The organism is Paraburkholderia silviterrae, from assembly GCF_004353915.1.
GTDB lineage: Bacteria > Pseudomonadota > Gammaproteobacteria > Burkholderiales > Burkholderiaceae > Paraburkholderia > Paraburkholderia silviterrae.
Genome location: NZ_SMRP01000007.1, coordinates 819 through 116,161 on the forward strand (window position 1 = coordinate 819; position 115,343 = coordinate 116,161).

Below are 115,343 nucleotides of genomic sequence, written 5' to 3' on the forward strand. Positions count from 1 at the left end.
GACCTTGCTGCAGTCGCGGTGCGAGAGATTGATCGCCGAGCCGTCGAGCAGATCGCGATAGGCCGAGGCCGCCTCGATCTGGCCGCGATGGCCGCGCAGTTCGTGAATGCGCGCGTCGAACGGCTTGACCGAGCCCGCTGCCGCGTCCACGCACAGCGCGCCGGAAACGAGCGCAGTGCGGTACAGATCTTCGATTGCGAAAAGGTTATAGATCGCGAGCGCTGCGGAAGCCTGCGTGCCGTTGAGCAGCGCGAGGCCTTCCTTGGCCTGCAGCGCGATCGGCTTGAGGCCGGCCAGACGCAGGCCCTCTTGCGCGCTCATGCGCTCGCCCTTCGCGAACACGTCGCCCACGCCCAGCAGCACGGCCGACATGTGCGAGAGCGGCGCGAGGTCGCCCGACGCACCCACCGAGCCCTTCACCGGGATCACGGGCAGGACGTCTGCATTGAAGAGCGTGATGAGCGTTTCCATCACTTCGCGGCGAATGCCCGAGTGGCCGCGGCCGAGGCTCGAGAGCTTCAGCGCCATCATGAGGCGCACGACCGGGCGCGACATCGGCTCGCCCACGCCCACGGCGTGCGAGAGCACCAGATTGCGCTGCAGCAGTTCGAGCTGGTCGATCGGGATGTGCGTGCTGGCGAGACGCCCGAAGCCCGTGTTGATGCCGTAGGCCGGCTCACCCTTGGCCGTGATCTCGGCGACGGTGCGCGCGCTCGCGTCGATCGCCGCGAAGCTTGCCGGATCGAGCTGGAGCTGGATGCTGCTGCTGTCCTTGGCGCGCGCGATCTGGCGCAGTTGGGTGAGGGTGAGATGGCCGGGAGTCAGGGTAATCATCGCAGTGAAATAAGTTGTCTGGACAAGATATCGCCAGATTACACAATCCAACTTGTCTATACAAGTTAAATATTCTGCGTGTATACCCTCATCATCGCTCCCTAACGCCCGAATTACGGGGCCTTTCGGTTACGGAACAGTGACCTCACCCCAGGTGATTACACCGATTGCCGGCTACCCGGTCCAATCGGTAATTTGTATAGACAACTCACTGCTTTGCAGAAAATTCCTTCCGGAGACGTCATGAAGAAACTTGCCCTGTGTGTCGCACTCGCCGTTGCCGCTGGCGGCGCTTGCGCGAAAGACTGGTCCACGATCCGTTTCGGCACGGACGCCAGCTACGCGCCGTTCGAGTCGAAGGCGCCCGATGGCAAGCTGGTCGGCTTCGATATCGACCTCGGCAACGAGATCTGCAAGCGCCTGAACGCGAAGTGCGTGTGGGTCGAGCAGGACTTCGACGGCATGATCCCGGGCCTGAAGGCCAAGAAGTTCGACGGCGCGCTCTCCGCGCTCACGGTCACCCCGCAACGCGAGCAGCAGATCGCCTTCACCGCGAAGCTCTACGACACCCCCACGCGCCTCGTCGCGAAGAAGGGCTCGCCGCTGCAGCCGACCGTCGAGTCGCTCAAGGGCAAGTCGGTGGGCGTCGAACAGGGCTCGACCCAGGAAACCTACGCCAAGCAGAACTGGGCGACCAAGGGCGTCAACGTCATTACCTACCAGAACCAGGACCAGGTCTATCTGGACCTGAACTCGGGCCGCCTGGACGCCGCGCTGCAAGACGAAGTGCAAGCCGATCTCGGCTTCCTGAAGACAGCACGCGGCGCCGGCTTCGCGTTCGCCGGCCCGGAGCTGCCCACGGGCGCGGCCGCCATCGGCCTGCGCAAGGACGACGCCGACCTCAAGGCGAAGATCGACAAGACCATCGCCGACATGATCAAGGACGGCACCTACAAGAAGATCGAGTCGAAGTACTTCGACTTCGACGTATACGGCGGCTAGGCACCCACGCCTCACCTGCATCAACACGGGTGCGCATGCCGCGCCGCTGCCCGGCACGCGCCCCGTCATTGAAGGACGTCCATCCATGCTTTTCCAAGGCTTCGGCCCTCTCCTCCTCGCGGGCACGTGGGAAACCATCAAGCTCGCGCTGCTCTCGCTCGCCGCGGCGTTCCTGCTGGGTCTCGCAGGCGCCGCCGCGAAGCTCTCGCCCAACCGTGTGATTTCGCGCATCGGCACGCTGTATACGACGCTGATCCGCGCGGTACCCGATCTCGTGCTCATGCTGCTGCTCTTCTACAGCATCCAGATCTGGCTGAACCACCTCACCGACGCGATGGGCATGGACCAGATCGACATCGATCCGTTCGTGGCCGGCGTCATCACGCTCGGGTTCATCTACGGCGCGTACTTCACCGAGACTTTCCGCGGCGCGTTTCTCTCCGTGCCGCGCGGCCAGATCGAGGCCGGCTTCGCATACGGCATGAGCTCCACGCGCGTGTTCACGCGCATCCTGTTCCCGCAGATGATGCGTTTCGCGCTGCCAGGCATCGGCAATAACTGGCAGGTGCTCGTGAAGGCGACCGCGCTCGTCTCGATCATCGGTCTTGCCGACGTGGTGAAGGCCGCGCAGGACGCGGGCAAGGCCACCCAGGCATTCTTTTTCTTCACGCTCGTGACCGGCGCGATCTATCTCGCCATCACCACCGTTTCCAACCTGGCATTGCACCGCCTCGAAAAGCGCTACTCGACCGGTGTGCGGAGGGCCGCGCTGTGATCGAACTCATTCAGCAATACTGGCCAAACTACCTGTACAGCGACGGCTTCAACTATAGCGGCCTCGTCATCACGCTCTGGCTGCTGGTGGTCTCGATCGTGCTGGGCTTCGGGCTTGCCGTGCCGCTCGCCATTGCGCGCGCTTCGCGCAATCCGTGGATTTCGCGTCCGGTCTGGCTCTATACCTACGTGTTTCGCGGCACGCCGCTCTATGTGCAGTTGCTGCTCTGCTACACCGGCATCTACAGCCTGCAATATGTGCATACGCACGCGCTGCTCGGCGAGTTCTTCCGTAGCGCGATGAATTGCACGCTGCTCGCGTTCACGCTCAACGAGTGCGCCTACGCCACCGAGATCTTCGCGGGCGCCATCAAGGAGACCGCCTACGGCGAGATCGAAGCGGCACTCGCCTACGGCATGTCGAAGTACAAGCTCTACACGCGCATCATCCTGCCCTCGGCATTGCGCCGTGCGCTGCCCTCGTACAGCAACGAGGTCATCCTGATGCTGCACGCCACGACGCTCGCGTTCACCGCGACCGTGCCCGACATCCTGAAAGTGGCGCGCGACGCGAACTCCGCCACCTATATGACTTTCCAGGCATACGGCATTGCGGCCGCGCTCTACGCGACGATCGTGTTTGCCCTGATCTGGGGCTTCCGCCGCATGGAAACCCGTATGCTGGCATACCTGAAACCGCAAGGGCACTGAATTCCACGTAGTACTGATGGAGTGTATTGAGAATGTACAAGCTGATTGTTGACGACTTGCACAAGAAGTTCGGCGAGAACGAGGTTTTGAAGGGCGTGTCGCTCAAGGCGAAAGCCGGTGACGTGATCAGCCTGATCGGGTCCAGCGGTTCGGGCAAGAGCACGTTCCTGCGTTGCATTAACTTCCTCGAGTCGCCGTGCTCGGGCCGCATCACGCTCAACGGCGAAGAGATCCGCACGAGCGCGGACCGCAACGGCTCGCTGCGCGTGAGCGATCCGAAGCAACTGCGGGCCATGCGCACGCGCCTTTCGATGGTGTTCCAGCATTTCAACCTGTGGGCGCACATGACCGTGCTCGAGAACATCATCGAGGCACCGGTGAGCGTGCTGGGGTTGAGCCGCAGCGAAGCGGAGGAACGCGCGCTCAAGTACCTGGCCAAAGTGGGCCTCGCGACGGGCGTCGAGCATAAATACCCGTCGCATCTGTCCGGCGGCCAGCAGCAGCGCGTGGCAATCGCCCGCGCGCTGGCCATGGAGCCTGAGGTCATGCTGTTCGACGAGCCCACCTCCGCGCTAGACCCCGAGCTCGTGGGCGAGGTGCTGCGCGTGATGCAGGCGCTCGCGGAAGAAGGCCGCACGATGATTGTCGTCACGCACGAGATGGGGTTCGCGCGCAACGTGTCGAATCACGTCGTCTTCCTGCACAAAGGCAAGATCGAAGAGCAAGGCGACCCCAAGGAAGTGCTCAATGCGCCGCGCAGCGAACGCCTGCAGCAGTTCCTCTCGGGGCGCCTGAAGTAAGCGTCATCCGCGCGCGGGGGATCGCCCGAATTTCCTCAGGGATGCTGATTACCTGAGGTATCGAATCGATCCCCCACCCCATCCGCGCAAATGCGGCGCCGCGCTTCCAGCGCCTCGGCCACCATGCGCTCGATCACCTCGGCGGCAGACGTCCGCTCGCTCACGAGCGCCAACGATTCGCCCGCAAACAGCGCCATGCGCTCCAGTTCGCCCGTCGTGCTGCGCAAGGGCGAGTCGGTGCTGAACAGGTAGAGCGGCCGCCCGTCGTCGTGGCCGATCACGGCATCTGCTCCGGCCTGCTTCACGGCCAATACATTCTCCAGCGAACCCACCTGATACAGCACGATGACGCCCGCATCCCATGCGCGCGTCACGGCTTCGCCGCGCGCACGGCGGCGATCTCCCGCTCGAACAATTCGCGTCATTCACGCACCATGCCGCGCAATCCGAATCCCCGTGCCGCGGACGCGGCCGCAGTGAGCTGGAACCTGGCCGGCCCGTCCACGCGCCGCTTTCTTACTGATTGCTTCCCGATTCGCATCGCATAGTCACCAATAAGAAATATTTCCGATTGCTTGTTGAAATTATTTCTGGGAGTATTTACTGGCGACTCACTGGCCGCGACGTGCGCTCTGGCCTCGAACAACAACATCTGGTCCCGAAACCATGAACGACAAGACGATCCTGCCGTACGTGTCGGCGTTGCTCGCCGCCGCACTGATGACCGCATGCGGCGGCAACAGCGAAAGCCCCGCCCCCTCCACGCCCAGCGCATCGCAGGATTCGGCCTGCCTCGCAATCGACAGCAGCGGCGCCACCGTCGTTGTCGGCTCGAACCAGCCCGGCGACCCGTCACTGCCCGAGGCGGCGTCCGGCTACCGGACCGGACTGAAGCCGATCTACGCGAAGACCTACATGGTCGCGACGTCGAACGCCTATGCGAGCAAGGCCGGCTGTGCGGTGCTCAAGCAAGGCGGGACCGCCGCCGACGCCGCCGTCGCGGTGCAGGCGGTGCTCGGGCTGACCGTGCCGGAGGCGACCGGCCTTGGCTCCGGCGGCGTGCTGCTGTACTACGACGCGGCCAGCAAGACCGTGCAGGCCTATGACGGCCGTGAGACGGCGCCCGCTGCCGCAACCGAAAACTATCTGCGCTACGTCGACGACGCGAACGACCTGAGCGCACCGGTGCCGAGCGCGCGCGCGAGCGGCCGCTCGATCGGCACGATCGGCGTCCCGCGGCTCATCGAGGCGCTGCAGCACGATCACGGCAAGCTGCCGTGGAACGGCCTGTTCGGCGACGCGATCTCGCTCGCGACCGACGGCTTCCCGATCGGCGGCCGGCTCGCCGCCGCGATCTCGTCGAATGCGAGCAGCCTGAAGCGCGACGCCGAAGCCGCCGCGTATTTCCTGAACGCCGACGGCACGCCGAAGACGCTCGGCACCGTGCTGAAGAACCCCGCCTATGCCGATGCGCTCACACGGATAGCAAGCGAAGGCGCAAACGCGCTGTACACCGGCACCATCGCGCAGGACATCGTCGCGAAGATCGCGACGACCGCCGGCGCCGACGGCTCGCCGATCACGCCGGGCAAGACGACGCTCGCCGACCTCGCCGGCTACGAGGCAAAGCGGCGCGATCCGGTGTGCACGACCTATCGCGGCGCGTACTGGGTGTGCGGGATGCCGCCGCCGTCGTCGGGCGGCATCGCGGTCGCGGCCGCACTCGGCATCCTCGAGAACTTCGACCTGAAGTCGCTCGGGCCAACCGCGATCGATCTCGAAGGCGGCAAGCCGACCGTCGCCGGCGTGCATCTGATCAGCGAGGCCGAACGGCTCGCGTACGCAGATCGCGACAAGTACGTCGCCGACACCGACTTCATCCCCCTGCCCGGAGGCACCTGGGACACGATGCTGAACAAGCCGTACATGAAGCAGCGCGCGGCATTGATCAGCACCACGAAGAGCATGGGCACGGCGCAGCCCGGCGATCTCGGCGCGGTGCCGCTCGGCATCGACAAGACGCTGATCGAGCACGGCACCAACCAGTTCACGATCGTCGACGGCAGCGGCAACGTCGTCAGCGCGACGACCACCGTCGAATCGAGCATGGGCTCGTTCCACATGACGCACGGCTTCCTGCTGAACAACCAGCTGACCGACTTCTCCGCGAGCCCGACCGACAGCACCGGCGCGCTCGTCGCAAACCGCTTGCAGCCGGGCAAGCGCCCGCGCAGCTCGATGGCGCCGACGCTGGTGTTCAAGGTCGCCGCGGACGGCTCGAAGGGCGACTTCGTGATGGCGACCGGCTCTCCCGGCGGCGGCACGATTCCGCAGTACGTAGTGAAGACGCTCGTCGGCACGCTCGACTGGGGACTCGATGCGCAGCAGTCCGCCGGACTCGTCGATTTCGGCGCGAGCAACAGCCCGATCACGACTGTCGGCGGCGAGCATCCGAACGTCGACACCAGCAACAACGGCGCGAACGATCCGCTGATCACCGGGCTGAGGGCGCTCGGGCACACGGTGTCGACGTCGGCACAGGTCAGCGGCGTGAATACCGTGATGCGGGTGACGGTGAGCGGCGCGAACGCGCTGCAGGGCGGCACGGATCCGCGGCGTGAAGGTGTGGTCCTGGGGGATACGTTTACACGGTGAATGGGGTGCCCGCGCGGAACGCATCGTGCATGCCGACGCGCGGGCGGCGCTGACACATTGGATGCGGCGGGATTAGTCGTCCGGCACGAGCTCCGGATGCCAGTCGCGCACGAGCGCCTCGAACGGCTCGTCGTAACCCAGCGTGCCGGGATAGCTGTGCGCGCGCGACGCCAGCCGGAACACAGTAACCATGTCCTCCACGATCTCGTCATCGACGCCCCAGGCGGTCGTCAAGTCGTAGCCGCCGCACTTGCCCGCGTTCCACCAGGCAAGCAAAAAATCCGCAACCTTTCGGCTTTGCTCTGTGTCGCCGCTGGCGATCTTCAGAAGTTTTTCGAGGGCCCGCTTCTCGCCTTCAAGCATTTGATCGGGGCGCATGATTCCTCCGTTTGGCGTGGCCCATCATGGCCCGTCGTCGCTGCGCAGGACCACAAGCCACAGAATTCAGGATCTAGTGCGACTCTCTTTCATAGGCTGAGCCAGATCCGCCAGTGACCCACCAACCACTCGTAGCTTCATCGTCAAGTGCGTCTCTGCCGAGATCCGCATACCTTCCTGCATCATCGATGCTCCTTTGCGCCATCTAGCCGGTCGCGCACGATTGTGACGGAGCACGGCGCATAGGCGATCACTTGCCTCGCAATGGAACCCAGCAGCCAACGATCAAAGGCAGTACGTCCTCGATGGCCCACGACGACGTGGTCAACTTTATGTCGCTCGGCATATAGCACCAGCTCCTTGGCCGGATGCCCGACAATCAGCTCGTATTGGACCGTTACTCCGGATAACCCGAGCTTTCCCTTGAGTTCGGTGATGAGCTCCTGGCAGTGAAGTTTTTCGGCCTCAAGCAGCTCCGGCCGCTCATAGGCCAACTTACCCCAGTCGGGCAGACGAGCAACCGTAAGAATGTGCAGCCGCGCCCCTTCCTTTTCAGCGAGATTTCTTGCGAAACGGACGGCCTCCTCTGCGGAAACCGAGCCATCGTAACCCGCGAGAATGTCATGCATGATTGCCTCCAAACACGCATCCGGATCTCCTCCGGGCATTCCGGAACACCCCGAAATGGTCGCATCCTGGGCCGAGTGCGCACCCACTGCAGATGTGGCCAACATCAGCAAACTATGTGCGCGTTTCTCGCCTTACCCGCTCCAGGTATTTTCCTGAGGCGACCTCAATTCGCACCGTATCCCCTTCCTTGATGAACTGGGGAACGAGTACTTCCATGCCGTTCTCCAGCGTGGCGGTCTTGAAAGTCGAGGTTGCATGCTCGTGCAGGCCCGGCGGTGCGGAAGCCACGCTTAACTCGACCGCAGGCGGAAATGCGATGGAGACCGGCTCTCCTTCATAAAGCGCGACCGGGATTCGCATATTGGGCTGAAGGAACTTTTCGTATGCACCCATGATTTCCGACGGCAGGCTGATCTGCTCAAAGGTGTCGGGATCCATAAAGTAAAAGGAGACGCCATCCGCATACAGATATTCCATCTCCTTGTGATCGAGCGCGACTTCTTCGATCCTGTCGCCCGGGTGTAGCCGCAACTCTCTGATGTGCCCGGTCTTCAGGATCCTGACCCTGGCAAACACTGCGCTACCATGCTGGCCCCCGCCAGCATGGTAGCCGGCGCTCGCGACGCAATGAAGCTCGCCTTCAAGCATGACGACCATGCCCGACTTCAATCCGGAAGCTTCAACCATGTCCTTGTCTCCGCAGTGCCGGCAAGGTGACGGCATCTTCAGACTGGCACCGCAGCGGACCGTCGGCAACCGGCCCGCAAGCGCACGTCGGCCGCGTGCTTGGCGTGCGCGGCGAAAGCTGCTCTGGGAGCATCGTTCCCCAGACTTGCTTCGCCCGGCGGCCTGGACCGGGCCTCTCAGCCTGGTCAGTGCAGTTGTCGCTTCAGGGCCGAAAGTTCGGAATGCATCGAACTGACGGAGTCCATGATCCCGGCGGCGAGGCCGCTGGCCTGTTGGCAAGCGCGCTCCGCACGATCACCGATCCGCTCGAGATCATCGACGCACTGCCGGATGCGATCTTCGTCCCTGGAGGACAAGATCTTCTTTGCCGATTTGCATTCCCTTTCGAGCTCATCCATCCAGTTCATCAAGTGCCTTGGAATCGTCGTGTCGGCGTGCATGCTACGTGATGCTTCGCTGACGGTTTGCTGCAGATGAGTAAAGCGCTTTTGGATTTCACTGGCTTGCAACATGATGCCCCCTTCTTGAACATCAGTTCCAGATGAATTCAGGCAGCAGATGAGGGTGTGTTGCCCGTGCCATCGCCATTCGCCAGCCTCGGTCGGCGGCCGGCGGCCGGCGACATTGCATTGCGTCAACGCGGCACCGGGGCACGCGAAAGGCGCCTCTCCAGTGTAGGTCACAATCGGTCGCCTGCGCCGGTCCGCAAAGTGCCAAACGCAATCCGCGACCGACAAGCCGCGCACCAGCGCGACCCATGCGCTTGCTGCGTGAGGATCGATCAGGCCTGAATTTCCAAAGGAATCCTTTTCATTTCGGCAACCGGAAAGCGTGACAGATCGCTCTCTCGCAGCCCTCATCCCTTCGGTCGAAATGTCATGACAAAGCTCGTTGGCGTGCTGCCGTTGACATCCGCTGGCATTGGATCTGAATTCTCGACGGCGGCCACCACGGCGCGATCCCACTGCGGATTTCCGCTCGCACGTTGAACCGTGACACTGAGCAGCGCGCCGCTGGGGGTGCACGTGACCGCGATGACCGCAGACGGATCGCCCTCGATATCGAACGGCGCGATGACGTTGGCGCGCACCCGCCGTGCCACCTTTTCGGCATACCCCGCCGACGCGGCAACCCCGCTTTCCAGCAAAGGCCTGCCGGCAGCGCCCTGCAACGCGGCGAGACGTGCTGCGCGCCGCGGATCCACCGGCCGATTTCCTCGCTGCACAACGCTCGGTTCCTCAGTCAAACGCGCCCGGGGTTCCACGCCTGTACGTACTGTGCGCGAGTCAAGTCTATGCAGTCGCTGTGGCTTGACCAGGTTGCTGCCGTGCCGCATAACCGCAGTCGGGTCGTTCGCGGCAATCAGTCTGGCAGGCGCTGCCGTCACCTGTGATGCCCACGTCCGGCTGGCCGCGCGCGGCGCTGGGCCAGCCAGCAGCAAAGGCGTAACCGGCCCGGTGACTACGGTGTGCGAACTGGTGGATGCAGTCTGCGGGCCCCTCGTGCCGGCCAACAGCAGCGCCAACAGCACGACGTGCATGCTCACCGCTAATCCAAACGCCCGCCCCGTGCCGCGCTCGCGCGGCGGTCGAAGTTGCAGGCTGGATGTCGGGTTCATGGCGAATTGACGCCGGCTCGCTCACTCGCCCTGATGACGCGGCGAACCGGTGCCCGCGTTGTTGCCACCTTCAGTGTAGTCCGGTTACGGCCGCAATACCCAGCAGGTGATCCAACTGGCCGGCGTGGCGGGCGGACCTTTCCGGGTTGCAGCGCCGCGAAGATCGGGCAGCGCCGAACGGTCCGCCGGCTCGTCATCAGCACCCCGAAGCAAGTCGCGGCGCCAGATGACCCATTACCAACCATGCGCATGGAGGCCAAGCTTTGCCGACTTGGATATCCCGCAGCACGTCCTATAAGAAGTGTAGAGGAACTCGATTGGCTTCCAGAAATTCAACCAAATAACTTCCGGATCGGGGCCACCCAACAGCGTGGAACCGGTTCAAATTAGGGATCGATCAACAATATAACTTCCAAGATTTCGGTCTTACAACCATTTCTCTTCCGTCGTGATCACGCTTCTGCGCGCGCCGAACACCTTCCGGTGACGGGCGTCACAAGCATCCCACAATTCGCCCGAATTTCGGTTTAATCTTGCTCGGCACTTCGAGCGCTCCCCGGAACTGCTGTGGCTGGCGGAAATACGCGCCTGCCAGGTTCACCTAGTGGAACTCCAGTGGTGCGCGGCCAGCAGCCTTAAGGTGGCGACTGCGGCGCAACGCTTCATGTACCACGATGATATCTATCTCGTAGGCAAGTATCTGCCTGATCCAATGATGGTGAGAGATTTCGATCCACGAGTCATCGCGACATACAGATCCTTGGCGTCAAGAGCTTCTGCATCTAAGATGACCGCATGGTCGTATTCCAAGCCCTTGACCAGCAGCGTTGTCCCGATGAGTTTTCGGTGGCTAATAGGCCGCCCTGTGTGCCTCATCTCGCGCTGGTACAGGTTCGCCGCCTCTGAAAGAGTTGCCCCTTCTCCTTCAATGTGCATCTTCAGCACGTTGAGAAAGCGATACAGCAGGTCACGTCGGTAGGTCGACGTCTCTGGGTTGGCCTTCAACGCAAGGAAGAATGACTTGAGGTGGCCGCTTGTTGGCGCGCTCAAATAGGCATTCGCTGCATGCAAGACCGAGGGATACTTGGTCCCTTTGATTTGTTTCGCAACCTCGCCCCTCTTGGTGCCCGCGGTCAGCGCCTTATCCACGCCAGTGAAGCACTTCTTGGCGAAGTCCAATGCGAGAAGAAAGCCTTTCTGGACGGTCTTGGCGGTTCCGAACTTCTTGACGAACGAGTGAAGCTCCTTGCCCTCAACCTCTTCGATGGAGGAAAACCGGCCCGCCATAGTCCGTGCCAGGAGGTGCGTCTTGTTCTTGGACTGCTGATCGCCTCCGTGCAGCGCAATCACACTCTCGCTGTGGCCCAGAAAATCGAAAAGCGACGCATACTGTTTTTTGGCGAGGTTCTCGGGATCGGTGTAGACACGAACTACGCTTCGTGGCCGTCCGCTAGAAATATCTATCTTCTGGCCCTGCTCCAGCTTCGTCCGCACCTCCTTCAGCCAGGCACCAAGCTCTGGCTGTCCTGCTTTTTTCCAGCGCCAAGGAATCTCCAGTTGCCCCAGACAACCGAAAGAGGGATAGACACTCGCATCCCAGTCCACAGGCTTGCCCTGATCAAAGTCAAAGATGGCCTGCATGGGATCACCCAGGATTCGGCTTGGCAGGAAGTCTGCCAACGCACATACCAACGCATGCTGCAGATCGGAGCAGTCCTGATACTCGTCTACATAGACGCCGACATAGGTAGCCGCAACGACATGACGAATGAACTTCTTATCCAGCAAACCGGCACAGCATTCGTAAAGCTTGTTCCACTGCTTGCTGGTCGGGTTTTCCGTCTGCCATCCTGATGTCTTTGGGTAAGCCAAGCAGAGACGCAACGACCAGCTTGCAAGCGTGTCCACCTGATACTTGAAGGTAGGAACACCAAGTGCGGTCAACTTGGTCTTGATAGAGTTCACGCCCGCAAACGTGTGGGTCAGGATTAGTTGCCTGCCACTAGAGGCTCGTACCGCTAATGCGATGAGATGAGTCTTCCCAAACCCAGCGGGCGCAATCACATACCCTTTGCCCGTGCAATTATTGAGCTTTGTTGCAAGTTCGTCAGACATGCTCCACCCACGCCCAAAGCTTGCCGAGTTCAAGCGCAAGATTCTTCTTGGCGAAGGCCGCATCTTGGAAGGCCGGGATTATGGCCTTGAACCATAGGTCGCCTCTAGTGGTGTCCTTGAACCAGCTACAACCTTTCGCCGCACTGCCTATGGCTGTCCGAAGTTTGGGACTGTCCTCCCACTGATCCACTTGCTTTTCAAGCTCCTCACCGAACTTGGATCGCACTTGATCGTTTGCAGGGAATCCCAATTCTTGGGCAAGTTTCACGCTGACCAACACGCTGGCCCAAGGCAGATCCTGGAATGCCCTCTCTTCCAGTGAGAGCTTGTCGCTCCACACGTGGACCGGAACTCCCAACGTAACAAGCTCGGCCTCGTCTGCCGGAGAAAACTGCTTCTCGGCGTCGCCATCGGCGAGCACCGACACGTCATAGCGAAGTGACTTGAAAGCCTTGGCCAGTGCCTTTAGCTTGCTGGCTCCCCTCGCGTCCAGCAGCGCTACCCCGTGGAAGGACAACGGATCCTTTTTGTTCTCGACTTGGTAGTCGTCAAATCCTCTCAGGAAGCCGACTTCCGTTGCGCCCTCGCACACCACAACCTTCTTCGCCAAGAATGCTTCGGTGCTTGAACGAATCTTCCCCTGCACCTCGTGCTCCTGAAGGCCATCCTGGGCGGCAGAAATGATCTGAGCCACACCGCCTTTGCTGTGAACTACGTGCAGTTCTTTCACGGTGAGTTCGCGCAGCACTGTGGGCGAGTGGGTCGTAAGGAAGTATTGCCCGCGCTTGTCTTCTCTAATGTGCTTGATGAGACGGGTTATCCGATGCGGCTCCAGGCCAAACTCCACCTCATCGAACAAAGTAATATGGCCCTCCTCCAGGCCCATCTTTTGAATGCCACACAGAAGCATACGACGCGACCCAAGTCCCAACTGACGCAACGGCATGTCGCCGTCATGCAGGGTGAGCCCACCCACCTTCAGATTTATGGAGGTCAGATCAAGGTGAGCCTTGTAGGCGTCCAATACGGGAACACCCAGCAACTTGGCTATCTCCTGCGACTTCACCGCCGCGGCGTCAAAGTTCTTGAGAGTGACAGGCCGGTCAGCGTCCAGCGAGGTTCTGGCCGTTCTTGATGCGTTCGCCAACAGTTCATTGAGGCTCTGTGCCTCAGTCAGCTTTGCCAGCGCGGTTCCAGTCGCCCACGACAGCTGCCTCTCACTGTATGCACCGATGAGGCCCACACTGACTTTACTTCTGTCGGCTTGCTTGAACGGAACACCTTCCGGACTGCGATCACAGACCGCGATCCACTTCGGCTCCAGATCCTTTTCAACCGTGAGCCGTACAGTCAGAACGCGCTCCAGATGGTCATCTGGCTCGTCGGTAAGCTTCAGCGCTGCCACGTCCCAGCCTCGCAGGCAATGGCCGTACTTGTTGAGCGAGCAGAACTCTTCAACGAGGTCGCCAATCGTGACTTCGATGACGATGGAGTTCTCAACCTTGCATTGGTAAAAGTCCGAGTCGCTTAGGGTGAGATTCCACTGGGGATAGAAAGCATATCGGATTGCCTCCAAGATGGTTGACTTGGACGAATCGCCCTTGCCTATGAGGCAGAAAATGTCGGCTGTCGGAAGGCTCCAGTCAAGCTCTTTCACACCACGAAAATTCTTGATCGTTATCTTTCTAATTTTCACTAACAACGTCCTCTAGAACTTCACCTATATGAAAACGGATGAACTCTTGATGTCGCACTCCGACTGGTTCTCCTAAGCACAGCAAGGAGCGGCCGTGCGCCCTCGCCTTCCATCATAGATTCATCTTGTGACGCGGGAAACAAGATTCACCACCGCGTGCTCGCATACAGCCGCTCATGTTTTACTTTGAGGGGCCGCTCCTACGCCTGAGAACGGCTGCTTTTGGCGTACTGCTGCCTGCAGCGGAGGTTGTAGCCGGCCCTTTTTGGCCCTGAAGGTGAGTCGCCGCGTGCGACTGCCAGAAGTTGCAGTACCGTCTGTTGGACAACTTAGACTTGCTGTACTAGGTACCAAGATAGCAAGTCCAGTCCCCCGGCCGGACACCTCGGTAACCATTCGCCGAACGTTCATTCTGATCGCGAACCCCGATATTCCCTCTGTGATCCCATCGCCGTCAAAACGTATGGTTCCACGGCTTCTCCGCGTCCGGAGGATACTTTTCCTCGAGCTTTTGGTTCATGACTTTTGCGAATGACTGGCATTCGTTACGTAGCAATCGGACATCCTCTGCAGATAGGTCGACAAGATTGCCGTCAGCGTCGCGGCCAGCCCGATGCACAATGTCATGGCGAATCTTCACCGCACCCATTAACTTCGAGATGTCCGGTAGATCGAACTGGAACGCGGCCTTCACTATGGGCTTAATCTTATCCAGACGATGCCACATGAACGTGCTGAGATAGTCCTTGACCTCCTCTTTTATCCGGTCAAATCGTTCAAAAATCTCAGCGAGTGTTAGGTTTCGAGACTGGAAATCTTTATTGGTCGCCACGAATCGGCGCAACACTTGCTCGTCCGCCTCTAGCCAGAACTTCAGCGTGTCGGAGAGATATGCTTCGAGCGCGGCGATGATGGACCCATGTGCCATCTGGTGGACAATCTGTTCAGCCTGCGGGTTTGCTGCGACGGCGCTCAAGACAACGTCGATCTGATCGAGACGTTCTACTAAGAATGCGTAAGGATCGTCACGAGACGAGACGACTAACCGCGACAAATAGCCTTCGTAGTCGACACCTTCGTGCTCGATGGGTGCCCACTCGTCGCCTACATCACGATGCAAATCCCGGATCAGAGGTTCCATGACCTCGTAAGAAACGACATGCCCGAAACGCTCCTGTATTTCGTCGTTGGGATCGTAGGGGCCACCCCACACATACACATATTTCTTGTCTTCTCCATCCCAAGGGGTCTCGTTTGCGGGGTCTTCGTAGCGATCACAGAACCAGCGTAGCATCGCTGCTTGCTGCAATTCTGGGATAGCCGTTGCAACCCACTCATCGTCAGGTTCAAACGGGGTAAGGTCGACGTTTCCGGCCTCCCGCGGTAAGTCAACATTTCGGTAGTCCATGGCCAATTGATTCTCCAAGCCAGTCGGGCCGCGATTCCGCAGTGATTGGTTGATTGGGCATTGCAGTGGTCGTAACGCTTTCGAGCAGTCTGTACGACAACAGGTGCAGCGATTGTCGACGATCCGGGCGCGGTTGTCGACCGACCGTTTATCGCCGATGCGGGCAGACCGCGAAGGCCGAAAAGCGGGCACAGTCTGTCCTGCCGAATCACGATTCGCGCGAGGCGGCGGTGGCGGTGATAACGCCCCTTATCACGGGGAAACCGGCCATCCTTTGGCCAACCTCGAGGTCGCGACGCGAGGCCGTCTAAACCTGGGCCGTCGCCCTGCCCCGTTCGGCCTTGGTCATCCAGCCTGATGACGCGATTGCCTGCCGCTCTCGTAGTCCAGGCGTCGGCCACAATTCGCCCATAGGCGAGCGGGGAAAAAGGCCGCCGCAACGGCCGCAATTCTCCGTAACGTGACGGAGGAGCTACGCACACAAATCGGCCATTGCGGACGTTAAGATGCCGCCGTTCGTAAGGCAGCTTCAGGTCGCTCTTCTGCCATCCACACCCGCACGACACGAATGTCAGCTTTCACTGCGTTCGGATGCGTACTCTCGACCCATTGGGCCATCCAGACCTGAGTGAATCAACGGCGACTTTTGATTTACAGAAGCCGCTCGGACATCGTATGCGTCCCACCCAGTTTCGTGCCTTGCTCATAGTTACTAGGACTTAACGGGTGTGGACTAACGTGAATCTTTCATCACAAACGGCAGCACGGCGGCGTTATAAAAATTTGCGCCGTTCGATTTCTCCTTTCGGAGTAGAGCGCGCATGTATTTGCTCAGGTAGACGACCCTCTTAAGTTCTTCGTCACGCATGTCACCATACTTCGCTACGACCGCCTTTACCGCTGCTTCATCATGGGCAGACAAGGTCTGAGTGGGCTCCTTCGAAAGAAAATCAACCTGATTAGCAAGCCCAAGCATGACCTTGCTGCCGACGGGCCGAACCATGACTCCCGGAACCAATTGCGGCAGTTTTGCCAAGTGCAAGTCCACAAAATATGGACCGTCCTTTTGCCGGACAACATACGCATTCGTAAGACGTTCCCCGGTTGCCTCAAGTGATGCCAGCTCCGCCAGGAAACACAACTTATGAAGCGCAAAGTAACTAAGCCCTTCTGGCTTACTCTCCAGTATCCGGCGAGCAACGTGTCCGAGCTTTGCGGCATCAGCCCGAGGCTTACCGCTGACCGGTCTCTTACGCTGCCTCTTTCGCCTCCTCAGAGTCTCTGCGACGAACTGGTAGTCACTTAGTTGATTTGCGAAACTGCGGTGAACCATGGCTCTTTGCCCCGGGTGATACACAGGTATCAGGGACCGGCGCAACCACGCGTTGTTCGTTCTAACGTGCTCGCGGAGCGACAGTGCGTGCGCTTGGAGCAGGCCGCACGCCTTGAGCGCCACAGCACCAAGCGTAACTACAAGTGAGGGATCGACTAGCTCGATCGTTTCCCTCAGAAAGGATGCGCAGTTTGCGATCTCGACAGGCGTAGGCGTCGCATTGTTGCCACGTTCATCTTTGGGGTTGCACAACACTGCATTAGTCACGAACACTTCGTATCGGCTGATTCCTACCTGTTCGATGAGGCTCTCAAAGTTGTGCCCGGATTTGTCCCCGTGAAAGGGCAAGTGCGACCCATCGGCCCCAAGTCGCCCGGGCGCCTCACCAACAAACATAAGCGGCGCGTCAAGAGGGCCGCATCCGGGTCCGAGAACGCGCGCGCTCCCCGTCATCCGCGAGCATTTCTCGCACGCGGTTACACGGTTGACCAAGTCGCGGAACTTGGTCTCCTTATCATCGGCGGACGTCATTGAATCAGTGAACGAAGCTGCTGCTGAGAGCAGTCATAGTAAGCATGAACCGAATGGCAGACAAGCTTTCCCGGCTGCTTGTTCGAGGCCGCGCATATGAAGCGAAGTAGCCTGCCCAATCCGATGAAATTACCCAGCACTTTGTTGAAGAAGTCATGGTTCCGGTATACCACGACAAGATCCAAGGAATCGTCGGCGTTCCAAAGAATCTCTCCAAACTGCCAGCAAGGCCCCCCTCTTGTGCGGGGGGCATCCACCGCTGGAGACGAAAGATGAAATACTAAACCGGTGGTGTTCCGTTGCGACCATGTGCTCAGCTTGTCGATTGCCCGCTCTAGCTGGTTGACGCCGTCCGGAGGAAACCGAACGAGACGCTCGAAGTACGTGCCCCATGCGTGGCGCCCACGTTGCCATCTACGAGCGCGGTCATGGACTTGCAGGTAGCGGGCATAGAACTCCGAACGCGTCGCTGCTCGGTCGCAGGTCCGCTGCGGAAACAACGTATTGGCGACGTCGCAGGCGTCATCCGCGCCCGCTTTTATACGAGCAGGCGAATGTTGCTTCAACCAACCGCCCTCTGCTTCGCACGGCTGATCCACAATAGTAATTAGATTGCTGACTTCGCCCCGTGCGTCAAGTAGGAGAGAACAACCCGCGCGCCAAGCTTCGAGTGCCGTAAGACCATCAACGACGGGAATTGTCATGCTCGTCGTCCCTTTGTGATCGAAGATATCCCTTTTGCAGGGGACGACGCACGATATGTAATGCGTTGCTTATCCAAGTCAACAGTCACATCGCCACCGCCGTTTTTCTTTAGTTCCCGGAACACTGCGTAACCTTGGCAAATCGCTTGCTGCCACTGCTTTGCTGTACAAGAGCGCACTTCCAGGCCAGTTACCATCCTGCGAATGGTCTTGAGCAGTCCGATGTCAATAGAACTCCGGTCTACATACCATCCTCGCTCTTCCGCCTGATTGAAAACAAGAATTGAGACAGCCTCCTCAATTACAGCGGCGCGCGCTCCATCTTCCACTTCGTCAATCTTGGCGTTCGACTTGCGTTTGCATTTGAGTAACGATCGGCAGACGGGAGACCATCCGAGTACGGCGGCATACGCGAGATGAAATACATCGTGATAGCGATAGCCATCGTCCTCGTGTGAATTGTCGGTTAGTGCATCACCGATGACGACGTCATTGACGGAAACCTTGACGTATAGACTTCGCTCCAGAGGTTTCTCGTAGAAATTGACAACGAAGCGCCGAGGCAGCCTCTCATCTGGCGCAAAGCCGCTATCGAAAACGTTGACACTTCCTTCCGAATACAGCGACTCAGCCTTCTCGGCATTTGCTTTGGCGATCTCCTCCAACGGGATTTCATACAGAGAAGCAAGGCTGGTCAGATACCAGAGCAAATCGCCGAACTCTTCTCGCAGCTCTGTTCGAAACAGGGGATTGTCCTTCTGCAGGAGGAGCTTCTTCATCATGCTGTGAAGATCACCGACTTCACCGACAAGCCCCATTAGTGAGACTGCGCGGGAGGGGCGTTCGTTGGTGCGCTCCACCATCGCTTGGTATTCGCTAAACGTTGTCATCGTCGCGCTACCGCAACTTGTCGAACTTTCCTCGGTTTTCTCAACTGGCGCGCTTCGCGGCATACGCCCTCCCCGAACATGAATTTAAAGCGTGCTCCAAACAATTCGTGAACCGCGTGTTTCGGCGCAACATAATCGCCGTGCCACTACTGCTTCCCACACTTTCCAGCCCGACATAAAGGTCGGCTTCCCGAATATCCTCGAAGCGGTTGATGACGTTGGCGGTAAGAATGACAGTGATCTGTCAACGCGCAAAGTAAAAATCAGGTCTTGCCCGACGTTTATGCCAAATGCATCAAATCGGGTCGAGTGTTCTTGCGCAGGTCCAGCGATATTCCTGTGAAGTCTGAGTCACGCCGTGTCATGCGCGAGAATGCAGGCTTGATTGTGTTGCATCGACCGGCGGAATCCGCACTCAAGAGTGGTCGTAGCCGCCGCAGCAACCCAGATGACGGGTGGATGTCGCGAGCACTCATTCACTCAGCGGCCGACACTCCAACATCCGCTAAGGCCGAACTGCTGCCCCCGAGAGGCGAGTGTGGATGACCGGACCACCCTGCCAGTTGCCCTTAGGTGCGCGACCGCGCGACCGGATGCAGTGGGTCGAGTATCCTCCCTTTTAAACGCGCCCCCGTCACATAGACATCGAACAACCCAGAAATCCGGGATGTCCAGCTGAGTGGGGCCGTTCTGCCAGAAAAGGCACAGGGGCCTTACTCGTGCGATCGGCACTGCAGGGCCGGAGCCATCGCCGTCAGGCACAACGGCGAAGCGGCTTGCGCGGGCAACGGCCCCGGGCAGTCAATCGCCATGCACGCACACGGCCTCTGCCATGTGGTATGAATTAGGGATATCGCGGTCCTGCCCACCGGGGGGATGACAAATGACCATGACACAACCAGGGACGCCGACGCCGATGCGCGCGTCGCTGGAGGCACAGGCGCTCGAAGCGGTGCTCAACGGCACGCAGTGGTTGATGGCGCCGACGTCAGGCGAGCAGCAGGAGCCGGACGCTACAGATATGCACGTGGCAGCAAGCCGGTGGACGGATGAAGGCCGGGTGTTCGCCATTGATCGGGCGGGCCAGTCCTTGTACCCGCTCTATCTCTTCGATGAATCTGGCATGCCGATTCGAGAAGTAGAGGAAATCCTGAGAATTTTCGTGGGCTACACGCCATTGCAGATTGCCTCGTGGTTCGAATCGACCAACAGCCTGTTACATGGCAGACGACCACGCGAATGCCTGGTGACCGCTCCATCGGCTGTGGTTGAAGCCGCCCGGGATCATGTGGTCGGCGCCGTGCATGGATAGCGCGCCGGAAAACCCGTTGGGCCGCATGCGCGCCGCGGCGGCCGCCGGGCCCGAAGACGTCGCTTGCGGATTCCCCGACGGACACCGCCACTTCCCAGGTCGGACTGAAGTCGTTGGAGTAGCCGGCCCGATACATCGTTGACGTACGCCGCGTTCTGCGCGAAAGACAGTGATAATCCGGGCCGTCCTCTCATGGGCGCGCATCTGCGACAGCATTCGCTGCCAGAAACGCGACCCGCACCGCTCACAGACCCGGACCGCTGTTCGCCGTGCGCCGGCCCGTGCCATCAGCGTTGACCGCCAAGAAAGTCGAACCAGTCGTGCGCGTAAGCACAGCCGTGATCGGGAATGCCCGAACCGGACAGCGACTGGTCGAAGAATGTTCTGGCCGGTTCGGGAATTTCGTCAAGACGCACATAGCGGAAGCCTGCGTCGTTCACGCGAACCTTGACCTCCGGCTGTGCAGGTCGAGGCGGCAACCCTTCGCGGCCCTGATTCAGCGCGGCAGCAAGACAGCGCGCGACGAGATCCCACACGCTGCCCGCCCATCTCGGATAACTGCGCACAATCGCCCGATCCCCGACCTCACCGAGTACCGCATCGTCCAGGACCACCGCGTAATCGGCGAGCGCACCGTTACGCACACGCGCGATATCCGCCGTCGCGATGACACGCTTTCCGCTTTCCCGTCCGCCGGGCAGCAGCTCAACCGTGATTCGAAGCATTCGCCGCTCCTTCTGGTGATTCCAGCAGTTGTCCCGGCGCAAGACGGAGCGCGCGTTCCCAGGCGCGAAGCTGCTGCCCGGTGAGCGCCTTCGGAAACGCTCCCCGCTCCCACTGTGACAGCGTGACGCTGGACACGCCACAGCCTCGGGCCACTTCCGCGACTGAAAATCCGAGCGCCTTCCGGAGTTGCGCCGCACGTGGCCCGATCTGCTCGCAGCGGGCGACGGGAATTCGCACGGGCAGTGTGACCGATCCTGCCGGCGTGCACGCTGGCACATCGCCGGCAATGGCGACCGGATCGGGCAACGACGGCGCGTCCTGCCTGAGGAGCCAGCCTTGCGGTAGCTGCAGCACGGCCTCCAGCGCTTTCACGGTGCCGGCGTCAATCGTGTCGGGCAACCTTCCCTTCTCCCAGTGCACATAGGTCGGGTGCGCGACACCCACCCCGGCCGCCAGTTCGACCTGCGTCAATCCTAGTGACCTGCGCCGATCGCGCAGACGCTGCGCGACCCGCTGTGCGGCGGATCGTGGAATCCATGCGCGCGCTCCGGTCATCCCGATCTCATCCATGTCATCTGTTTTCTCCACGAAAGGAAAGCCTTTGTACTGCCGGTCGGCCGTGAAACGGACCTGCCGGCCCCATCCCGTATTCACCCGATGCAGGCATACGCATTGGCCCGCGCATCATGCAGCGCATGGTGCTCGCCGCCATGACGGGCAAGGTACGCGGCGCGCCGCTCCCGGTCGCGCCGTCCCGCGATGTTTTCGAGCCGCCAGCCGCGCGGCAGCGGACCGCCCAGCAGGAACCGGAACAGGTTCAGGTCCGTCTCGTAGTCGTAGCAGAGCACCGGGCCGGACGTCGCCGGGATGTCGGCAAGCCACGCATGCAGCGCCTCGCGCAGCCGGACAAACGGCATGGCCCGTCCGTCGAAGCGGCCGAGCTGCGGCAGCACCACCGCGCGGACGAAGTCGCTGCACAGTGCCGCATCGTAGTCGGTGCGCTCGCCGTAGAACTCATAGCCGTTCTCGCCCACGATGGCGAGGCTGATGAGCTGGCAGCGCTGGAAGTCCGTGAACTCGGTGTCGAGGAAGTAGCGGTTGTTCCAGCCGCTGTGGTCCCCAAGGGGAACCGGCCAGACCACCGCGCCTTGAAAGCGGGCATCCGTCATGATTGCGCGCGCCTCCCGCCGTCGTCACTGGGTGCCACCCCTCCGTCGCGCGCCGCCTCCGGTTGCCAGGCACGCGCGCCCACCGGTCCACCGTCGACATCCAATCGTTGAAGAACTACCATCTGGGACTCCCCTGCCTGACCGAAGCCATCCGGCCCATTTACGTGCCTGCGTGTCGCCACGCTCCGACTTTTCCTTTGAGTGCCGCACTCCATTTGCCTCGAGGCAGATCGTTGTCATCTGACTGCCCGGCTCCGGCGGCACCATGCTGCTGTGGCCCGCTCTGGGTGGGTGCGGACGGGTGCGCAGCGTGCGGGTGGAGGCAGGCAGCGGCCCGGCAAGCACCGTCACGTGCCCGGGAAACGGCAGCGTGCCGGAGCGGGTCGCGTCGTCGCGGGTGGCGAGTGCGAAGCGCCGCAGCCGCACACGCAGCTGCGCCGAGGTCTCGTCCGGCGGCAATACCGGCGGTTTCCTGTGCCGGCTCATGTCATCTCTCGAGGATGCCGCACCGGCTGCGGCTACCGCACGCTGGCCGTGATAAGCGGCGGATTATCACGGCCAGCCGGCTTCCGGCCGGTGCATCGCGGCGAACCTCGGCCGAAGTTCCGCGAGCACCGCCGGATCGCTGATGCCCAGCACCGGATCGGTGTGCATCAGGTTGCCCCGGCACACCGCTGGCCAGTCTCCGCCATCGTCGTCGAGCGCGAGCCATGCTGCGGGCTGACGCCGGCACACGTCGCCCCAGACCTGCACGCCACGCGCCACGGACCGGAACCACACCGGATCCATCCGGCCGTGGAAGGTCGCCCCGATCACGCGTCGGCGCAGTTCTAACGACAGACGGCGGGCAACCTTGCGAACGCTGCGGAACACCCGCACCAGGCTCGAGGCAGCGCGCGAGCAGCGCCGCGTGTTCGAACAGCGCATGGCCCGGCGGGCTCGCGACAGACGGTCCGGTGCCCGGTCAGCGCCACACGTCCTCCGGATGCAGGACCCGTCAAATCGCGATACAGCACGCTGCCACCCCGTCGGCGCGGCAGCATGTCCGGCTCCTCAATGGCCGTGCCCCCGTCCAGATGTGCCTCCACCGCGCCGGGGTCAGCAACGGGCTGCGGTCGGCGCCTTCGCGCGCCAGAGCCGTCTGCCGCGCGCGGGCTTTTCCGCCAGGGCGTACGGCACCGATAACGTGCGCCCCGCGGCCGTCGTGAAGCGGGTCACCGTCACCAGCCGCTCGCCCTGACTGTACTGTTCTGGCTCGGTAACCCCCACCCGGATCTCGCGAAGCGGATCAAGCGTCCACTGGTCGACCTCCCGTGCGCGCCTTGTGCTCAGTATGGCCGCGTCGCGCAGGACGACCTCTCCTTCGACGAACTGCTCCAGCGTCGCCGCCGTCTCGGGCAGGTCCAGCATCACGATTGTCGGCACGGCCCGCGAGCGCGCCCGCGAGACCCTGAGAATCAGGACATCCCGTGGTAGCAGTTGCTGAACCGCTGACCACACTCCCCTGCCCGGCCACCCGCCGAAAGGCACATTCAACGCAGGCACACGGTTAATTTCATTCGTTACAAACATGCAGCTACGACCTCAAACGCTTTCATAACCAACCAACTACCCGCCGAACACGTGGCCCTGGCAACAAAGGCCAACGGGAAGGACCGACAGACAGACGCCCCACGAAGCTCCCTCCAGCTTTTCCGTTCGCCCCACCCCCACACTCGCCACCGTGCGCGCTCCTGCGCCGCCCAGAGCCGACTGATGCGGCAGACGGCACTCAATTTCAATCAGAGACATACGCCAAATTCAAAAAGCCCTCGACACCCCCTCAAATGGGTCGTAAATGCCGTGGCCAAATGACCATCATACCGCGACCATCACGGGATGCAAAGGGTATCGGTCAAACTGGACGACGCGGGACATCTGGCCGCTATAGGAGCGACGGTTCGGGCTCGTCGGCAGGAGTTTGGTGTCTCACAGGAGGCCCTTGCACACGCAACAGGAATCGACCGCAGTCATATGGGGCGAATCGAGCGAGGGGAACGCAATCTATCCGTCCTAAACCTCATTCGAATTGCCGACGCCCTAGACATTTCACCATCGAAACTACTCAAAGGTGCCGGTCTTTGAGGCGACATCGAATGGATCAATTACAATTTATATCGGCACCGTATTCGCCACCGTCCTGGTGCAAACGTCAAACGCTCTTAAACGTCAGAACTCGTACCTAACGGCTGCGCAGCACCGGGCGAACCTCCCGCGAAGATCGCCACGCCCGCCAAAATCCACGTGTCGCAACACCTAGTTCATGAACAAGTTCTTTTGCACGGATTTTTCTCTCTAATTTAATTCGGATGACATAGATGAAAATGTGATCACGTTAACTATATTGGATATGAAAGCCTTAAATGGAGGGCTCCGACACCTGTCGAATACCCTTTGATGGTGAAGATGCAGGTGGGGGGGCGATCAAACTCATCCTGCGAACTCTCGCATCAGAGGCACACGACTGAACGTCGACATCCAAGCTCAAAGTCGTGACCATTGAATACTATGCGCGGCGTACCACAAAATCACTCGGACTGCATGGGATAAGTGCGGAACCGCCGTTGAGGTGGGGGATAAACCGGGCGGCAGAATCAAAAGCGGAATGACCGGGATTGTCTAACTGACGTCTCTCCTGCTCTCCGCCCAGAAACAGTCAACAGCACGGCGGAAACGGCTGCTACCATCTGAAAATGCCGTGACTAACGGAGGAAACAGCTCATGCCGACAACGCCAACCAAGAGGCTGGACAAGATCGACATCGCGATTCTCAGCACTCTTCAGAAGAATGCCCGGATTACGAACACTGAACTCGCGCGAGTCGTCAATCTATCCACGACCCCTTGTTTCAACCGCGTCCGGAATATCGAGAACCTGGGCCTGATCAAGCAGCAGGTGACTCTGCTCAATCCTGAGCGGCTTGGCCTAAACTTGAATGTCTTCATAAGCGTTAGCCTCGAACGGCAAGTGGAAGACGCTCTCCGCAGTTTTGAAGAGGCGATTTCCGTCCGACCGGAAGTGATGGAATGCTACTTGATGACCGGCGATGCGGATTACCTGCTTCGTGTTGTCGTGCCAGATACGAAAGCGCTCGAGCGCTTTATTCTGGATCATCTCACCAAGGTCAAGGGAGTCTCAAACATCCGTTCAAGCTTTGCGCTCAAGCAGGTTCGCTACAAGACCGAATTGCCGTTACCCGCCAACGGCATGACGTTGCCAGATGAAGAGTCAGCGCCTCAGGAGTGGTTGTAGATCAGTTGATCCCAGCCGGGATCCGGGCAGCGCGCGATCCGAACTCCGATGGCTCATGCCCATCGACTCCAACGGAGTCCCCCGTTCCCACCTGGCGAAAAGCTGTCCGGTCAGACCAACCATGGCGAGAAGCGCTCGCTCACGTCCTTCCCGTATTTGCGTATTGCTCGACGCAGTACCTCTTTGTCCACCATGCCGTCATCAACGAGCGCTTTCAATGCGGCAATCGCGATCGACGCACGATCGACTTCGAAGAAAGATCGAAGCGACGCGCGAGTGTCACTCCGGCCAAAGCCATCCGTGCCCAATGTCACATATCGTCGCGGGACGTACGCACGGATCAACTCAGGCACAGCGCGGACATAATCTGTAGCGGCAATGACGGGCCCCTCCGAGTGCGAAAGAGCAGCCGTTACATAGGGTACGGCCGCAGCGTCGTCGAACAGTCGCTCGGAACGCTCGAGCGCAACGCCTTCACGATGCAATTCAGTAAAGCTTGTGACGCTCCACACACCCGCTTGAATTTCCCAGTCGTCCTTCAACATGCGCGCGGCGGCCTGTACCTCGCCCAGAATCGCACCAGAGCCGAGAAGCTGCACCTGCGCCGACTCCATCGACTTCCGGTCAAGCACATACAGGCCTTTGATAACACCCTCGCGCACTCGTTCGGCCTCCGTTGAGGGCAACGACGGCTGTGCGTAGTTTTCGTTGGTCACGGTCACATAGTAGAAAACGTCCTGCTGCCGCTCGACCATTTCGCGCGCACCTTCGTCGACAATCATCGCGACTTCGTAGGCGAACGCGGGATCGTAAGCCCGACAGTTCGGTACCGTTGATGCTGCAAGATGACTTGTGCCATCCTGATGCTGCAGCCCCTCCCCGCCGAGCGTTGTCTTGCCAGCCGTCGCACCAATCAGGAATCCACGAGCACGCTGGTCCGCCGCCGCCCAGATCAGATCGCCGATGCGCTGGAAGCCAAACATCGAGTAGTAGATGTAGAACGGCAACATGGGCGTATCGTGCACGCTGTAGGATGTGGCGGCTGCGATCCACGACGATATGGCGCCCGCTTCGGAGATACCTTCTTCCAGAATCTGACCGCTCGTATCCTCGCGGTAATAGAGCATCGAGCCGAGATCCTCCGGCTCGTACAACTGCCCGCGCGGAGAGTAGATCCCCACCTGGCGGAACAGATTTGCCATGCCGAATGTGCGCGCTTCATCCGCGACAACGGGGACGATACGCGGGCCGAGCGCCTCATCCTTCAACAAGCTCCCCAGCATGCGGACGATGGCCATGGTCGTCGACATCTCCTTGCCATTCGCGTCCATTGCGAATTGCCCCCACGTCGACACGGCAGGCACGGCGACCGACTGGGACGCGGCCCGCCGTCTTCTGGGCAAATAGCCGCCAAGCGCGTTGCGCCGCGCGTGCAGATACTGCATCTCCGGGCTGCTTTCGGCAGGCTTGTAGAACCTGAGTTGCTCGACATCCTCGTCAGAGAGCGGCAGACGGAAGCGGTCCCGGAAGGCTTTCAGCTGTTCGACGTCGAGTTTCTTCTGTTGGTGCGTCGTCATACGCCCTTGCCCGATCGAGCCCATGCCGAACCCTTTCATCGTCTTCGCCAGAATGACTGTCGGCTGTCCGCGGTGCTTCAGCGCCCTGTCATAGGCCGCGTGAAGCTTGCGGACGTCATGCCCGCCGCGTCGCAAGCGATCGATGTCGTCATTGCTCATATGGGCGACGAGCGCGGCAAGCTCCGGGCTCTGACCGAAGAAGCGTTCGCGGTTATAGGCGCCGTCGTTGGCCGAGAAGGTCTGAAACTGGCCATCGACCGTATGGGCGAACGCCCGCAGCAGCGCACCGGTCCGGTCGCGCGCGAACAGTGCATCCCAGTCGGAACCCCACAACACCTTGATGACGTTCCACCCTGCACCGGTGAATTGCGACTCGAGTTCATCGACGATGCGTCCATTACTGCGCACGGGACCATCGAGGCGCTGCAGGTTGCAGTTGATCACGAACACCAGGTTGTCCAGCCCCTCCCGGGCTGCAAGCGACAAGGCTCCGATCGACTCGGGCTCATCCATCTCGCCGTCTCCAACGAACCCCCACACTTTCCGACCCTCGGTGTGCAGCAGTCCGCGATTCTGGAGATAGCGCATGAAGCGCGCCTGGTAGATGGCGTTGATAGGTCCAATGCCCATCGAACCCGTGGGGAATTGCCAGAAGTCTGGCATGAGCCACGGATGCGGATATGAACACAATCCGGGACCTGCGATTTCGCGCCGGTAATGTTCGAGATGCTTTTCGCTCAGGAATCCTTCAAGAAATGCGCGCGCATAGACACCGGGAGAAGAATGAGGCTGAAAGTAGACGAGGTCACCACTTTGAGCGTCTTTCTGTGCTTTGAAGAAATGATTGAAGCCCACTTCGAAAAGGTCGGCCGCAGATGCATAGCTCGCGATGTGCCCACCAAGCTCACCGTATGCCCTGTTGGCGCGCACCACCATAGCAAGCGCATTCCAGCGCAATGCAGCCGCAAGTTTCTCTTCGATTTCGACGTCGCCAGGATAGGGAGGCTGTTGTGCGACGGGAATGGTATTCGCATACGGCGTGATACTCGCGCGCGCCGTGGCTACCCCCTGTGACAGGGCGTGCGCAGCCAGCCGGTCGAAGAGGTACTGTGCGCGCTCAAGTCCGGCATGTTCGAGAACGCCATCAAGCGCCGCGAGCCATTCTGCCGTCTCCTGAGGATCGTGGTCGATGCGCGCCTCCGTGGCGGCAAGAATCGGCTGCGTATTTATCGATAAATCCGTCATCATGCAACTCCGAGGCAAGAGCGACGCCTTAAGCGACTCATGGGGGAACGGACAGCATACTGACGACGCCGCAGAATGTGCGCCTGTTTTTCCGGACTGGCACGACGCACCGCAGTGGTTTTCCCTGCAGTCGGCGTCGGTCGCAGAATATTTGCCTGGTTCGCCGTCCGGGAAAGTAGGCGACGCGATTAGCGCATCGGCTGACCGTAGCGCGGTAGACCCAGCATGATTCCCCGACTGTGCGCACCCAGTGTACCCATCCGCACGCCACGGCCGGCCTCAAGGGATATAACGATTCGACCGCAACTCCGTCAGCATCTCGAGATACATCTCCTCGCTATCAATGCAGTCTGCAAAGCCGTGCTTGCGTGCCTTGATCGTGCTCGTGATGTTGTCGAAGGTCGTTTTGAAGATGGCATCGCCGAACTTCCACGACACGATCTGCTCATACGCGTAATTGCGAAGTCCATGCTGCTTGACGAGTGCGTCCCATACCTCTCCCTTATCGGCCATCGCTTGCTGAAGCGAGATGGCAAATGGTTCTCCGCCAGGAACGCCAAAGAACTCCGCCAGTCGAGGCCAGATGCGCGACCAGCGGAAATAGTCACCGTTGGTGATGTTGTAGACTTCTCCGCGGCATACATCCGTCTCACCGGCCCAATCGACAGAACGCGCGAGGATACGCGTGTCCGTCACCTGGTACAGGGCGTCATACGCGGCCCGTGGGCCAGGAAATGACATGGGCACACCTAGTGCCTTTGCCAGCGTTCCATAGACAGCGATGACCATCAACAGATTCATCGGATTGCCGAGCGCCACACCTGCCACCGCCTCCGGGCGAAACGCCGTCCAGGACCAGTTTTTTCCGGCAGAAAGCACTCTAAGGAAATCCTCCTGGCTGTAGTAGAAGTTCGGCGGCATGTGGCGTGGATCGCTTTCCTTCGCGGGTGTCGGGAACGCACCGATATGTGCGCCGTATGCCTTGCCGCCCTGCATCAGCGAAACATGCCGCAAATTCGGCGCGGACTTCTCCACCACTTCGACAAGATTCTTCAACATCATGAGGTTCACCCTCACCAGCTCGGCCTCGCTTGCCTTCTCCTGGTAGGCAGCGAACACAAGATGCGTGGCGTCAGAAGCTTGCGGCAAGAGTGACTCACAGGACTCCCGGTTAGTCAGGTCTACGGGAAGGTGCAGGGCTCGGGTGGGAAAATCCGGTGCGCGTCGCGATACCGCGACGAGATTGACTTCCTTGCCTTCAAAATGATCTAGTACGCCTCGCCCGATCACACCAACGGCACCAGCCACTACAACGGTCTTCATGTCTCATCGTCCTTTCGTTTGACGGGATATTGCTTCGATCAATTGCAGGCGGTCGATTCTCTCTTAGCCTGGGCCCGGCAAGCCTGTGACCGACGCCGGACCGCGGTGAATGATGGGAGTGTTGTCTCGATGTGCCAGTACCCACTTCGCAATTTCATCCTTGCGGGCGAACCAGACATCGGGTTTGGAGCGCGCATAGGTAAAGAAGCGGTCGAGTGCTCGAACGCGACTGGGATGTCCGTTGATGCGATCGTGAAACCCTACCAGCATCAATCTTCGACGCTTTGTACCTTCCTCGTAGAGTTGATCGAACTCGTCCTTTAATGCCTGTTCGTAAGCCATCGGGTTATATCCTTCAAAAGGGAATGAAGAAATATCATTCATGTTGAAGGTGTAAGGCACCGTGACGAAATCTTTGCCCCTCACGGGGATGATGAAGGGCTCGTCGTGGCTCGGTTCGTCGATGTGATAGATGAAGCCGAGATCCTGCAGGGTATCCAGGATGTGCACTGAATTGCGCAACCAGTACGCGTTCCATCCCACTGCCTGCTGGCCGGTAATGCGATGGATCGTTTCGACACAGTCAGCGATGAATCGCTTCTCTTCATCGCGCGGCATATTGTAGGAGTTTGTCCAGGTCCGACCGTGAGCCGCTGCTTCGTGACCTCGTCTAACGATCTCCTGCGCCAGATCGGGCGCCTGCTCGATCGCCTTACCAATCATGAACGACGAAACCTTGATGTTGTGCTTGTCGAACAGATCCAACGCGCGAGGGATACCCTCGTAGTGTCCATAAGCGAAGAACGCGTTGGTAGGCAGGTCCGGCACGCCCTTCGCGATAGGCTCTGGAATCGGCCCGCCGGCCCCCGAGATGGGCTGGCCTCCGCCCTCGAACATGAGCGATACGCTCACAGCCAGTCGCGCCCCATTCGGCCAGAAACCCTGACCGCCAGACGAGGCGCTCCCCGCCGAGGTTGTTGAACCTTGGCCGCTTGTCTGTGCGACCGCCGTACCGAATGCCGCTCCAGCAGCAAGTACACCCACTGCAGCGCCAGTCTGGGTCAGAAATGTCCTGCGCCCGATTTGCCCGGGCGTGGCCGTGTGCTCAGTCACGGTATTGTCGTCACTCTTCATGGGTCGTTCTCCTTTACGAAGGAGCGGGTCATGTCACCGCCTGGTTACTTGAGTATGCGTCAGCGACGATCTGAAATATTGGACAAAATCACCACCGTTGTAACGGAATCGGGAATGCCAATCCGGGTTACTCCTGTGGTGAGTTGCAAAAAGCCTAACCAGGTGCATGCGACTGCAGTGCCATGAGCGTTCGCTCCCCTGCCTCGAGCAGGGCTACCGTCGCCCTCATATCAACCGTCTTGTACGGTACGAGAGGCGGCCGAACGTTCTTCCAGCTTTCACGCCCGGTTCGGAGCGCTATTGCGGCCTTCATTGCCGGAATCATTGGAACCTGCTGGAAAGCCTTGCGAATCGAAACTGCATTCTCATGTAAATGCGCAGAGACCGGTTCATGGGCCATCCGATATAGCGTACTTAGCATGACGGGGTTGACGTTCGCTGTCCCACTAATACAGCCTGCTGCGCCCAGTTTGAGCGCGTCGAGCAAGAGCGCCTCACTCGCGGGAAAGACGTCGAAACCATCGTCGCTGAACGTCGTCAGCAGCATGCGGGTGTTTTCCCAATCGCCGGTCGAGTCCTTGACGCCGGCAATGGTCGCGGGATACCGCTTGCGCAAGCGCTCGATCAGCGCCGGCGTGATGGACACACCGGACAGCGCGGGGATGTGATACAGATATACGGCAAGACGCATATCGCCGACCGCCTCGATCACTTCCGAGTAGAACGCGAAAACCCCATCTTCGCTGACGTTCTTGAAAAAGAACGGAGGCAGCATCAGCACACTGCCGATACCGGCGTCGACCGAGTGCCGTGTAAGCGCCACCGCCTCCTTGAGCGAGCACGACCCTGTACCCGACATCACGCGAGCAGGATCGATTTTCGCCGCGACCAGCGTATCGATCAGTTCGATCTTCTCCGCAAGCGACAGCGAATTCGCTTCCGAGTTGGTCCCGAAGATGGCCAATCCAACATCCGACGCGATCAATGACTTGCAGTGCTCGACGAAGGCCTCGGCATCGGGCTCGAAGTCGTCGTGAAACGGCGTCAGTACCGGTGCGAGCACACCGCGATGGCGCGTGGGCTTAGTGTTCGACATAGCGTTTCTCCGTTGCGTCTCCATGGGTTTCGGGGCTCGTAGCCGACGCGCGGTCTCGCTCGAGCGTGTCGTATCCTGGGGTGTTGGCTCGGCTGGCACGCGCAAGCAACTGAGCAAGGTGCAGCGCCTCCCGATTCGTGCCATGACGAATCTGCTCCCGGCAGCTGAATCCATTGGTCAAAACGATGGTTCCCTCCGGCGCATCGCGCACGGCCGGAAACAGGACCTGTTCGCCCACGGCGTCGGCAAGCTCACTGTGCTCGGGGTGAAATCCAAACGACCCCGCGAGGCCGCAGCAGCCGCTATCGAGCATCGTGAATCGCGCCCCCATCTTTTCGAGCAACGCGCGTTCGGCGCGCGTGCCAAAGAGCGACTTCTGATGGCAGTGCGCATGAACCAGCACGCGAGCTTCATAGCGCGGCGGCTCGTATCCTTGTTCGAGCAGGAAATCGCCGAACAGCCTGACCGCGGATGACAAGCGCTGCGCCCGCGTGTCGTCGGGAAAGAGCTTGAGCAGCTCGTCTCTGAACACGGAGAGGCAGCCCGGTTCGAGGCCAACCAGTGCAATCGGCGCTTCATCGGTGCCTTGCGCGCTGAACACGGGCGCCAGCGCCGCCATGATTTGCTCGAGATGACGACGTGCCGCGTCAAGGTAGCCGAAATCGTAGAGCGGGCGTCCGCAGCACAGGCCTTTCGGCGGCAGCACGACGTCGAAGCCTGCGCTGCGCAACACCTCTACCGCGTCTAGCGCTATCTCCGGGTGGAAGTGCTCGGAAAACGTATCGACCCACAGCATGACTTTGCGGCGGCGGCTTGAACCGTCGTGCCCGATCATCCCCGCGCCGTAGGCCTTGCGAAATGTCTTCGTCGCAAACCGTGGGAGCGTTCGTGAACTCGCGGTGCCTGCCACGCGCTTCGCAAGCCCGGCCAAAAGGCGCGTCTGTGTCATCAGGTTCGCAATCCGGGGCAGACGTGCGGCGAACGGCGCCCATTGGCCGATGCGTCCCATGAACCAGGCCTGGCGCGGACGCCGCTTTCTCTCGTAGTAGTGCGAAAGAAACTCGGCCTTATAACTGGCCATATCGACATGGGTTGGACAATCCGAGCGGCAACCCTTGCACGACAGACAGGTGTCGAGCGCTTCCTTGACCGGCTCGCTTTCCCATCGCCCGTCTACGAGGTCACCCTGGAGCATTTCCCATAGCAAACGGCTTCGTCCCCGCGTCGAGTAGCGCTCCTCGCGTGTGGCCCGGTAGCTTGGGCACATCGTATTGCCTGTGAGCGAGCGGCAACGCCCCATCCCGACGCACCGCTCGACCGCCCGTTGAAACCCGTTGCCCTCTTCGCTGCGAAACGTCATGCGCGTATGCAAGTTGACGACCTTGTATTGCGGCCCCATGCGCAGATTGTCATCGAGCCGGTAAGCGTCGATCACCTTGCCGGGATTCATCCGGTTGCGCGGATCCCAGATGCGCTTGAATTCGCGCATCGCATCCATCAGCTCCTCGCCGAACATGATCGGCAGGAACTCCGCCTTGGCCTGGCCATCGCCATGTTCTCCGGACAACGATCCGCCGTAGCGCACGACCAGCTCGGCCGCCTCGCGCGTAAAGCTGCGCCATTGCACGATGCCTTCCGCGCTCGAGAAGTCGAAGGTAATACGCGCATGCACGCAGCCGTCGCCAAAATGGCCGAACAGCGACGTCTCGTAGCCGTACCGGTCCACCAGTTGCTGGAAGGCGCGCAGGTAGTCGCCGAGGCGGTCGGGATCGACAGCGGCGTCTTCCCAACCCACCTTCGGATCGGGTATGGCAGGGTCGATCGATAGTTGCGTGGCGGAGGCCCCCGTCTCGCGGATCAACCAGATGCGCTGCTGCATTGCCGGCTCGATCACGAGCCAGCTCGACGGTGCGGGCCCTGCGCGACGCTTGCCGAGCGCTTCGGCGGCGTGCTGTGCTTGCCCGATTGCCTCCGCCTCGGTATCGGCGCCGAACTCGAGCACGACCCACGCATCGCCCTGCGGAAGCAGCGCGATCTCTTCCGCCCGCAGGCCGCGCGCCTGAAGTCCTCGCACGATCGCACGGTCCAGACCTTCGATGGCGATCGGACCGAACTCCCGGTACTCGGGTACCGCATCCGCTGCCGCATAGATGTCGGGAAAGCCCAAAACAAGTGCCACGCGATGCGCAGGACTGTGCACGAGCCGCACCTTTGCGGCCGTCGTGATGACACAGGTTCCTTCGGTTCCCACCAGCGCACGGGCGACGTTGAAGCCGTTCTCCGGCAACAGCTCGTCGAGATTGAACCCCGAAACGCGGCGGGGAATGGAAACGAAGCGCTTTCGGATCGCCTCTGCGTATCGGTCGCGCAGTGCTCTCAGGTCCCGATAAATTTCGCCGCGTCGCCCGCCGGCCGCAATGATCGAATCGAGCTCGGCATCCGAGGTCGGGCCGACCCAGAAGCGCTCGCCGTCGTAGGTCAGCACTTCGAGCGCCTCGACGTTCTCCAGCGTTTTGCCCGCCATCACGGAATGGGGGCCGCACGAATTGTTGCCGATCATGCCGCCCAACGTGCAGCGGCTATGCGTCGACGGATCGGGGGCGAAGGTCAGGCCGAACTGCTCGGCTGCGTCACGCAGCGTATCGCACACGACACCGGGCTCGACGATGGCGGTCCCTGCAACCGGGTCCAGCTCCAGAATCCGGTTGCAGCTGCGCGAATAGTCGAACACGACTGCCGCATTGACTGTCTGCCCGCTCATCGACGTTCCGCCGCCTCGCGAGAGCACGGGCGCATCGTGCCTGCGGCAGATGGCAAGGGCGCTCGCGACCGCCTCCGTCGATTCCGGCACGATGACGCCAATCGGCGTCTGGCGATAGTTGGACGCGTCCGAAGCGTACGCGGCGCGGTGCGCGACGTCGAAACGCACGGCCGGACCCAGCGCCGCCCGCAGATCGGCTTCGAGCGCGGCCCAGGCCGACGCGCCGGAGGCGTCATGGCCGGCTTGCTGCAAGTTTGTCTTCAACACAGGCCTCGAATCGGTAAGCAGAGAATGGCGCAAGGCATGGCGATGCTTCAGCGCAAACCGCCGAACTCAAGGATGTAAAGACCGCCGTTATAGTCGGTCGAGTAAATCAATCCGCCCGAGTCGACAAATACGTCGGAGGACTGAATGACCTTCGCCCGATTGGGCCGGTGATCCATCAGTTTCTCCGGCTGCGATGGCACAAACGCGCCGACTTCGATCGGGCGGAATGCGTCGCGAATGTCGAACACGCGCACGCCGGCGTTTTGATACGTCGTGAAGATGAGCTCCGAGCTGACGAAGCTGCCTGGCCGGTTTTCGTGGAGATTGTGCGGGCCGAAGTGCCCCGGCTTGCTCCTGTAGTCCGCTTCACGAGGAGTCGGGAACGTCGAGATGCTCACGGGATTCGACGGCTCGCGCACGTCGAACATCCAGATGAATTTTTCGCCATCCTCCTGATGATCGAGCACGGCTTCATCGAGCACGACAAGCAGATCGCGATCGGGCAAGGGCAGGCAGTTGTGGGTTCCGCCGCCAAACGGCGGCGACCAGTTGCGGTGCGCCAGCAGCCTGGGCCGTGACCGGTCGGCAACATCGAGGACGACCAGCCCGGCGTCGCGCCACGCGCAATACGCTACGTTGCCGTGAACGATCGGGTGATGCAGTCCGTAGCGGCGGGACGCATCCCATGACGGCGTTTCGCCCGCCGCCACGTTCATCCCCGGCAGCCAGAAGCGGCCGGCTTCGCGCGGCCGCGTCGGATCCGACATGTCGATCGTGATGAACACGTAATCGGAAAAGCCGTCGATCAACGCGGAAGCGTAGGCCCAACGTCCCCCGACATACCAGAGTCGGTGCACGCCGCCCCCTTCGATCGGCATAAAGCCGATCTCGCGCGGCGTGTCGCCCTGCGAGATGTCGTAGACGGCGAGACCCGCGCGCCAGTTTCGTGAAGTGCTCGGGGCCTGCGCCGTGCCTACCTTGCGGCCCAACGCGCCCTGGTAGTATTCGCGCTCGTCCTGAAACTCGGGCGCCGCGAACAAGTCCTTGGCGTTGATCACCAGCAGCAGATCGTCGTGCGTCTGCAGGTGGATGTTCCAGGTATTGGGCGGCGCCGGCACGTAAGCCACCGTCTTCGGGCTTTGCGGGTCGCGCACGTCGACGACGCTGAAGCCTTTCGAGAACATGTGCCCGATATAGGCATAGCCGCGGTGAACCATCAGTTGCACGCCGTCGGAGCGGCCGCCCTGATCGCTATACCCAACGAGGCGCATGTTGTGCGCGAGATCGGGGGTCAAGAGTGATTCCTGTTTCATGGTGCTTTTCCGTATGATTAGAACTACTTAACCTTCCAGATATGCCGATAAACATCCCGGTAGTGGTTATCCGGGTCGTAGACGTTTTCCTTGCCGCCTTCGGTCGCGACATTGGCGCCGGTAACGAGATGCACGGGCGCGGCGTAGCCGCTTGCGGGCGCCCCGGCGAATGCTCGATTCAACTCGTCAACGGCCTGCCAGCCCTGCTGCGATACGGGCTCCGCCACGGTCGCGGCCTGATAGTCATGGTTGCGGATACGCTGAAACGCCGATTCGCTGCCATTGCCGGCCGAGACCCCGAGCAGCGGCCCGGTGCCCTTATAGCCGGCTTGCTGCAGCGTCGGAGACATGAAATCGAACGGCATGTCGTTGATGGTCAAGGCCCACGTCCACTTCGCACCGTAGCGCTGAAGCAGCGTGGCGGAAAGCTGCGGAATGCGCGCCGCGGTATCCGAAAGCGGCGTATCTTCCACCTTCAGCAGCTGGCAGCCCGCACACTGCTTCACCAGCGCTGCCATGGCGTCGGCCTTGGCCGTCGCGATCTCATAGGTCGAGTCGGTGAAGATGACCACGCCGGCCTTGCCGTTCGAGGTCGCGATCACGTACATCACGGCGGCCTTCGCGACGTCGAGCGGGTCCGTGGCCAGGTTCGTGAAAATGCCGTACTGCGGCGCGGGGCCAGGCTTGGGCAGCGAGTGCCAGCCCACGATCTTGATGCCGCGCGCGGCGGCCTGCTGGATCAATGCCGCCTGCTCTTTGGCGTCGACGCTACCGAGCACGATGCCGTCCGGCTTGAGCGCGATAGCCTGATTCAGGGCGGCGGAGCGTCCCGAGATGGAGCCCTGCCCGTCGATGAGACGATAGTTCCATCCGATGGCCTTCGCAGCCTGCTGCACGGCCTGCGCGACCCCGCGCGGTCCGCTATCGCGCTGGTCGGCCGACACGAACACGATGGTCTTGCCATGTTGGGCCGCAGGCCCGGTGGTGGGCCCCGTCCACGGCATGCTGGACCGGGTGACGTTCGCGGTATACGCCTTGGCCTGTGCGACGATGTCGTCGGCCGCGAGGACGTTTGCCGTCATGCTGGCCAGCAGCACGGCCGAAGCGGAAAGAACGAGTGCGCGTTTCATGATGTCTCCAGTATGGTTTTGGTTGCTCGCCTGAGTGAGGACTCGGCCGTCATCAGGAGTCCGACGTGCCCGACGACGAGGCTTTCGCACCGGTCTGCGAAGCAGCGGATGGGCTCGCGCTCACGCTGCGACGCGGGCTGCGCCTGCGCCGCTGCGTATAGCCGGCGATGCCGATCGCGACGAGGAGCGTGGCGCCGTTGAAGAGCGGCTCGACGTAGAAGTCGCCGCCCATCTGCTGGATCCCGGCGATACCCACGGCGAGGATCGACACGCCGAACACGGTTCCCCACACATTCACGCGGCCGGGCTTGATGGTGGTCGAACCGAGGAACGCGCCGACAAGCGCGGGCAGCAGGTAGTCGAGCCCGACGCTCGCCTGGCCGATGCGCAGCTTGGCCGCGAGGACTACGCCGGCGAACGCGGTCAGCACGCCCGAACTCACGAAGGCCAGCATCACGTAACGCCGCGTCGGAATCCCGTTGAGTGCGGCGGCACGCGGATTCGCGCCAATGGCATAGAAGTAGCGGCCGATCGGCAGATAGTCCGCGGCGATCCACAGCACGATGGCCAGCAGGATCACATAGGTCGCAGCGATTGGCAGTCCGAACAGTGAGGTCGAAAATATCGACGTGAACGCGTCCGGCAGCGAGCCGATCACCTGCCGGCCGCCCGTATGCCACATGGCGAGCGCATAGAGCACGGTCCCGGTCCCCAGCGTCGCGATGAACGAATCGATCTGCGCGATCTCCACGAGCAAGCCATTGATGAGCCCGAGCAGCGCACCGAGCGCCACCACGATCACCACGGCCACGCGCCAGTCGAGCCCGTATGTCGTCTGCAGGCTGATGGCGAGGATGTGCCACATCACGATGCCGTAGCCTACGGTCAGATCGATGCGGCCCGTCGCCATCGGGATCATGGCGGCAAGCGCAAGGATCGCGATGATCGACTTGTCGCCGATGATCGAGCGCGCGTTGAGCAAGGTCGGGAACGTGTCCGGCAACACGACGGAGAACACGGCGATCAGCACGAAAGTGAGAATCGGCAGGCCGAAAACGGGGAGCAGCCTCACGACACGCGAGAACGGCGGCAGGGCGGCCAGCTCACGGCGTGTCGGCTCGAGCGCATTGGATTTGAGTGATTGCATGATGGGGCCTCAGGCGTTCAGTGAATGACGGGTGGACGGCGTGACACCGTAGTCGAGCGACGCGCAATGGAGCAATTCGGAAACGCTCAACTGCTCGAGCGGCAATTCGCGCCCGATCGTGCCATTGCGAAAGACCAGTGCGCGATGGCAGATCTGTGCGGTCTCCTCGAAATCCGAGGAGATCAGGATCACCGCCATGCCCGTTCGCACCGCGTCTCCCAACAACCGGTAAATCTCGGCTTTCGCGCCGATATCGACGCCGGCGGTCGGGTCTTCGAGCACGAGCACCTGCGCGCCGATGCGCAGCCAGCGCGCGATTACCACCTTCTGCTGGTTGCCGCCCGAGAGCGTTTCGATCAGCGCGCCGGGATCGTTGGGTTTGAGCGCGACGCGCCGACCCAATGACAACGCCTCATCGGCTTCGCTTGCCGCCGAACGTAAAGCGAACAGCGTCCGCCCGGTTGCCTTCGGATTCAGAAACAGGTTCTCGCGGATATTGAGGCCAGGCGCGACAGACTCGCCGTAGCGATCGCCTGCCACGAGGCACAGGCCGTTGCGCACGGCAGCGCCCGGCGTGGACAGGTCGACGTTGCCCCCATCGAGGAGGACCGTGCCGGACAGAATGCGCTCGGCGCCGAACAACGCCTTGCCTATGTTGTCGTGGCCCGCTCCGCGCAACCCGACGAGACCCAGAATCTCGCCGCGCCGCACGTCGAAATTCAGCGGGCCGGCATCTTCGGTGCAGAGCCGGCGTACAGAAAGCGCGACGGGCGCTGCCGCGGTAGTCGGCGGCCGGACGAACACGGTATCCGGTTCCCTGCCCACGATGTGGCGAATCAGATCCACGGGCGCGGTCTCGGCCGTCTTCTGCTCCGCAACACGCCTGCCATCGCGCAGGACCACGATGCGGTCCGAAAGCGAGAACACCTCATCGAGACGATGCGAGACGTAGATCATCGCGACGCCCTGCGCCCGAAGCTTGCGCAGCACCTCGTGCAGTTGCTGCACTTCGCTTTCCGGCAGGCTTGCAGTGGGCTCGTCGAGCACCAGCAGGTCGGCACGGCTCGACAGGCCCCGAGCAATCGCAACGAGCGATCGTTCGGCTCGGGTCAGCGATGCCACACGCTGGTAGGGGTCAATATCGCCGCCCACCAGCGCGAGCGCCACGCGTGCCCTCTCGTTGACTTCTCGCCAGGCGATCAGGCCACGCTTGCTGCAAAACGTCGTCGCCAGCGCCATGTTTTCCGCGACCGTCATCCAGTCGATGAGCCCCAGATCCTGATGGACGAAGGCAATGCGGCCATGCATGGCCCGCGCATCAACGGGTTCGCCGCGAAACAGCAAGTTGCCGGACGAAGGCGCATGAACGCCTGCGAGTATCTTGATGAGGGTTGATTTGCCGGCCCCGTTTTCTCCAAGAAGCGCGACGATCTCGCCCGGATAGACGTCGAAACTGACGTCGTGAAGCGCGGGTACTCCGTTAAAGCGCTTGCCGATGCCTTGCACGCTCAGGATGGGGCCAGGTCGCGAAAGATCCTGCGCCCTTTCGCTGGGATGGGCTGCTGTCATGTCTCACTCCATGAATACGGTTGGCCGAATTCAGTGTTTGCTAAAGCTGTTTTTTGTTTTTACTATTATTGGACGACGCCCGAGGGGTGGCCAATCTAAAACCGGCCATCACTACATCGAAATTCGGCCAACCTGCCGGGCGACCAGAATGCATTGGAGAGAGACGCCATGGCAGCTGACTGCGCACGGATTGACTGGGTGATGCCGGAAGACGATCCCGGCAATCCGTTCAAATGCACGGATGAATTCGCCGAATGCGTGGAAAAGGTCAAGCCCGGGAAAACCACCATCGGCTCGCTTGGCGACCCCAAGAACAAGATTCTCTGCATCGAGCAAGGCCGGGTAAAACTAGAAGGGCCGCATGGCCAATGGGTCCTGCTGCCGGCGCATATGGTGTTCATTCCGCACAGCAGGCCGTATCGCCTTTACACGAGCGCAGACGCGGTGGTCGCCGTCGCGCACCTGGGCGCACAGCACACTGTTTGGGAGCACGAAGGATGCTGGGCCGCACCCATCAACGGGCTGGCGAAGGAAATGCTGGGCTATGCGCTACGCTGGGGACGGGATCGCGCCGCTGACGACCCTGTCGCCAACGCCTACTTCAACGCGCTTGGCCTGCTCTGCAAGGAATGGTTCCAGTGCTCGCGCATGATGTGGATTCCGTTCGGCGAATCGGCCGAGCTCAAACGGGCCATTGCGTATAGCCGCACGCGACTCGAATCGGTGACGATCGAACTCGCGGCAGAGGCTGCCGGGACCTCCGTGCGTACATTGCGCCGCTACTTCCAGGATGAACTCGGCATGAGCTGGCGCCGCTTTCTCCAGGAACTGCGGATGACCCGCGCCATCGAGCTCTTGACGCTCAAACGCCTGTCCGTGACTCAGACTGCACTGGAGGTCGGCTTCAACAGTGTGGCTGCATTTACGCTTGCGTTCACCTCATTTACCGGCAAGACCCCGAGTACTTATTCCAGGGACTTTTTCAACAACAGTCCCGCGTTGGGCGTCAGCGAGCATGTGCCAGACGATGCCGAAGGCGAGATGGTCCTGTCTGGCCAGTTGATGAGCCATTCGACGGCCGTGTGACGTGACGCCTTCGCGAGCGGCGCATGTCCATCACCGGCCATGTCGACACGATCAGTGATGCCCGAAGATTGACCCCGCGGGACCAGCGGCGATCGGCTGGCGCTCGCCGCTCGCCGACGTACCGGTGGCCGCGCCACCATAGCCGGACGAGTCCGCGGCGGCATTGTTGCGTGCGACACGTGCCTCGGCGGCTTGCAGATCGTCCGGGTAATGCGGGTCGTTGGCGCGGCCCGGGTAATACCCGGCTTGCACGAGTTCGGCGAGTACCTGTGCCCGCGTCACGGTCGATTCCGATTGCGCGAAGCTCAGTGCGGGTGCCGCCAGTGCGACCAGGGCTGCCGAGGCGATGATAGCTTTGAGAGTGACTTTCATAAGGATTCCTTTCAGTGTTCAGGCATTTCAATCCGTTGGAGCGCTGCTCCGTCGTTGAAACCATCTTAAGGAATCCCGCTTCCGCGAAACACAGGTGAATCGAGAAAACGCTTTTTGCAGATCGCGAAGTATGGAGTGCCATCGACAGACATGGCCCCCTTATGCCGTCCGCACGCGCTCATGCGCCTGTCCCGGCTGTCTGCCGGCAGCGTCAACGTCGACACCACCCGCCTCGCAGCACACGCGACGCCACTGGCCAGGCGGTATGCCGATGCGCACGACAAAAACACGTGTCAGGTGGCTCTGGTCGGCGAAGCCGCAGGCCGCGGCCACCTCAGCGAGCGTCGCGCCAGGGTCACGCATCATGCGCATGGCCATATTCAGGCGCTGCGCCATTAGCCAGCGATGCGGCGTCGTGCCCGTCGACGCGCGAAACGCGCGAACAAAATGGTTGACAGAAAGTCCGCACTGCGAAGCGATCTGGTCGAGGCCGACATCGTCCTCGATATGCGCCAGCATGTACTCGCGCGCACGACGTAACTGCCATGGCGCCAGCGCGCCGCGCAGCGGCCCAGCGCCGCTGACGAGCCGCCCGTAAGTGCTAGCTACGTATTCATGCAGGGCAAGCGCGAGGTGGCGCGTAAACCCTTCGCTTGCAGGCTGTCGCCCTTCCAGCGCTGGCGCAAGCAAGTCGTTAAGCTGGCGGATCACCACGTCGTCAACGTCCTGTGGCCGCGATGCGTAGGCACTGCCCTCCTCGTCCACCATGCAAGCCTCGTTCGACATGTCCTTGCTCCTTCGTTGCGTAATCGATCTGGCGAGTCGCCCAAAGCCATCGAGCTCCACTCCTGCGGAGAATGAGCAAATGCTCACCTGTTGATACAAATGTATGACCCACATGCAGCAGGCGCTACCGTACAAACGCATACTTGTGTCGTCCCAAAGTTTGGACGACCTATACCCAGGTATGACGCGCAACGCAGCACAGCGGCCGTGCACGGGTTCTCACGCTGCCTGCGATCGATGGCAACCGCTGACGCGCATCAACGCGCCTGCGCCATCTGAAACGTTGCGCGAGCGAAGGATGTTTCTCAGGTTGGGGAATGCTGCGTGACAGGTCAAACTGCGGTGACCGATTCGGCGAGGATCATGCTGCTGCAGTTACATAAGTGGTCTCCACCACCGCTTCGGATGGCGTCCTCCAGTTCCTCGGTCATGGCTGCACCGAATGAGACCGCAGGCAATACCAGATGAATTCGGCAAGCGGCTCCAATCTAAGTCGAAGGTCGGACGAAGCGCACGCAATCAGTTGACCGCTGGTTCGCCGGTCTGCGGAGAGAAACTGCAAGTGATAACCGGATATGCCGGACTCGCCCGGCTTGCCCGGCGACCAAAGGCCCACAAGTGTCCCGCTTACATTGGCCCATTCTCGTTCCAGCGCCAGCGCGTGCGGCCGCATGCGAACGAAGGCAAAGGCACCGTCGAGCCGGAGTGCATAGAAGGTGTCGTTTGATGGCCGTTTCGCATCGCAAAGCGTCTGAAGTTGCGCGAGTGAGCGGGCGGGCGGGAGTTCCACGTCGATGAAGGGGTCGAACGCCGCGATGGTCTCCGTCCAATCCGTTGGGATGTCTTCAGTGAGCGGGCTGGTATCGAACTCACCGGAGCGCAATGCGGCGCCCATTCGCACAGATGCGCGCGCGACGGGCGGCCCGGCCCAGTGCCCGAGTTGCGTTGACTCCAATCCGTCTGGCGGTGCAACACCGATCTCCGCCAACATTGACGCCCGCATCCGTACCTCCACGTAGGGCGACGGCCGCCTGGGCATGCCCCGCGAGCCGGCCGATCGTTGGCACAGTATGCGCAATCCGGTGGACGCACGATTGAATGAAATCATCCGGAATTTTCAAAAAGCGCCGTCTCGTGCCACCGCACGCGAGCAAGGACAAAGGCGGTTAGCGCAAGAAGGATTGCAGCGATTCCGACGCTTCGGCGAAGCGCTGTTCGAGGAAATCGAGCAAAGTGCGTACGCGAGGTGCCATATAAGGCGTGCGCTGGAATAGCGCGTTCACGGGCACGTCCGGGGAGCGCCATTCCGACAGGAGCAGCAAGAGCCGGCCGGCCTGCAGGTCGGCGCCGATATCCCAGACCGACTTCATGGCCACGCCGCGCCCTTCCACGGCCCACTCGCGCAGGAGCGCACCGTCGTTGGTCTGGCGCGAACGCTCGAGCGGCGCCGAAAAGACCGCCGTTTCGCCACCGCGCGCAAAGCGCCAGTTATTCGCCACACCCGAGGACGTACTGAGCAGAATGAAGTCGAGCTCGCGCAGATCGTCGGGATGGCCGGGCATACCGTGCGCCGCGACGTAACCTGGCGATGCACACAACACCCTGCGGTTGTCGGCCATGCGTTTGGCCACCAGCGAGCTGTCCTCCGGGACTCCGAAACGAATCGCCAGATCGATATCGTCCTGCAGCAAATGCGAGACCGAATCGGAGAGCACCAGCGTGAGGGTGACGTGAGGATGGCGCTCGTTGAAATCGTCGAGCCAGTGTCGCAGCACCGCGCGGCCGAAGTCCGAGGTGGCCGAGATGCGCAAGGCGCCGCTTACACTCGCGCGCCCGGCCTGCAGCGCCGCGCGTGCATCTTCGAGCGTTTGCAGCGCATGCTGGCAATGCGCGAGATACATGCGGCCTTCGTCCGTGAGGCGGAGCTTGCGGGTCGAACGTTCGAAGAGTTGGGTGCGCAGCGCCCCTTCGAGCTTGACGAGCCGTGCGCTTGCCGCGGCCGGCGACAAGCCGAGCTTGCGGCCGGCCGCAGAAAGGCTGCCCTGGCTGGCCGCTTCGACGAAAAGGCGAATGTCTCCGAGATTGTCCATGATCGCAAGAGTCGTGCAGGGTACGGCCGGCAAACCAGCTCACGCTGTCTTGCCGTTCATATCGCCACGCGAAACCCGCCACGGCGACATCGGCATGGTATCGCGACACACCGGTTTCCGGCCATGCCATGCCGCCTCTTGCCGCCAGGTTGTGGCCGCCCCTCAGCCGATGGCGCCGCCACCATCGACCAGCACCGTCGAACCCGTTGCATAAGGCGTGGATGCAAGGTACACGATGGCGTTTGCGACGTCTTCCGGCTGCCCCACGCGGCGCGCTGGCAAGCGGGCCGCGGCGCCTTCGTACATCTTCTCGCGCGCGTCGGCGTCAAGCTTGGACCACAGTGGCGTGGCGATCAGCCCGGGCGACACTGTGTTCACGCGCACCGGCGAGAGTTCGAGCGCAAGGCCCCGTGCAAGCGCTTCGATCGCGGCGTTGATGGCGCCCTGCAGCACCGAGGTCTTGCTTGGCCGCACGGACAAAAAGCCGGAGACAAGCGTGAGCGAGCCGCCCTCACGGATGCGCACGGCGCGCGCAACACGGTAAGCCCCCCAGAACTTGCTGTCCATCGCACTGTAGGCATCCAGGAGAGCGAGGCCACGTACGGGACCGCCGGGCGTCTGCGCGGCCGACACTACGACGTGGTCGAACTCGCCCGCCTCCGCGAGCACCTGCTCGACGTTGTCGTCGTCAGTGATATCGATCACAGCCGTTTGAATTGGCGTGGCAATCTCGCGCGCCGTCGCTTCGAGCTTGTCTGCGTTGCGCGAGGCGATCGTCACCTGAGCGCCATGGTGCGCAAACGCTGCCGCCGCTGCGGCGCCTATGCCCGAGCTTCCGCCTACCACCAGAACGCGTTGTCCGTTGAAATCCATGATGTTGCTCCTTGCCTTTAAAGAATGGATCTGCGATCCAGGGCTACTTCGAAACCACGCCCAGTTGTTGCAGGAAAGTGAGGTTGTCTTCGAGGTGCCAGTTATCGGCGATCTTGCCGTCGCGGATGCGATAGATATCCGTAGCAATAAAATCCACCGGCTGGCCCTTGCCTTGCACGCCATTGAACGTGCCGGTGAAGTGGCCGGTGAAGCGCATATGCGAGACGACGCGATCTCCGGTCACGATCATTTGCACGACGTCGGCGTGCACGTCGGGCACTGCGCCGTGAAAGACCTTTGACGCTGCGAGCGGCCCCGCCACGCCCTGCGGACGGCCGGGAGGCAGCGTGTGGTCCGTGAAGTCCGCGGCGAGCGCGTCGCGGGCCTGGGCTTCATCCCCGGTGGTCCAGAAGGTGTCGTACAGGCGCGCGGCGTGGGTTTGTGCCTGCACCTGCTTCGCCGGCAAGCTCTTGTCGACGATCAGCTCGTCCGGCTTGACCAGGCTGCCAGTGGCCGCCACGGCGCCGAATGAAGTACCAAGCAAGAGGGCGGCGGCAGTGGCCATTGCCACACGACCGACGGCTGAAAAAACGGTTTGCGTGTTCATGACGATGTCCTTGAAAGTGAGGTCTACGGTATCGACGAATGCGTGCGAGGTCATTGCGTGCAGGTCGAACGGGCAGCCGCCGACTGCGTCTTGCGGGTACTTTCGTGCGCGAGAGCCTGCGGATGCGAAGCGCTGTGATCGAGACGCATCGCGACGACCGTGACGGCGAGCGCAGCGAGCGTGACAATGGCGGCAACCCAGGGCAGCGTGTCGAGCGCATGGCCATGCGAGAGTGCAAGGCCGCCGAGCCACGCGCCCATCGCATTGCCCACGTTGAAGGCACCGATATTGAGCGTCGAAGCGAGATTCGGCGCACTTGCGGCCTTGCTGAGCACGCGAGTCTGCAAGCCGGGAATCGTCGCGAATGCCGCGATGCCCCAGAGGAAGATCGTCACGACCGAGGCGGCCGGGTGATGCATCGTGTGGCTGAATACCGCCATGATCGCGACGAGCGCAATGAAGACCCCCATCAGCGCGCGCATGACACCGCGGTCCGCGAGCTTGCCGCCGAGTGCGTTCCCGATCGCCAGTCCCACGCCGAAGAGGACGAGGATCGGCGTCACTGCGCGCGGGACGAAGCCGCTGACCTGTTCGAGGATCGGCGCGATATAGGTGAACACCGCGAACACGCCGCCGAAGCCGAGCACGGTCATCAGCAACGCGAGCCACACCTGCGGCTGCTTGAGCACGCCCACTTCATGCGCAAGACCCGGGGCTGCGCCCTCGCGGCGATCCGGCACCAGCGCGACGAGCGCAATGGCGGCGAGCACACCCGCGCCAGCAACCGCCCAAAATGCGGCGCGCCAGCCGATGGCCTGACCGATGAACGTGCCGAGCGGCACGCCCAGCACGTTGGCGAGCGCGAGTCCGGTGAACATCAGCGCGACAGCGCTCGCGCGCTTGTCCTGTGCAACGAGCGAAGCCGCGACCACCGAGCCGATGCCGAAGAACGAACCGTGCGCGAAGGAGGTGATGACGCGCGCGATCATGAGGCTCGTATAGTCGGGCGCGACCGCGCAGAGGATATTGCCCACGATGAAGATGCCCATGAGCAGCAGCAAGGCCCACTTGCGCGGCATGCGGCTCGTGAGCACGGCGAGCAGCGGCGCGCCCACGGCCACGCCGAGCGCATAGCCACTCACGAGCAGGCCGGCAGAGGGAATGGAAACGGAAAGCGAGTGCGCCACGTCGGGCAGGATGCCCATGATGACGAACTCCGTAGTGCCGATGGCGAAGGCACTCAAGGCCAGCGCGAGAATAGGAAGCGGCATGGTTGTCTCCTCCTGCGGAGAACGGTGAAAGTGAATGTATTGTGCTTACCTCCGTGCCGCCTGATAATTGGGCGCGGCTTTGAATTATTTTCAATCTGGACAAGAAAATCGCGCCATTCCTGTGATGTTTGCTACGCAAGCACCCTATGGAATGGAATTGCACCCCCGGCCCGGGTAGCGCTTCGAAACGCGATATAAGGCGGCGGCGAGATTCGCGCGCTGCGCTTGTCGTCTCCCACCGGAACGAGGGGCTCGCCCAATGGGACAAACGGGTGGCGCGAGACTGCGAACTCGCACCATGCCAAACCGCAGATCGGGATCCTCGCGGCTATTTCCCGGCGCGTGCCCGGTTGCGCCAGACGAGCGTGAGAACGCCCGCAAGAGCCGCGCTGAGCGCGAGCAGCATCGTGGCAGCCGTCACGTCATGAAAACGATCTTTGAGCCAGCCGAATGCGAGCGGTCCGAAGAAGCCGGACAGGTTGCCCACGCTGTTGATCGCGGCAATGCCGGCCGCCGCGGCCACGCCAGCCAGCCTTGCCGTAGGCAGGTGCCAGTAGAGCGGCAGCGCTGTCAACGTACCCGCGCAAGCAAGCGTTGCGCCGCCCAGCACGAACACGAGGCTATGGCTGCCGGCCGCAATGAGCGCGAAGCCCGCCGCAGCAGCAAGGGCGCCGCCCGCCACATGCGCGAGCCAGTTGCCGCGGCGATCCGCGCGCCGCGCGCAGACGTTCATCACCACGATGGCTACCGCATACGGAATTGCGCCATAGGTGCCAATCGACGCGAGATCCGACAACCCGGTGCCCTTAATGAGCGTTGGCAACCAGAAGCCCACGCCGTAGAGCCCGGCGAGCAACAGGAAGTAAATTGCGGAGAGGAGCGAGATGTCGAGCACGCTCAGGCGTGTGCCCTGCTCCGGCGCTTCGCCGGACTCGGCAGTCTGCCCTGCCGCCTTCTCCTCCAGCAAGTCGCCTTGAAGGGCCACTCGCTCGTCGTGCGAAAGCCAGCGCGCGCTTGCGGGCCCATCGGGCAGCAGCAGGAGGATTGCCACGCCCACCGCTATCGTCGGCACGCCTTCGACAATAAAGGTCCAGCGCCAGCCCGCCAGCGCACCCACTCCGTCGAGATGGGCCATAAGCCATCCCGACACCGCGTTGCCCAACATGCCGGCGACGGCCGAGGCGCTCATGAAGAGCGTCGTCATCCGGCCGCGCCGATGCGCCGGAAACCACCACGTCAGATACAGCACGATGCCGGGAAAGAAGCCCGCTTCCGCCACCCCCAGCAGCAGCCGCTGCAGGTAAAACGCTGTCGGCGTATGCACGAGCGCGGCCGCGGCTGATGCGATGCCCCACGTCATCATGATGCGCGCGATCCACATGCGCGCGCCTACGCGGTGCAACATCAAATTGCTCGGCACTTCGCACAGGAAATACCCCAGAAAGAAGATGCCCGCACCGAACCCATAAACGGCCTCGCTAAAACCCAGTTCGGTCGCCATCTGCAGCTTCGCGGTGCCCACATTCACGCGATCGAGGTAGGCCAGCACTTGGGCGATCAGGAGCAGCGGCATCAGCCGCCACGTTATGCGTCGGTAGAGCAGGTCGAGTGGATCGGCGCGGCCGGCTTCGGCATGGCCGGATGTGCGGTGCGCACCGTGCACCGGTGCCGCGTTGGGAAGATCGGTGGTCTTCACGGATGTCTCCTGTCGATCCGGAGTTAGCGCTTTAGCGCTTACTCCGGTCCCATGCAAAGCTGTCGATCCGGAGTTAGCGCTTGAGCTGTCGGCAGGAGTTAGTGCTTCAGCACTGACTCCTGCCCCATGCAGAGCTCTCACTCCGGTCGCATGCAAAGCTGTTCGTTATCGTGGAATCTTGCAGCGCAGGCCTCCGCCGGGCCCGGTTTCAAGCAACGGCTTCCCGCGCGACGCCGTCGTTTTGGCTGACCGTCTTGATATAGGGCGCACCGCTCGCGTCGATAACAAGTACGCAGCACTGCCACCACCCATCGAGACCTGCGTGCGCGATCGCTTCGTGTATCGCATCGTGAATCAGCTGCCCCATCGCGCGCTGGATCAGCGGCGGGCGCGGCTTCGTCAGAAACAGCCTGACCACAATGAACTGGCCGGACGGATCGTCGCCAGCAAGGAATGCATCCGCGTCGTAGAGGCGGCTCTTGAGATCACCGAGCAAGGCGTGTCCAGCCGATGCGAGACCCTGATGGATAGCCTTTGCGAGTTGCGGAAAATCGATCACCCGCCGGATCACAGGCGTCGCTTCGAAGATGAGATGAGGCATGGCGTGCCCTCCTTTCATGTAACCGTGTGCCGAGCATAGATTCCGCACCGCGCGGTGTATATTTATCTTTCTCGACTCAATGTATTAGCGTCTGTTATGAATAGAAACGCAGTCGATCTGCGGCTCATGCGCAGCTTCGTTGCCGTCGCACGCACCGGCAGCGTGACAAGGGCTGCCGCGGAACTGCATCTGACCCAACCCGCGCTGTCACAGCATCTGCGGGAGATGGGGGAGCTCATGGGCGTGCCGCTGTTCGATCGCGTCGGGCGCGGGGTCATGCTCACGCGAGCAGGAGCTGACCTCTACGCACAACTCGATCCGCTACTCTCGAAGCTCGACCTCGTCTTGACCGACGCGATCGACAGTTCGCGCGACGTGCGCGGTTCGCTGCGCATCGGCGCAATCGATACCTACGCGCGTTCGCTCGTCATCCCCGCCGTTTCCGCGCTGCTCGCGGCGCATTCGCAATTGCGCGTATCGGTACGCGAGGTTCCCGCGGCCGCGATCGATCGCGAACTGGTCGAGAACGAACTGGATATCGGGGTGGCCTTCTCGCATCTGTCGAGCCCCGACATCGAACAGCGCACCCTGTTCCGCGAGCAACTCGGTCTCGCACGCGTCGCGTCCGCGCATGCAGGCCGGCGTCCGGTGTCGTTGGCCGAGGTCGCTACGCACCCGCTCGCCTTGCTCAATGGCGACTTCGCCATGCGCAGGCAAATCGACACCGCGTTCGCGCGCGCGGATATCGCGCTCGACGTGCGCGTCGAAGCCGCCAACGTCGATTCGCTGATGCGGCTTGCCGAAGCGGGCCGCTACGCAACGATCGCGAGTCGCCTCGCGCTGCCGCGCAACACACCGCTCGTGATGGTCGACATCGCGGACGACGGGATGGCGCGCATCGCCGCATTACGGTGGCGCAAGGGCAAAACCTTCTCGCCGGCAATGGAAAGCTTCGAGCAGGCGCTCATGGCTGAAATCCGCGCCGCGAAACTGGATCTCGGACATGCGTCCGCGAAGCCGCGCGCAACGGACCCGACCGGCGTGCGCAAGGCAACAGCCAAGCGCACACCGTCTTGAGCCGACCGGCTGCGGCTGCGTCAGGCACTGACCGCTTCAGGCTGCTCGCCTTCGTGCTCCGTCCACGCGGGGTAGTCGCTATAGCCGCGCGCTTCGCCGCCGAACAGCGTGCTGCCGTCGAAGTTCGCGAGCGGCAGCCCGTTTGCAAGTCGATACGGAAGATCGGGGTTCGCGATGAACTTGCGCCCGAAAGCGACAAAATCGGCATACCCGCGCGAGAGCACCCAACCTGCGCGCTCCGTGTCGTACAGGCCGGCCACGATGATCGGCCGCGAAAAGCGTGCACGAAGCTCGCGGCGGAATGCCTCCGTGAATTGTGGTGCATCGTCCCAATCGGCTTCGACCAGGTGCACATAGGCCACGCCACGCGACTGCAGGTACGACGCCGCATCGAGGATCGTCGGCAGGATGTCCGGGCAATCCATGCCGCGTGCCGTGAGAAACGGCGCGAGGCGGATGGCCGTGCGATCTGCGCCGATCTCGTCCGAGACGGCATCGATCACTTCCTTCAGGAAGCGCAGCCGGTTTTCCCGCGTGCCACCGTATTCGTCGGTACGCTTGTTCGAGGTCGTGCGCAAGAACTGGTCGATCAGGTAGCCGTTGGCACCATGAATCTCCACGCCGTCGAACCCGGCCTCAATTGCGCGGCGCGCCGCCTGACGGAAGTCCTCCACGATCTGGCGAACCTCTTCGGTCGAGAGCGCGCGCGGCGTCGGGCAATCGACCATCGCACCCACGCCGGTATCAGGATCGACCTTCCAGATCTGGCCTTCGAACGGAATGGCCGAAGGGGCGACCGGCAGTTCACCACCGTGGAAGTCCGGGTGGGACATACGGCCTACATGCCACAGCTGCAGGAAAATGCGGCCACCCGCCTCGTGCACGGCGCCCGTGACGCCACGCCAGCCTTCCACCTGCTCCTGGCTGTGGATGCCCGGCGTGAATGAATAGCCCTTGCCTTGCGGGGAGATCTGTGTCGCTTCCGTCACGATCAGCGCGGCAGTAGCCCGCTGCGCGTAATAGACCGCATTTGTCTCGTTGGGGACATCGCCAGGCTGGGTGCTGCGGGCGCGTGTCATCGGCGCCATCACGATGCGGTGCCCGACATCGCGGCCGGCGAGCGCGCCGGCGGTAAAGAGATCAACGTTGCTCATGATTGTCTGTACACGAAATGGGAGTAAAAGGTTTTCGCCAGTGTCGAATGGAGCGTATCCACTCGCTTTGAACTGGTACCCATTGTCGTCATGAGCCACGGGCAAGAGAATTGAGCCCGACGTTGAAAGATTTTCAAGCGGGACAAAAAGATGCCATGCGGCCGTGCCCGGTTGGCATTGCGATAGCTACCCCTTATGTCTCAGGTGCATCCTCAATATACGGCCAAGCGTCACCCCGTCCTTGCGAACCAACGCGTTGACCATGCCCTCATGCTCGGCCATGGCTTCGGACCAGCGTCCACGAGGCATGGCAATAACGAACCGCGCACGCCGGATCCGTGCATTCACCGTGCTATAGAGTGCGATCAATTCGCTATTGCGTGACGCGGCCATGATGCGTTCGTGGATGGCGCGATTGCATGCGTAGTACCCCTTCATATCCTCCTGCTCGAAGCAAGCAACCATCCGCTCGTGATGGGCACGGATTTCCTCCAGCTCCTCCGGCGTGATGCGCTCGCAAGCGAGTTCCCCCGCCAGCGCTTCCAGAGCACCGGTGACTTCATAGAGCTCCGCGACCTCCTGCGGCGTGAGATCAACAACCCGCGCGCCCCGATTCGGAAGCAGCACGATGTGACCTTCGGCAGACAGCATCTTCAACGCTTCTCGCAACGGGGTTCGAGAAATGCCGAACTTCGCGCATAGCTCCTTCTCCGGTATCCGCGACCCAGGCGGAAGATCCCCGTCGATGATCATCTCCCGAATGCGGCTGACCACGTCGACGTACCGGGCTCCCTCGTACACGGTATCGGCCGGCACCTTGCCGTCCCCATCTTCTTTTTGCATACAAAACAGCCCGATATCAGTTTGCGTTAGTCGGAATTATAGCTGTAAACCCCAAAAATGCATGCAAATCTCTTGACGCGCGCTCGAAGCCGGCTATCATGGGCGTACCGTTTGAATGCAAAACGGCACGATATTTGGGGTAACACCCCGTCAAACCGCTATCAATCGCATATTTTGAATGCAAAAAGGTGATTTCAATGTCCGAGCTTGACCCCAACCAGATCCCCAACACCACGTTCGATCGCGAGAAGTACGTCAACGCCATGGGACCCCGCGCCGTCATCGGGGTGATGACGCCGGGCCCCAACGTCAACGTCGAGAACGAGATGATGGATATGCGCCCGCGAGGCGTGATCAACGCGATCGACCGTTACTACGTTCCGAACCAGAAGATCGATGCGAACGCGGATTGGGAAACCATCATGGCGCACGTGACGGCGAATCTTGACGCCTCCGTGCGCCGGCTGAACGAATGCCTTATCGATCACCTGATTCTGGGCATGTCCTCGGAAAGCTTCATGGGCGGCGAGAAAGGCAGCTTCGCGCTCCAGGAGCACCTGGAAAAGCTGTCCGGTGTGGGTGTCACCATGGGAGCCCAGTCTGCCGAGGCAGCGTTCAAGGCCGTTGGCGCACGCAAGATCGCATTGGTCACGCCGTATTACCCGGTCATCGACGAAAACGCCGTGAGCTATTTCAAAGCCCGTGGCTTCGAAGTGGTCCACGTGGAAGGCCTGAAGTGCCGAAGCATCATTCACGTCGGCGCGCAAACGCATGAGCCGCTGATCGAGGCCGTTCACAAGTGCAACGAATACAATCCTGACGCCATCATTCAGCTCGGCACCAACCTCCACTTTGCACAGGTCGCTGACGAAGCAGAACGCTGGATCAAGAAGCCGGTGTTCTCTGTTGGCGTAGCCATCTATTGGCACGCGCTGCGCAAGCTCGGCATCAACGATCAACGCGACGGATTTGGTTCGTTGCTCGCCAAGTACTAAAGCGATATGGGCGCGCGTACGAAAGTACAGACGCGCCCAGCCCTATCAGGTCGGAGACAAAAATGACAAATGAAGCAGCATCGCCAGCCACTGGCATTCTTGGCAACCGCTGGTTTCAACTTTTCCTCGGCATCTTGTGCATGGGTCTGGTGACCAATCTCCAGTATGGCTGGACATTGTTCGTCAAGCCGATGCATGAAACCATGAAGTGGAGCGAGGCTGGCATTCAGGTCGCATTCACCGTTTTCGTCCTGGTAGAAACCTGGCTGATTCCAATCGAAGGCTGGCTCGTCGACAGGTATGGTCCGCGCCCCGTCGCTGCGGCGGGCGGCCTGCTGATTGCCCTCGCATGGACCCTGAACGGCTTCGCTGCAACGCTGCCCGAACTCTACATCGGCTCGGCCATTGCAGGCGTTGGCGCCGGATGCGTATACGGCACCTGTGTTGGCAACGCGCTAAAGTGGTTTCCCGACCGCCGCGGCTTTGCCTCCGGCCTGACCGCCGCAGGTTATGGCGTGGGCGCCGCGCTCACCGTCATTCCGATAGCCAATTCCATCGCATCGAACGGGTACAAGGCTACGTTCATTCGTTTTGCCCTGATCCTGGGGTTTTCGGTGTTCGTCATTGCATTGTTCATGCGGCGTCCCCCGCACTCACTCGCATCCAGAAAACGTGCTGGCGTTGCCGGTGATATCGACCGCGAGTATAGTCCGGCACAAGTCGTTCGCACCCCGGTGTTCTGGTGTTTGTACGTCGTTTTGACCTTGGTTTGCGCTGGAGGCCTGCTCGCATCCGCACAAATTGCGCCCATCGCAAAGGACTTTGGCATCGCATCGAAGCCCATCCTCTTCATCGGCGCCACGCTGCCATTGCTCACACTGACGATGACGATCGATAACATCGTCAACGGGCTGACGCGGCCGCTATCTGGCCTGCTGTCCGACCACATCGGCCGGGAAAATACGATGCTGATCGTATTTATCGGTCAAGGAATTGCGTTGTCCGGCCTGGTACTGTTCGGACGCAACCCATACGCATTCCTGATTTTTGCACCAATGGTATTTTTGTGTTACGCGGAGCTCTATGCGATTTCGTCGGCAATGGCAGGCGATATTTTTGGTACCCGACACGTCACCGCCAATTCCGGGATGCTCTATACAACAAAAGGCATCGCAGCGCTTTTGGTCCCGCTCGGTAGCGTTATCACGGTAGCAACTGGCTCATGGAACACCGTATTTCTGGGATGCGGTGTCGCCAGTATCGCGATGGGTTTCGTAGCGAAGTTCGTGCTGGAACCCATGAGAATCCGGTTCGTCAACCACGGGGGCGAAAAACCGGCAGGTCAGTTGGCGCACGCGGCCCGGTGCAAGAGCGAGCCGACCGTATAGCGCCCCGCCCTCATCGCCATTGGGAATCGGGCACGAAGGACGTGCCCGATGCGGCGAAACTAAAGCGCGAGCCTCGGAATGCCGGCACGCCAGCTATCCCCCTTCAACCCCCTCCCTCTTCCCTGATCGTCAGGTTGTTCGAGACGCTCGACACGCCTTGCGTCTTGCGAGCGGCGTCGGCGGCTACGGGAATCTGTGACGCATCTGGTACGGTGCCTTCGAGACTGACCTTGCCGGAGCGTGCTATCACCCGGATATCCGAAACGTCTATTTTCGAGTGCGCCAGTTGTTTGCGGACGGCCGCCTCCAGACGGTGGTTCGCTTTGCGTACCATCGCGTGGGTTGGAGGTGGAGAAGTTGCGCCCTCCTGAGCAGTAGCGGTCGTTGCACCAAGACCCGACGAACATGCAATCAATAGTGCAATGGAAATGGCCTGGGTGGAAACGAGATTCGCGAGTTTCACGATTTGACTCCGATCTGGTCGAGGTAACCTGAATAGTGAATCGCCCATCGCCCTGCCTTGGCAATAGACGCCATTGGAAGAGCACGATGTGCCAGCCCCCACATCGATAATGCAGAGTCCGCGCTGCGTCTTCCATAACGGGTGAACGGGAAGTTTCTCGAATGCACGATGATTGGTCGAATTGCCGGCGGTGGAAACTGCGGGGCCGTCGATCGTATCGCCTTGCGCTCCGTCGATTTGCTGCGATCAAGGCGGCACTGCGAACGGTCGCGAAGGAATATCAGGGACGGACCGATCAGTGACCGCGCCGTTTACATCGCCGCAGCATTGCCAGATAATCGACAACGCTATTGATTATTTGTCAATGCCATGGCGAAAGCAATCCGAAAGATGTCTTCTCCTGCCGCAGATAGCTCCCCTGCAAGGCGGACCAAGCCGGACACGTCGATCATTCAATCCTTCGAGAAGGGGTTGCTGATATTCGAGTACGTGCTCGAAGCAGACCGGCCGCTCAAGCTGCACGAGGTCGCTGCGCATTTCGATATCGATAAAGCGTCGGCGTTTCGCTTTTTGAATACGCTTGAGCGCGCCGCGCTCGTCATCAAAGACCCTGTCCTCAAGACCTATGTTCCCGGGCCGAAGCTCGGTTCCTGGGCCCGTATGCTGCGCCCCGATACCTCGCTGGTGGATACGGCACGCCCGTTCCTGAAGAAGTTGTCTGTCATGACGAAGCAGACCTCGCATCTCGCAGTATTGCAAAACGATCGGGTCGTGCTAATCGAGGTCATGCCCGCCGACAATATCGTGTCGGTCAAACAATCCTCGGGGGACTGGGAGCCTTTATATTGCACGGCCGTAGGCAAGGCCATCATGGCGTTTCTGCCTGAAGGCGAACGCAATCGCCTTATCGACCAGATCACCTTCCGCGAGTTTACGCCCACGACGCTCACGACGCCGGAAATGCTCCGGGTTGAGCTCACTGAGGTCGAGAAAGAGAAACTGGCTTACGACGACGGAGAAACAAACAGCCAGCTTGGTTGCATCGCTGCGCCCATTTTCGACACGACGCGCTATCCCGTAGCTTCGATCGGGATCTCGATGATCTATCCGCTTTTCCCGGAAGGTCCCAAAGCGCAAACTGGCTTCATTTCCGCGGTCTCACAGATCGCTGAGGAGATCACGACTGCAATCACGCGGTCGTGATTCGCCATCTGAAGACGCTGGAAGAACCGATGACGATAATGGCCGCTTATGCGCTGCGCGACAGTTCAGTGTTTTGCCAGCACTTGGGCGTCGTACCCACGATACGCTTGAAAACTGTCGTGAAGTGCGCCTGCGATTGAAATCCGACACGCTGCGCGGCGTCCAGCAATGAGCACTTGCCATGACTGAGGATTTCCTTCGCACGCTCTATTCGCCTGCGCAAAACATAGTCGTGTGGACGAAAGCCGGTCGCCACACGAAATTGCGCGGCGAAATGCATACGCGTCAAGCCGGCGGCGTCCGCAAGGTCTTCAAGTCTGATTGAATCGGCAAGGTGGGCCTCGATGTAATCGGTCACCTGCATCAACCTCCATTTCGGCAAACCCACGAGCGTGAGCCGGGCGGGCGTCGCGCGCCGCTGAGCCTGCGGTTCGAGGAGCCTGCACAACAGCGCCATGCTGATGCTGTCGATGTACAGCTGACCATACGCCTTGAATGCTTTATCAGCAAACAGCATGGCGTTCGCCAGGCGCTCGATACACGGATCATGAACAATGTGAACCTGCCTTCTCAGCAGGTCCGGCGCATCGCGGCAATCGCCCAACTCATCGGCCAACGATTGAATCATCGTTTCAGGCACGAGGAAATGCAGTACGTCACAACCCGTGTGAAACACCGCTCGCGCACAATCGCCGGGAGAGGTGACCTGATACATGCCGGGCATCACACGGCCCTCGAATGTCGGCTTCCCCTCATAAAAGAAGGAAACTCGCATCGAGCGCAGACTTACGCCTACGACATAGCACTCCTCTATTGTGGCGCGCCCGGTATCGAACGCCTCCGCGTCCGGCAATGTCCACCGCGCAACCGCAATGCGATCGTTCGCGCTGCCGCTGCTGGCAGCGCATCCCGACACATTACGCCACGCCTTTTCATATTCGATGTGGGGCGCGAGACTATCAGATCGCGCGCGTGTCATGGTCGCAAGGCTTGAAGTTTGCATCGCTGGCTCCAGTCATCGTACTGTGTCTGCCCACCAGGGTGTAGTCACTTTGCCATACGCCTTTACTGACCTATTGAAAAAAATCACCGCTATTCATCTAAAGCCATCGCCCCACACGCCGAACTTTTAATACTAGATCAACGGCGGCACGGTCGAATCGACCTCCACCGCGACCAGCCACGGTTTGTCCTGCACCATCCCGAAGTGCAGCGCTTCAGCCAGTTCGGACGGCCTTTTGACGTATGCCGCCTCCAGACCATAGCCGGCAGCCAGAGAGACGAAATTCAGGCCTGGCAGGTCCAGGCCCGGCACGCCTGGCGTCTGCAACTGATCCGCGAACGATTTCAGAATGTTGTAGGCGTGATTGCACGCGACCACGAACAGGATCGGCAACTGGTGTTGCACCGCTGTCCAAAGCGACTGAATCACATAATTCGCCGAGCCGTCACCGACGATGCAGATCACCTTGCGATGGCTTCCTTTATCTCGTTCCGCCAGAGCAACGCCGACGGCAGCGGGCAAAGCGTACCCAAGGATGCCTCCCGTCATCGAGAAGAACGACCTCGAATAGCGTGTCGGCAAACGCTCGCGCAGCGCCTTCAACGACGACATCGACTCCTGGACAATAATGCTGTCCTCAGGTCTTGCCAGCTGAATGGCGTGGTAAAGATAGTCGGGCGTAATTTCTCTTTCCGCTTGCGGCTCCGCAAGCGGTTCACGCTTTGCCGGTCCCGTACGTATCGAGCGCCGCAGATGATCGGCCAGCACCGCGCACGCGCGAGCCGGATCGGCGAGGATGCTGTCCCCCACTGGAGCTCTTCCAGCCTCGGATGGATCGTCTGTGATATGAAACAGATGTGAGTCACGGGGAATATAGTCGCCCGGGACATAGGGATAGTAACGAAACACGGGAGCGCCGATTACGAGTATCTCGTCGTGCCCCTCGAAATGCGCGCATGCCGGGCCAATTGCGCCGGGCAGCTGCCCCTGATAAAGGGGGTGTGTCTCCGGGAACCCCGGCCGTCCTTCGAGCGGCGCAGCCCAGACGGGACAATTCAGCGTTTCGGCGAGCCGCACGACGTCGTCCCAGCCACCGCTCTGGTCCACTGCGCCACCGGTCACCATGACGGGAGAGCGGGCCTTCGACAACGCGTCGATGACCGGACCAAGATATTTCGGATCCGCCCCAAGGTGACGCCCGATGGTGCGAACTGCCGGAAGGTGCGAACACGGCTTATCCGCATCGTCCATCGGTATCGAGAGGAACACGGGACCGGCAGGCGGTTGCACGGCCATTGCGTAGGCACGCACGAGCGCACTCGGGACGTCTTCCGGACGGGTTGGCTCGTAAGCCCACTTGATATACGGCTCCGCGATTGCGTAGGGCTTGGTGTTGGTCAGATACGGCTCCATCAACAGCATTTCCCGCGTCTGCTGGCCCGCGGTAATGATGACCGGCGCACGGTTGTACCATGCACTTTCGATGTTGCCCAGCGCATTGCCCATCCCGGCGGCCGTGTGCAGGTTGACGAGCGCGGCTCTTCCCGTAGCCTGCGCATAGCCATCCGCCATGGCGACGGCAGGCGCCTCCTGAAGCGCCAGCACGTAACGAAAATCGGCGGGAAAGTTGCGCAGGAACGTTTCTTCAGTCGACCCGGGATTGCCGAATATCGTCGTCAACTTCAAGCGTCTTGCGACTTCGTAGAATGCTTCCTGTACGGTGCCCATGTCTTGCTCCAGTTCCACGAATGAGATGTCGTCAGTTCAGCCTGCCTGGGTGACGGAGGGCGCCGGCGACCCTGCGGGCGAAATGCTCACAAGACGCCGGTTCACGAACTCACCGAAGCCAATTTCGGAGAGCTCCCGCCCGTAGCCCGAGTTCTTGACGCCGCCAAAAGGCAAATTCGGCGCAGTCCACGTCGGGTGATTCACAAACGCCATCCCGCTTTCCAGCTGATCGGCAATCCGCCTCCCGCGCACGAGGTCCGCGGTAAAGACCGACCCGCCCAGGCCAAACGGCGTCGCGTTAGCGAGCTTGATCGCTTCTTCCTCGTTATCCACCACGTAGAAACATGCAACCGGCCCGAAGAGCTCTTGCGTATAGATGGGGTTGTGCGGGTCGATGTCGGTCAGCACGGTCGGCTCAACATAGAACCCCGGCCGATCAACGCGATGGCCACCCAGCGCGACGCGCGCGCCTGCTCCCTTCGCTTCCTCGATCTGTTCAAGCAGGTGATTCATCGCGCTCTCCGAGGACACCGGACCAAGACTCGTCGAAAGCTCGACGGGATCCCCCGCTTTCAGTGCGCCCATGCGCTTCACAAGGCCACTCAGGAAGGCCGCCCCTCGCTCCTTGCCAACCACGATGAAGCGTTTCGCAGCGACACAGCTCTGGCCTGTGTTGTTCATGCGCCCCCAGATCGCGTTGTCGAGTGTTGGCTCGAGCGGCGCATCCTCGAGCACGATGAACGGATCGCTTCCGCCCAGTTCCATCACGGACTTCTTCAGCGCACGGCCGGCGCGCTCGGCCACGGTCGCACCCGCCCGCTCGCTACCGGTAACCGTGACGCCTCGCACTCGCTGGTCGTCGATCACGCGGGCGACCTGATCGAAATTCGCAAAGACATTGCTGTAGAGGCCGGCTGGCACGTCGTCATCATCGAAGAGCCGCTCGAAAGCAAGCGCGCATTGCGGCACGTTGCTTGCGTGCTTGACGACCACCACATTTCCGACCATGAGCTGCGGCCCCGCTACGCGAGCGAGCTGATAGTAGGGAAAGTTCCAGGGCTCGACTGCAAATATCACACCGAGCGGCCGGGTCTCGACGACGCAACCACGCGCGTCTTCAAGCACCTCGGTTTTCAGGTAGTTCTCCGCATGCTGCGCGTAGTAGTCGAGAATGTCCGCCGAGAGCGCGACTTCGCCCCGCGCTTCGTTGATCAGCTTGCCCATCTCCAGCGTCACGTACTGCGCGTACTCTTCGGCGCGTTCGCGCAACCTCGCGGCGGCGCGCGACACGATGCGGGCGCGCTCCGACACCGGCCGGTGCCGCCAATCCGTCTCGTAGCACGTATGTGCCCGGGCGAGCGTCGCTTCCAGCTCCGCGTCCGATATGCCCGGAAAGGTCTTGATCAATTGGCCCGTAGCGGGACTGACGGTTTGATAAGCCATGTTTGCTCTCCAGAATTGAGATTGACCTTGCGGTGCTACCCGGCGCCGAACGCCGTTCAAACCGACTGCCGTTGACTTTGCTAGACAGTCACCTGATATCGATCAACCGCCCTCTCGTCCCATTCGATGCCAGTGCCTGGAACGTCTGGGGCGCAGACCTCCCCGCCGCGCGGCTCAAGCGGATTGGCCAGAATTGGATTCGCCCAGTCCACCCATTCGAGCCAATGCGCCGTGGGCGTAACACGCAGCAGATGAGCCGCGATTTCCGGATAAAGGTGGTTCGAAAACTGCACCCCGGCGGCGGCAGCGAGATGCGCGCAGCGCAGCCATCCGGTTACGCCGCCAATGCGCATGAGATCTGCCATCGCGTAGTGAACCGCCCCAGCCGAGAGAAACTCGAGCATGTCGCGCGAGCCATAGTAGTTCTCGCCCATTTGCAATGGTGTACGAACTTTTGAGGCAAGCTGCGCATACCCCCGAACGTTGTCATAGGCAATAGGCTCTTCGAACCAATACAGACCTGCTTCATCAAGCTCGTGGCACCTGCGGATCGCATCGCCTAGCCCCAGTGCCTGATTGAAGTCGACCATCAAGTCGATCTCGTTCCCAACGCCTTCGCGCACGGCCTGTATCGCAGCAAGATCGTCCTTGAGATGGACATTGCCGAGGCGCAGTTTCATGGCGGAAAATCCGCCCTCCTGCTGTAGTTGCCGTGCTTCGGCAGCGATCGTCGCAACCTCGTGACGCCAAAGTCCGTTACTGTTGTACGCGCGCACGGGCCCTGGCGACCCGCCGAGCAAGGTCGCCAGCGGCAAGCCCGCATTCCTCGCAAGCGCATCCCAGATCGCCATGTCGACAGCGGACATCGCGATCGTAGATACGCCTGTCACACCGACGACGTTCAGCGCTCTCATGGCTCGCTCAAAGACATCGAACGGACTGATGGTTTTTCCCTTAACGACGCTGCCAATATCACGGATTTCGGCGACAACGGCCGGCACGGCGGCCTCGCGATACGGCGCCACGTAACTCCTTCCGATCACGCCGGCCGAGGTTTCGATATCCAGGAGGATCAGCGGCCAGCTGTCGAAACGGCCAATGCCCGCAATGATCGGTCGACGCAGCGGGACAACCGCTGCCCGGACTCTGAAATCGACGAGCTTCATAGGTTCTTGCATGGAATCACTCCGTCATGTACGACACGTCACTTCCCGTCCCAGACATAGATTGAACGCTTGCCTCTAATGGCACTTTCTGGTTCGCACGATCCCTAGTCACATAAAACGGTAATCAGTCGTGTTTTATGCAAGGTTCAATTATTTCGTAATACTTATCATTTCTCTGAATGCGCCGCCTCTCAGACGAGATAAGCACTCAGGCGCGTGTTCAGAAGATCGCGCAACGCGTTGACCGTCGGCGAAAGCATCGTACGATGCGCACAGACGAGATGAAGAGGCGCGCCTTCCCCTTCATACTCCGTTAGCATGGCCTCCAGGTTGCCTGCGGTGAGATCCCCCTGAACGTCGAGGCGAGACTTGTACGCGACGCCTCGTCCCGCCAGCGCCCAGCGCCGAACGAGCTCCCCGTCGTCGCTGCTGCGGTTGCCGTGTACTTTCACAACGGTCGGCTCGCCATGCTTATAGAACGTCCAGCGATCGTGGGTCCTGTCACTCAGTGCGAACCTCAGGCAATTGTGCTGCTCCAGGTCCTGCGGCGCCGCGGGGCGGCCGTGCCGCGCGATATAGTCGGGAGACGCGCACAGTACACGCCGGTTCCCCGCCGCAAGCGGCAGCGCGACCAGCGATGAATCCTCAGGCACGCCGTAGCGGATCGCGACCGCGATTGGCGACCGATACATATCGGTCACGTGGTCGCCGAGCCGTATCTGCAACGTGACCTCGGGATGTTCCGCCTGGAATTCGTCAAGCCATCTCGACAGAACATTTCGGCCCAGATCCGACGGTACGGAAAGCGAAACAACTCCACCGATCATTTTCCGGCCGTGCGCAAGCGCCGTTGCACCGGCTTCCACTTGCTCGATCACGGTTCGAGCGTATTGCAGATACCGCTCGCCATCCGGCGTCAAACGCAGGCTGCGCGTGGACCTCGCAATCAGTTGCGTGCCCAGTTCGCCTTCAAGGCGCTTGAGCCCGACGCTCGCCATGGCAGGCGTGAGATCCAGATGTCTGGCGGCAGCCGTCAGGCTTCCGTTGTCTGCCGTGAGAATGAAGATAATCAGGTCTTCCAGTTTAACCATGGGGTGTCGCGTCTTGTTGCCAAGAGCGCCGCGTTACCTGCGCCTGTCACGCGCTTTTGAGCCAGATGTCGGCAGCTTCGAGGGGTGTCATCCCCTCGCGGCAAATCAGGTAGTCAAGCTGACTTACGGAGGCGTTGCCGAGCGTGAGCGAAGTCAAGGCCTCGATGAGATCGGGTGAAAATTGCCGGGTACACGCATGACGCGCAATGAGCGTCGCCTGATCTCGACCGCGAAGCAATCCTAATGGCTCATCCAGTTCGCGGATCCGATGACGCGCATGCAGAAACTGTGGAAGCCACAATGGCACGACAACCCAGGCCTTACGCTCGACGGCTTCTTCGAAACGGTGGTAGCAAGACTCTTCAGGGCCGGTTTCAAAATGGTACCCTTCAGCATCGAGCTGATATTCGCGCACGATCTCGACGGAAAATCGACTGATGCCGGCACCAGGATTAATGCCCTGAATCAGCTTCTCCATGCGTCGTGCCACGTCTGGGCGTTTCAGATCCTGGACTGTGGCCACTTCGCTTTCGGGGACGTAGTCCGGCACGCCCCAGATGCAATATGGCTCATACAGGACACCGAGCATGTGCGTGTCAGCGGCATAGGGCGCGAGGTAAGCACCGTGGCTCCCTGGGAGCCACGCGGAAACGAGCATGTCCACCGCGCGCGCACCGTAACTGCGAAACATGGCCTCATGCGGCTCGGCGGAGGTGACGACTTCGTGTCCCGCCCTTTCCAGCAACCGCTGGACGACGGCCGCGCTCGCGGCGTGAAAGCTAAGGTCGATATGACCGAGACGGACGAGGCTCATGGGCTCACCTGCTTTGAGGAAATGAATCGGCTAACGTGTGCGCATTCACAACTGAACCTTGTAAAGGTAGATAGGCATCGTCATGGTCGACTGCCCGTGATTGAGCACGGTTACGCCGTCGAGTTGCGCCGCGGGGAGGTAGATATATCCCTTTCCATCGAGAAACGGCGCATCGACCCAGCGCAACCGGCTATCACGCACCATGAGCGTCACTGAGCCATCGGGATTGCGCCGCTTCAATGCGTTCTCGTCGAGTTGTGTAAAGTAGAGCGTCCCGTCGCGAGCCATCGCGGTTCCACCTACTGCCGGCATATCGAACCATTTGACGACATGGCGCGCGAGTTGCGCATCGCTGAGCCGGGCGTTATCCAGGTAGCGTGTTTCGATGCGATACATCGGTCCGGTAAGCGGCGCGAAATAGAAGTACTTTCCGTCTGCGCTCAGTTCGAGGTCGTCGGCATTGACCTTCAGCGGTGTGCCGTCCCGCATCTTCAAGACCTTGGCGTTCACCACGATGCGTGCATCAGGAAGCGCCTTTGTAAAGGCCTCGCCGTCGAAGCGGCGACGAACGGATCCGTCATCGAGATCGAGAACCATGATCGCGCCGGCGCCGGCATCGGTCATATAGGCGTGTCGTCCATGGATCCGGATATCGTCGATATAGGTGTTGGCGCGCAATGCGTCGGCCTGGATTGGATAGACGCGTAGCACCTTGTCCGTGTTCGTGTCGATGTGCACGATCTTCGCACCGCCGGGTACAAGCGCACCGCCGAAAACAGGCGCGCCAGTATCGACAACCCAGATCGATCCGTCGGCTTCGTAATGGAGTGCATTGACGCTTACGAATGCGTGCGAGGGATCTGCGCCCGGGTGCCAGCTGTTCCACTCTGGCGACGGCCAGGGTGCGAGCGTGCCGTCTGGCTCCGCAATCGCAACTGCTGGTCCCTTGTTGTCGGCCCAGACAGGCGCACTCACGATGACTCGCCCCCGCGGATCGACCGCAATGGCATTCCACGGCATTTGTTTGTTGGACCTGACGGTCACCAATCGCTCCGCGTTGACGGCAGGCGCGCTTACGGCGGCGTCGTTCTGCGTCTGAGCCGATGCTCCCGCGAAGGATGCGAGACACACGAACGCGATTTCACAAACGGTTGCCCCAACGCGAAACATGAGCGCCCGCATAGTTCCTCCATACGGATACGTAAGAGCGAGTCTGATTGGTCAGCCGCGACGGAATCGGTTCACTTCCGGGCGGAGGCCGGCAGTGACGGTGTAATAGAACTATCAGCGGATTTCACATGTGCGTCTTGCATGAAATCAGCGCGGTTTTCACGTAATCCGCTTCTTGAACCTCGTGAGTCGAGTCGTGGCAAGGTGACGCCCAGGCACGGGTCGGGGTCACTTTCTACGGAATCTAAAAACAGAATATGCGCCACGCCCGTATGCAGGCACAGCGATAGTCGTCATGATGCCGCCATACCCGTGTCCGCCCCCTGCAAGCCATGAAAGTCGACTTCGCGAATGCCAGCCCCTCTGGAGCTCCACCTCAGCACAATCGCCCAACCCGAACGATGAGCGGCGCCGACGTGGTTATTGCCGCACTCAAGCTCGAGGCCGTCGACACCGTCTGGGGCTATCCGGGCGGAGCTGTTCTGCCCATCTATGACGCGCTCGAGCGCAACCCGGGAATCCGCCACATCCTTGTGCGGCACGAGCAAGGAGCCGTTCATGCCGCCGACGGATACGCGCGTGCGACAGGCAATCCCGGCGTGGCGCTCGTCACCTCCGGTCCGGGCGTCACCAACGCCATAACTGGAATCGCGACGGCGTATTTCGACTCAGTGCCCATGGTGGTGATCAGCGGCAACGTCCCCACCAGCGCGATTGGACAAGACGCATTTCAGGAATGCGACACGGTCGGCATTACGCGCCCGGTCGTCAAACATAATTTCCTGGTCCGTGATGTCAATGACCTCGCGATCACCTTGAAGAAGGCCTTCCACATTGCGCGCACGGGCAGACCGGGGCCGGTTGTCGTGGACATTCCCAAGGACGTCGCACTCGCCAGCTGCGAATTCGAGTATCCGCAGACCATTTCGCTTCGCTCCTACAAGCCGCACACGAAGGGGCACTATGCCCAGATCCGCAATGCGGCGCGTGTCATTGCCAGCGCCAGCCGTCCGTATATCTATACCGGCGGTGGCGTCATCGCTTCGGGTGCTTCGAGTCAACTCAGAGTTCTTGCGGATTTGATCGACGCGCCCGTAACCAACACCCTGATGGGGCTCGGCGGCTTCCCTGGAACGGACCGAAGGTTTGTCGGGATGCCGGGCATGCACGGAACATACGAAGCGAATATGGCCATGCAACATTGCGACGTGCTCGTCGCAATTGGCGCACGGTTCGACGACCGGGTTATCGGGCACACCGAAGATTTTGCCCGTCAGGAGCGCAAGATCATCCACATCGATATCGATCCCACCAGTATCGACAAGCGAGTCAAGGTCGATGTGCCTATCGTCGGTGATGTTCGCAGTGTTTTGACCGAACTCGTCGATGTCTTGAAGCACACAGACATCGACCGCTCGACGCGAGCGTCATGGTGGGCGACCGTCGACGGTTGGCGCGCCAAAAACTGTCTCGGCTACGAGAACAGCGACACCATCATCAAGCCTCAATTCGTGATTCAGAAGCTCTGGGAAGCGACTCAGGGCGACGCTTTTATCTGTTCCGATGTGGGCCAGCACCAGATGTGGACGGCGCAGCTTTTTCCGTTCGACGAGCCTCGCAGATGGATCAATTCAGGTGGCCTCGGCACGATGGGGGTGGGATTGCCGTTCGCAATGGGCGTGAAGCGCGCTTTTCCGGAAAGAGACGTGGTGACCATTACTGGAGATGGTTCAATTCAAATGTGCATTCAAGAGCTGTCAACCTGCAAGCAGTACAACCTCCCCGTCAAGATCGTTTCCCTCAACAACAGCTATCTTGGGATGGTCAAGCAGCTCCAGCACGTTCACTATGAAAGCCGCTACTCGCAGTCGTACATGGATGCTCTGCCGGATTTTGTCGCGCTCGCACGTGCGTATGGACACACGGGGTTTCGCATCGAGCATCCTGCCGACGTGGAGCCCGTTATCCGCGAAGCGTTATCGCTCAAGGATAAAACGGTTTTCATGGACTTCAAGACCGATCCTGCAGAGAACGTTTGGCCGATGGTTCCAAGCGGAGCGACCTTGACCGAGATGCGGATGGAGTGAAACGGGTCACGTCGATAGCAGCAGGCAAACCATATATTACGGAGTCCCGATCGCTGAACTGAGCCACGACGCCAGAACGGCGAGATCGCAAGGCTTCTGCAGCAGCGCCAGTCCACCCGCTGCGCGGATTCGCGCCTCGAGTTCCGGTGTGGCATGCGAAGTCACGAACACCGTGGGTGGGCAACGCTGTTGTGCACGCAGCGCGGCGTGCAAATCGATGCCCGAGATGCCGGGCATCTGCATATCCGTGATCAGAAACGCTGCCTGACCGGCGACCGCCGACGCCAAAAATGCCTGTGCGGAATCGAAGGTTTGCACCTGCCAGCCAAACGAGCGCAGAAAGCTGGACAAGGCGAGCCGGACAGCCTCATCGTCGTCAACAACGCATACGATCTTTCCAGTCTGCACGTGAGCAGCCCTTGGCTGAACGGAATTTGGGCGCCGGATCGCAGCCCATCTTCCCAGTGTATTCCCGAGCCATCAACGATCAAATCATACGTGCGTATAGATTTCACGGCGGATTTCACATCGGGCTCGGGCGCACGCGGCGTGCCACACCTTGCATCGAGCGACTACAATAATTCAACGCGCATGCACAAGCGGTCGTTCACGATGGAAAGTCCCGAAATGCCCATGGTCTATGTCGTCGACGACGACGAGCCGATGCGCGACGGTCTGGACAGGCTGCTGCGCTCCGTAGGCCTGCGCACCGAGCTGTTTGCCACGCCCGAGGCATTCCTTGCCGCGCACCGCCCGGATGTCCCGGGTTGCCTCGTCCTCGACGTGCGCCTGCGCGGCACGAGCGGGCTGGCATTGCAACAAGAGATCGCACGCCTCGGCGTCGAGCTGCCCATCATCTTCATGACGGGCTATGGCGACATTGCGATGTCGGTAAGGGCCATGAAAGCCGGCGCCCTCGACTTCCTTGCCAAGCCGTTTCGCGATCAGGATATGCTCGACGCGGTCGCCAATGCGCTCGCGCGGGATCGTGAGCGGCGCGTGCGCGACGCCGCGCTGTGCACACTACGCGATGCATACAACTCCCTCACGACTCGCGAGAAAGAAGTGCTAGGCCTGGTGTTAAGCGGGCTGATGAACAAGCAGATCGCTGCGGAAATTCACCTGAGTGAAATCACTGTCAAGATCCACCGCGCGCAGATCATGAAAAAGATGGGCGCGAGCACCGTCGCGGACCTGGTGCTCAAGGCTGCATCGCTTGGCATCCGGCCCACGCGCTAACCGTCTTGTGCGTTCGCGGCATCGCCGTCGCGAGTGCCCAGATTCTGCGCGGGCAACACGAACTCGAAGCCTGCACCAGGGGGAGCGACTTCAATGGAAGCGAGTGATCCTCCATGTGCCTCAATGATCGAGCGGCAAATCGAAAGCCCCATGCCAAGACCATCGGCCTTTGTCGAATAGAACGATTTGTACAGCACTTCGGCATCGACGCCTGCGAGTCCCGGCCCGTTGTCGACGATGCTTACGCTCACCAGGGCGGGCTCAATCGCCCGGATGATAATGCGAATCCAGCGGCGCCGACCCGTGACCCGACGCAGCGCTTCGATGGCATTGAGCAGCAGGTTGAGAAACACCTGCTGAAGCTGCACCCTGTCGGCCACCACCATCGGCAACCCGCTCGCAATGTCGCACTCGAGTGCGACTGAGCGGTTATGGATCTCCCGCTGGAGCAACACCAGCGTGTCTTCGACCAGTTCGGGCAGTGAAACGAGGTTGCGCTCAGTAGGCGCCCGCTTTACGAGGCTACGCGCGTTTTGAATCACTTCGGTCGCCCTGTTGCCCTGCGCCGCGATGCGCTCGAGCGCCGTTGCGACTTCACCCAGATCCGGCTCGGCTCGACGCAGCCAGCGCAACGCCGCCGTGGCGTTGACCATGATCGCGGCGAGCGGTTGATTGACCTCGTGCGAAATCGACGCCGCCAGTTGCCCGAGCGTGTGCACGCGCGTGACATGTGCCAGCTCGTTGCGGGCCAGTTGTAGCGCCTGTTCGCGGTTCTCGCGCTCGGTGATGTCCAGCGTCGTGCCCACGTAGCGAACCGGATCGCCATTGCCGGTTTGCAGTTCTCCGATCGCCTGGAAATGCCGTACCACGCCCTCGGTCTCCAGTCCGCGAAACTGGATACGAAATCCGCATCGGCGCTGCACGGCATCCGCGAGCGAGCGCGAGACTGCGTCCCGGTCCTCGGGATGCACCGCCGCCATGATGCTCTCGAGCTTCAGCGGCCCGCCATTCAGGCGGATCCCCAGCATCAGCAGCAGTTCGGCCGAACACGCCACCTCACCCGACTCGACGCTCCAGTACCAATTCGCCGTGCCACCTATGCGCTGCGCTTGTGCGAGCGCCGCTTCATTCTCCCGCAGCATCGCCTCCACGCGCCTGCGCTCGCGGTTCTCTTCGTAGACGTCCGCGTACAGTTGGGCGACCTCCATCGAGATCGCAGCTTGTGCTGCGATCATCTCCAGCACAGCGATTCTGCTGGCCGTCAGTTCGCTTGTCGCGCTCCGGTGTTCCAGATACAGCACGCCAAGAGGCTGCCCGTGCTTCACGAGCGGCAAGCAGAGCACGGAAAGCACACGACCCGCTTTGAAATACGCGTCGCCTGCGTAGCGCCGCTTGATCGCGGCCGCATCGAGCACGACCCGCTGAAGAGACGCCAGCGCACCGTGGAGGAGAGACAGAGGAAGCGAAGGCGCCGTAACTGCACCGTCGGCGAGATCCACCGTCACCGCAGCGCCTTCGCGCGTGGCTGTCGCCACCACCTCGAGCCGCCGCCTGCAACGCGCGAGAGCGCCGAAGTCGGCGCCCGACCAGGTGAGCGTGGCTATCATCAGCTTTTCGATCAAGCGCTCCACGACCACCTCGCTCGACAGCGTACGCGTCGTCTCCATCACAAAGCGCGTGTCCTCGTCGAGCGGCTGGACTTTCGGCAAACGGTTCGCGTTGTCCTCCACGTGCCAAGGGCCGGTCCGCGCATTCTCCATTTGCGCTGCTTTCGCATGGGCGCCCCATTTGAGGAAAGCCTGGCTGGCGTGCTGCACGTAGCTGTCGGCCAGGACTTCGAGCCCCCGTTCACGGCAAAAGCCAGCCGCGCGCTCGAGCGCGATGCCTTCGTGATGCAGGAACCCATTTTCCCTCGCACGCCGAATAGCCGACTCGTAATGCTCGAGCGCTTCAAGTGGGTGCCCATCGAGACGCGCCGACTCGGCGCGCAACAGGTCCAGCTTGTCTGCAAATGTCGCCTCGCACGCATCGGCCCACTGCGCTAACTTGTCCAGCGACGTACGCAAGCGAGCGTGCCTGAGCCGCCGGTCCTCTTCGTCAGCCACGTCTCCCATGTCCGCTGCACCGGCTTCGGCCGGTGTGCCCAGCAGGGCCGCGCACGTCAGCCCCCAGAAGAAGTGGAAGTCGAACAGCTGGAAAAAACCTGGCAACGACCAGACGAACGCCTCGGCCTGGCGAAAAGCCCTCTCAGCCTCGTCAAACTCACCCGCCAGGCAACGCGTCTTGCCTTTCATCACCCAGTACATGCAACACAGGCTTGCGTTGGCGCCTTGCGCGAGTTCGCGCTCGAACGCTGCCTCGCTGAACGTAGCGCTATCGAAGCAGGACGGCCTGAGCGTTCGTCCGCTCATGGCATCGATAAAACACAACTGGACCACCAGCATCTGCGCCCCATCGTGATAGCCCGCGCGCACGTTGAACAACCGCCCCGACTCCGCTTCGCGCCGCGTCTCGTCGAGCGGCGAGCCAATCGCCAACATGTTGGTCACGAGCAGGCTACGCACCGTACAGGCGATATCGAATTCGCCCGACTCCTCCGCTGCCTCTCGCGCCAGATGGATCACCTCAAGTGCCCGATGCAGCGGCTGCGTCCAGTAGCTGACCAGTTCGAGCCCGACCAGCGTTTTCGCCCGGACGGCAAAGAAACCTCGTGCATTGACGATTTCGTTTGCGAGCACGCCGAAACGGTAGCCCTCCTGATAGTGGCCCAGAAAGTCGCCGATCACCATGCCGAAGGAGCTGAATGCGTGCGCCGAGTTCTCAGACAAGCCATGATCGAGCGTCAGTTCGACCAGTTTCGCAAGGTGCAGCACGAACAGGTTCGGGTTCGTATAGAAGGTGGGCAGCAACAGGACAGACAGCAAGTCCATTGCCCTTGCGATCTCCGGGTCATCCATGTCTTCCAGCGCCGCCAGTGCCTCGATCTCGCGAGCACCGAGTTTGCGAAAGACGGCCTCGCATGCGTCACGCGCCTCCTGCCCCGAGGGATATTGTGGCAGCACCATGCCGTAGCAATCCTTAAGACATTGCAGCGCAATGCCTGCGGCCTGTTCGTTATGCGACTGCAGGACATTGAGCGTCACTTCGATGAGCGCCACTTCAACGATGTCGTCCTTCGCGAGGCGGATGCCATGCAGTTGGTCGATCATTTGGCCCGCGAACCCAAGATCGCCGGCAAGCAGCGCGCAATGTGCGGCTTCGCGGCAGAGCTGCACATGCAGTGGATGCTGGAACCTGGGGTCGTCCTGCTGCATCAGGCGCCGCCCCGCGCCGAGATAGTGGCCGGCCGCGACATGTGCGCCCGAGGCTTTCGCCTGGCGCGCGGCGTTCAGGTTGCAGGCGGCCGCGTCGAGCCGCGCCGCCGTTGTGCGCAACAAGGAAGTCGCGCGGTTCAGGTGATCCGCGACGTCGAAGTGCTGTGCGAGGCTCGCCGGCAATGTCCTGAGCCAGCCGGCGATCGCAAGATGCCGGCCCGCACGCTCCTCAGTCGTCTGCATCGCATCGACAGCTTCCTGAATACGGTCGTGTACGAACAGGTAGTCGTCGCCCCGAGGCAGGATCAGGCCGGCGCTCACGGCGGGCCGCAAGCGCTCGCGCAGTGCGTCGTCATCGAGGCTCACGATGCGCCCCAGCACAGGCGCCGCCGCCACGTTACCCATGCAGGCGAAGTAAGCGAGCGTGTCGCGCACGTTCGCTGGCAGCCGGCTCACACGCAATTGCATCAACTCGGGCAGGTCGGGCGCATCGGCGGCGGCGCCAAACGCGTCGAGGTCCCAGTTCCAGACCCGGCTTACGGTGTCCTGCGCGATGAGGCGCTCGTCCGCGAACTTCCTCATCAACTGGATCGTGAAGAGCGGGTTACCCTCTGCGCGCGCATAGAGCAGCTCGACGAGCGGCCCCATACCACTGGCTCCGCCCGCGTCGACACCAAGCATGTCGGCGACGAGATCGGCGACGGCACTTCGAGACAGGGGCTCGATAGGCAGGCGATGCAACGCGTTGCCATCCGTACGTGTGGCAGACAGCGTTGCATACAGATCCCGATCGCTTGTAACTTCCCCTTCGCGGCTCGCGCCGATGAACAGGAGCCACTGAATGGCACGGCGTTCGAGCATTTCCGTCACGAACTGGACGGTCGCGGTATCAGCCCATTGTGTGTCGTCGAGGAAAATTACGAGCGGATGTGAAGCCTGCGCGAAAACGCCGATGAAGCGCGCGAGAACTTCGTGCCAGCGCATGCGCGCCGCGTCTGGACTCGCCTCGGGTGCCGGGCGCGGGTCGCCGAGGAGCGCGCGTGATTCGGGGATCGCTTCGGAGATCAACGCACCAAGCTGGCCGACTGCTGCCAGCGCATCCCGGCGCAGCGGTTCCAGATCGCGGCCCGAGGCGACCATCGACGCCACGAGATTTCCGAGCGCCTCGTTGAGCACGCGAAACGGCGATTCGCCGCGGCCCTGGTCGAACTTGCCGGTTGCCACGCGCCAGCCGGCATCCCTCAGCTCACTGCAGACGGCGTCGATGAGGACGGACTTGCCCGAGCCTGCCCCGCCGGTAACGAAAACGGATGTGGGCCTGCCCTTGCTCGCGACCGAGCCGGCCAGCGACTTCAATGTTTCGACATGTGCATCGCGGCCGCGCAAGCGATGCGGCCGGTTCAGCGGCGGCGGCGTGTCATACGCGCCAAGCGCGAAGGTTGGAATGGTTCGCGACTTGCTCAGCGCATCGAGTCCGCACAGCAGGTCGGCCTGCACCCCGCCGGCGCTCTGGTAGCGGTCATCGGCCTCGGGTTCCAGCAAGCGGGTCACGATCTGCAGCAATTGGCTCGGGACGGTCTGTCCTCCATCGCCAGGCGGGGCGGCGTTGCGCTCGCATGAGGGTAGCGGAAGAAACCCGGTCAACAGCTCATGCAACACGACGCCGAATGCGTAGAGGTCCGCGCGGCAATCGACATAGCGATACGATCCCGGCGTCTGTTCGGGCGCGCGATAGACGGCACCCGAATCGAGCTCGGGCTCGGGCTCGGCCTCGCTTCGCGACTTCTCGGGCATGAAGCGCACGCGCGTCGCATTGCTAAAGCCGGTGATCCAGGCATGGCGCAGATCGGCACTGACCAAAATCGTACGAGGACTTAACGCGGTATGCGTAATCCCCTGCGCGTGCATGCCCTTGATCGATTCAATAATGGCGAGCGCGAGAAGCAGCCGCTGCACCAGATCGAAAGATCTTGCGCCAAGAGCGTCAAGAAGGTCTCCACCAGGATCCTCCACCGCGAGCGCGAGGGTGTTTTCGTGATGGGTGAGGCCAAGCGGCATGGCCGCCCACGCCGCATCGAGTTGTGAGGCCAGCGCCAGTTCATTCCTGAAGCCGGCGTAAATCGACTTCGACGGCGATACCGCGGAAGGGACGAACAGGAGAACCGGCTGCGATCCGCCAGTCAAGCCACGTTTCACCGTGAGCGTGTCCGACCTGATCACTGCCAGTTGAACAAACGTGCGCAGCATGATTTGTCAACCTGGACTCGTGAATGGGCGCTGCGATACAAGATCCCGCCATGATAGGACGAAAATCGCCATACCCGTCGGGTTGCGCTTTGCGTCTCGATGAAGAACGCCCAACAAGTACGTTTGTGTCCGGTCATTTTCAAAGAAAAAGCGAAACTGTTTTTAGTGCGGTTTATTCGCTGGCATACCCCTCCAACATTTCCTAGAATCTGGACATTGATTACTGATCAACATCGTTGACATCATGAAAATCGATCGTCTTGATCACTTTACGGTTCGTACTGCAAAACTCGCCGAGACAACAACGTTTTTCGAGCAGGTCGCCGGCTTGAAGGTGGGACCCAGGCCTCCCTTCAGGTTCGATGGCCGTTGGCTCTATAACGGCGAATGGCCGATTGTCCACCTTGCAGCCAACGAACCTTCCGAAGGTGGACTGCACGCGTATCTCGGTACACGCGATATCGACCGTGATGGAGGCTCGGGTGTTCTGGATCACATCGCGTTCCGATGCGTCGATCTTCCTGCTTTCGAGGCACGGCTGCGCGCACTCGGCATGGGCTATCGCGCGCGGACCGTTCCGGCCCAGCATGAGTATCAGGTGTTCGTCGTCGATCCGAATGGGATGACCATCGAGTTCATCTTCGACTCTTCCGAAACAGCGTCCTGGGACGGCAGCACGGAATATCCGTCGGAACGGCCCTGAGCTATCCCGTACGGCTCGTTTCAGTCACGAGCACACAATGGAGGCAACCGTGAATCATCGCACCGAAAGCGCCAGTTCTTTACAGGCATCCTGGCTGCCGTCAGCGCGTCTCGCCGCACTGAACATCGTTTTGCCGCGGCCGGCAGCTCCGGTGGGAGAGTACGAGCCTTGGGCGCGATACGCAAACCTGATAACCACATCGTTTCAGCTCCCGTTCGAGAACGGATCATTGCCCTACATCGGACAACTCGGCAGGAACGTCACAGCAGAAGAAGGCATGGCCGCCGCGCGGCTGTGCGCATTGAACGGCCTCGCGAGGCTTGCCGAAGCCGCTGGCTCAATCGACAACATCCGCCTCATTCGCCTCGATGGTCATATTGGCTGCGCACCCACTTTCGGGGATATGCCAGCCGTGCTTGACGCCGCCTCCAGGTTGATTCATGACATCCTCGGCGAGCGCGGCCGACATGCGCGCACATCCCTCGGCCATCACGTAATGCCGCGAGACGTGCCCGTGATGCTGGGCTTCTTTGCCGAAGTGGTCGATGCCAACTGGAAACCAGCATGAGCCGCGATGGGGTCAAACCGGATCATGATGCGTCTATCCCCTTCTCCTGGCGCCATGAACTGGTGCCGGGAGCCTTGGCGTACATACCGCAAGCCATGCTCACGGCCCCTGCGAGCCATTGAGCCATTCGAAATAAGCGCCTGATATCCCAGCGCCCTCCTGAACCTGATTGCTCGATTCGTCATAGCAAAAAATATCATCGAGCACTATCCACAATTTATTTTGCATTCCTACGCTTCAATTACATGGAGATTACACCTGTTCCTGTCGTCTATATCATTGACGATGATGAACCCGTCCGGGACGGTCTGAGCCGCCTCTTGCGCTCAATCGGGCTACACACCGAAATTTTCGCAACACCGGACGAATTCCTCGCCTTCCAGCGACCGAACCGTCCGAGTTGCCTCGTGCTCGACGTCCGCCTGCCTGGCAAGAGTGGTTTGGTACTCCAGCAGGAATTCGCGCAGCTCGGATTGCGCATGCCCATCGTTTTCATGACGGGCTATGGCAACATCGAAATGTCCGTCAAGGCGATGAAAGCGGGCGCAACGGACTTCCTCGCCAAGCCCTTTCATGATCAGGACATGCTTGACGCGGTCACTGCCGCGCTCGCTCGAGACAGCAAACGTCTCGCAGCCGAACAGTCGCTCGCTCCGTTGCGAGACGCCTATACACGTCTGTCCGAGCGAGAAAGGCAGGTGCTTGGGCACATTTTGAGCGGGCTGCTTAACAAGCAGATCGCTTGCAAGATGAATTTAAGCGAAGTCACGATCAAGATTCATCGTCGAAAAATCATGTCGAAGATGGGTGCGCGCTCCGTTGCTGAACTCGTTTTAATGGCGACTTCGATCGGCATCGGACCAATACGCTAATTGTCAGACTCGCCCTTAGCAAGCTACCGATCGCGAGACACCGAAGCACACGAACGGCGCTGAACCTCACGCAGACGACGCGATATGCGTGCAATTCTTATACGTTGCGTGCACCTGAAGAAAACACTCTCGTTCCAATCCTGTCGAATAGGGGAGCAACCGCAAGCTCCTCGTAGCGTACCCCAACAAGCATCACAGGTACCGAACAGGCATCGGAGAAACGGGATGAAATATCGAACTCTTGCCGTCGCTACGGCAACGCTGATCGGAAGCGCCGCGCACGCCCAGAGCAGTGTGACACTGTACGGCCTGATCGACACCGGTCTTCTCTACAGCAGCAATGCCCGTTCCAACGCGGCGAATCCTTCTGCCGGCGGCGGGACACAATGGCAAGAGTTCAGCGGCGGTCTCAATACACCTCGCTGGGGCCTGCGCGGGGCCGAAGACCTCGGTGGTGGAATCAGCGCCCTATTCTTGCTGGAAAGCGGCTTCAACTCGGCAAATGGAACGCTCAGGAATGGTGGCGATCTATTTGGCCGCCAGGCATGGGTCGGTCTGAGAGCGAGCCAGTACGGCACGCTTACGTTGGGCCGCCAATACGACTTCATGGTTTCGTATCTCGCGCCACTAAGCGCAACGGGCTCCGGATTTGGCGGCAACCTTGCCGATCATCCATACGACAACGACAATCTCAACAACGATATGCGCCTGAACAATTCGGTGAAGTTCAGCAGTGTGTCGTTCAACGGACTGAAGCTGGGCGCGATGTACGCGTTCTCGAATGCGGCAGGCGAGATCGCCAACAACGCGGCATACAGCGTAGGGATCAGCTACACAGTCAGCCACGTCAACCTTGCAGCAGCCTATCTGCAGATCAATCGCGATCCGAATGCACAAAATCCGAACGGCGCGGCCAGCACCGGCGATGGCGATGCGTTGACGATCGGCGGCTTGCAGAGAATGTTCGGTGTTGGGGCACAGTACGTGTTCGGCAAGTCGTCGGTCGGCATCGTGTGGACCCATTCGTCCACCGACAGCGTGTCGAGCCTCTCGTTCGGTGGCAGCACGAGCAACGGTGTGCTGCCGGGGCCGTCGAACGGCGCCGGGAATTACATCAAATTCGACAACTTCGAAATCAACGGCCGTTACTTCCTGCGTCCCAACCTGAGTCTCGGTGCGTCGTACACGTACACGATGTCCACATTTACATCTTCGCGCGGCGGTGCCAACCCACACTGGAACCAGGTCATGGCACAAGCCGATTATCTGCTCTCGCCGCGTACCGATGTGTATGTCGAGGGGGTTTATCAACGTGTTGGCGGCGGCAACGGCATCAATGCCTTCGACGCCGGCGTCTTCACGCTCACACCCTCGACCAACAATCAGCAGGTTGTGCTAGCCGTTGGCCTCAGACATCGCTTCTAGTCGCGTGTGAAGCCCGAACTACGCACCCGATGCCGTCTGCTTACGGATGGTTGTACATCGCATTCCAGTCGGACTTCGACACCATCGGCTGACCTGCGTCCGACGAACCGCTCGTGACACCACCGTAGCCGCTGTTCGCCGCAGCGCGTTGTTGGGCGGCTACAGTCGCCTCGGCGGCCTGAATCGCATCGGGGTTGTGCGCGTTATCGCTGTCGCCCACGTGATATCCGGACTTCTCGAGTTGAACAAGTTCGGCACGAACCTGAGCACGGGTGACCGGGGCATTCGACTGAGCGAACGAGGCAACCGGCACGACAAGGGCCAAAGCGAGTGAAACCGATTTGATCAGGGACTTCATTTTCTATACCTCCGCTGAATTTAGTGGTTCGGTGCGACGCCTTGTCTGCAACCGATGACTGCAGTCTAGGAGGTTCGTCCATGGTGGTTAACCCCTGAACGTCAGAAGCATTCTTTCTCCCAATCGCAGAATCTTTGGCACTCGATTCGTCGGCTTTACTAAATGCAGTTTCGTGAGCCATCGGCTGTATCGGGACTCGCTGTCTCGATAGAGTCATATGACCGGGGATCATTGCGATCCCCACCTGATGATGCGACACAGCCCCATGAAAGCACTTGTACGTTACCTCTCGATCGTCGCCGCACTCACTGCTCCGATCGCTGCCCTCGCTCAACAAAATGGCCCCGTCACGCGAGCACAGGTCGTCGCCGAACTCGTTAAGCTCGAGAACGCCGGCTACGATCCGCACGCTACCAACGACCCTCACCACCCGGGCAACCTGATGACCGCAGAAGCCCGGATCACCGCGACGAATGCGCAAAGCGGCGTTTCTCGCGACGGCCGTCCCGGAACGGCAATTGCCGGCAGCACTGCTTTGCCGCGATAACAAGAGCTTCGTCCGCCCGCCGACATGGGGGACGATAGGCCGTCGCGTCGGATTGATCAGGCAGACTCCGGGCAACGACGTCTTTCGCAGATCTCACAGCAAGTCTGCGCCGGAATTCCCCGTCGGCTGGTTCAGCATTAGTACTCCACGATCAGCATCCGATTTATTTCGATGTGAATGGGTACATGTAGGTAGTCAATGGCTCAACTCAGTGCAAGGTTATCCATGCTGCCATCAATCCGGACTACCAAGCTAAAGAGAGCTTTCGTGATATCCGTCTTAATCTTGAGAATCTATCTGCCTAGACTATAACCACTGATTACGAACAGGGTTGTTCGTAGCAGAACCAACGTAAAGTCTGGAGGTAGTTATCATGAAATCGCTGATTCAATCCGTTGCTCTTGCCGCTATTCTTTCGGCTCCCATTGCCGTTTTTGCTCAGTCGACCCAGCCCATCACCCGAGCGCAAGTCCGCGCCGAACTGGTCCAAATCGAAAAGGCAGGCTATCGCCCTTCTGGCGAAGATCCGTATTATCCGGCCGATATTCAGGCCGCTGAAGCCAAGGTCGCCGCACAGAACGCCGCTGCAGATGTCGGTGGTGTTGCGAACGGCTCTTCGGATGCCGGTGCCCCGGCCGACTGGAAATCGCCGTATGGTCACCACTAACCTGTCAGGTCGTCGCCCGAGCGACGGCAGGGGCCCTTTGCCTCCCGTCCTCGGGCATCGCTCTATACCAGAGAAGTCCATATGCTGCGCCACGTAATCAACTTTCCTGGCGAATCGGCAAATTATCCGCTATACCTCATTAAGTTCCGCTGCGCATAAGTCGTTCTGGGTTAGGTCTGTACCCTGAAGTAGTCCTAAATCTTGCACCTCAAAGCGAACACCTTCCGCTTGCTGTTCGCCGAATACGATCAGACATCCTCGAGTTCTTTCAACAACACAAGGGACCTTCCAGGTTGCGCGATATGAGACAAAAAAACTCCGGACGATCAATCCTGCATTTGAACCCTCCCCTGAAAAAAGTCGTCACTTACGGCGTGACGACTGCGCTTTTTACGCTCGTCGCTGCCCCGGCGTACGCACAAAGCTCGGTGACGCTCTATGGCATCGTAGATACGGCCATCCGCTATCAGACCAATGCCGGCCCAGACGGCAAGGACCAGGCCGCCATGACGGTCGGCCCGGAAACCAATAGCCGGTGGGGCTTGAAGGGCACAGAAGACCTGGGCGGCGGATTGTCCGCCCTCTTCCACCTTGAAAATCAGTTTTACGCCTATAACGGCCGATTGAGCACGCCCAACACGCTCTTCAGTCGCCAGGCGTATGTGGGCCTGTCGAGCGAGAAATACGGCACGCTAACCTTCGGCCGTCAATATGCGCCGCTCTACGACACGATGGGCGATATATTCGATCCGCTGACCGTAGGCAACTACTGGCAAGATAGCTGGGTGTGGAATGGTATCGGGCCATACCTTACCATCAACAACTCGGTGAAGTACAACCTGACGTTCGACGGCTTGACCCTTGATGCCATATACGGCTTCGGCAACCATGCCGGCGCGATGGGCCTCGACAGCACCTACGGCGTGGAACTGTCTTATGCGCATGGTCCCGCAACGCTCGGGGCAGGCTTCCAGCAGACTTCGGTCTCATCCGCGAACGGCAGCCTCGTCAATGGCGCAAAGATCAATATGCTGCATCTCAGCGTGGCGTATCAGGTAACGTCTACCATTCGTCTGTTGGCCGGCTGGCTACACTCGCAGGATCAGACCGGAACGACCGACGTCGACATGCAACAAGCGGGGGCGCCCAAGCTTCCCGGCAGCAGCCCGAACCGCATCGACGACGCGTTTTATGTAGGCGGAAACTGGCAGGCGACAAACCCACTGATGATTACGGTGGCCGGCTACTACGACCACGCGCGCAACGCGCAGCGACTCGATGGAACGCTAGGTGTCGGCATCAACTATTCCGCTACGGTTCTTGCGGAGTATTCGTTCTCAAAGCACGCCGAAGTCTACGGCGCCGCAGACTTCGCGCGTGGCAACGGAGCATTTTCCGCCGACTACCCCGGTTCAACCAACCAGGCCGGCATTGTTGATAGCGTGGGTCGCACCAACAATGTTGGGGTGGCAGTCGGCGTGCGCAAGATTTTCTGATGGTGGATCGAGTGCGCTTCAAGTTGCGTCGAATGCGGCAGGGTTAGTCGCTATGCGGGTGCGCTCGCTTCGTCGAGCAACTTCAGGTCGTCAGTTGAAAGCTCGAGCTGAGTTGCCTCGGCAAGGCTCGTCAACTGCTCGACCGAGGTCGCGCTGGCGATGGGCCCCGTCATGCCGGGCCGCGCCATGATCCACGCAAGCGCCACGCTCGCGGGCACGGTTTCGTTTCGCTTTGCGACCTCCACGAGCGCGTCCACGATGCGCAATCCGCGGCTATTGAAATATTTGTCCAGCAGCGCGCTGCGCGAGCTCTTTGCGGCATCCGCCTTCGAGCGGTACTTGCCGCTCAGAAAGCCGCTTGCCAGGCTGAAATACGTCGCGACCGCCAACTTGTTTCCCACTGCGACCGGCTCCAGATCTCGCTCGTAACTTTCGCGATCGTACAGGTTGTATTCGGGCTGGAGGATCTGATACGCGGGCAGTCCCGATTCCGTCGAAACTTTCAGCGCTTCCGCAAGCCGTTTTCCTGTGTAGTTCGACGCTCCGATCACCCTCACCTTACCGGCTTTGATGAGCTTGGCATAGGCCCCTAGCGTTTCTTCGAATGAGGTCTTTGCGTCGTCGATGTGCGAGTAGTAAACGTCGATGTAATCCGTTTTTAGACGACGCAACGAATCATTAACGGCCGCTTCGATGTTGGCCGCCGACAAGCCCGGGTGTGCGTCCCACATACCGACCTTTGTTGCCAGCACGATCTTCTCGCGTTTGCCACCTTGCCTGAGCCATTTTCCGATGATGGTCTCGGACTCACCGCCTTGATTGCCGTCGACCCAGTACGAGTAGTTGTCGGCGGTGTCGACAAAGTTCAAGCCGAGTTCGACAAATGCATCAAGAATCGAAAACGAGGTGCGCTCGTCGACCGTCCAACCAAAGACGTTGCCGCCGAAGACAAGCGGCGCCACCTGCAGGTCCGATGTTCCAATAGTACGCTTTTGCATGTTTTCTACCTCCAGAAGCAGGGTGATACCAGTTAGGAAGTATAGGCGTGAATTTGTACCCCGCTTTGCTCGAATGGGAGAGCGCATGCCGGGAACAGTACTCGATCGTGCGATTCCTAAAAAATTGGATAAAATGTGGAACGGCTGTTTTGATCCGATGTGACATTAGCCGTCAGCAATCGCATATTGGTCGCCTAATTGACGTGTCAAGGTCGTATGAGGCTAAATCGCGCCGAACTAAATTGATCGCATACCGAGTCCACATTCAGATCCCGCACTAGTCGCAGACCTTTCCACCTCTGCCCGGTAACCAGGCGCTGAACGACCTCCACCATCAGTCGCAGCACCAGAGCCGCTGCACCCGATAGCGGGACCTCCGAAAGCGCCGAAATATTGACCGTACGGCTAATGCCCGGGTCGAATGGGACGGCAACGGCCACGCCCTGATTGACGTGCCGCGCAAGCGCAGACCACGGAAGGATGGACTCGTATTGCCCGCTTGCGACAAGATCCACAATATTCGACAAGCTATCGACCTCAGCCGCAAATTTTATTTTGATGTTCCTTGCTGCGCATCTTTGCTCAAGGGTGGAACGGATAAAATGCGGTCGACAAGGCAGGATAAGGTTCGACTCCGCAAGATCTTCAAGCGCAGCTTCATGCTTCTTCGCATTGTTCGATGAGGCTGCACAGACCATGTAAAAGCTCTCCGCACCCACGTGGAAGTGCTTCAGTTCTTTATGTGGGCTGGCTTCGAACATGACCGCAAAGTCCAGGCGACTTGCCAGCAGTTCCTCGGCAAGCGATCTGTTCGGGCTGGCGCCGATACGCAGATGGATTCCCTGATAGCGCGCACGACACTCCTCTACCAAGGGTACGGAGAGTATTTCAGCGACGCTGCTCGGAAGGCCAACACTGACGACTCCCGTCGGCAACTCATGCTTGAAGTTCACTTCTTCCCGGGCCGTGTCGAACTGCTTGACAATGACCTGAAGACGACCCGCTACGATCAAGCCAGCCTCGGTTGGACGAACGCCTTTAGAGGTTCGATGGAGCAGAACAGTGTTGAACTCGCTCTCCAGCGCCGCTATCTGCTGGCTCAAGGCTGACTGGGTCAGACCAACCTGTTCGGCTGCACGCGAAACGCTGCCCAGACTGATTACCCTCAGGAAGTTCTGAAAAATTCGCAGATCAATCAACTACGTCGCTCCTTAACCCGCCTTGCTCCATCGAACAGCGTCGGCTTCGTCCCATAACAGCCTATTGCGACGCTTCTTCCGCCTGCACAGCCTCACTCTCAAAGCAAACGCGCTCCGCCATCAGAGCATCGATCGCCTCGACATCCAAACCACGTTCACCGAGGATTTCGCGCGTGTGCTCGCCCACCTTCGGTGCGCGTGAAATTGCCGGCGAATTCTTGCCATTGAAATGAATTGGAAACCCGATGGTCTTCAGCATCCCTCCTTCCGCGGCCTCAGCGTCAATCACCATCCCAATGGCATGGGTCTGCGGATGATCCAGCGCCTCGCCTACTGACTGGACAGAGCTGGCAGGCACGCCAGCAGCCGTGAATAGCTGCTCCCAGTCCGCGCGGGACTTCTGCTTCAAGGCGCCATCCATAAGAGCAGCCAGTGCTTGCCTGTTCTCCAGTCGATCCTTCGCGCTCGCAAAACGTGGGTCTTGCGACCATTCGGGATGTCCGACGATGCTCGCAATCCGCTGCCAGATCGAGTCGTTACCTCCACCTAGGGCCAGTTCGCCGTCAGCGCACGTATAAGTCTGGTATGGCGCAATCACCGGATGCGCCGTTCCCAATCTGGTCGGCACAGCGCCGCCTCCGAAGTGCATCGCTGCGTACCAGTAAAGATATTGTGTCGAGGCCTGTAACAGGGAGGTCTGGACCCACTGACCGGTACCGCTGCGGAGTCGATGAATATACGCAGACAGCGTACCGAGGCACGCCAGAATGCCTGCGTTCACGTCAGCGAGAGGAACACCGGGCTTAACCGGCCGGCGATCGGCCTCACCTGTGACATGGATTAGCCCGCTGAACGCTTGCAACACCAGATCGAACCCGCCGCGATCGGCCAACGGCCCCTGGCTCCCGAAGCCATTGATCGAGACGTAGATCAGCGCCGGATTCACAGCCAGCATATCGTCCGGGCCCAGACCCAATCTTTGCATCGTCCCCGGGCGAAAATTTTCGGTCACGACATCGGCATCTCTGACCATTTCGAGCAGGAGCGCCTTGCCTCGCTCCGTTCGGATATCCAGTGCGATGGACTTCTTCCCTCGATTAATCGTCTGAAAGGAGCGCGAGACCTCGCCTTGAGCACCGGAATTGTTGTACGCTCGAGCGTCGTCGCCCTTTGGAAACTTCTCGACCTTGATCACCTCTGCCCCAAGGTCTGCGAGCATCAGTCCGCAAATTGGCCCGGCCATGATCTGCGAAAGCTCGAGTACCTTGACGCCCTTTAGTGGCTGTTGTGCAAGATCCATCGTCAAGCTCCCTGAAACTGCGGTTTGCGCTTTTCGCCCCAGGCCTGCAGCCCTTCCTTTAGATCTGCGCTTTGGAGACTGCGAACGAAACCTTCTCGGGCATACACTTCGTCGTACTCTTGCCGGGCCACCTGGTTCAGAACCTGTTTCATTCGTTGCTGAACCGTGGGGGCTTGCGCCAGCAGCCGTTGCACAAATGCATCGACAGCGGGCCCCAACCGGTCTGCGTCGTGCACCTCGTCGAGATAACCAATGCGGAGCATCTCCTCATATCCGATCGTACTCGAACTCAGGAAAAGCTTTTTCGCAGGCCCAAGGCCCAGACGACTTACCCAACGCCGCAGCCCGTGGGGGTAATAGTGGAGGCCGAGTCGCGCCGCCGGCATGAACATCTGAACACCCGTTCGACCGAAACGAAAATCGCATGCCAAGGTCAGGTCCGTCGAACCGCCATAGACCGGTCCGGTGACCTTCGCGATGGTGATGGGGCGCAAATTCTCGAGGCGATCAGTCAAGACTTCGAAATCCCGCGCGCCTTGGTCAGACTCCGAAAGAATCCCAAGATGAAATCCTGAGCTGAAAGACTTTTCATTGCCTGAGAACACCAGAATCTTGACAGTGGGATCCGCCTCGATCTGGTCGAAGTGAACATGAAGCGCCTGGATATCGTCGGGGTGAACGCGATTATGGACACTTGGCCGATTGAATGTAATGTCAGCTCTCGCCCCGACAACCTTCAAAAGCGGAGTCGTTTCAATGTCTTGAAGGCCAGTTTGCGTCAAATCAGTCATGGAATTCTCCTATAACGGTAGCTTCTATGTGTTGGCCGACATCGGCAGAGTGTCCGCTGCCCCGTCGTTCGGTAGCGGCTGCTGTTGCGCCGAAGTCAGTTTCAGGCGTAATGTGATCAAGGCCCCCACCAGCAGAATGCCGATGGTGATGTAGAAAGGAACCATCCAGCTTTTCGTCTCATCGAGCACGAAACCGAACAGGAAAGGGGAAATAATGCCCGCTATGCCACCGCCAGCGTTCATGATTCCACTTGCGGTTCCCGATGATTCGGGTGCGATGTCCATTGGCAAAGACCATGCCGGAGCAACCGTCAGTTCCAGCAGGAATAACCCGATTGCGAGACAAAGCGCGGCGGAATTGACGCCCCGGAAAAACATCAGTCCGCTCAAGCAGGCAGCCGAACCGAGCATGCTGAACACGATCAGCGCTTTGCGAGCGAACGCCAGATTCCTTGACTTCCTGTACAAGCGGTCGGTCAACAGGCCTCCTATGAGATCGCCCGCGACGCCGGCCATCAGCACGCCAGCCGAGTAAGCGGCGGCTGTCTCCAGGTTGAGGGAAAAAGCCTCCTTCATCATCGACGGAATCCACGAGAGATACATCCAGATGCACCATGCGTAACAGAAGTACAACGCGGCAACAGGAAGCATCTTGAAGATCAGATTTCGCCATGCTTTAGGGTTCATCTTGCCGTTCGAGCGCGAGGCTCCAGGCGTCATGGATTCCGTTCCAGTTGTGTCGGATTTGATGGGGGTACCGTCCCGGTAAAGGACGACCCACGCCACGCTCCATGTAATACTGAGAACACCTAGTACATAGAACGGCTCGCGCCATGAGCCCATCGCCATCAAGGCGACAACCAGAGGCGGCGCAATGCCTGTCCCGAAACGCGAAGCCGCGTGAGTCAGCCCTTGCGCGAAACCCCATCTCGAAGCGGGAATCCATTGTCGGATCGCTCGCGTTGCCGCCGGGAATGTTGCACCCTCCCCGATGCCGAGCATCAAACGCGCCAAGCCCAGGGACACAAATCCGCCAACTAATCCGGTCATGAAAGTGGAGATCGACCAGATCGCACCAAAGAGAAAAAGTGTCTTTCGTGCGCCGTATTTGTCGGCCATCCAACCGCCCACAATTTGAAACGCGGTGTAGCTGTAGCCGAAGCACGCAAAAATAAAGCCGAGTTGAGTGTTACTCAGCTGGAACGCCACCTTGATTACCGGTGCGGCGGTACTCAGATTTACTCGATCTATATAGGTAATAAGGTAAGCAAGGCACAACATGCAAAGGACTATCGTCGAACCAAGGCCTTTCCGCTTAACTATGTCAATAGCCATGCTTTGTCTCCATATAGATATCGGTGTGGCTCATTAACGGCCCCATCCATCTCTTCACGTACAAGCCGATCCTACTTCCCCGTCGGCTATTAATCCAATTGATAGTTCTTTTTGATCAAGTAGCGTTTCTTATGGCTGAAACATGAAGTGCGCTCCGTCCGGAGCGCACGCTGCGACGATATTGAAGGGGGGGGGCTCTCTGGTCGGAAGGCACTTGACAAGCCATTCGACAAAGCGGTTCTCCACCCATTACGAACGGCTGTACATTGCGTTCCAATCAGACTGCGAGATCGTCGGACGCCCCGAGTCCAACGCACCCGTCGCGGTGCCGCCATATCCACCCGTATTGCCGTTCTTCGCCGCGATCCTCGATTCGGCGGCTTGAATCGGTGCTGGATATCGCGTTTGGTCGCCATCGCCAACGTGATAGCCGTTACTCTCGAGTTGAATCAGTTCAGCCCGCACCTGTGCTCGGGTAATAGTTGTATCGGTTTGGGCGAAGGACGCCGCCGGTGCGATGAGTGCAGCAGCAATTGCAATGGATTGGATCAGGGATTTCATGATTAATACCTCCATAGATTTTCGTTAATCGGTGAGACGTCATGTCTACAACCGATGATTCAAGTCTACAGCGATCTACTCATGCAATTAATCCCCGAAAATCCGAAAACATATTCTTCTTTTTACATTGAATTTCTGAAATTTCAGCTCACGAAATGCGAACCGTGACACCCATGCCGGGATGTTCTCTCGTGGTATGTACGGACCATCATTCATCCCGTTGCAATAGAAGGAAGCTTTATGCGATTGCGGTTGAATCGGGTAGGATTTGTAGCATGTTGTAAAGTTATTCCGATACGTGGCTGTATCAATCGCGGGCGATGGAACACGCTAGCCTGACGAGCCACATGCGCGACTGGAACAGCCACGCATGTGGAGAGAGATAAGGCGCAAGTCAGACAATCTTGACGAGGTGCGTCACTTGAAGCGTGGCACGTGTCGCCAGTACACCGGCAAGTCTTTTGAATGCCGGGCTATCATCATGTTGCCGAAACGCGGCTTCGTCGCTCCAGCGTTCGAGCATGACAAAGCGATGCGATGCCGTTGCGTCGCGGTGCAGCTCATATTGCTCACAGCCGGGCTCTTTGCGCACCTCGGGCACCGCCTCCTCGAGCGCCTGGGAAACGGTGCCAGCGTGTTCGGGAACTGCCTCGATTACAGCGACGATGATCTGCTTGCTCATGATCTCTCCTTCACTCGGGAATGGCCGTCAGATATCCGTAAAGATCGCCTTGGCCGGCAGCCGCGATTTGGGCAACGTCCGGTTGAAGTCGGCCTCTGCACTATGGCCAAGCGCCACCAGAACGACGCTCGAAAACCCGTGCTCGCGCAGACCGAGTTCGCGGTCCAGCACCTGGGCGTCGAATCCCTCCATCGGGCATGCGTCGATCTCGAGGGTAGCCGCACCGAGCAGCAGCGTTCCCAGCGCCAGATAGACCTGCTTCTCCATCCAGTGCTGTGCGTCCTTCAGGTCGTATCGATGCGTGTTCACGAAGGATTGACGCGAATTCTGTTGCGACTTGCGCGCATCCGGAATGATGAAGCGCTCATCCCGCTCTTCCTGCTCGAGCACAGCCTCCAGGTGGGCGGACGTCATCTGCTCCCGCGCGCACAGCACGATTACGTGCGACGCATCGAGGATCTTGGGCTTGTTGTAGGCATAGCGTCCTTCGGCTGCGGCTGCAATCCGCGCCTTGCCCTCGGGACTCGACGCAATGACGAAGTGCCACGGCTGCGAATTCACCGAGGACGGGCTGAACCGAATCAGTTCTCGCAGTTGATCGATCTTCTCTTGAGGAATGGTTCGGGTCGAGTCGAATGCCTTAGTAGTACGACGCGTTTTGGCGAAGTGTGTGATATTCACGATGGTTTCCTTGACACTTGAGGGGAGCGCGGCGGCCTATGCCGGCACCCCTCGTTCGATAAATAACGGACGCCGTTGCTCAGAAGCCTTCGAGCACCAGCTTGCCGCGCGCCCGGTTGGTTTCCAGCAGCTCGTGAGCACGGCGCAGATTGGCAGCATTAATGGTGCCAAAGCTCTCGTTGAGCGTCGTGCGCAACACGCCCTCGTCGATGAGCTCGGCCACGCGATCGAGCAGTTCGTGCTGGCGAATCTGGTCCTTCGTGGAGAACATCGAGCGCGTGTACATGAACTCCCAGTGCAGCGCGATGCTCTTCATCTTGAGCTTGCGGAAATCGAAGATCTCGGGGTCGTCGATAAGCGCCAGGTGACCCTGCGGATTGAACGACGCCACGATCTCGTCGAAGTGGTGATCAGTCTGGTTCAGGCTCGCGACGTAGTCCACGCCTTCGAAACCAATCCGCTTCAGCTCCTGCGAAAGCGGCTTCGAATGGTCGATCACATGATGCGCGCCCAGGTCCGCAACCCACTTCGCGGTCTCGGGCCGCGACGCCGTGCCGATCACGGTCACGCCGGTCAGCTTGCGTGCGAGTTGCACGAGGATCGAACCCACACCGCCAGCCGCCCCGATGACGAGCAGCGTCTCGTCCGAGCGCGTCGTGCCCTGCGGTACCTTGAGGCGATCGAACAATATCTCCCACGCCGTGATGGTCGTGAGCGGCAGCGCAGCCGCTTCAGCATAGTTCAGCGTTTTCGGCATGTGGCCCACGATGCGCTCGTCAACGACATGCAACTCGCTGTTCGTGCCCGGCCGCACCAGCGATCCAGCGTACCAGACACGGTCGCCGGGTCTGAACAGCGTGACGTCCTTGCCGACCGCGCGCACGACGCCACTTGCGTCCCAGCCGATCACCTTCGGCTGCCCTCCTTCCGGCGCCATGGCCGCGCGTACCTTGACGTCGACGGGGTTGACCGACACCGCATGCACTTCGACCAGCAGGTCGTGCGGACCGGGCTCCGGCTCAGGCAGTTCGATGTCGATCAGCGATTCCGGGTCGCCAATGGGGAGATTGCGGTAGTAACCAATAGCCTTCATTTTTGATACCTCCAGTTATAGATAAGCGAGGAAACCACCCGCTTTATGCCGGTGAACGCTGAACGGCTCTGCGCTCCATCGGTTCGAAGTGGTAAAGGTCTGGATCGGCGGAGAAGAATGGCCACAGCACCTTGAGGAATGCCTCGAAATCCGGGTGCATCATGAATGCGCTTTGCGATTCAATGGTGTCCCACTCAACCTCCAGGATGTAGCAGCCATCGTCCTCGCACTGTGGTCCGAGGCGATGGCCACCATAGCCGGGCTTGTTCGTCAGCAGAGGGCTCACGACCTCCCATGCCGCCGCAAACCGCAAACTCATGTCCGCCCTTAGGTAAAAGCGTCCAATTGCGATGATCATCTGGCGTCCTCCGCGCTATCCGTTTCGTTTGTCACGGGTGCATCATCGGCGAACGCGCGCCAGCCAAAAAGCGGCAAACGGCGAATTCAGCTTCAAAAGCTTATTGAAAACGACCGGGACGGGCGCGCTGCGGACGCGCTGCGAGGCCACGCCGGCGCAAGCGCGCAGTGCGGCGGTCAACCGTGGCAAAAAAGGTGACAGTTCCCGCCCAAGCGGGATCAGATGCGGGATTAGGCCAGATAGGCGGAGAACCGCTCGCGCAGCAGGTCGCGAAGCGCATTGACGGTTGGCGAGAGCATCGTGCGGTGGGCGCAAACGAGATGAAGCGGCGCGCTCTCGCCCTCGAAGTCGGTCAGCGCTGCCTCGAGATTGCCCGCCTTGAGGTCGGCCAATACGTCGATACGCGACTTGTACGCGATCCCGTGTCCCGCCAGCACCCAGCGCCGTACGAGCTCGCCGTCGTCGCTGCTGCGGTCCCCGCGCACGTTGACGACCACCGCATCGCCGTCCTTGTAGAAGGTCCAGCGGTCGTGAAGCGCATCGCTCAATGCGAAGCGCAGGCAGTTGTGTTGCGACAGGTCCGATGGCGATCTGGGTCGGCCATGTCGCGCGAAATAGTCCGGCGATGCGCATAGCACGCGCCGGTTTTCCGGCGCCAGCGGCAGCGCCACGAGTGACGAATCCTCGGACACACCATAGCGGATAGCAACCGCGATGGGCGCCCGAAACATATCGGTCACGTGGTCGCCTATGTGCACCTGCAACGATACTGCCGGGTACTGCTCCTGAAACGCGTCGAGCCAGCCCGTCAGCACGCTCCTGCCGAGGTCCGAGGGCATCGAGAGCGACACGGTCCCGCCGATCATCTTGCGCCCATGCGCGAGCGCATTCCCGCCAGCCTCCACCTGCTCGATCGCGCTGCGCGCGTACGGAAGATAGCGCTCGCCGTCCGGCGTCAGCCGCAAGCTGCGCGTCGATCGCGCGAGCAGCCGCGTCCCGAGCTCCTCCTCGAGACGCTTGAGGCCGACGCTGGCCACTGCCGGCGTGAGATCCAGCTGCCGGGCGGCGGCCGAAAGACTCCCGCTGTCGGCGGCGCGAAGAAAGATAACCAGGTCTTCCAGTTTGATCATGTGCCGTCGCGTTTCGTAGAATCGAAGCCGATTGGCTGTGCGCCGCCGTGGGGCGGTCGGATAAACACTCGACGGCAATCGCCGCACGCATCGTCAAGCGGTATCCGAACTGTACACGAGGCGGCACAATTCGCACGTTAGGGGCGAAGCCGGTGTGACCGGGACGGACGATGCCCATTGACTCACCTGAGATGCCAGATTGCGATGGCCGCGAGCATGGCGACAAGCGGTCCGCCAGGGAAATCCTTGCCAACTGCGCAATACCCCTGCGCAGACAGTATCCCTGGCCGTCGCGTCGGGGTCTTGAATCAAATCAACGCCGCATTTACGAAATGCACACAGGCGCCTGATTCAATTGGCATTCGAAGCGTGGGGAGGCCCGGCAAAGAAAGCTGCGTCGCGCTCGAGCGCAGGCGGAATTTCGGCCTTCAGGAGACTGATCCACTCGCGCGTCTTCGCGTCGAGAAATTTCCTTGACGGCGTGAGCAGGTACACGCCAATTTCAGGCGACTGCCATTTAGGCAGTACTTGCACCAGCGCCCCCGTACGCAGTGAGTCGACAACGTCGTGACGCGGCAGCAATGCGACGCCCAATCCATCAAGCACGCTTTGCAGGACGACTTCCGGGTTATCGCCAACCACGGGGCCACGCGGCTGGATCGTCACGAGACGCTTGCCGTCCTCGAGTTCCCAGTTGGACGAAAGCGATGGATTGACGAGCCTCAGGCATGGCCGGTCTGCGAGCTCAGCCGGTGTCCTGGGTGTGCCATGCTGCGCCAGATAGCCTGGCGTGGCGCACAGTACCGCCGAGGTCGCGCCGAGGCGTTGCGAAACCAGGTTGGAGTCGGGTAGACGCTGTGCAAGGTAGACGCTCACGTCCACCGCTCCTGCGACCAGATCGGGCATGTACTGCGACGTGCAGTATTCGACTGTCACTTTCGGAAACCGTGCGCTGTACCCCGAGACAAGCGGCACGACGTACCGGTTGCCGAAGCCGCTCATGCAGAGCACCCGGAGCCGCCCCGAAGGTTCGACCGCCCCGCCTTTCGCATTGCTTTCAACTTCCAGAACGAGATCGAGAATCGTCCTCGCGTCCGCCAGGTAGCGCTCACCCGTGCTCGTCAGCGAAAGCCGTCGGGTCGTTCGCTGCAGCAGCTTCGCCTCCAGACGTTCCTCGAGCTCGGAAACGAGCCGCGATATCTGCGCAGTGGTCAGGTCCATCTGCGAGGCCGCTGCCGTAAAGCTTCCGGAATCGACGACCCGAATGAATGCATGCATGGCGTGCAAGAGGCCAATGTCGAGATTTTTACGCATAAGGTAACAAAGCTTGAAGTCAGGAGCCGTTTTTCTTCCAGCGTTGTGTTGCCAGGATCTGGGTCGTGGGGTGCCGCTCGGTTACACGCGGCGCCGAACCCTAACGCCAATCCTGGAGTGAGCCCAATATGAACGGCGCTGAAAGTCTGTTGAGATCGTTGATTGCAAGCGGGGTTGATGTCTGTTTCGCCAACCCCGGTACCTCGGAAATGCATTTCGTTGCCGCTCTGGATAACGTCAAGGGCATGCGGCCCATCCTTGGACTCTTTGAAGGTGTGGTCACCGGTGCCGCAGATGGCTACGCGCGGATGGCCGGCAAGCCGGCAAGCACCCTGCTCCACCTCGGGCCCGGACTCGCGAACGGCCTGGCCAACCTTCATAACGCACGCAAGGCGTCGTCGCCCATCGTCAACATCGTGGGCGATCACGCATCGACTCACCAGCGTTATGATGCGCCACTTTCCTCCGATCTCGTTGGATTCGCGCGTCCCGTTTCCGCGTGGATTCATACGTCGACGAGCGCTCGTACGGTAGGCGCCGATGCGGCGCGCGCGGTTCAGGCCTCGCTCGAGTGGCCTGGGCGTATCGCTACGCTCGTGCTGCCCGCTGACACTGCGTGGGACATGGCCGACACAGTCGCCCCCGCGTTGCCCAAGCCCTCTCCCGCAACCGCTCCTGAGGCGAGCATCGATCTTGTCGCGAAGCGCATGCGTTCAGGCAAGAAGACGGTCATTCTGATTCGGGGCAAGGCCCTCGAGGAGCAAGGTTTGCGCGCCGCCGGCAAGATCGCCGAGCAAACCGGCGCGCGGATCATGTGCGACACCTTCTTCCCACGACTGCAGCGTGGCGTCGGCCGGGTGAAGCTCGAGCGGCTTCCTTATTTCGCCGAAAACGTCGTCGATACGCTGACTGGCACGGAGCTCATGGTGCTGGTTGGCGCTCAGCCTCCGGTGAGCTTCTTTGCCTATCCCGACAAGCCGAGCTGGCTCACCCCCAACGACTGCCAGATTGCTGTGCTGTCTCATCAGCATGAGGATGGGATCGCGGCGCTCGAGTCTCTCGCATACGCGCTCGGGGCCGAGAACGCGATCGAACGGCTGGCCGAACGCAGACCGATCCAGATCGACTTGAACGGAAAGCTCGACGCCTCCGCAATCATGCGTATCGTGGCAAGGCACCTGCCGGAACAGGCCATCGTCGCCGACGAATCGCTTTCGTCCGGCTTCGCCCACTACGACGTCACTGCACACGCGGCGCCCCATGACTTTCTGAACATGACGGGCGGATCCATCGGCAGCATGATGGCCGTTTCGACTGGCGCCGGCATTGCCTGTCCAGATCGCAAGGTGGTGACGCTTCAGGGCGATGGCAGCGCAATGTACATCCTGCAGTCCCTCTGGACACAGGCCCGTGAGAACGTCGATGTCACCACGGTGATTTATGCGAACCGCGGCTACAAGATTCTCACCAATGAGTTGAAGCGCGTGGGCGCCTCGACTGACGGCATGGCCGCCGCGTCGATGTTCGATCTCACGAATCCCACACTCGACTGGGTCGCCCTCGCGAACGGCATGGGCGTCGAGGCAATACGTGTCGAATCGGCACGCGCTTTCGATGCGGCATTTGCGTCGGCGATGAAGCAACGCGGCCCGCGTGTGATCGAGGCCGTCATCTAGCAATTCAGAACGCTCAATCCACTCGAGATATTCGACACATTTAGGAGAACGACAATGTAAAAATATTTACCATGCCGATTTCATCATTCCGGGGTCTAGCCATAAGCCATCCAACATTATCCTGGCCGGTTCTGGATCCTCGCTATTTCAGATCTCTTAAAGGTGGTCAAAATGAAGAAGTTCTTGATTGTTGCTCTTCTTGCCGGCTCGGCATCCATTTCTGCTTTCGCCCAATCACCGGCGCAGAGTACCCAGAGGGTTGCAACGCAAACGCAGAATACGCGCGCCGAAGTCCGTCATGAACTGGTGCAAGCTGAGCGTGATGGTCAGATTCAGTTGCTGAACTCGACCGTTTACGCTCACCAGTAACGCCGTGCCGTTTCCCATCGCTTCATCAGTTCGATCCGCGTCTCTGCAACGGCGTCGTCGCGTGAAGAAGATGCCATATTCCAACAACGAGTCGTGTACCTGTCGGCCGACGGCAGGTACGCAACATCCTTGCGACCGTTTGCGCTTCGCTTGCTGCATTGCCGATACATTGCTCCTTTAGACATGCAGAGCTGGACATGGGTGTCTTGAAGGTGTGATTCATGACGTCCGCGGCTGAGAACGTAGCCTGATTTCAAAAAAAGCACGAATCTGTTTTACTCACGATGCCGCTATACCGGCCGCGCGAAGGACCCAATAATCGTGCAACAAGCTACCTTCGACTGAACCAACCCGGTACATCTTGTGGTGAACACCATGCTGAACGCCTTCTCCATTCTTTTAGTCTGTCAGCTCGCGGGCGAAGCGCTCGCACACCTGAGCCACCTGCCCGTGCCCGGCCCGCTCATCGGCATGCTGATCCTGCTCGGCTGGCTTATATGGAGACGAGGTCCGTCCGAGGAGTTGGAACGCTTCAGCCGCAACCTCCTTTCGTGGCTCGCCATGCTCTTCGTTCCCGCGGCAACCGGTCTCGTGACGGGATTGCATCAACTCGCAGCGGACTGGTGGCGTATCGGCGCAGCGATCTTCGTGTCCACGTTTCTCGGGCTCTGCACAACGGGCTTGATCATGGACCGGCTTAGCCGCGATCGCACCGACAATCAGGAAACACAATGAAATCAGACATCACGGCACTCGCCACCGACCTCGCGCACGCTCCTCTGTGGGGCTTGCTGGCGACGCTCGTAGCTTACCGGATCGGGCTTGGCGCGAATCGGCTGGCGAAGGGTAGCGTTTTGGCCAATCCGGTGCTCGTGGCCGTATCGCTGCTGGTCGCGCTGCTTCTCGCCGCACATATTCCGTACCGTGAATATTTTGCTGGCGCTCAGTTCATTCACTTCCTGCTCGGTCCGGCAACGGTCGCGCTCGCCGTTCCGATGTACCGCAACCTGCACCACATCCGCCGCACCGCGCGAGCGTTGGTGCCCGCTCTCGTGGCGGGCTCGCTCGTCTCCGCGTGTGGTGCCGCCCTGATCAGCCGGATGTGCGGCGCGGCACCTGTCGTAACGGCTTCCTTGATCGCGCATTCGGCGACGACACCCATCGCCATGAGCATCGCCCAGCACATCGGAGGTGATCCGTCGCTCACCGCGACTTTTACGCTGTTCACAGGTATCGTCGGTGTATTGCAGATCGAGGTCGTGATGAACCTCATGCGCATCCTCGACGAGCGCGCTCATGGTCTCGCTGCGGGAACTGCGGGACACGGTCTCACCACGGCACGTATGTTGTCGATCAGCGAAACCGCCGGTGCATTCGGCGGGTTGGCTATCGGGTTGAATGGTGTGCTGACTTCCTTGATCGCGCCTTTGCTCGCGATGCTGTTGACCTGAGCGGATGGTCCCGATCAGCCGCAACGCGTTCAAAACATGTTGTCGATTCATCTCCAGATGTATGAATTTCCGCCCTCCCAATCGAAATGCTGAAAGTAGTGAAAGAAGCCTGGGTGATAATTGATCGCCATGAATCGCGCAACCGTAATCCGCGCCTCCAGATCAGTTACTCCGGCTTCAGGGTACGCGATATCGAAAACCTTCAATCGCCTGTAGATTGCTTGAGCTATTTCGTCTAACGTACCATACCGTCCTGCATTGATTTCCTGCATCACTCTGGCGAGTACGGCGTTGAGATCCTCAACAAGCGACTGTGGTCCGCCCAGCAGCGCCCAATCCTTGGCCGTCGGCAATGCCACGGAGTCGCGCAACATCTGCTCTTTTTCGGAGAGTGTCACGTCAGTCCCTTCCCTCTTTCCTGGATGATCACTAAGCCAGTGTCACTGGAATGCCTGCACATTCGCACAAACAATACTGCGCCGACTTCATACCTTCGCTTTCTAAATTGAGCGAACATTTTAGAAATCGCACGATTAATAATTTTATTCGCCTCATGATATTCGTTAATTGAAATGTTCTAGAATCATGTCTAGACTCGTCTAGCGTACCTGGTTCATCGGATGCCCACGAATGGAGGCTGTGTCGTGACGCCAACTGGATGGATAACTCCGAACTCACCTCCGCTGCTGCATGTTTTTGAGCAGGAAGGTGGTTGGCATTGGGGAATTACCGTTCCCAGACTTCGTGGCACGGGCTTCAAAGTAGTCGCCTACAGTGCGGTGACGTTCGAGGAAGAGATGGAGGCACGATGTGACGGAAGGCGTGCGCTCGATAATCTCGCTGATTTAGCTCTATCGGGAAAGACTTATGCAAACGGTGTACCCAGTACAGGTAGCGTTGGTCAAAGTTCTGGCTTTCGGAATAGGCCATAGCGATTCGTTCACGAAGAAAGGCCAGTGATTGCGGATGCTTGATCCTGCATCAGGAGAGTTCCGATGAACAACGATGGTATCAACCGGCGCGAAATGCTGGCGCTACTGGCGGGGATGGCCCCTCTACTGCTAACCCAAGGTGCGAAGGCAAGTCCGATTGACACGAGTGAAACCCTGTATACCCAACCAGGGCAGATCAAATTCGTCCCGCAGGCTGATGCGCCGCCGAAGAGCCTCGAGTCCGCGTATCTTTACAGCACGCCAGCCGCGCAAGGTCTCTACTACACGCTGCTACGCTGGTATCCCGGATACATGAGCGGGCCACACAGTTATGCGTCGGATCGTCTATGTGTTGTCGTATCCGGTTCCTGGTGGATCAATAGCGGCGCTGACTTCGATCTCAAACACCTCGTGCGGGTGCCACCCGGAACTTTCGTGCGACGCGTTGCGCGGACCTGGCATTATGACGGTGTCCCCCACGGCGAGGCAGAGCCCGTGGTCATCGCCATCTGTGGAACCGGCCCGGTGGACATAAAGTTGGCGGAGCCGGATAAACCGCTGGTTAGAGCAGCATGAACCAACACTTTGGATGCCGAAATTTGTGAATGCGCATACGGGTTCATTGACTCTCCGGCAGTAAAATCGTGTTCGGTTAATCGTTCGAACGCGAAGTTGAGCACAAGGCCCAGAGGTATTGAAACAATGCGCAAATTGCAGCGTTCCGTACACAAAAGGCAGTGTGCTTCTGCGGGCAGCGGCGATCACGCCTCCATGATAGATCGCGACGCTGCACGCTTGGGCACCGTGCGCCTTCAATCACAGCCAGATTGGATCGCAAACACGTCCGGATTGAGGACGTTGACGGGTTTGCCCGCTTTCCACGCAAGCAGTTGTTCGATCGCCATGCCGAAATACTGCTCGTACGTATCCCTTTCGACGTAACCGATATGCGGTGTTGCGAGCACGTTCTCGAGCGCGAGAAGCGGATGCGCTGCCTGAAGGATCGGCTCGTTCTCGTAGACGTCCACAGCCGCGAAGCCCGGACGCCCGCTCTTCAGCGCTGTTTCGAGCGCGCCCGGCTCCACCAGCTCGCTGCGGCTCGTATTCACGAACAATGCCGTGGGCTTCATGGCCTGCAGATCATGCAATGTAATTGAGCCGCGCGTGACGGGCAGCAGGCGCAGGTGACAGCACACCACGTCCGCCTCCGCGAAGAAAGCTTGCCGGTCCGTCTGCAATTCGACGCCGTCCTCCATGGCCGCTGCATTTGGCGAAGCGTGATGCCCCAGTGCGACCACGCGCATGCCGAACGCACGGCCATACCCGGCCACGATCCGGCCGATCTTGCCATAGCCCGCTATGCCAAGCGTGCGGCCCTTGAGGCCGAGGCCGAGATGCCCTTGCCATAGCCCCGCTTTCAGGCGCGACGCCTCCAGATGCACTTTGCGCATCGACGCCATGACCAGCGCCCATGTCAATTCGGCGGCCGCCGTCGTGGCCGATCCCTCCGCCGAAACTGGAATGCGACGTGCCGTGCAGGCAGCGAGATCGACATGACTTGCGGCGCGCCCGGTTTGACTAATGAACTTCAGCTTCGGCAATCGATCGACGAGCGCAGCGGTGATCGGTGTGCGCTCGCGAACGAGCAGCAAGGCATCCGCTTCGCGAAAGCGCTCCACCTGTGCGTCGAGCGCCGTCGCCGAGTCGTTAAAGATCTCGACGTCGAAGTGCTCCGCGAGCGTCGGATAGCAATCGAGGAGCCGAATGCAGTCCTGGTAGTCGTCCGAAATCACAACCTTCATGTCACACCGTCTCCTTCGTCAGGGCTCCCACCGGGCACGGCGCAGTCCAGGGCAAGGGATCACGCAGCATGCTCTATCACAACGCGGCGAGCGCCACCAACGCGATTTCGTGGTCCTGCGCCGGTGAGCCACCGCCGGCGCCAATTGCGCCTATCACCACGCCCTTAGCATCAGCGATGGGAATACCTCCAGCGACAAACGTGAACGGCACCGAAATCGAAGTCTGGATCGTTGCCAGCGGCTCGCCGTCGGCTACAGCCGAGGCCAGATCAAGCGTGGTAGCCGCGAAGTATGCGGCCGTGCGCGCCTTCGAAAAGGAGGTTTCGATGGAGGCGAGCACCGCCCCGTCCATACGGGTTGACTGGACCAGATGCCCGGCGCCGTCGATGACGGTGATGGTGAACGGAACACCCCATTCCGTGGCCTTGTGCAGCGCCGCCGCGGTTGCCCTTTGTGCAGTGGCGAGCGACAGGATGATGGGGGAGCGCTGAATCATTTCTGCAGACATGGTCATTCCCTTTGGAACAAGTTAGCGATGTGCGTCGGGCTCGAAAGTAGCTTCGGCACCCGGCGCCAGTAACGCGCTGCGCGTATGCCGAAGTAATGCGCAGGATCGCTATCGATGCACCGGCTAGATTGGCGTCGATTATGTCGGCGTGCTGCTAGCCAGGGAATTGGCCCCGCCATTGAATGATTTTCAAATGCGACGAGAAGAAGTGCAGCCTGGACGGCGACAGCATCCTGACAAAAATAGCGCCCCACGACACATCGCGGCTGTCCGCGCCATCGGCTTGCGGCCCACACCGCCGGGGTCAGATTGACACTACTCCTGGTGTATTCTGAGAATTGTCTGCATTTGCAGCTTTGGTAGTCGCGGAGAAGCCGTGCGGTAAGTCGCTTTCGCGAACGCTCCCTGCCAGGATTATGTAGACGAATGCAGCGTCCGACCCAATGCTTTCAGCAGCCTGATGACAGCTTGCGGCGGACTATGGCCTACATAGGGTTTCGGTGCCAATGAACAACAGACTCCAGATTCTGTGGGACGATGGCGAGCGCGTCTTCTGTCGAGGGCTGCACCCCAGCGAGGGCGGCGGCCGCAACGTCCTGCTCTCGGAGCCCGCCGCCGAACATCCGCTACCCGCCAGCCTTGAACGCCTTGCTCACGAATTTGACCTGAAGGACGAGCTCGATGGCGCGTGGGCGGTGCGGCCGCTGCAGCTGGTGCGCGAAGGCGGCCGGACCACGCTGGTGCTCGATGACCCGGGGGGTGAGCCGCTCGCGCGGCTGCTCGGCGCGCCCATGGAGATAACGCACTTTTTGCGGCTCGCGGTCGGCATCGCCGCGGCTCTGGGCCAACTCCATCAGCGCGGCCTCGTCCATAAGGATCTCAAGCCCACTCATGTGCTGGTCAACTGCGCTGACGGGCAGGCGCGGCTCACCGGATTCGGCCTCACCTCGCGTCTGCCGCGAGAGCGACAGGCACCTGAACCGCCCGAAACCATCGCCGGCACGCTTGCCTACATGGCACCCGAGCAGACTGGCCGGATGAATCGCTCGATCGATTCGCGCAGCGATCTCTATGCGTTCGGCGTTACGCTCTACCAGATGCTTACGGGCACGCTGCCGTTTGCGGCCGCCGATCCGATGGAGTGGGTGCACTGCCATATCGCCAGAAAGCCAGTGCCGCCTAAAGCTCGCGTGGAAGCCATCCCTGCAGCAGTCTCCCGAATCGTCATGAAGCTGCTCGCCAAGACGGCCGAGGACCGTTACCAGACCGCCGCCGGTGTCGAATATGATCTGCAGCAGTGCCTCGCCGATTGGCAGCACCGAGGCCGGGTCGATACATTCCCACTGGGCGAACGTGACACGCCCGACCGGCTACTGATTCCCGAGAAGCTGTACGGGCGCGAGCGCGAAGTCGGCACGCTGATCACTGCGTTCGATCGAGTCGTTGCCAACGGCATGCCGGAGCTGGTGCTCGTCTCAGGTTATTCCGGCATCGGCAAATCTTCGGTCGTCAATGAGCTTCACAAGGTGCTGGTGCCCCCGCGAGGGCTCTTCGCTTCGGGGAAGTTCGACCAGTACAAGCGGGATGTCCCCTATTCGACGCTGGTTCAGGCATTTCAAGGCCTCGTGCGGACACTTCTCGGCAAGCGCGACGCTGAGCTGGCGAACTGGCGCGACGCATTGCTGGAGGCACTGGGCACGCATGCGCGGCTCATGACCGACCTCATCCCCGAACTGAAGCTCATCATTGGCGAGCCGCCACCCGTCCCGGAACTTGCGCCACAACAGGCGCAACACCGTTTTATGCTGGTCTTCCAGCGCTTCATTGGCGTATTCGCCCAGGCGCAACATCCGCTTGCACTCTTTCTCGACGACCTGCAGTGGCTCGACGCGGCGACCCTCGACCTGATCGAGTATCTGCTGCCCCACCCGGACCTGCGGTACCTGATGCTGGTAGGTGCCTACCGCGACAATGAGCTCGATGCCACGCATCCGCTCACTGGAAAACTGCAGGCCATCAAGAACGCATGCGTCAAGGTCAATGAGATCACGCTGGAGCCGCTGCCCAGTGTTCATGTCAGGCGTCTGATCGCAGAGGCACTTCGCTGCGAGCCTGAGCGCATCGAGCCGTTGGCTCAACTCGTGCATGACAAGACCGCTGGCAATCCCTTCTTCGTGATCCAGTTTCTGCAAGCGCTGGTCGAAGAAGACTTGCTCACATTCGACCATGACGCGAGGCGGTGGCAGTGGAATCCCGCTCAAATTCATGACAAGCGCTACACCGACAACGTCGTGGACCTGATGGCTGGCAAGCTGACCCGTCTGCCACCTGAGACGCAGCAGGCGTTGCAGCAGCTCGCGTGCCTCGGGAACGTTGCCGGTATCGCGACGCTCGCGACCGTTCTTGGAGCCCCCGAGGCACGAGTGCACGCGGCGGTGTGGGAAGCGATTCGTCAGGGACTGGTTGAGCGGCTGGACAACGCCTACAAGTTCACCCATGACCGGATTCAGGAAGCCGCCTATTCGCTAATCCCCCCGGCCCAGTGCGCCGAGGCGCATTTGCGCATCGGCCGGCTGCTCGCCGCACAGACTCCTCCGGAAACAAGGGAAGAGGCGATCTTCGAGATCGTGGCCCAGCTCAATCGCGGAGCGGCCTTGATCAATTCACGCGACGAACAGGAGCAGCTGGCCGAGTTCAACCTGATCGCCGGCCAGCGCGCGAGGGCGTCGACAGCCTATGCCTCGGCACTGACCTATCTGGCTACCGGCGCGGAACTATTGTTTGACGATTGCTGGGAACGAAGGCACGAGCTTGTCTTTGCGCTGGAGCTGAACCGGGCCGCGTGCGAATTCTTGACCGGCCAGTTGCTGGTCGCGGACGAGCGCCTGGCGGCACTGTCAAGGCGAGCCACGACAACGGTCGAACAGGCCAGCGTCGCCTGCCTGCACACGGACGTCTGCAATACCCTCGATCAGAGCGGCCGCGCCGTTGCCGTTTGCCTCGACTACCTACGGCATGTTGGCATCGAATGGTCACCCCACCCCGACGACGAGATAGTGCGACGCGAATACGAGCGCATCGGAATCCAACTTGGGGACCGGAACATCGAAGCACTCATCGATCTGCCGCTCATGGAGGACGCCGCGTCCCTCGCGACCGCCGAGGTCTTTAGCAAACTCTTCGCGCCTGCCTTGCAGACGGACGCGAATCTGGCTGCCCTGATGAGCTGCAAGGCGGTCAACTGGAGCCTCGAGCGCGGTAACTGCGATGCGTCATGTTTTGCCTATGTCATGCTCAGCAGAGTCGCGGGACCGCGTTTCGGCGACTATCAGGTCGGATTCCGGTTCGGGAAACTCGGCTACGAACTCGTCGAACAACGCGGGCTAAGACGGTTCGAGGCCAACACGTATCTTTGTTTCGAACTTTTTTCAGTGCGCTGGATGAGCCATGTGCTCATGGGCCGCGATCTGCTGCGCCGCGCATTCGAGGTAGCAAATCGGAGCGGCGACCTCGTGTACGGGGCCTACGCGTGCATGAACATCTACTCGGATCAGCTCTTCGCGGGCGAGCCGCTGCCCGCGGTGCAAGACGAAGCCCAACACGGCCTTGCATTTGCCGAGAAGGTGCGGTTCGGTCACGTCATTGCGTTCATCACTACGCACCTCGCGCTGATCCGGATGCTACGCGGCTTGACGCCGACATTCGGTTGCTTCGACGACGGACAATTCAATGAGTTTCGCTTCGAATGCCACCTGTCCGGCAATCCGTCTCTGGCGGTCCCTGCGTGTTGGTACTGGATCCGGAAATTGCAGGCGCGCTATCTCGCCGGCGACTATGCGGCAGCCATGGACGCCGCATCGAAAGCGCAACCGATGCTATGGACCTCATCCTTGTTTATTGAGGAAGCCGAATACCACCTCTACAGCGCGCTTACCCACGCCGCGTGGTACGACTCCGCCCCGATCGGCAAGCGGTCACGGCACCTGGACGCATTGGCTGTGCATCACCGGCAGCTCCAGATCTGGACGGAAAATTGCCCGGCGAATTTCGCAGACCGCGCCGCACTGGTCGGTGCCGAGATCGCCCGTATCGAAGGCCGCGTGATTGACGCTGAAGAGCTCTACGAAGAGGCTATCCGCTCGGCGCAAAAAGGCGGCTTTATTCACAATGAAGCGCTCGCCAACGAACTCGCGTCCCGCTTTTACGCGGCGCGCGGTCTCGAGAAGATTGCCCGTGTGTATATGCAGGACGCCCGCTACGGCTATTTGCGTTGGCGCGCCGACGGCAAGGTGCGTCAACTCGAAGAGAGGTATCCGCACCTGAGGCCAACGGAGCCCGCGCCAGGGCCGACAACCACGATCACCACGCCGGTCGAACACCTCGACCTCGCGACTGTGCTCAAAGTGTCGAAGGCCGCCTCCAGCGACATTGTCCTGGACAAGCTGATCGACACGGTCATGCGTACAGCAATTGAACAGGCCGGCGCCGAACGAGGTCTGCTGATTCTGTCCGATGGACGCGAACAACGGATAGCAGCGGAAGCGACGACCGGTGGCGATACGACCCATTTGCAGCTACGCGATGTGCCAGTGAGCGCGGCGATGCTGCCGGAGTCGATTTTCTACCATGTCATGCGCACTCTGGAGAGCGTCATTCTCGACGATGCCTCGGCCGAGCGCCCTTTCGCCGCGGATCCCTATATTCGTCAGCAGCGCGCGCGCTCAATTCTCTGCCTGCCCTTGATGAATCAGGCGAAGCTGACCGGCGCGCTCTACCTAGAAAACAATCTGACCGCCCGTGTGTTCAGCCCGGCCCGGATCGCCGTACTGAAGCTGGTGGCCTCGCAGGCTGCGATCTCACTGGAAAATGCCCGCTTGTACCGCGACCTTGGAGAGCGCGAAGCGAAGATCCGGCGCCTCTTTGACTCCAACATCATTGGCATCGTGGTCTGGCATGCCGATGGGGCTATCCTGGAGGCCAACGACGCATTTCTACGCATAGTGGGATATGAGCGAGACGATCTCGTCTCGGGTCGCATACGTTGGACGGACCTGACACCGCCGGAGTGGCGTCAGGGCAGCGAGCGCGCTTTGGCGGAAACTTTGGAGACGGGACGCGCCAAGCCCTATGAGAAAGAGTACGTCAGGAAAGATGGCAGCCGTGTGCCCGTCATTATCGGTTTGGCCACTTTCGCGGCGACCCGGAAAGAAGGTGTTGCTTTTGTGCTGGATCTTACCGAGCGCAAGCGCGCGGAGGAAGAAGCCCGCCGGAGCGAGAGTCGATACCGCGAGGTGCTGGCAGAACTGGCGCATGCAAACCGCGTCGCGACAATGGGCCAGCTCGCGGCCTCGATTGCCCATGAGGTGAACCAGCCGATCGCGGCGATTGTCGTGAACGCCCAAGCGGCACTGCGGTGGATGAATGCGCAATCACCTAACGTGGAGGAGGTCGGGCAGGCGCTCGACCGTATCGTTACCGAGGGCAATCGAGCGGGCAATGTGATTGGTCGCATCCGTGAACTCATCAAGAAGGCACCACCTCGCAAAGAACGGGTGGACATCGACGCGGCTATCCGCGAGGTAGTCGAACTCACTAAAGTAGAAGCCATGAAGAGCGGCGCCTCGGTGCAGACGCATCTCGCATACGGGTTGCCCGTTGTCGAAGGAGACCGTATCGGATTGCAACAGGTGCTCCTCAATCTGGTCATTAACGCAATCGAAGCGATGTGCGGTGTCAGCGATGGCGTACGCCATTTGCTCATCAGCACAGGGAGAGCTGACCCGGGCTGCGTGCTCGTCACGGTGCGCGATTCGGGTCCGGGCTTCGCTCCGCAGAGCACCGAGCTCATTTTCGCCCCCTTCTACACCACGAAGCCCACCGGTTTGGGGATGGGGCTGTCAATCTGCCGTTCGATCATCGACGCGCATGGCGGCCGGTTGTGGGCAAGCGCGAACGTGCCCCGCGGCGCCGTTGTTCAATTCACTGTGCCGGTAACGCAGTATGACTAGCAAACACCCATCGCGTCCGCCCAGTCGCCTGCGCTTCAGGCGCTGATTGCGGGCGTCGACGGCGACGCCGGCTCCCAGTACTCCACGGAGGTCATCGTGTTCTGCCCGCAGTTGAACCGTTTCCCGCGCGACAGGCCGAAACGGATCGGCTTATGCCTGACACACGCCGGCGCGAATGGAACACAATGATCGAACCCACGGGTGCCTGCATCGCAGGTGTGAAGGTGCGCGTCACTCGCCAGCGTACGGTCGGAAGAATCGCCCGACACAGTGATGCGGACATAGCAGCCGGAGCAACGTCCGATCGCCCGTGGCATTCGGCTCCGTGACAAGGTGTGACCTTTCCAAAGAAGGGGGCGTACTTGATCCGCAGGCGGCTTTTGATTCTTCGGGTCGAGCGGCGGCTGAGCAGACGAACCCATAGCGATCGCGAGGCCCAGTGCGTGGCTTGATCTGACGAGAAGTCGCTATTGCGAAATTGGGGCATTGGTTGTTCCGTCTGCCGGCACCTGCGGAAGTGGAACCGCCGTTGCGGTATCGTTCGCGCCGCTGCCCGTTGCCCCCGCTTGCCCGCGACGGCCCCTATGCGGACTGCGTGTCACAGTCGGCGCGCTCGCTGCCACCGGACGCATTGGTGGATGCGCGATGAATTGAAAGTTTTCGTTGATCGCGCTATTGCCCGTATCGAACGAATGGTGGACGAACACGCTGCTAGTAACGGGTGAACTCGCCTGCGCGAAAGCCGTCGTCGCGATCAAAATCGTGGCTGCACACAAGGCAAAAGCATGCATGAGCGGACGGCCACTTCGCTCTGTCGGAAATGCTTTCATTTTGCGTCTCCTCCAATAGGTACGTGGGGTTCGCAACCGTCTGAAGCGCCGAGCCGACTTATCGCTGATTGCGAAGGCTGAAAAGCTGAGCGCAATGTGAGACGCGGATCAAATGGAGAAAACACCAAGCGCTGCAGGAAAACGGCCGGAACGGCTTGGGCAGGCTAGCGGGAGTCGTGGAGAAGAATGTTTCGGGTTCGATTACAGCTATTACGCGGTATAGCTGATCGATGAATCGCGTGACGAAAGCAAGCTGAAAGAAAGAATCGTCGCTCGGGTCTACGCCAAACGACAACGAACTGGTGCTAGCAGCCAGGAAGCGACGTTCGCTGCTTCCGCACAGATTGTCGACATCCGTGAGGAACTCGCTTGCAAGTTTGTTCACCGGTACGCCCGCGCTCCAGTGGCTTAAGGCTATCTGTGCAGCCCGATCAGCTACCTCTTGGGTAGCGCCGTGCTGCATGTACCGTGAAATGCTGAACCAGGCAGCCTCAAATTGGGATCGGATCAAATCAGGGTTAACACCTAAAATCAGGAAATCATCTTTGCGCACGGGACGCTTAATTAAGAGCGGTCGCTTTCCTAGACTTGGTATCACCTGCTACGGACAACCGTTCGTAGCGAAACCAAGACTGGAGGTTCACCATGAAATCGTTCATTCAAGCCATTGCCGTTGCCGCGGTACTCAGCGTCCCGGCCGTTTCGTTTGCTCAGTCGAACGCTAGCGCCGCCGTGAACAACGCCGCCGTGTCTAGCTACGGTGGTATGACCGATGGCACTTCGGCGTCGGGTTCACATCGTCCGTTTCAAGCACTGGATCATTCGGTTCACTCGCTGGGACATGCGATCCGTGCGTCGATTCGCCCCGACGCCAACGACGGCATGAAACCGATCTACTTTGGTGAGTAATCCAAAACGTTTATCAGTCGGCAAAGGCGCGCCGACAGGCGCGAGCGCCGCCCTCAAGATCGAGAGTCGATGTCCGTGCTTCGTTCCCGGCATTAAAATCGAGAACGATTGCGAATTCTTCTTGATCTACAGAGGGCGGCGATGAACTGGCGAAGCTGCTTTATCGCAGCGACGCGCCGCAGGCAAACAAAACGTTCATCCTGTTTATTGCAGTCCGATACGTTGTGCGGCTCAACATTGCAACGTCACAAAACCGCGCCAGGAGCGGACATGCTCAACTGATCCAGGAACTCAGCGAACTGGAATCAGTCGGCTACGATCCGTCAGCTAGCGACGAAAGCTACTGTCCATCGGACATCCAGTTGGCGCAAGCGCAGCTTAATACCGTGCCGATTGCCTGGGAGAGAAGGTGAAGGTGCCCAGGACACGGATTGAATCGAGCAGCGACCTGTTAGCGCCAATGTAAACTGAAATTCATTGAAAGGTCTGTCAGCTGCACCAAGAGGGTTGGTCTGGATCGACGGCGCATACGGTGGCTGGATTATCGCGTTGTGAATCCGGCAGGCAAGTCGATAGGAAGGTACCCAAAACAGCGTATCTGAAGGTCCGCTTTGCGTACGGGCGACCGTCCTTTACGGGTCGCAATCGTCATCCAACCAGACAGCCTTCCGCCCGTGCGGCGCCCATGTTGGCGGATCGGGCCTGCACCGGTCCTGTCCGGAAACCGTAGCACGGGTGCCAGCTTTTTTGGTGACGCTCACGCACTCAGCAGCCGTGTCTCATCCCCCATGAGCCATGATGGCCAGCATCGATGTTTGCGCCTCGATCCCTCGCAATCCATCGCAAAGTCCGGGCCTCTCGGGGCGCACTCCGTCGCAGACCGATCGCGGCCGATCGCGTCTGCCGATGTCGCTGCAGACAACGCCGGATTGGCGGTGATAATGGGGTTTATCGCGGGGGAGGTCCTTTTAATCGCGCCAAAACGCGTCATCTAACGTTCGGCCTGTGCGTGAACTAGACTGGAAACTGCCACTGCGCCCGCTTCTGCCAGAGTCCCACCCGGCTCCCGCCGGGCGCCGGAGGGCTGTCATGTCCCGCCCCGCCGCCGTCTCCGCCGATACCATCCGCACCACCGTGCTGGCCATGCTCGCCGAGGCGGGCGACCCCGCCCCCGCTTCCGACGCGCGTTTCCGGAAGATCGTCTCGGTGCGGAAGCTGCGCGCGCGCCTCGGCGCCGGCGACCCGGCCATGCTGTCGCGACACCTCAACGCCATCGAGGCCGAGCTCGTGCAGGCCGGCCTCACCGGCTTCGCGGTGCCCGACCTGCCGCCGGAGATTGCCGCGCAGATGCGCGCGCTGTGGGAAGCGGCCGTCGCCACGCAGCTCGACGGCATCGTCCAGCTGCGCCGCGAGACGCAGGCCGTCGCGGAAGCCGCGACCGAGGCGCAGCGCAACGCCGGACTGAAGGTCGAACTGCTGCGGGTGGAGCTGGCCGACGTGCGCACCCAGCTCAGCGTGCGTGACGCAGAGCTGGCCGTCGCCCGCGCCGGGTTTGAGGCGGCCACGGCCCGGACCGGGGCCCTCGAGGATACCGCGGGACAGCTACAGGTGCAGCTGAAGGCCGTGGAAACGGCGATGGCCGAGGCCGGACGGCAGCACGCCGGCGAACTCAGCGCCGAGCGCACGCGCTACGACGGCCTCGCCAGACAACTGCTGCGCGAAACCGCGCACCAGCGTGAAACGTTCCAGACCGAACGGCAGCGCCTCGAAGCGGAACTCGCGCGCGCGGGCGAACGGCTCGCCGCGCTCGAGGCGCTGCGGGAGCGGCTGCTGACCGAGCTGGGAGAAGAGCGCAACGCCCGGCAGCACGCCGCCGCCGAAGCGGCGGCGCTCACCACGGTGGTGAACGCGCAGCGGCAGACGCTGGCGCGCGTCGGCGCCGCGACCGCGAAACAGCAGGCGACCGGTGCGCGCCGGCCAGGCAGAAGCGCGGCCCGCACAGGAAAGACGGCCAGCGTCACCCGTGCGAGGAAAGCGCGATGAATCCGTTCAGTCCGTCCCGCTGGCTCGATACCGGCTGCCGGCCGCGGCAGCGCCTGCCGGAAAACCCGGAAGCCGCGCTGGAATACCTCGCCCATGTGCTCGGGCACCCCGTCTACGTGCGCTGGACGCTCGCGGCACTCAAGCGCGGCTGTCCGTCGCTCGCCGACGCCAAACGGGAGCACCCCGCCGTGTTCGCCCTGCTGCTCGAGCACGATGCCGCCATCGAGTACTGGGCGCGCGGGCGCCTGCACGTGGTGCCGGAAAGCTCGGCGCCCTCTGCCGCCACCGTGCTCGAGCGAGCCCTGCGCCAGCACAGGCGGCGCTTCCGCCTCGCATCGCCGGATGATGAGCCGGACGGCACACTCGCCGCGCGGCCCCAGGAGGTCACCGAAGACGGTGCGCTGCTGGCCGCCGGTGTCGATCGCGCGTGGCTGGCGCGCGCCGGGCGCTTCACCAACCCCGTGGCGCTCGCCAACACCCTGGGCGTCGCGGATGACGCCCAGGCGGTACGGCTCTTCCTGCGCGAGCATGCCTCGCACTCGCCGCACACCCTGCGCGCGTATGTCTCTGAGCTACGGCGGCTCGCGGCGTGGTGCGCGCGCGAACAGCTGGGACCGTTTTCGGATCTCACCCGGCAGGACCTGATGGCGTACCGCGACGCCGTGCAGGCGCCGCATGCCGGCGCTGAGGGGGCCTTCCGGCGCGCGGCACCAGCGACCGTTTCCCGCGCGCTCGCCGTGGTCTCAAGCCTGTTTGCCTGGTGGCACCGCACGGGCTATCTCACCGTCAATCCGGCCGAGGGGCTCGCCGCCGGGCGGCGCGCCCGCATGACCTGGACGCCGGTGCGGTTCCTGCCCGCGGCGGCCCTGGCTCACTGCGACGCGGTCGCCGCCGGAGACGCGCCGGAAGAGGTCCCGACAATGGTCTGGGTGCGGCGGCGCGCGATCTGGGCGCTGTACCGCTTCGCCGGCATCCGGCTCGCCGAACTCGTCTGGCAGGAGGAGTTGGGTCTGCCACGCATCGACGTGGACGAAGACCGGCAGTGGACCCTGCACGTCACCGGCAAAGGGGGCAAGCTGCGTGCGATCCCCCTGCCCTCGGCCTGCCTGCCGGCGCTGCGCGCCTACCGTCGGGCGCGGGGCCTGTCCGCCGATCCGCCGCCCGGCGAACACCTGCCGCTCATCCACAGCGAACGCGGTCGCGCGCTGGGGCCGAGCGGCCTCTACGACGAGGTACGCGCGGTGTTTGCGCTGGCCGCAGCACATCTGCCGCCAGAGGAACATGCCCTGCGCGCGGCGCTCGAGGTCGCATCCACGCACTGGCTGCGCCACGGCTATGCGCGCACCCTGGTGGTCGATCACCGTGTGCCCCTGCCGGTCGCGCAGGCGCTGCTGGGCCACGCCTCGGTGCAGACCACGGCGGCCTATGCGCGGACTGACACCACGCAGCTGCGCGGCTTCGTGGAGGAGAGTTTTCCAACCAATGATCGCTAAATTGCGCCCATAGAACTCGCACACGCTATCTTTGGTGGTTCGTGGAGGGCTGTCTTGCAGGGACCAGCCGAAACGAGTCTCCATCTATGTAACACGGCTTGCCCATCAGACTAGCTCGATCCCATTCGCACAATTAGTTAGTATAGCTGAGCGTCGCACGCGTGAAAATGCGCTTGAAGAGCGCTATACGGATCAAGATCGGCCCACTGGCGGCACAATGCAAGCGCGGAGTTACCCGTGGCGTGCGTTGTCCCACCGCGTTGCCGGTTAGCAAACAGGTCCGACAAGACACCCATGGGAAGGTATCCGCCTTGCGGCAAACGAAAATGCTCCGCCAACGCACACTTCCGGCTCCGCTCAGCGGCGGCCCAGAGTTTTCCCAGGCATGCTTGAAAATCGGTCTCCGGTTCGAGATAACGGTCCAGAAGCTCCACACGAACGGATTAGCGATGGTGATCCATCTGCTCGGCTGTGTCTGCCGCACCCAACTGGTGCGACGCGGCAACCTCCCCTTTGCTGCTGTCCACGCATGCGTGTCGGCCAGACCCTGACTTTCCGATCCCCGACCTACCAACGGCACGGAAAACCGGCAGTATGCTGTCTGCCTTGAAGCCCCTCCGAACTCGATCTATTACAATTTTCACATGTGGAGCGTAGAGTTCCTCCAACGTCCCTTCATATGTCGAGACACCGGCAATGAAAGGGTTTTCCACATTCCTTCTATCCGAAATCCTCCGCATTTTGCGTCCCCCAAGGGTCAAAGCATGGCTGCCAAGCGGAATAAACGCAGTACCGAATGATTTCAACTGTACCCCGTCGTCGATGATTTGCAATGTAGATGTCGACGACCTCGGACAGCGTGAAGTCATTCGAGGCTGTCCAGATTGATCTTCATATCAAACGTTTAGCTCGGTTTTCGCACAAATACATGCCAATGCTCGATCACGCGGCCCGATCTACTTCATGTCTAGCTTGAGCGATTAGCGGATAGTCCGCCCATCGATACTCGACTCCCAGCTTGGTCAGCTCCGCCTCCACACGACGCCGCGTCGGATTGATGCCAGAAGTTATCATTCTTCGGACAATCTGCTTCAAATGCCGTAGCAACATAGTACGTCGTGCTTCACTACGATCGGCGCTGCCACGCGCCCTGAGTTCACGTGCCTTCGCTGAAATCTTGCGCGCGAATTCCGGAAACTTCGCGTGCAGTTGTGAGGGATCAATGTCGAGCATCTTGGCTGTCTGCTTCCAGCTCAGCCGGCATCCGTCGGAATTCGCCATCGTTCGGAGTTTTTTCTCAATTGACAACCAGTCGCGCTCCAAATAGGCGGTTCGACGCGGAGCATAGTCAACGGCATGCTTTCGACGCGCGAGGCCGTCCGGCCACGCGTTGGAATGCGCACAAAGCCAGTCCGCCAAGTGAATCCGAAACTTCTCACACATATCGAAGACCGTTTGAATTGAAGGAATCACAATACCGCCACGCCATTCCGAGACGCTCGAAGCGGATTTATCGCATATGCTTGCAAATCTCTTCGCGTTGCCTCCAGCTAGCCGATCGATACCTGACTCAAGCATCAACACCAAGTTCTCCTGTGAGATCTTGTGGAGCGACGCATCTGGAAGATCCAGCATCGACGCAAATTCGCTAGCGATCCATCTTTCCCGCTCGCAATTGCGACTGCCTCGTCCCAGAAATCTCCGATAGCGAAACAGCTCCATTCCAAGCCACTGATGGCAGTGAGCACAGCATCCCGAGATGGAGCGGCGACAAGCTTCGGCGCAGTGCCTGTATTGACAGTTTGGACAAACGCTGGTGAGCGGAACATCATGAATCGGACACCATTCCACCAGTCTTATCGACCAGATCAAGCGTTCGTAAAAATCTGCATCGGCCAGCAAATCATCCTGAAGGCAGACAGGACACCACCGCCGGGCACGTCCAACAAGTCCAAATGGATCCCGCAAAACGCTGGCGAACGGCAAGAGCGTGAGTGCCTCAAGGTCCGTTCGCCCGGTAAGATCATTGAGACGATCGACCCAATACCTTGCTGTCTCGCCGTGCGCATTAGCCAGCGCCAGATGCTGGCCTGACGCGAAGGGTCGACGAGTAGCGTCCAGACTGGCATTGCGCGCAGGCCACTGCACTAACTCCTTCACGATGACGTCCACCGGCAGCAGCGAATTGGTTGCGATTTGAACGACGTAATCGGTCAATTTCTGACGATTCGAACCCGCATACTTTACCGGCTTGAGATGAAAGGCACTTCTCTCAGGAGAATGATAAGCGTGCATCAGATACTCCTTTACGACTAAAGTCCATTGGCAACTTTTCTCCTTCCTCCGATCCAGTCCTCAGGGCTCGTACGCTGAATGCTTCACCACCTAACTGGCCTAGCAGTGGTCACCCATTGAAACGCCGAATCTCCTCCCAATAGATCACCTCCCCTTTCGGAAACAAACCCCTCCCAAGACGAGTCGCTACTCTCGTTCGCGTGGGCGGCAGACCTTCCTGGATTAGTTGCTCGATGCATCCACGAATTCTCTCCCTAAGCCTGCAGGTAGCTGTCTCGCTAGACGATTTACGCCTTTCAGCAGCCGCGTCGCGTACAAGACGATATACGTCAGGAAGCCGATTCCTGAACGTTTCAACTGTCATGTGTTCCATGTTCGCAGCGTCAATCACTCCGCTCGGTGGCTCGTTGCTTTCCAGCTTTGCAAGAAGCCGGGTTCGCGCAGCATCCCAATCGTACCAATACGACCGCGCCCTGAAATCAGAATCCCGATGAATATCGAGGGGTAGTTCTCGAACACAACAGCGATCCCATGCATCGACCTGCCCCAGAAGCCACGCACGCATGGGCACACCGTATATCCACGACAGTGAACTGATGACAGTGAGTGACATCCTTCTCCACCCGCCCAACCAGTTCTTGACAGTTTCGCAACCAAATCGCAGATTTTCGGAGAAAACTTGCGGCCTCCCACGACACGCCTTAGCTATCCCTAGTCGCGTCATGAGACGCACATTCTCATGCGAAGCGTGCTCAATCTGTCCGCCATCCATATCCAGAAGATTGCCGAAATCTCTTGCCACCCAAAGCTGATATTCCGATGAGACGCCCTCCGATTCCACCACGCTAGAGGTACTCTCCTCGCCTAAAAAATGCTGGCAATACCCACAGTGCCCGGGCAGACAATCCCGGACCAGCTCGTTCGTCTGGGAACGGCCACAGTGAGGGCAGGTGCAATCGAGGGGGTTCTCGTGCAGCGGGCAGACCACGACTTGCCTGAGCGACCACAGCAGGCGTTCGTATGGTAGCTGACCAGAAGCAACATCGTCTTGAAGACAACGCCTACACCACATGCGGCGCGGATGCAGATGCGCCCCTCCGCCAAACCGGACAAAGTCCGCAAAGGGAAGGAGTGTCAACCCTTCGATATCCGTTCTTCCGACAAGCTCACTGACTACAGAGACCCAGTTTCGTGCGCAGTCCGCCGCTCCGTTAATATTGGGAGCCTTGCTGGGATCGACAGCCCCTTCCCTAAAGCGAACACCAAAAGGGAATGGTCCATAGTGGTCACGGAGTGCGTGCGGCTTTATCAGTGACGTGATCGCAAGCTCTTGCACGTAGCTGGTGAGGCGCTGGCGCTCCCATGTTCCACTCGCGCGCGGCTCGAGCTGGAAAGGCGCTCGCGGCGGCGTCTGGTAATACTGCTCGAGTTCAAGCATGACCGTGCCTCGTGACACCTCTCGACGGCGTTGTTCGGCCGACGCGACGATTCCTCTTTGGAGCTGTATCCTTAGGGCCATCGGCGCCCTCCTCCCCCGGCTCCGCCCCCAGATCCCGAGTATCGTTCGGATGCTGAAGGCCTTCAACTTTCAGGTATCCATCAAACATCTCTAGCTCAAGCTTCTCCAACTGCGCGGGCTTGTAGTAGCTTTCGCTCAGGATTTCCGCATCGATTGGCCGCTTTTTCTTGTCTGAAAGCACTATCGCGTTAGTGAGGATTTTCTTCAAAATTCCTGTCGTGCGTAAGGATTGTTCCGCAAGATCCTCGGCGAACGGTTCGAGGTTGCATCCTCCCTTCACAGGCATAATATCCTGCAATGCATATAGGACTTCTGCGAATCCCCTCTTCTGACTCGGCAGGTAGGCCGGCATATGAATTACATCACCGCGACGGGCGAGCTGCCCGGTTTGCAGGACTAGATCATATAGATCATAGGCACCCGATAGAATCATTGTCGTGTTAGAGTTGTTCACCATGGACCGAAGCGTATTCGATTTCGAGCGAACTCGATCTGGTTTCGACGACGCTATGATCGCGGACGCTTCATCAAAAAAGAGAACAAATGGTTTACGTTCACGTATAGATCGGCGCAAACGAGATCTATACGCCGACACAGTTGGTGCTCGTCGTTGGGTGATATCTGGTAGAAAAAACTCCCGACCACATATTATTTTTTTGACCTCGGGCAATGTATTCGAGATGAGCGGAGCCTGAAGCGCTTCGAGGATCTGTTCATAAAAGTCCTTAAAGTCAAACCGACCATCTTCTCCAGCCCATGCCTCCAACAACACAGACGGAATGGTATGCTTGTCTTCCGGATGAAATTTGAAGAAATCTTCGCTTACGTTACGGTGCAAGACATCTCCAACGGAAGATTTACCGACGCCTGCCGGACCAACGAGCACCAACATCGTTCCGGGCAGACCACATTCGATCGCCGTCTCGATTTTTTCCATGACATCATCGAAAATATCGTGACTCACGATCGCCTTCTTGAAATACTTCAAGCGAACCTTGAGCGGCGCATTCAGGACATCCTCCGGACACCTTTCCCCATCCTTGCTATTCGTACCTTTTGGCATGGTAACCTCCAGACTTGAGCAATCGCATCTGATCAGCGAGCGACGGCCCTTCGCCTGGCCCACCGAAAGACTTCGATTCCGCACCATCATTGCTATGCTGCTTGTCTTCAGTTTCTTCATCTGACTCTGGATCTTTTTTCTCGCACTGATTCACTGCGACACGTTCAGTCCACTTTTGATCCATACTCTCGACTATTCCCGAGACTGCCATATTCGCTTCGTGCTGAGACTCAAGGACCCTGCTATGCAGAATGGCATTCTCCTCAAATTCGGCTAGCGAAATCGGCTCAGTTGAGGAGATGTCAGCATCAGTCTTAACACGTAGCATTGGATACCACTCCCCTTTCACAAACGCGTAAATTACGTTCGGGTCTATTGGATGCCTCTTAACTTGTACAGACATACCTTGGTATACAGGACTCTCCAAGCGAGGATTTCTAAACTGAGAATGATCCGTCCGAATTCCGCGCTGGCAATCCAGCTTCCGTGTAGCTCCCCGCACTGTGGGAAACGCAAAAGGAATACAGTCTTTAAGATTTCGAAGTCGTCCACGACGCCTCCCGGATCGATCCAGGCCATTCTCAAATTTCTGTCGTGGTGACATGAGCAGCGTCCCGTGACGCCGTTTGTCGTATACGTCAAAGAAGAATCTTTCAAGCCCATCCCAGAGCTCCTCTAGCGTATGTCTGGCCAAACCTGTCGGATCGACCTCTTTCGTCAATCCTCGTGGATTT

100 protein-coding genes (1 of these 100 only partly in view) are annotated in these 115,343 nt (G+C 60.3%); 31 read left to right on the forward strand and 69 right to left on the reverse strand.

The annotated features are described in order from the left end of the window. Positions 1-834, reverse strand: an 834-nt coding sequence (locus EYW47_RS41870) for an aromatic amino acid lyase (RefSeq protein ID WP_240763729.1), incomplete at its 3' end; no start/stop codon positions are given. Between the two features lie 243 nt (positions 835-1,077). Between EYW47_RS41870 and EYW47_RS15985 the strand changes: the two genes are divergently transcribed. The 4 genes from EYW47_RS15985 to EYW47_RS16000 all read left to right on the forward strand — a co-directional run bounded on the left by EYW47_RS15985 (position 1,078) and on the right by EYW47_RS16000 (position 4,121). Continuing rightward, positions 1,078-1,836 (forward strand): ABC transporter substrate-binding protein, encoded by a 759-nt coding sequence (locus tag EYW47_RS15985; protein ID WP_133195819.1) that lies wholly within the window; start codon positions 1,078-1,080, stop codon positions 1,834-1,836. 85 nt (positions 1,837-1,921) lie between these two features. Beyond that, positions 1,922-2,611 (forward strand): ABC transporter permease, encoded by a 690-nt coding sequence (locus tag EYW47_RS15990; RefSeq protein WP_133195820.1) that lies wholly within the window; start codon positions 1,922-1,924, stop codon positions 2,609-2,611. Then, complete coding sequence (locus EYW47_RS15995) at positions 2,608-3,321, forward strand: ABC transporter permease (RefSeq protein ID WP_133195821.1); 714 nt, start codon at positions 2,608-2,610, stop codon at positions 3,319-3,321. Before EYW47_RS15990 ends, EYW47_RS15995 begins: the two co-directional genes overlap by 4 nt. 32 nt (positions 3,322-3,353) lie before the next feature. Then, a complete protein-coding gene (locus tag EYW47_RS16000) occupies positions 3,354-4,121 on the forward strand; it encodes an ABC transporter ATP-binding protein (protein ID WP_133195822.1) in 768 nt (255 codons plus the stop codon). 35 nt (positions 4,122-4,156) lie between these two features. Here the strand turns inward: EYW47_RS16000 and EYW47_RS41875 are convergent, their stop codons facing one another. Further along, positions 4,157-4,546, reverse strand: a complete 390-nt coding sequence (locus EYW47_RS41875) for a hypothetical protein (RefSeq protein WP_240763731.1) — start codon at positions 4,544-4,546, stop codon at positions 4,157-4,159. A 241-nt stretch (positions 4,547-4,787) separates the two neighbouring features. Between EYW47_RS41875 and EYW47_RS16010 the strand changes: the two genes are divergently transcribed. Further along, entirely contained in the window at positions 4,788-6,776 is a 1,989-nt protein-coding gene (locus tag EYW47_RS16010) for a gamma-glutamyltransferase family protein (protein WP_133195823.1), read from the forward strand. A 72-nt stretch (positions 6,777-6,848) separates the two neighbouring features. On the opposite strand, the gene EYW47_RS16015 is transcribed toward EYW47_RS16010, so the two are convergent. The 11 genes from EYW47_RS16015 to EYW47_RS16065 form a co-directional block, all read right to left on the reverse strand. Further along, positions 6,849-7,154 (reverse strand): DUF7673 family protein, encoded by a 306-nt coding sequence (locus tag EYW47_RS16015; protein WP_133195824.1) that lies wholly within the window; start codon positions 7,152-7,154, stop codon positions 6,849-6,851. A gap of 182 nt (positions 7,155-7,336) precedes the next feature. Beyond that, positions 7,337-7,783 carry a universal stress protein gene (locus EYW47_RS16020; RefSeq protein ID WP_133195825.1) on the reverse strand — a complete coding sequence of 149 codons (447 nt, stop codon included), beginning with the start codon at positions 7,781-7,783 and terminating at the stop codon, positions 7,337-7,339. A 112-nt stretch (positions 7,784-7,895) separates the two neighbouring features. Next, complete coding sequence (locus EYW47_RS16025; RefSeq protein ID WP_133195826.1) at positions 7,896-8,471, reverse strand: elongation factor P; 576 nt, start codon at positions 8,469-8,471, stop codon at positions 7,896-7,898. Between the two features lie 185 nt (positions 8,472-8,656). Beyond that, positions 8,657-8,983, reverse strand: coding sequence for a hypothetical protein (locus EYW47_RS16030; protein ID WP_133196056.1), 327 nt, complete (start codon positions 8,981-8,983; stop codon positions 8,657-8,659). A 344-nt stretch (positions 8,984-9,327) separates the two neighbouring features. Next, the gene (locus EYW47_RS16035; RefSeq protein ID WP_133195827.1) at positions 9,328-10,089 is read right to left on the reverse strand and encodes an energy transducer TonB; all 762 of its coding nucleotides are present in this window, start codon (positions 10,087-10,089) and stop codon (positions 9,328-9,330) included. Positions 10,090-10,770: 681 nt separating this feature from the next. Continuing rightward, complete coding sequence (locus EYW47_RS16040; protein ID WP_133195828.1) at positions 10,771-12,204, reverse strand: UvrD-helicase domain-containing protein; 1,434 nt, start codon at positions 12,202-12,204, stop codon at positions 10,771-10,773. Next, positions 12,197-13,900, reverse strand: coding sequence for an ATP-dependent nuclease (locus tag EYW47_RS16045; RefSeq protein ID WP_133195829.1), 1,704 nt, complete (start codon positions 13,898-13,900; stop codon positions 12,197-12,199). Before EYW47_RS16045 ends, EYW47_RS16040 begins: the two co-directional genes overlap by 8 nt. 454 nt (positions 13,901-14,354) lie before the next feature. Continuing rightward, the gene (locus tag EYW47_RS16050) at positions 14,355-15,308 is read right to left on the reverse strand and encodes a HEPN domain-containing protein (protein ID WP_165976582.1); all 954 of its coding nucleotides are present in this window, start codon (positions 15,306-15,308) and stop codon (positions 14,355-14,357) included. Positions 15,309-16,041: 733 nt separating this feature from the next. Continuing rightward, entirely contained in the window at positions 16,042-17,172 is a 1,131-nt protein-coding gene (locus tag EYW47_RS16055) for a uracil-DNA glycosylase (protein WP_133195831.1), read from the reverse strand. Then, positions 17,169-17,876 carry a thymidylate synthase family protein gene (locus EYW47_RS16060; protein ID WP_133195832.1) on the reverse strand — a complete coding sequence of 236 codons (708 nt, stop codon included), beginning with the start codon at positions 17,874-17,876 and terminating at the stop codon, positions 17,169-17,171. The genes EYW47_RS16055 and EYW47_RS16060 overlap by 4 nt, the downstream gene beginning before the upstream one ends. Beyond that, on the reverse strand, positions 17,873-18,829 hold the full coding sequence (locus EYW47_RS16065; RefSeq protein WP_240763735.1) for a nucleoside triphosphate pyrophosphohydrolase family protein: 957 nt from the start codon (positions 18,827-18,829) through the stop codon (positions 17,873-17,875). Before EYW47_RS16065 ends, EYW47_RS16060 begins: the two co-directional genes overlap by 4 nt. 820 nt (positions 18,830-19,649) lie before the next feature. On the opposite strand from EYW47_RS16065, the gene EYW47_RS16070 reads away from it, so the two are divergent. Further along, positions 19,650-20,078 (forward strand): hypothetical protein, encoded by a 429-nt coding sequence (locus tag EYW47_RS16070; RefSeq protein ID WP_133195833.1) that lies wholly within the window; start codon positions 19,650-19,652, stop codon positions 20,076-20,078. A gap of 287 nt (positions 20,079-20,365) precedes the next feature. Here the strand turns inward: EYW47_RS16070 and EYW47_RS16075 are convergent, their stop codons facing one another. From EYW47_RS16075 to EYW47_RS16095, 5 genes are all read right to left on the reverse strand, one after another. Continuing rightward, a complete protein-coding gene (locus EYW47_RS16075) occupies positions 20,366-20,803 on the reverse strand; it encodes a hypothetical protein (protein WP_133195834.1) in 438 nt (145 codons plus the stop codon). Then, positions 20,784-21,392, reverse strand: coding sequence for a helix-turn-helix domain-containing protein (locus EYW47_RS16080; protein WP_133195835.1), 609 nt, complete (start codon positions 21,390-21,392; stop codon positions 20,784-20,786). Before EYW47_RS16080 ends, EYW47_RS16075 begins: the two co-directional genes overlap by 20 nt. Positions 21,393-21,454: 62 nt before the next feature. Then, complete coding sequence (locus tag EYW47_RS16085; RefSeq protein WP_133195836.1) at positions 21,455-21,973, reverse strand: 3'-5' exonuclease family protein; 519 nt, start codon at positions 21,971-21,973, stop codon at positions 21,455-21,457. Between the two features lie 552 nt (positions 21,974-22,525). After that, positions 22,526-22,900, reverse strand: coding sequence for an HAD domain-containing protein (locus EYW47_RS16090; RefSeq protein WP_133195837.1), 375 nt, complete (start codon positions 22,898-22,900; stop codon positions 22,526-22,528). Positions 22,901-23,071: 171 nt separating this feature from the next. Further along, the gene (locus tag EYW47_RS16095; RefSeq protein ID WP_240763736.1) at positions 23,072-23,545 is read right to left on the reverse strand and encodes a hypothetical protein; all 474 of its coding nucleotides are present in this window, start codon (positions 23,543-23,545) and stop codon (positions 23,072-23,074) included. Positions 23,546-23,851: 306 nt separating this feature from the next. On the opposite strand from EYW47_RS16095, the gene EYW47_RS16100 reads away from it, so the two are divergent. Further along, positions 23,852-24,097 carry a helix-turn-helix domain-containing protein gene (locus tag EYW47_RS16100; RefSeq protein ID WP_133195838.1) on the forward strand — a complete coding sequence of 82 codons (246 nt, stop codon included), beginning with the start codon at positions 23,852-23,854 and terminating at the stop codon, positions 24,095-24,097. Positions 24,098-24,733: 636 nt separating this feature from the next. Beyond that, a complete protein-coding gene (locus EYW47_RS16105) occupies positions 24,734-25,264 on the forward strand; it encodes an Lrp/AsnC family transcriptional regulator (RefSeq protein WP_133195839.1) in 531 nt (176 codons plus the stop codon). A gap of 110 nt (positions 25,265-25,374) precedes the next feature. Here the strand turns inward: EYW47_RS16105 and mdeB are convergent, their stop codons facing one another. From mdeB to EYW47_RS16150, 9 genes are all read right to left on the reverse strand, one after another. Further along, positions 25,375-28,086, reverse strand: coding sequence for an alpha-ketoglutarate dehydrogenase (mdeB, locus tag EYW47_RS16110; RefSeq protein WP_133196059.1), 2,712 nt, complete (start codon positions 28,084-28,086; stop codon positions 25,375-25,377). Positions 28,087-28,365: 279 nt separating this feature from the next. After that, the gene (locus tag EYW47_RS16115; protein WP_133195840.1) at positions 28,366-29,409 is read right to left on the reverse strand and encodes an SDR family oxidoreductase; all 1,044 of its coding nucleotides are present in this window, start codon (positions 29,407-29,409) and stop codon (positions 28,366-28,368) included. A 63-nt stretch (positions 29,410-29,472) separates the two neighbouring features. Next, a complete protein-coding gene (locus EYW47_RS16120) occupies positions 29,473-30,543 on the reverse strand; it encodes a polysaccharide deacetylase family protein (RefSeq protein ID WP_133195841.1) in 1,071 nt (356 codons plus the stop codon). Positions 30,544-30,697: 154 nt separating this feature from the next. Next, a complete protein-coding gene (locus EYW47_RS16125; protein WP_133195842.1) occupies positions 30,698-31,639 on the reverse strand; it encodes a dihydrodipicolinate synthase family protein in 942 nt (313 codons plus the stop codon). Next, positions 31,626-34,664: an FAD-binding and (Fe-S)-binding domain-containing protein gene (locus tag EYW47_RS16130; protein WP_240763737.1), complete on the reverse strand. Its 3,039-nt coding sequence runs from the start codon at positions 34,662-34,664 to the stop codon at positions 31,626-31,628. Before EYW47_RS16130 ends, EYW47_RS16125 begins: the two co-directional genes overlap by 14 nt. Before the next feature lie 50 nt (positions 34,665-34,714). After that, positions 34,715-35,980 (reverse strand): LVIVD repeat-containing protein, encoded by a 1,266-nt coding sequence (locus EYW47_RS16135; protein ID WP_133195844.1) that lies wholly within the window; start codon positions 35,978-35,980, stop codon positions 34,715-34,717. A gap of 23 nt (positions 35,981-36,003) precedes the next feature. Further along, a complete protein-coding gene (locus EYW47_RS16140) occupies positions 36,004-37,110 on the reverse strand; it encodes a substrate-binding domain-containing protein (RefSeq protein WP_133195845.1) in 1,107 nt (368 codons plus the stop codon). A 52-nt stretch (positions 37,111-37,162) separates the two neighbouring features. Continuing rightward, on the reverse strand, positions 37,163-38,257 hold the full coding sequence (locus tag EYW47_RS16145) for an ABC transporter permease (RefSeq protein ID WP_133195846.1): 1,095 nt from the start codon (positions 38,255-38,257) through the stop codon (positions 37,163-37,165). 9 nt (positions 38,258-38,266) lie between these two features. Beyond that, a complete protein-coding gene (locus tag EYW47_RS16150) occupies positions 38,267-39,826 on the reverse strand; it encodes a sugar ABC transporter ATP-binding protein (protein ID WP_133195847.1) in 1,560 nt (519 codons plus the stop codon). A gap of 258 nt (positions 39,827-40,084) precedes the next feature. Here EYW47_RS16150 and EYW47_RS16155 point away from each other — a divergent pair, with 258 nt between their 5' ends. After that, positions 40,085-40,912, forward strand: coding sequence for a helix-turn-helix domain-containing protein (locus EYW47_RS16155; protein ID WP_165976583.1), 828 nt, complete (start codon positions 40,085-40,087; stop codon positions 40,910-40,912). Positions 40,913-40,963: 51 nt separating this feature from the next. Here the strand turns inward: EYW47_RS16155 and EYW47_RS16160 are convergent, their stop codons facing one another. From EYW47_RS16160 to EYW47_RS40905, 9 genes are all read right to left on the reverse strand, one after another. Continuing rightward, positions 40,964-41,284: a DUF4148 domain-containing protein gene (locus EYW47_RS16160; RefSeq protein WP_133195849.1), complete on the reverse strand. Its 321-nt coding sequence runs from the start codon at positions 41,282-41,284 to the stop codon at positions 40,964-40,966. Between the two features lie 159 nt (positions 41,285-41,443). After that, positions 41,444-42,049 (reverse strand): helix-turn-helix domain-containing protein, encoded by a 606-nt coding sequence (locus tag EYW47_RS16165; RefSeq protein ID WP_205710085.1) that lies wholly within the window; start codon positions 42,047-42,049, stop codon positions 41,444-41,446. A 448-nt stretch (positions 42,050-42,497) separates the two neighbouring features. Next, on the reverse strand, positions 42,498-43,061 hold the full coding sequence (locus tag EYW47_RS16170) for an acetolactate decarboxylase (protein ID WP_165976585.1): 564 nt from the start codon (positions 43,059-43,061) through the stop codon (positions 42,498-42,500). Positions 43,062-43,236: 175 nt separating this feature from the next. After that, positions 43,237-44,160: a LysR family transcriptional regulator gene (locus EYW47_RS16175; protein WP_133195852.1), complete on the reverse strand. Its 924-nt coding sequence runs from the start codon at positions 44,158-44,160 to the stop codon at positions 43,237-43,239. Positions 44,161-44,322: 162 nt separating this feature from the next. Continuing rightward, a complete protein-coding gene (locus EYW47_RS16180) occupies positions 44,323-45,033 on the reverse strand; it encodes an SDR family oxidoreductase (RefSeq protein ID WP_133195853.1) in 711 nt (236 codons plus the stop codon). A 43-nt stretch (positions 45,034-45,076) separates the two neighbouring features. Beyond that, the gene (locus tag EYW47_RS16185; RefSeq protein ID WP_133195854.1) at positions 45,077-45,640 is read right to left on the reverse strand and encodes an ester cyclase; all 564 of its coding nucleotides are present in this window, start codon (positions 45,638-45,640) and stop codon (positions 45,077-45,079) included. 50 nt (positions 45,641-45,690) lie between these two features. After that, positions 45,691-46,911, reverse strand: coding sequence for an MFS transporter (locus EYW47_RS16190; protein WP_133195855.1), 1,221 nt, complete (start codon positions 46,909-46,911; stop codon positions 45,691-45,693). A gap of 328 nt (positions 46,912-47,239) precedes the next feature. Then, entirely contained in the window at positions 47,240-48,514 is a 1,275-nt protein-coding gene (locus EYW47_RS16195) for an MFS transporter (RefSeq protein WP_377785087.1), read from the reverse strand. 301 nt (positions 48,515-48,815) lie between these two features. Beyond that, a complete protein-coding gene (locus tag EYW47_RS40905; protein ID WP_165976586.1) occupies positions 48,816-49,208 on the reverse strand; it encodes a 5-carboxymethyl-2-hydroxymuconate Delta-isomerase in 393 nt (130 codons plus the stop codon). Positions 49,209-49,304: 96 nt separating this feature from the next. On the opposite strand from EYW47_RS40905, the gene EYW47_RS16205 reads away from it, so the two are divergent. After that, positions 49,305-50,285 (forward strand): LysR substrate-binding domain-containing protein, encoded by a 981-nt coding sequence (locus EYW47_RS16205; RefSeq protein ID WP_133195858.1) that lies wholly within the window; start codon positions 49,305-49,307, stop codon positions 50,283-50,285. 20 nt (positions 50,286-50,305) lie between these two features. On the opposite strand, the gene EYW47_RS16210 is transcribed toward EYW47_RS16205, so the two are convergent. After that, the gene (locus EYW47_RS16210; RefSeq protein WP_133195859.1) at positions 50,306-51,439 is read right to left on the reverse strand and encodes an alkene reductase; all 1,134 of its coding nucleotides are present in this window, start codon (positions 51,437-51,439) and stop codon (positions 50,306-50,308) included. A gap of 186 nt (positions 51,440-51,625) precedes the next feature. Continuing rightward, complete coding sequence (locus tag EYW47_RS16215; RefSeq protein WP_133195860.1) at positions 51,626-52,282, reverse strand: GntR family transcriptional regulator; 657 nt, start codon at positions 52,280-52,282, stop codon at positions 51,626-51,628. Positions 52,283-52,479: 197 nt separating this feature from the next. On the opposite strand from EYW47_RS16215, the gene EYW47_RS16220 reads away from it, so the two are divergent. Both EYW47_RS16220 and oxlT read left to right on the forward strand, forming a co-directional pair. Next, positions 52,480-53,277: a maleate cis-trans isomerase family protein gene (locus EYW47_RS16220; protein ID WP_205710086.1), complete on the forward strand. Its 798-nt coding sequence runs from the start codon at positions 52,480-52,482 to the stop codon at positions 53,275-53,277. A gap of 62 nt (positions 53,278-53,339) precedes the next feature. Then, a complete protein-coding gene (gene oxlT, locus EYW47_RS16225) occupies positions 53,340-54,665 on the forward strand; it encodes an oxalate/formate MFS antiporter (protein ID WP_133195861.1) in 1,326 nt (441 codons plus the stop codon). Positions 54,666-54,768: 103 nt separating this feature from the next. On the opposite strand, the gene EYW47_RS16230 is transcribed toward oxlT, so the two are convergent. Then, positions 54,769-55,128, reverse strand: a complete 360-nt coding sequence (locus EYW47_RS16230) for a BON domain-containing protein (protein ID WP_165976587.1) — start codon at positions 55,126-55,128, stop codon at positions 54,769-54,771. A 390-nt stretch (positions 55,129-55,518) separates the two neighbouring features. Here EYW47_RS16230 and EYW47_RS16235 point away from each other — a divergent pair, with 390 nt between their 5' ends. Further along, the gene (locus EYW47_RS16235) at positions 55,519-56,331 is read left to right on the forward strand and encodes an IclR family transcriptional regulator (RefSeq protein ID WP_240763739.1); all 813 of its coding nucleotides are present in this window, start codon (positions 55,519-55,521) and stop codon (positions 56,329-56,331) included. Positions 56,332-56,377: 46 nt separating this feature from the next. On the opposite strand, the gene EYW47_RS16240 is transcribed toward EYW47_RS16235, so the two are convergent. From EYW47_RS16240 to EYW47_RS16270, 7 genes are all read right to left on the reverse strand, one after another. Next, entirely contained in the window at positions 56,378-57,334 is a 957-nt protein-coding gene (locus EYW47_RS16240) for an AraC family transcriptional regulator (RefSeq protein ID WP_133195864.1), read from the reverse strand. A 132-nt stretch (positions 57,335-57,466) separates the two neighbouring features. Further along, entirely contained in the window at positions 57,467-59,062 is a 1,596-nt protein-coding gene (gene mdlC, locus EYW47_RS16245) for a benzoylformate decarboxylase (RefSeq protein WP_133195865.1), read from the reverse strand. A 36-nt stretch (positions 59,063-59,098) separates the two neighbouring features. Then, a complete protein-coding gene (locus EYW47_RS16250) occupies positions 59,099-60,505 on the reverse strand; it encodes an NAD-dependent succinate-semialdehyde dehydrogenase (protein WP_133195866.1) in 1,407 nt (468 codons plus the stop codon). Between the two features lie 80 nt (positions 60,506-60,585). After that, a complete protein-coding gene (locus EYW47_RS16255) occupies positions 60,586-61,671 on the reverse strand; it encodes an enolase C-terminal domain-like protein (protein WP_205710087.1) in 1,086 nt (361 codons plus the stop codon). Positions 61,672-61,862: 191 nt separating this feature from the next. Beyond that, complete coding sequence (locus tag EYW47_RS16260) at positions 61,863-62,762, reverse strand: LysR family transcriptional regulator (RefSeq protein ID WP_133195868.1); 900 nt, start codon at positions 62,760-62,762, stop codon at positions 61,863-61,865. Positions 62,763-62,808: 46 nt separating this feature from the next. Continuing rightward, entirely contained in the window at positions 62,809-63,576 is a 768-nt protein-coding gene (locus EYW47_RS16265) for a glycine betaine ABC transporter substrate-binding protein (protein ID WP_133195869.1), read from the reverse strand. A 45-nt stretch (positions 63,577-63,621) separates the two neighbouring features. Next, positions 63,622-64,758: an L-dopachrome tautomerase-related protein gene (locus EYW47_RS16270; protein WP_240763741.1), complete on the reverse strand. Its 1,137-nt coding sequence runs from the start codon at positions 64,756-64,758 to the stop codon at positions 63,622-63,624. Positions 64,759-65,069: 311 nt separating this feature from the next. On the opposite strand from EYW47_RS16270, the gene ilvB reads away from it, so the two are divergent. Then, positions 65,070-66,833, forward strand: coding sequence for a biosynthetic-type acetolactate synthase large subunit (gene ilvB / locus EYW47_RS16275; protein WP_420819399.1), 1,764 nt, complete (start codon positions 65,070-65,072; stop codon positions 66,831-66,833). 36 nt (positions 66,834-66,869) lie between these two features. Here the strand turns inward: ilvB and EYW47_RS16280 are convergent, their stop codons facing one another. Then, entirely contained in the window at positions 66,870-67,241 is a 372-nt protein-coding gene (locus tag EYW47_RS16280; protein WP_133195870.1) for a response regulator transcription factor, read from the reverse strand. 225 nt (positions 67,242-67,466) lie between these two features. Between EYW47_RS16280 and EYW47_RS16285 the strand changes: the two genes are divergently transcribed. Further along, entirely contained in the window at positions 67,467-68,072 is a 606-nt protein-coding gene (locus EYW47_RS16285; RefSeq protein WP_338117828.1) for a response regulator transcription factor, read from the forward strand. On the opposite strand, the gene EYW47_RS16290 is transcribed toward EYW47_RS16285, so the two are convergent. Beyond that, positions 68,069-73,633: a trifunctional serine/threonine-protein kinase/ATP-binding protein/sensor histidine kinase gene (locus EYW47_RS16290; RefSeq protein WP_133195871.1), complete on the reverse strand. Its 5,565-nt coding sequence runs from the start codon at positions 73,631-73,633 to the stop codon at positions 68,069-68,071. The genes EYW47_RS16285 and EYW47_RS16290 overlap by 4 nt on opposite strands. A 244-nt stretch (positions 73,634-73,877) precedes the next feature. On the opposite strand from EYW47_RS16290, the gene EYW47_RS16295 reads away from it, so the two are divergent. The 4 genes from EYW47_RS16295 to EYW47_RS16310 all read left to right on the forward strand — a co-directional run bounded on the left by EYW47_RS16295 (position 73,878) and on the right by EYW47_RS16310 (position 77,201). After that, positions 73,878-74,336, forward strand: coding sequence for a VOC family protein (locus tag EYW47_RS16295; RefSeq protein WP_133195872.1), 459 nt, complete (start codon positions 73,878-73,880; stop codon positions 74,334-74,336). A gap of 49 nt (positions 74,337-74,385) precedes the next feature. Then, complete coding sequence (locus EYW47_RS16300) at positions 74,386-74,904, forward strand: Atu1372/SO_1960 family protein (RefSeq protein WP_240763742.1); 519 nt, start codon at positions 74,386-74,388, stop codon at positions 74,902-74,904. A 245-nt stretch (positions 74,905-75,149) separates the two neighbouring features. Then, positions 75,150-75,776, forward strand: coding sequence for a response regulator transcription factor (locus EYW47_RS16305; protein WP_133195874.1), 627 nt, complete (start codon positions 75,150-75,152; stop codon positions 75,774-75,776). A gap of 225 nt (positions 75,777-76,001) precedes the next feature. Continuing rightward, positions 76,002-77,201 (forward strand): porin, encoded by a 1,200-nt coding sequence (locus EYW47_RS16310; protein ID WP_133196064.1) that lies wholly within the window; start codon positions 76,002-76,004, stop codon positions 77,199-77,201. Positions 77,202-77,241: 40 nt separating this feature from the next. On the opposite strand, the gene EYW47_RS16315 is transcribed toward EYW47_RS16310, so the two are convergent. Beyond that, positions 77,242-77,559, reverse strand: coding sequence for a DUF4148 domain-containing protein (locus EYW47_RS16315; protein WP_133195875.1), 318 nt, complete (start codon positions 77,557-77,559; stop codon positions 77,242-77,244). Between the two features lie 265 nt (positions 77,560-77,824). Here EYW47_RS16315 and EYW47_RS16320 point away from each other — a divergent pair, with 265 nt between their 5' ends. The 3 genes from EYW47_RS16320 (at position 77,825) to EYW47_RS16330 (ending at position 80,269) form a co-directional block, all read left to right on the forward strand. After that, positions 77,825-78,106: a DUF4148 domain-containing protein gene (locus EYW47_RS16320; RefSeq protein ID WP_133195876.1), complete on the forward strand. Its 282-nt coding sequence runs from the start codon at positions 77,825-77,827 to the stop codon at positions 78,104-78,106. A 373-nt stretch (positions 78,107-78,479) separates the two neighbouring features. Next, the gene (locus EYW47_RS16325) at positions 78,480-78,773 is read left to right on the forward strand and encodes a DUF4148 domain-containing protein (protein WP_133195877.1); all 294 of its coding nucleotides are present in this window, start codon (positions 78,480-78,482) and stop codon (positions 78,771-78,773) included. A 350-nt stretch (positions 78,774-79,123) separates the two neighbouring features. Further along, positions 79,124-80,269, forward strand: a complete 1,146-nt coding sequence (locus EYW47_RS16330; protein ID WP_240763755.1) for a porin — start codon at positions 79,124-79,126, stop codon at positions 80,267-80,269. Between the two features lie 50 nt (positions 80,270-80,319). Here the strand turns inward: EYW47_RS16330 and EYW47_RS16335 are convergent, their stop codons facing one another. The 12 genes from EYW47_RS16335 to EYW47_RS16390 all read right to left on the reverse strand — a co-directional run bounded on the left by EYW47_RS16335 (position 80,320) and on the right by EYW47_RS16390 (position 91,711). Then, positions 80,320-81,267 carry an aldo/keto reductase gene (locus tag EYW47_RS16335; protein ID WP_133196065.1) on the reverse strand — a complete coding sequence of 316 codons (948 nt, stop codon included), beginning with the start codon at positions 81,265-81,267 and terminating at the stop codon, positions 80,320-80,322. 206 nt (positions 81,268-81,473) lie between these two features. Next, positions 81,474-82,466, reverse strand: coding sequence for a LysR family transcriptional regulator (locus tag EYW47_RS16340; RefSeq protein WP_133195879.1), 993 nt, complete (start codon positions 82,464-82,466; stop codon positions 81,474-81,476). 61 nt (positions 82,467-82,527) lie between these two features. Beyond that, the gene (locus tag EYW47_RS16345) at positions 82,528-83,766 is read right to left on the reverse strand and encodes a CaiB/BaiF CoA transferase family protein (protein WP_133195880.1); all 1,239 of its coding nucleotides are present in this window, start codon (positions 83,764-83,766) and stop codon (positions 82,528-82,530) included. A gap of 2 nt (positions 83,767-83,768) precedes the next feature. Then, complete coding sequence (locus EYW47_RS16350; RefSeq protein WP_133195881.1) at positions 83,769-84,557, reverse strand: enoyl-CoA hydratase/isomerase family protein; 789 nt, start codon at positions 84,555-84,557, stop codon at positions 83,769-83,771. Between the two features lie 24 nt (positions 84,558-84,581). Then, the gene (locus EYW47_RS16355) at positions 84,582-85,892 is read right to left on the reverse strand and encodes an MFS transporter (RefSeq protein WP_133195882.1); all 1,311 of its coding nucleotides are present in this window, start codon (positions 85,890-85,892) and stop codon (positions 84,582-84,584) included. A gap of 249 nt (positions 85,893-86,141) precedes the next feature. Further along, a complete protein-coding gene (locus EYW47_RS16360) occupies positions 86,142-86,453 on the reverse strand; it encodes a DUF4148 domain-containing protein (protein WP_133195883.1) in 312 nt (103 codons plus the stop codon). Between the two features lie 394 nt (positions 86,454-86,847). Further along, positions 86,848-87,135, reverse strand: a complete 288-nt coding sequence (locus EYW47_RS16365; RefSeq protein ID WP_133195884.1) for a putative quinol monooxygenase — start codon at positions 87,133-87,135, stop codon at positions 86,848-86,850. Between the two features lie 27 nt (positions 87,136-87,162). Continuing rightward, the gene (gene nfsB, locus EYW47_RS16370) at positions 87,163-87,816 is read right to left on the reverse strand and encodes an oxygen-insensitive NAD(P)H nitroreductase (RefSeq protein ID WP_133195885.1); all 654 of its coding nucleotides are present in this window, start codon (positions 87,814-87,816) and stop codon (positions 87,163-87,165) included. A gap of 79 nt (positions 87,817-87,895) precedes the next feature. Next, positions 87,896-88,909, reverse strand: coding sequence for a zinc-binding alcohol dehydrogenase family protein (locus tag EYW47_RS16375; RefSeq protein WP_133195886.1), 1,014 nt, complete (start codon positions 88,907-88,909; stop codon positions 87,896-87,898). A gap of 43 nt (positions 88,910-88,952) precedes the next feature. Beyond that, positions 88,953-89,267, reverse strand: a complete 315-nt coding sequence (locus EYW47_RS16380; RefSeq protein WP_133195887.1) for an antibiotic biosynthesis monooxygenase family protein — start codon at positions 89,265-89,267, stop codon at positions 88,953-88,955. Positions 89,268-89,497: 230 nt separating this feature from the next. Further along, positions 89,498-90,397 carry a LysR family transcriptional regulator gene (locus EYW47_RS16385; protein ID WP_133195888.1) on the reverse strand — a complete coding sequence of 300 codons (900 nt, stop codon included), beginning with the start codon at positions 90,395-90,397 and terminating at the stop codon, positions 89,498-89,500. A 351-nt stretch (positions 90,398-90,748) separates the two neighbouring features. Then, entirely contained in the window at positions 90,749-91,711 is a 963-nt protein-coding gene (locus EYW47_RS16390; RefSeq protein ID WP_133195889.1) for a LysR family transcriptional regulator, read from the reverse strand. 128 nt (positions 91,712-91,839) lie between these two features. Here EYW47_RS16390 and EYW47_RS16395 point away from each other — a divergent pair, with 128 nt between their 5' ends. From EYW47_RS16395 to EYW47_RS16410, 4 genes are all read left to right on the forward strand, one after another. Then, entirely contained in the window at positions 91,840-93,387 is a 1,548-nt protein-coding gene (locus EYW47_RS16395; RefSeq protein WP_133195890.1) for an acetolactate synthase large subunit, read from the forward strand. Positions 93,388-93,558: 171 nt separating this feature from the next. After that, a complete protein-coding gene (locus EYW47_RS16400) occupies positions 93,559-93,756 on the forward strand; it encodes a DUF4148 domain-containing protein (protein ID WP_133195891.1) in 198 nt (65 codons plus the stop codon). Between the two features lie 375 nt (positions 93,757-94,131). After that, the gene (locus tag EYW47_RS16405) at positions 94,132-94,491 is read left to right on the forward strand and encodes a CidA/LrgA family protein (protein ID WP_133195892.1); all 360 of its coding nucleotides are present in this window, start codon (positions 94,132-94,134) and stop codon (positions 94,489-94,491) included. Beyond that, positions 94,488-95,207 carry an LrgB family protein gene (locus tag EYW47_RS16410; RefSeq protein WP_133195893.1) on the forward strand — a complete coding sequence of 240 codons (720 nt, stop codon included), beginning with the start codon at positions 94,488-94,490 and terminating at the stop codon, positions 95,205-95,207. The genes EYW47_RS16405 and EYW47_RS16410 overlap by 4 nt, the downstream gene beginning before the upstream one ends. Positions 95,208-95,254: 47 nt before the next feature. On the opposite strand, the gene EYW47_RS16415 is transcribed toward EYW47_RS16410, so the two are convergent. After that, positions 95,255-95,605, reverse strand: coding sequence for a hypothetical protein (locus EYW47_RS16415; RefSeq protein WP_133195894.1), 351 nt, complete (start codon positions 95,603-95,605; stop codon positions 95,255-95,257). Between the two features lie 597 nt (positions 95,606-96,202). Here EYW47_RS16415 and EYW47_RS16425 point away from each other — a divergent pair. Further along, a complete protein-coding gene (locus EYW47_RS16425; protein ID WP_133195895.1) occupies positions 96,203-96,715 on the forward strand; it encodes a cupin domain-containing protein in 513 nt (170 codons plus the stop codon). Between the two features lie 236 nt (positions 96,716-96,951). Here EYW47_RS16425 and EYW47_RS16430 read toward each other — a convergent pair whose 3' ends face one another. After that, the gene (locus EYW47_RS16430) at positions 96,952-97,941 is read right to left on the reverse strand and encodes a D-2-hydroxyacid dehydrogenase family protein (protein WP_133195896.1); all 990 of its coding nucleotides are present in this window, start codon (positions 97,939-97,941) and stop codon (positions 96,952-96,954) included. 76 nt (positions 97,942-98,017) lie between these two features. Further along, positions 98,018-98,449, reverse strand: coding sequence for a GlcG/HbpS family heme-binding protein (locus EYW47_RS16435; protein WP_165976588.1), 432 nt, complete (start codon positions 98,447-98,449; stop codon positions 98,018-98,020). A 506-nt stretch (positions 98,450-98,955) separates the two neighbouring features. Between EYW47_RS16435 and EYW47_RS16440 the strand changes: the two genes are divergently transcribed. Further along, positions 98,956-104,457: a trifunctional serine/threonine-protein kinase/ATP-binding protein/sensor histidine kinase gene (locus tag EYW47_RS16440; protein ID WP_133195898.1), complete on the forward strand. Its 5,502-nt coding sequence runs from the start codon at positions 98,956-98,958 to the stop codon at positions 104,455-104,457. 467 nt (positions 104,458-104,924) lie between these two features. Here EYW47_RS16440 and EYW47_RS16445 read toward each other — a convergent pair whose 3' ends face one another. Together EYW47_RS16445 and EYW47_RS16450 are read right to left on the reverse strand one after the other, a co-directional pair. After that, positions 104,925-105,287: a hypothetical protein gene (locus EYW47_RS16445; protein WP_133195899.1), complete on the reverse strand. Its 363-nt coding sequence runs from the start codon at positions 105,285-105,287 to the stop codon at positions 104,925-104,927. Positions 105,288-105,345: 58 nt separating this feature from the next. Further along, on the reverse strand, positions 105,346-105,840 hold the full coding sequence (locus EYW47_RS16450; protein WP_133195900.1) for a hypothetical protein: 495 nt from the start codon (positions 105,838-105,840) through the stop codon (positions 105,346-105,348). A 92-nt stretch (positions 105,841-105,932) separates the two neighbouring features. Here EYW47_RS16450 and EYW47_RS16455 point away from each other — a divergent pair, with 92 nt between their 5' ends. The 3 genes from EYW47_RS16455 to EYW47_RS16465 all read left to right on the forward strand — a co-directional run bounded on the left by EYW47_RS16455 (position 105,933) and on the right by EYW47_RS16465 (position 109,732). Next, on the forward strand, positions 105,933-106,196 hold the full coding sequence (locus EYW47_RS16455; protein WP_133195901.1) for a hypothetical protein: 264 nt from the start codon (positions 105,933-105,935) through the stop codon (positions 106,194-106,196). Between the two features lie 1,089 nt (positions 106,197-107,285). Continuing rightward, positions 107,286-108,239 (forward strand): DNA-binding protein, encoded by a 954-nt coding sequence (locus EYW47_RS16460; RefSeq protein ID WP_133195902.1) that lies wholly within the window; start codon positions 107,286-107,288, stop codon positions 108,237-108,239. Continuing rightward, complete coding sequence (locus EYW47_RS16465) at positions 108,236-109,732, forward strand: tyrosine-type recombinase/integrase (protein WP_133195903.1); 1,497 nt, start codon at positions 108,236-108,238, stop codon at positions 109,730-109,732. Before EYW47_RS16460 ends, EYW47_RS16465 begins: the two co-directional genes overlap by 4 nt. Before the next feature lie 942 nt (positions 109,733-110,674). Here the strand turns inward: EYW47_RS16465 and EYW47_RS16470 are convergent. From EYW47_RS16470 to EYW47_RS16485, 3 genes are all read right to left on the reverse strand, one after another. Next, positions 110,675-112,027 carry a TniQ family protein gene (locus EYW47_RS16470; protein WP_133195904.1) on the reverse strand — a complete coding sequence of 451 codons (1,353 nt, stop codon included), beginning with the start codon at positions 112,025-112,027 and terminating at the stop codon, positions 110,675-110,677. Positions 112,028-113,457: 1,430 nt separating this feature from the next. Further along, complete coding sequence (locus EYW47_RS16480; protein ID WP_165976590.1) at positions 113,458-114,609, reverse strand: AAA family ATPase; 1,152 nt, start codon at positions 114,607-114,609, stop codon at positions 113,458-113,460. Continuing rightward, positions 114,590-115,343 carry the 3' end of a DDE-type integrase/transposase/recombinase gene (locus EYW47_RS16485; RefSeq protein ID WP_133195907.1) on the reverse strand. Its footprint extends 1,946 nt past the window's final position, so 754 of the gene's 2,700 nt are visible here — the last part of the coding sequence; the start codon falls outside the window, past its right edge — the gene reads right to left on this strand; the stop codon is at positions 114,590-114,592. Before EYW47_RS16485 ends, EYW47_RS16480 begins: the two co-directional genes overlap by 20 nt.

Bases quoted from the DNA above. Each gene is read 5' to 3' on its own strand.
- EYW47_RS15985 (WP_133195819.1), top strand. From the start codon at position 1,078: ATGAAGAAACTTGCCCTGTGTGTCGCACTCGCCGTTGCCGCTGGCGGC.
- EYW47_RS15990 (WP_133195820.1), top strand. From the start codon at position 1,922: ATGCTTTTCCAAGGCTTCGGCCCTCTCCTCCTCGCGGGCACGTGGGAA.
- EYW47_RS16000 (WP_133195822.1), top strand. From the start codon at position 3,354: ATGTACAAGCTGATTGTTGACGACTTGCACAAGAAGTTCGGCGAGAAC.
- EYW47_RS41875 (WP_240763731.1), bottom strand. From the start codon at position 4,546: ATGACGCGAATTGTTCGAGCGGGAGATCGCCGCCGTGCGCGCGGCGAA.
- EYW47_RS16010 (WP_133195823.1), top strand. From the start codon at position 4,788: ATGAACGACAAGACGATCCTGCCGTACGTGTCGGCGTTGCTCGCCGCC.
- EYW47_RS16015 (WP_133195824.1), bottom strand. From the start codon at position 7,154: ATGCGCCCCGATCAAATGCTTGAAGGCGAGAAGCGGGCCCTCGAAAAA.
- EYW47_RS16020 (WP_133195825.1), bottom strand. From the start codon at position 7,783: ATGCATGACATTCTCGCGGGTTACGATGGCTCGGTTTCCGCAGAGGAG.
- EYW47_RS16025 (WP_133195826.1), bottom strand. From the start codon at position 8,471: ATGGTTGAAGCTTCCGGATTGAAGTCGGGCATGGTCGTCATGCTTGAA.
- EYW47_RS16030 (WP_133196056.1), bottom strand. From the start codon at position 8,983: ATGTTGCAAGCCAGTGAAATCCAAAAGCGCTTTACTCATCTGCAGCAA.
- EYW47_RS16035 (WP_133195827.1), bottom strand. From the start codon at position 10,089: ATGAACCCGACATCCAGCCTGCAACTTCGACCGCCGCGCGAGCGCGGC.
- EYW47_RS16040 (WP_133195828.1), bottom strand. From the start codon at position 12,204: ATGTCTGACGAACTTGCAACAAAGCTCAATAATTGCACGGGCAAAGGG.
- EYW47_RS16050 (WP_165976582.1), bottom strand. From the start codon at position 15,308: ATGGACTACCGAAATGTTGACTTACCGCGGGAGGCCGGAAACGTCGAC.
- EYW47_RS16055 (WP_133195831.1), bottom strand. From the start codon at position 17,172: ATGACGTCCGCCGATGATAAGGAGACCAAGTTCCGCGACTTGGTCAAC.
- EYW47_RS16060 (WP_133195832.1), bottom strand. From the start codon at position 17,876: ATGACAATTCCCGTCGTTGATGGTCTTACGGCACTCGAAGCTTGGCGC.
- EYW47_RS16065 (WP_240763735.1), bottom strand. From the start codon at position 18,829: ATGCCGCGAAGCGCGCCAGTTGAGAAAACCGAGGAAAGTTCGACAAGT.
- EYW47_RS16070 (WP_133195833.1), top strand. From the start codon at position 19,650: ATGACCATGACACAACCAGGGACGCCGACGCCGATGCGCGCGTCGCTG.
- EYW47_RS16075 (WP_133195834.1), bottom strand. From the start codon at position 20,803: ATGCTTCGAATCACGGTTGAGCTGCTGCCCGGCGGACGGGAAAGCGGA.
- EYW47_RS16085 (WP_133195836.1), bottom strand. From the start codon at position 21,973: ATGACGGATGCCCGCTTTCAAGGCGCGGTGGTCTGGCCGGTTCCCCTT.
- EYW47_RS16090 (WP_133195837.1), bottom strand. From the start codon at position 22,900: ATGCGCTGTTCGAACACGCGGCGCTGCTCGCGCGCTGCCTCGAGCCTG.
- EYW47_RS16095 (WP_240763736.1), bottom strand. From the start codon at position 23,545: ATGTTTGTAACGAATGAAATTAACCGTGTGCCTGCGTTGAATGTGCCT.
- EYW47_RS16100 (WP_133195838.1), top strand. From the start codon at position 23,852: ATGCAAAGGGTATCGGTCAAACTGGACGACGCGGGACATCTGGCCGCT.
- EYW47_RS16105 (WP_133195839.1), top strand. From the start codon at position 24,734: ATGCCGACAACGCCAACCAAGAGGCTGGACAAGATCGACATCGCGATT.
- mdeB (WP_133196059.1), bottom strand. From the start codon at position 28,086: ATGACGGATTTATCGATAAATACGCAGCCGATTCTTGCCGCCACGGAG.
- EYW47_RS16115 (WP_133195840.1), bottom strand. From the start codon at position 29,409: ATGAAGACCGTTGTAGTGGCTGGTGCCGTTGGTGTGATCGGGCGAGGC.
- EYW47_RS16120 (WP_133195841.1), bottom strand. From the start codon at position 30,543: ATGAAGAGTGACGACAATACCGTGACTGAGCACACGGCCACGCCCGGG.
- EYW47_RS16125 (WP_133195842.1), bottom strand. From the start codon at position 31,639: ATGTCGAACACTAAGCCCACGCGCCATCGCGGTGTGCTCGCACCGGTA.
- EYW47_RS16135 (WP_133195844.1), bottom strand. From the start codon at position 35,980: ATGAAACAGGAATCACTCTTGACCCCCGATCTCGCGCACAACATGCGC.
- EYW47_RS16140 (WP_133195845.1), bottom strand. From the start codon at position 37,110: ATGAAACGCGCACTCGTTCTTTCCGCTTCGGCCGTGCTGCTGGCCAGC.
- EYW47_RS16145 (WP_133195846.1), bottom strand. From the start codon at position 38,257: ATGCAATCACTCAAATCCAATGCGCTCGAGCCGACACGCCGTGAGCTG.
- EYW47_RS16150 (WP_133195847.1), bottom strand. From the start codon at position 39,826: ATGACAGCAGCCCATCCCAGCGAAAGGGCGCAGGATCTTTCGCGACCT.
- EYW47_RS16160 (WP_133195849.1), bottom strand. From the start codon at position 41,284: ATGAAAGTCACTCTCAAAGCTATCATCGCCTCGGCAGCCCTGGTCGCA.
- EYW47_RS16170 (WP_165976585.1), bottom strand. From the start codon at position 43,061: ATGTTGGCGGAGATCGGTGTTGCACCGCCAGACGGATTGGAGTCAACG.
- EYW47_RS16175 (WP_133195852.1), bottom strand. From the start codon at position 44,160: ATGGACAATCTCGGAGACATTCGCCTTTTCGTCGAAGCGGCCAGCCAG.
- EYW47_RS16180 (WP_133195853.1), bottom strand. From the start codon at position 45,033: ATGGATTTCAACGGACAACGCGTTCTGGTGGTAGGCGGAAGCTCGGGC.
- EYW47_RS16185 (WP_133195854.1), bottom strand. From the start codon at position 45,640: ATGAACACGCAAACCGTTTTTTCAGCCGTCGGTCGTGTGGCAATGGCC.
- EYW47_RS16190 (WP_133195855.1), bottom strand. From the start codon at position 46,911: ATGCCGCTTCCTATTCTCGCGCTGGCCTTGAGTGCCTTCGCCATCGGC.
- EYW47_RS40905 (WP_165976586.1), bottom strand. From the start codon at position 49,208: ATGCCTCATCTCATCTTCGAAGCGACGCCTGTGATCCGGCGGGTGATC.
- EYW47_RS16205 (WP_133195858.1), top strand. From the start codon at position 49,305: ATGAATAGAAACGCAGTCGATCTGCGGCTCATGCGCAGCTTCGTTGCC.
- EYW47_RS16210 (WP_133195859.1), bottom strand. From the start codon at position 51,439: ATGAGCAACGTTGATCTCTTTACCGCCGGCGCGCTCGCCGGCCGCGAT.
- EYW47_RS16215 (WP_133195860.1), bottom strand. From the start codon at position 52,282: ATGCAAAAAGAAGATGGGGACGGCAAGGTGCCGGCCGATACCGTGTAC.
- EYW47_RS16220 (WP_205710086.1), top strand. From the start codon at position 52,480: ATGTCCGAGCTTGACCCCAACCAGATCCCCAACACCACGTTCGATCGC.
- oxlT (WP_133195861.1), top strand. From the start codon at position 53,340: ATGACAAATGAAGCAGCATCGCCAGCCACTGGCATTCTTGGCAACCGC.
- EYW47_RS16235 (WP_240763739.1), top strand. From the start codon at position 55,519: ATGTCTTCTCCTGCCGCAGATAGCTCCCCTGCAAGGCGGACCAAGCCG.
- EYW47_RS16240 (WP_133195864.1), bottom strand. From the start codon at position 57,334: ATGCAAACTTCAAGCCTTGCGACCATGACACGCGCGCGATCTGATAGT.
- mdlC (WP_133195865.1), bottom strand. From the start codon at position 59,062: ATGGGCACCGTACAGGAAGCATTCTACGAAGTCGCAAGACGCTTGAAG.
- EYW47_RS16250 (WP_133195866.1), bottom strand. From the start codon at position 60,505: ATGGCTTATCAAACCGTCAGTCCCGCTACGGGCCAATTGATCAAGACC.
- EYW47_RS16255 (WP_205710087.1), bottom strand. From the start codon at position 61,671: ATGAAGCTCGTCGATTTCAGAGTCCGGGCAGCGGTTGTCCCGCTGCGT.
- EYW47_RS16260 (WP_133195868.1), bottom strand. From the start codon at position 62,762: ATGGTTAAACTGGAAGACCTGATTATCTTCATTCTCACGGCAGACAAC.
- EYW47_RS16265 (WP_133195869.1), bottom strand. From the start codon at position 63,576: ATGAGCCTCGTCCGTCTCGGTCATATCGACCTTAGCTTTCACGCCGCG.
- EYW47_RS16270 (WP_240763741.1), bottom strand. From the start codon at position 64,758: ATGCGGGCGCTCATGTTTCGCGTTGGGGCAACCGTTTGTGAAATCGCG.
- EYW47_RS16285 (WP_338117828.1), top strand. From the start codon at position 67,467: ATGGTCTATGTCGTCGACGACGACGAGCCGATGCGCGACGGTCTGGAC.
- EYW47_RS16290 (WP_133195871.1), bottom strand. From the start codon at position 73,633: ATGCTGCGCACGTTTGTTCAACTGGCAGTGATCAGGTCGGACACGCTC.
- EYW47_RS16295 (WP_133195872.1), top strand. From the start codon at position 73,878: ATGAAAATCGATCGTCTTGATCACTTTACGGTTCGTACTGCAAAACTC.
- EYW47_RS16305 (WP_133195874.1), top strand. From the start codon at position 75,150: ATGGAGATTACACCTGTTCCTGTCGTCTATATCATTGACGATGATGAA.
- EYW47_RS16310 (WP_133196064.1), top strand. From the start codon at position 76,002: ATGAAATATCGAACTCTTGCCGTCGCTACGGCAACGCTGATCGGAAGC.
- EYW47_RS16315 (WP_133195875.1), bottom strand. From the start codon at position 77,559: ATGAAGTCCCTGATCAAATCGGTTTCACTCGCTTTGGCCCTTGTCGTG.
- EYW47_RS16320 (WP_133195876.1), top strand. From the start codon at position 77,825: ATGAAAGCACTTGTACGTTACCTCTCGATCGTCGCCGCACTCACTGCT.
- EYW47_RS16325 (WP_133195877.1), top strand. From the start codon at position 78,480: ATGAAATCGCTGATTCAATCCGTTGCTCTTGCCGCTATTCTTTCGGCT.
- EYW47_RS16335 (WP_133196065.1), bottom strand. From the start codon at position 81,267: ATGCAAAAGCGTACTATTGGAACATCGGACCTGCAGGTGGCGCCGCTT.
- EYW47_RS16345 (WP_133195880.1), bottom strand. From the start codon at position 83,766: ATGGATCTTGCACAACAGCCACTAAAGGGCGTCAAGGTACTCGAGCTT.
- EYW47_RS16350 (WP_133195881.1), bottom strand. From the start codon at position 84,557: ATGACTGATTTGACGCAAACTGGCCTTCAAGACATTGAAACGACTCCG.
- EYW47_RS16355 (WP_133195882.1), bottom strand. From the start codon at position 85,892: ATGGCTATTGACATAGTTAAGCGGAAAGGCCTTGGTTCGACGATAGTC.
- EYW47_RS16360 (WP_133195883.1), bottom strand. From the start codon at position 86,453: ATGAAATCCCTGATCCAATCCATTGCAATTGCTGCTGCACTCATCGCA.
- EYW47_RS16365 (WP_133195884.1), bottom strand. From the start codon at position 87,135: ATGAGCAAGCAGATCATCGTCGCTGTAATCGAGGCAGTTCCCGAACAC.
- EYW47_RS16375 (WP_133195886.1), bottom strand. From the start codon at position 88,909: ATGAAGGCTATTGGTTACTACCGCAATCTCCCCATTGGCGACCCGGAA.
- EYW47_RS16380 (WP_133195887.1), bottom strand. From the start codon at position 89,267: ATGATCATCGCAATTGGACGCTTTTACCTAAGGGCGGACATGAGTTTG.
- EYW47_RS16385 (WP_133195888.1), bottom strand. From the start codon at position 90,397: ATGATCAAACTGGAAGACCTGGTTATCTTTCTTCGCGCCGCCGACAGC.
- EYW47_RS16390 (WP_133195889.1), bottom strand. From the start codon at position 91,711: ATGCGTAAAAATCTCGACATTGGCCTCTTGCACGCCATGCATGCATTC.
- EYW47_RS16395 (WP_133195890.1), top strand. From the start codon at position 91,840: ATGAACGGCGCTGAAAGTCTGTTGAGATCGTTGATTGCAAGCGGGGTT.
- EYW47_RS16400 (WP_133195891.1), top strand. From the start codon at position 93,559: ATGAAGAAGTTCTTGATTGTTGCTCTTCTTGCCGGCTCGGCATCCATT.
- EYW47_RS16405 (WP_133195892.1), top strand. From the start codon at position 94,132: ATGCTGAACGCCTTCTCCATTCTTTTAGTCTGTCAGCTCGCGGGCGAA.
- EYW47_RS16410 (WP_133195893.1), top strand. From the start codon at position 94,488: ATGAAATCAGACATCACGGCACTCGCCACCGACCTCGCGCACGCTCCT.
- EYW47_RS16425 (WP_133195895.1), top strand. From the start codon at position 96,203: ATGAACAACGATGGTATCAACCGGCGCGAAATGCTGGCGCTACTGGCG.
- EYW47_RS16430 (WP_133195896.1), bottom strand. From the start codon at position 97,941: ATGAAGGTTGTGATTTCGGACGACTACCAGGACTGCATTCGGCTCCTC.
- EYW47_RS16435 (WP_165976588.1), bottom strand. From the start codon at position 98,449: ATGTCTGCAGAAATGATTCAGCGCTCCCCCATCATCCTGTCGCTCGCC.
- EYW47_RS16440 (WP_133195898.1), top strand. From the start codon at position 98,956: ATGAACAACAGACTCCAGATTCTGTGGGACGATGGCGAGCGCGTCTTC.
- EYW47_RS16445 (WP_133195899.1), bottom strand. From the start codon at position 105,287: ATGAAAGCATTTCCGACAGAGCGAAGTGGCCGTCCGCTCATGCATGCT.
- EYW47_RS16455 (WP_133195901.1), top strand. From the start codon at position 105,933: ATGAAATCGTTCATTCAAGCCATTGCCGTTGCCGCGGTACTCAGCGTC.
- EYW47_RS16460 (WP_133195902.1), top strand. From the start codon at position 107,286: ATGTCCCGCCCCGCCGCCGTCTCCGCCGATACCATCCGCACCACCGTG.
- EYW47_RS16465 (WP_133195903.1), top strand. From the start codon at position 108,236: ATGAATCCGTTCAGTCCGTCCCGCTGGCTCGATACCGGCTGCCGGCCG.
- EYW47_RS16470 (WP_133195904.1), bottom strand. From the start codon at position 112,027: ATGCACGCTTATCATTCTCCTGAGAGAAGTGCCTTTCATCTCAAGCCG.
- EYW47_RS16480 (WP_165976590.1), bottom strand. From the start codon at position 114,609: ATGCCAAAAGGTACGAATAGCAAGGATGGGGAAAGGTGTCCGGAGGAT.